This is a genomic window from Saccharospirillum sp., assembly GCF_039982735.1.
In the GTDB taxonomy this organism is placed as follows: domain Bacteria; phylum Pseudomonadota; class Gammaproteobacteria; order Pseudomonadales; family Natronospirillaceae; genus Saccharospirillum.
In genome coordinates, this window is record NZ_JBDWXV010000017.1 from 1 (window position 1) to 115343 (window position 115343).

Here is a 115343-nt window from a genome sequence, read left to right on the forward strand (position 1 = left end):
TACAAGCGCCCACACGAATTACTTCTGACAATGTTAAGGAACTCGAAGCTTGGCGCTATTGGCTGCTTCGTTCAACGTGGTGCGTATCTTAATGATCTGCGCCGCGCTGTCAACCTCTTTTCTGCATTTTTCCTTTTTAAAACAACCACTTAGGCTTGGTCTAAAAAGGCTCAATCGTACTGCTGGAAAGAGGCTTCCCGTCACCGCTGTGCGGCGAGGGAGGCGTATAATAGTCTTTTCTGAGGGAGGGTCAAGAGGTGTTTTAAAAAAACTGACAAGTCTGACCGGCTGCACTCCTAAGAGCGCTGATCTTAGGCCCTGGCCGTCCTCGTCTTGCTCGCAGAGGTTGGGGCTCTGGCTGAATATCTGGCCCAGGCTCGCTCGCTCAGCAAGACTAGGGTCAGCAGCGTGTAGATCCAGGCTTCCAGCGAGGACACCCGGGATTGCATCCAGAAGTGGATAACCGCCAGGATCACGATCGCATAAATTACCCGGTGCAATCGCTTCCAGTTCTTTTTTAGCTTGCGCACCATGGCTTTGGGCGAAGTTACGGCTAGCGCCAGCAGCCCTGCCCAGCCAATCATCCCAAGATAAATGAAGGGCCGCTTGCTGATGTCATCCCAGAACACGACGGCATCCAGTTCTATCCAGCCGATGACATAGGTACCCAGATGCGCAGTGGCATAAAAGAAGGTGAACAGACCCAGCATTCGACGGTAGCGCACCGGGTTTGGCAGTGGGGTTCGCCGCCGGAGCGTGGAGCATGACAGGGTGATCAGTAACATCCACAGCGCCCAGTGCCCCATCTCCTGCAATACCACTTCTAGCGCGTCTACACCCAGCGCCCGCGGGTCCAGCAAAAACAGGCCCCAGTACCAAACCGCTGGCACCAGTGCGGATACAAACAGCAACCACCAAAGCCAACCTTGCCGGAGGTTAATGCCTGTCATTTAAAAGAACTTCCTCAGATCCATACCTTCGTACAGTGATGCCACTTCATCGTAACCATTGAACAGCCGGGTCGGTATGCGCTCTACATCACCATTGGCCCCAATGCGACGCTCACTTGCCTGGCTCCAGCGCGGGTGGTCCACTTCCGGATTTACGTTAGCGTAAAAGCCGTACTCGTTTTCCGCCGCTATATTCCAGGTAATGGGCGGCATCTCGCGCACAAAGCTGATTCGGGCTATGGATTTGATGCTCTTGAAACCGTACTTCCAGGGCAATAACAGTCGTATCGGCGCGCCGTTCTGGTTTGGCAGGGGTTCGCCGTACATGCCCACCGCCAGAAAGGCGAGCGGATGCATGGCTTCATCCATACGCAAGCCTTCCAGATAAGGGTAATCGATAAATGAAAACCGGCTACGCTGGCCACGCATTTCATCGGGTCGCACGACGGTTTCGAACGCCACATAGCGCGCATCACTGGTGGGTTCGAATTGCTGCAGTACCTTACCCAATTCAATGCCGATCCAGGGGATCACCATCGACCAGGCTTCTACACAGCGCAGCCGGTAAATACGCTCTTCAGTGGCAGCTGCATTTGCCACCAGGGACTCTAGATCAAAGGTGCCGGGGTTGGCACACTCCCCATCTACGGCTATTTCCCAGGGGTAAGGGTTGAAGTCGTCGGCATATTTGGCCGGATCACCCTTGCCCGTTCCGAATTCATAAAAGTTGTTGTAGGAGGTTGCATCGGCACGATCCGTCACGCCTTCGTCGGTGGTGACGCTGCGAAACACCGTTTGTTCAACCTTTTGGTCAAGCCAGTGAGGGGTACTCTGGTCTTCTGCAAATACACGCGGAACGGCACCGGCCAGAGCCAGCCCACCGGCAGCCTGAATAATATGTCGGCGGTTCAGGTAGGCCGATTTGGGGGTTACGTCATTTTCGGTTAAGTCTGAAACCTGTTTGATTAACATACATCGCATCCTGTTGGATTTGTTCATAGCCTCTAAAGACTACGGAATCAGGCGCTGACTGGTTTCACACTGGCGGGGTGGGCTCTAACTGGGGTCCAGCAATAAAGCAGCAAGCTGCTTTAACTTTGGCACAACTGACCTGCCATGGCAGCGCCTTTACATCCTTTTTATAAGGGTAACGCTGCCAGCAGAGGCGGATCAGTCGTCGTCAGACTCTACTTTCCGGGCGTTTTTATACAGACGCAAGCGGCGCCAGGCTTCAAACACAGGGCCCGAGAGGGCATAGGTCACGGCAAAAGCCAACAGAACCGGGCCCGGATCCAGGGCGATTACGGCAATCACCATGACCGACAACAGCAGCACCACAAAGGGCACCCGACCCTTGTCACTGAGGTCTTTAAAGGAGTAATAGCGAATGGGGCTGACCATCATGGCGCCTATCAGCGGCACGATGATCACCATCAACCAGGCAACCGACTCACCCTCGACCCCTTTTTGACCCAGCGCCCACACCATGGCCCACAACACGCCGGCGCCTGCCGGACTGGCCAGGCCAACAAAGAACTTCTTGTCGACGGTGTTGATCTGGGTATTGAACCGCGCCAAACGTAACGCCGCTCCTGCAACAAAAATAAAGGCAGCGACCCAGCCCAGGTTACTCAGGCTGTGCAGCGACCACTGATAGACCAGAATGGCCGGTGCCACACCAAACGCCAGATTATCGGACATGGAATCATACTGGGCCCCGAATTCACTTTGCGTATGCGTCATGCGTGCTACCCGCCCGTCCATACCATCGAGAATCTGAGCGACAAAAATGGCCATGGCAGCGCGTACAAAGCTTCCGTTCATAGACAACACAATGGAGTAGAAACCCGCAAACAAGGCGGCCGTGGTCAGCAAATTGGGCAAGAGGTAAATGCCACGACGGTGGCTCGGGTGTTGCTGTACGGGCAATTGATCATTCTCCGTCGTTTTTTCTTCTGTGGAACTCATAGAGCCCCCCTTTTTTGATTTGGCCCGTGCCAGCGCTGGCACGAGCAAGCATGAACTGATGTCCCGGGAGCGTCAGTCCCCGGTAATGTCGACCGCGGTTTGCCAGAAGGCACTGACCAGCGGGTCCTGCAAGCGCCGATTGAGGACACAGACCCCGACGTCAAAAGGTTCGAGAACCGTATCGGTCTCGATTCGCTCTATTTTATCTTTCATCGGGCTGTTCTCAATCACCAGCCCCGGTACCACTCCGATCCCGAAGCCAAGGCCCACCATACTGACGATGGCCTCATTGCCCGCCACCTGAGCGTAGATATTGGGCTTGATCGAATGCGCCCGGAACCAGTGATCAAGGCGCTTTCGCGCCAGCCCATACTCGGACACGACAAAGGGAATTTGCCCCCAGGGAATGGGCGTTTCCTGCATCAGGCTGCGCACCGGACAGTCGATCACCGGCGCGATGAAGTCCAGAGGTGTCTCGACAATGGACGCAAACATCAGCGGGTTGGGCAGATGGTCCGGCCTGGGCGCGACCGCAACATCTGTCTCATCGTCCATTACCTTCTGCACGGCCTGGGCGGCGTCGCCGGTTTCCAGTATCACTTCAATGTTGGGGAAGCGTTTGCGAAACTCGGTCAGCACTTCCAGCATGAACGAATAACTGGCGGTCACCGAGCAATAGAGCCGCACCTGACCGCGCAGTTCATCAGGATCGTTTTGCAGCTTATGCCTGAGCTCCTGCCAGTGGGCCAGCGTCGATTCGGCGAATTCACGAAACAGTCGCCCGGCCTGTGTTAGCACCACCGTCCGGTTATCCCGTTCAAACAGCGTAGCACCCAGTTCATCTTCAAGCCGGGCAATGCTCCGACTCAGTGTAGACGGACTGACATGCATGGCTTCGGACGTTTTGCCGTAATGCAGTGTTTGAGACAAGTGCAAGAACTGCTTGAGCGCTCGCAGATCCATAGTAATCGACTCCTCTGACCGGCCCCCGATTATGCCACGCCCCCGGTAATATTGCAGCAAACGCAATACAAACCCGGGGTTGTGCAACTTTATGAAAGCGGCGTGAGTCGTTTGCCATGCTTCGCTAGTCGACTGGATTGCGGGCCAGAAAAGCCGGAGAAAACCAACGCTCCGGTATATCCACCTCGGTCACGCTCTGATAATGGATGCGAGTCACTTCATCGCCCATGACTTCATCGGTCAGGGTCATGCGGGAAACGGTCAGTTCGCCACCCACTTCATCGAGTTCAAAGGCCGCTGTTTTAGCGAGCTTTCCAGAGGTCAAATAGAAGCGAGCGCTCAAAGGGGCATAGTCACCGGTACGCACCTGCAACTCGACCCGCTGATAACTCAAGCCAGCCCGGGCCGCTTCCAGCGACAGCCACAGCGTTTCCGGTTCAGACTGCCGGTTAATAATGCGGTAGTCTTCCTGCCAGCGTAATGAGGCGATGTCGCCAATCGATGCCTCCCCCAGCATTTTCTGCATGGGGGTTATGCGAATGGGGCGTTGACTGGTGGGCAGAAACAGCCAGAACTGATCATCCAGCATCAGCACTTTCTGCCCCGCTTCCCGGCCACTTCTGGCCAATGCCAATGACTGTCGGCCAGTACCCACGTATACCTCAAAAGCACTGGAGCGGAGTAGTTCGCCCGCCTCCCACACTTCGATCAGGGTCTCTACCCGGACATCGCCCTGGCGAGTGCGTGCCTGATCGAGTACCGCCAGCTCCGGTGACGGTTCAGCCCGAAGCCCCCCCAGGAAAAACAACAATAAAATGCAGAACCACAAATCCTGTTTACGCATAGTTCAGCGCCTCCACAATAGGCTTGCGAACACCACGGAACGTGGCCACGCCACTGGCAAAGACAGCCAACACCACGACAATGGCCGAGCTGACCACAGCCATGATTGAAGACCAGTAAACCTGCAACGGGTAACCTTCGGTCTGGCCCGGTGGCGGTGGCATTTGTACCTCGAAAACCATCAGCCCTACCGACAGCAGCCCGGACAACAACAACCCGACCAGACTACCTAGCAGTCCGATCAGTCCGGCTTCCATCAAAAACAGACGCAGTATCTCACCTCGTCGGGTCCCCATGGCGGCCAACGCCCCTATTTCTCGGGTGCGCTCCATCACACTCATTGACGCGGTGTTGAAGACGGCAAAACCGACCATGGCCAGAATAACCAGGCCCATCACACCAAAAATGCGGTTATAGAGGTTGCGTACGCTGGTGTAGAAAAAAGCCCGTTCGTGCCAGGCCGTTATCCCCAGTTGCGGATACTGCTCCTCCAGAATGTTATAGAAGGTGTCGGCTTGCGCACTGTCATTGAGATACACGCCCAGTCGGGTGATACGATCACTGTTCAACAAGCGCTGTGCATCGGTGATGCGGGTCATGACCAGGCGACTGTCCAGCTCGGGGACGCCTGTGGACACAATACCCCGCACGATTACATCAATGGCATTGAGTGCACCATCTACCGTGGTGCTCATCAGCGTCAGCCCATCACCCACGCCCACCTTTAAATTGCTGGCAAGACTTTTGCCGATCAGTGCCTGTGCACTGGCATTCGAATCGGCGACACCAAACAGGCGACCAGCATCCAGACGCATGGACGGGCCACGTACCTGAAACAATTCTGGCTCAATCCCTTCGCCAACAAAGATGGTGGATTTATCACCATTGGTGATCAGTCCACTGAATTCGACTGTCGCCAGGGTGTTGCGCACTCGTCGGTCCTTCCGCAGCGCCTGCTCCAGGCTGTTGGCGTTGTTGAGACCATAGTGCAATGGATAATCTTCCTGCTCCCGGTAAAACGCCGGGTGAGTCAAGATCACATGGCCTTTGTCACGCATGGCAAATTCGCGCAATGAATCGTAGGTATAGAGCGCAAACCCGCTGGTGGCCATGATGCCGGTTACGCCAATCGCGGTGAGTAACAGCGTGGCCAGCGTCCGGCGGCGGTTGCGGCCCAGATTGCTCCAGGCCAGTAAGAACCACTTCACACCCTTTCCTCCCTGACAGGTGCTGGCGAGCGGTTTTCATTCTGCAAGCGCCCCCGGTGCAAGCGAATAAGCCGGTCACACCAGCGCGACAGCCGGGTGTCGTGGGTCGCGACCAGCACCGTTGAGTTGAATTCGCGGCTTAGCGTTCGCAGCAGGTCAACAACGGTCAGGGCGGTTTCCTCATCGAGGCTGGCGGTAGGTTCATCAGCAATGATCAGCTCGGGCCGTTTGGCCAGCGCACGCGCTATGGCCACACGCTGGCGCTGGCCGCCCGAGAGATGGGCGGGTCGTTTGTCCAGCAATGAGCCGATTCCCACGGCATTGGCCAGCGCGGCAACGCGCTCTGCCTGCTCCTTTCGAGACAACCCCAACAGCATGAGCGGGTAGGCGATATTGTCGCGCGCGCTCATCACCGGAATCAGATTGAACTCCTGAAACACGAAGCCAACAGTCCGGCGGCGCAAGTCGGTCAGTGCCGCGCCGGACAGCCCGGTCAACGCTCGATCGTGCCAATACAACCGCCCTCTGTCTGGCTGATCAATCAGGCCGCAGATATTCAGCAAAGTGGTCTTGCCACAGCCGGATGGCCCAACCAGCCCAACAAACTCACCGGCCTGCAGCGACAGATCGACACCCGAGAGCACTGTCTGGTCCGTCTCTCCCGCTCGGTAGCTTTTGGACACCCTGTCCACCGTCATCAGGGTCATGTCACTCTCCCACTGCTGTCAGCGCATCGCGTGCTGCAGCGGTATAGTCATTATCCACCGGAAGGTCGGCCAGACGCCTCAGCAACATGGTCTGGCGTTCCGGTTCGTCGGCCTGGCGGGCAGCCCGGGCGGCGTAAAAATGTATGTGGCTATGGCTTTTTGCAGGCACTTCGTCCAGTAACGGGCTCTGGCTGGCATCGAGCAACAACTGATACCCCTGCTCAAACCGGCCGAAGAAGTCCGGAACCTGAGTGAAGGTAATGCCTGCCAACGCTTTGACCTGAACACTGACCGGCAAGCCATAAAACACCTGCTCATCGTGTTCGGGGCCCAGCCATTGCTGCGCAGTACCCATGGCAGCAAGGCCATCTTCGGTCAGGCTCATTTTGTTCCAGGGCATCCAGGCGTCGCGCCCCTGCAACGTCTGGCTGCTGCCTAGCAGAACCAGTATCAGAGGGTCGCTGGGGTGAGTTACAAGCAGTGCCTCAAATGCCTCAACGGCCTCATCGACGGCGCCTTTATCGCCCTGGGTTGCTGTCAGGTATTGCTGGTATGCCCGGGTCAATTCCGGGTTGGCGTGTTCAACCTCGGCAAATGCCGCTGATGCCCAGCTTATGCTGACCAGAATGATCAGAATGAAATGCCGCATGACGTCGCTCCGCTATGAATTCGACGTCACTCTAGCGAGATGAACAATGACAAATGGGCGTTTTCGATAAGTGGCTCTGTTGCGGAATGAACGGTAGCGGGTGACAACAAATGGCGCGGAAGTGGGTTACATTTGCTTGAACCGGTCGGAAAAACGGCGACTGACAATCAGCGGGTTACGCCCATTTTTTACATGAACTTTCAGCTGGCCGGAAAAGGTTCGTTCAACCCTGTCGATGGAGGCGACCTGCACCAGAGTCGAACGATGGATACGCCAGAATTGCTGGTTATCAAGCTCGGCTTCCAGCTGCTTGAGCGACTTTCGAATCAGATACTCGCCGTCGGCCGTCACCACGGTGGTGTATTTATCTTCTGCCAGGAAATACAAGACGGATTCAACATCGATAACGTAGATATCGTCTCCCCGGTGAGCGTTCAGCCAGCGCAATGGGCCATTGCCCGCCTCACCGACAGACAACAGTCGTTTTAAATCCGCCAAATCAACCTGAGCCGTCGAAGGGCGCTCAAGCCGTTGGAGGATGCGATCACGGGTGCGCTCCAGCCGTGATTCATCGATGGGTTTGAGCAGATAGTCGACCGCTTCGCGCTCGAACGCTTCCACGGCGTACTCGTCATAGGCGGTCAGAAAAACCACAGCACAGTCTCGGGTAAGGCCTGCCTGCTGCATCCGCTCGGCAACCTCCAGGCCCGTCAGCCCCGGCATTTTGATGTCCAGAAAAACCACCTGGGGCTGAACGGTCTCGATCAGTTGCCAGGCTTCTTCACCCGTTGCCGCCATGGCGACGATGTCCAGGTCTGACCAGAGATCGCTCAGAATCCGGTTGAGGTGATAGCGCAGAACAGGCTCATCATCGGCGATGAGTGCGGTCAGTTCAGCCATAATTTCCGTCGTCCGTCGGGTTTTGAACAGGCATGGTTTACGCCTCGCCCCCTGAATTAAGTGGCACCGTCAACTGCGCCTCTGTTCCACCAGTAATATTGGTTGTCAGCGTCAGTGCAGCCCGACCTTCATAGAGCAGGCGCAGCCGCTCTCGAATGTTACTGAGCCCGACCCCCTCACCGCTTGAAGCCGGAGCCTGGCCCAGCCCTAGGCCGGTGTTAATCACAGCAACCTGCAGTGCACCGCCTGCCGACCGCACAACCACCTTAACTTCACCGCCCGCTGTACTGGGTTCAATACCGTGGATAACGGCATTTTCCACCAGTGGCTGGATCATCAGCGGCGGCAACGGCAGGTGGTCCAAAGCCTCCGGCGCATCAACGTCGAACGACAACCGACTGCCCATGCGAATCGCCTGAATGGCCAGATAACTGCGAATCAGAGTCAGTTCATCGACAAGTTGGGTGTTGTCCTGACGGGTCCGGCGCAAACTGACTCGCAGCATGGTCGTCAACTCACCAATCAGCCGTTTCGCCGCCACACTGTCCTGATCAATCAGGCCTTGCACATTGGCCAGTGTATTGAACAGGAAGTGCGGTTCGATCTGACTTTGCATCAGCTTCAATCGGCTAAGCAGCAAGTCCTTGTCTTTCTGTGAGGCGACCAGTTGCTGTTCGGTCACTTCTCGCCCTAACCGCTGAACCCGATAGGTGGAATAGAAGAAATAGAAAACAATAAGACTGAACGCAGCCGATATCACCAGGTTGCCAAGCATCATCGCCCAGTGTTCGCGAAAATCGATCTGAAACGGGTTGCCGAACACAACAGACACCAGGTTGACCATACCAATCGCGACCCCGATGACCATGCCCAGGCTGTTACGAAACAGATCCGTCCGATCCGGCCAGGCCAGATGAGCCAGGTTAATCGTCACTACACAGGAGACGCCGAACCCGAGTGAGATCCTCAGGTTCATCCAATAGCTGGCACCGTTCATCAGATAGGTCAACCAGGCGATCAGCGCACAGGCGACCAGGGTTATGCCCACACCAACCACCCATTCAAGCAGCGAGCTGTCGGCAAAGCTGTGTTGATACATACCCGGAAACTTTCTCATGGTGCCAGAACCCAGTTAATGCCCACGGTGTAGATGTCGCCCTGCCCAATTTGACCCAGCATGCCCGAGGCGGGCGTTGTCTGCCAGCCCAGCGTCAAGTCCGCGCTTTGCGTCCAGGCATAGGTCAATTCAAGCTCAGTCAATACCGTTGGCTCCCCGCTCCAGAACCCGACCAGTGCGCCAGTCAGATCCCAGTCGTTCCAGTTTTGCGTCAAGCGAACCAGTGACCGATGCGCCGTCAATGGCCTACTCTGCCAGGCAGGTGCCAGCGCACCGACAGCCCCTGCCTTCAGATCCTGCTGAACGTCAGACCAGTCATCGGCTGACAGAGCCCGGGTATCCAGGTGATGTTCGAGCAATAACTGCCAGCCACCCTGGCCACTAGTGCTGGCCCCAACCAGTATGTTCCAGGCAGATTCGTGCTCAATTATTAGGCGGCCATCCCGATAGGTTCGCTGCAGCGCCGTTTCATACCAGGTCAGCGACCCATGATACTCCCAGCGCTGACCGGGAACCCAGGATGCGCCCGCACCCAGTTGCCAGCCTTCCTCGTAACCCGCGGCCAACTGCCAGTCCAAAGCGCCGTAGAACCCCTGGGTTCGCACCAGACAAAGCTCCTGCCTGTCTTCGAGACGCAGTGTGCAAACAGCCTGGTCGGTATTGATGCCCCGGAACTGTTGTACCGACAACAGCGGCTCTGCCAGAAATTCGGAGCGGCCATCAGCAGGCCCCACCCAGTTGAGAGGGTTGGCCAGAAAGCCGTAATCCCAGTGCAGATGCTTTTGCCCCAGCGTCACCTCATAGTCACCCGGTCCAGCATCATAATACGCCTGCCTGACCGTCCACTCCGGCCCTGTTGTTCCATCGTTCTCTGGCTCAAAGCGCACGTCCAGCCCCGCACCGGCATCCGCCAACGACAGATCATAGCGTTGCGTCCAGGTAAAAGGGCTGGCATCGATCAATGCCAGAGGAGCCGATACGGTGTCCTGACGGCTTGCCTCCCACTGAGCCTCCAGCCGCCAGTCCAGCGCCCAAGCCGCTGGTACTGCTATTAATAGCAGGCAAGCGCGCGCGGTGATGTTCAGACAGGTCTTTGGCTTTAGCATCTAAAACACCTGATTAAAGCTGACAAAGAACTGAACATCGCCTTCAGCAGACATACCCAGGTCTGCGCGCACTTTCATCTCGCCATCGGGAGGCAACCCGAATCGCAAACCACCGCCGGTACTTGAGGGCGTTTCCAAATAATCACCGTCTTGTATCCAACCGGTTTCGGCAAAGGCGACACCCGATACCCAGCCGACCAGCGGAAACCGGACTTCGGCCTGAGCGGCCATGCTGGACTCGCCAACAAACCGCCTCGCAACATAGCCGCGCAACTGCGAATCACCACCAAGGGCGGTATCAAATACCTCACCATCGGTGGCATTGCCTTCAAAACGCAGTGCCATGACCGTCGTACCGGGCATTGGGAAGTAGCGACGTACGTCCAGTCCGCCACGCCAGCCTGTCTGATCCAGTCGCTTGCTGTGTAACGCATCCGGCTGAACATCGGCGGCAATCACGGCATAGGTTCCCCGCCGGGGGTTGATGCCAGTATCCCGGCTATCCCAACGAAGCCCCAGCCCCGGGTAGGTGTTCACGTCGTCACCATCGCGTTCGTGCAGCCGACCCGCAACTGACAAACGTCCCAACGCCGACAACGGACCGCTGATCGTCCGGCTCATTTCGTTATCCAGCATCAGGCGCCAGCGATCAAACCGCTGATACTCTGAGGCGCCGTCGGGAAATTCATAGTCAAAGAAGTTATCCACCGACAGCGCCAGTGAATGTTCCCATTCAGGCCACAGATCGGGCTGTCGCCGGCGTATCTGCAGACTGAACTGCCCCCCGACTGTCCCTTGTATAAACAGGTCCCGGTAAACAGGACGTTTCAGTTCTGCACCTGGGGCCGGGTAACGGAACCACGCGGCTCCCAGGACAGCGCCATAAACCGGGCCATAGCCGATGATCGGCGATACGGCGTTGCTATAGGCTTCACTTCCGGCAGGTGTCGCCGGTTCCGCTTCGAGACCAGCGCAGCTCGATACCAGGCCCAGCAACAGGATCGTTCTTTTCAACGTCACGGATTCGCTCCACAGGCTATGATGACCGCCAGACTAATGCGGCGACTCGGTGACGAGTCCCTGGTACGACAAACGGTTTTATCCGGCAATAAGCGGTCTCTGTTTACGCTGAGCGGTGTGACCTTAGCGGTCGGCTATTATTCCCTTTTTTGCAACACCTGATTGCCAACAATTCATTTCCAGCAACATTCCCACTTCTGTACACTCCCTTGCAACGGTGGACAAACCACCTTCAGCGTTTACAGGACACAGCATGAGCAATTACTTCAACACCCTGAATCTTCGCCAGCAGTTAGCCCAACTGGGTAAGTGCCGGTTTATGGAAAAGTCTGAATTCGCCAATGAGTGCGACGTGCTCAAGGGTAAGAAAGTGGTCATCGTCGGTTGCGGTGCCCAGGGTTTGAATCAGGGCCTGAACATGCGTGACTCGGGTTTGGATGTTTCCTATGCCCTGCGCCAGGCTGCGATTGATGAAAAACGCCAGTCGTGGAAGAACGCCAGCGAAAACGGTTTTCAGGTCGACTCCTATGAAAACCTGATTCCCCAGGCAGATCTGGTGGTCAACCTGACGCCAGACAAACAGCACAGCAACGTCGTCGAGACCGTCATGCCGTTGATGAAAAAAGGTGCGACCCTCGGCTACTCACATGGCTTCAACATCGTCGAAGTCGGCCAGAAAATTCGTGACGACATCACCGTCGTGATGGTTGCCCCGAAATGCCCGGGTACCGAAGTACGTGAAGAGTACAAGCGCGGCTTTGGTGTACCGACGCTGATCGCCGTTCACCCGGAAAACGACCCGAAAGGCGAAGGCTTTGAAATCGCCAAGGCCTGGGCTGCGGCCACCGGTGGCCACCGTGCCGGCGTACTGGAGAGTTCTTTTGTAGCGGAAGTGAAGTCCGACCTGATGGGCGAGCAAACCATTCTGTGCGGCATGCTGCAGGCTGGCTCGCTGCTGTGCTTCGACAAGATGGTCGCCGAAGGCGTTGACAAAACCTACGCCAGCAAGCTGGTTCAGTACGGCTGGGAAACCGTAACCGAAGCCCTCAAGCACGGTGGCATCACCACCATGATGGACCGCCTGAGCAATCCGGCCAAAGTTCGCGCCTACCAGCTGTCGGAAGAGCTCAAAGAGCTGATGCGCCCCTTGTTCCAGAAACATCAGGACGACATCATCAGCGGCCACTTCAGCGACACCATGATGGCCGACTGGGCCAATGACGACAAAGACCTGTTCGGCTGGCGTGAAGCCACCGGCAAAACAGCCTTCGAACAAACGCCGGTGTCTGCCAACGATCTGGACGAACAGGAATACTTTGATAATGGCATTCTGATGGTCGCTATGGTCAAGGCAGGCGTTGAACTGGCGTTCGAGACCATGGTCGAAAGCGGCATCATTGAAGAAAGCGCCTATTACGAATCGCTGCACGAACTGCCGCTGATCGCAAACACGATTGCACGCAAGAAGCTGTATGAAATGAACGTGGTGATCAGTGACACCGCTGAATACGGCAACTATCTGTTCGCCAACGCGGCCGTTCCTTTGCTGGCCGAACATTTCATGCCAAAGGTCAGTACCGATGTCATCGGAAAAGGCCTGGGCGCAGTATCCGGCCAGGTTGATAACATTGAGCTGATCAAGGTAAACACCGCCATTCGCAACCACCCGATTGAGTGGATTGGCGAAGAACTGCGCGGTTACATGACTGACATGAAGCGTCTCGTCGAAGCCTGATGGCAGACGAGACCTTAACCGGTCTCAGTGAGGTCCCCAAAAGGGAGTGAGCATTGGCCCGCCGATCCGGCGGGCTTTTTTTTGCCTTTCAGGAAGGGTCCGACCCGGCCTCCAGCAAACGGGTATTCATCCGTTCAATGTGCTTGGCCATGGTTTCCAGTGTTGAGAGGACGAGCTCGGGACGGGAAGCAATTAAATGCTGAAATTTATCGTAATCGACCCGGACCGCGCTGCAATTCCCCTCGGCAATGACCGAGGCGGTGCGCGTTGAGTGCAGCAGCATGGCCTGCAACCCGAGAATTTCGCCTTCCCGCGCAACACCCAATTGCACGCCTTCACGCATGACCCGGGCACGCCCTTCGATCAGGGTGAACACACAATCGGCCGGTTCGCCCTCGCGAATAATGACATCGCCGGACTTGAAGAATTCGAACCCGGGCGCCGGATCCTGAGGCATCTTCGAATTGTGCAGCGCCAGCTTCAGGGCTGCATCGTTGAAGCCACCTATCAGGCTGGGTACATCGGTCGCTTCAATGCTGGACCAGTGCCAGATATCGAGCGTAACCGCCCCTTCCTGAAACCATTCCAGCACCTCGCCAACCTGGCCGCACCAGCAGTCGTCGGTCTCCAGCGCAAACAGGCGCGTACCCTCGGCCGACAATCCGATAACGCCTTCTACTGGTTTGATCAGTGCCCAGCTTGACGTATCGGCTTTGGAAAGCGTGCCACGGCTGAACGAACGGGTCTCGTCCGGTTGCGCGGGCATGCGTTTCAGGCTGTGTACCTGATGGGCCTGAGTATGGGTTATCCAGCTTTCCGGGTGTTGCACCAGTGTAAACATTGCGCCTCTCTGTTCTCGACATCCGACCCCATCGGGATCGGAACTTGCTCAATCGAGCATTTCATCGGCTCGCAGTACCGACTGACAATACGCATCCTGCAACTGCATGGCCTCATCCGACTCCAGCAAGCCCCGGGGCAAGGCATCCCAGCGAGAGTGGCTGTAATCGACAGCGATTCCCAGAATGGTGCCCAGTGGCCCCTCTCGCCGTGTCAGTGCAGCGCGCACTTCTTCGGTGAAGGGTAGCTGCTCGACGATCTGGTGCATCGGGCGGTCGAGCCAGGCGTCCAACACCGATAGCAAGCCAACGGTAAACCCTGCCTGTGCCGTCAAACCAGGCCGCTCGGTGGCCAGGTGTTCGCAAAAGAACGCCCGGGTCAGTGCTTCACGCTGCAGTTCACCGGGTTTGTCCGATAACTGGCCCATGTTGATCAGGGTCACCCAGCTGCGAATGCGGTCCAGCCCCAGCATCATGACGGCCTGATGCAGGGATTCAATCGACTGCGCCCGGCGATAAAACGCCGAATTCACCAGCTGCAATAACTTATAGGATAGAACAGTATCGCGCTGAACGTGCTTGTAGATCGCGTTGATGTCCACATCAGACCGGTACAGATCGGCCAGCAGCATCAGCATGCCCATTCTGTCAGGGTCTACCTGCTGACCGCGAATGGTCTCCGGCTGACAAAAGAAGTAGCCCTGGAAATAATCGAACCCCTGGTCGCGGCAGGTCTGGTACATGACATGGTCTTCAATTTTTTCCGCCACCAGGGTGACGTCGTGCTGTCGCAATCGCTCCAGCAAAGGCTGTATGGCCTCTGGCGGGGTAGCGAGCACATCGATTTTCACCATGTCGACCAGGTCGATCAGCTCTGGCCGGTAGTCCCGACCCTCGAAATCATCGAGCACCAGCTTGAAGCCCCGGTCCTTTAACCCCTGAAGCAGTGGCACCAGGTCGTCATCAGCGTGGTAATCTTCAAGGACCTCAATGTACATGGTGTCGCGCAGAATATCCGGCAAGGCATTGAGCATGGTTTTAGTGACATTAACCAGGCCCGGCTTGTTATTCAGCGTCTTGAAGGTGTCTGTATGGGTGTAGGCATTGAGCATGACGGTTCTCGTGGCCAGATCACCATCACTGAAATCTGCCTGCACGGCGGTGCCTTGTCGAAACAACAGCTCATAGGCAAACACCTGCTGAGTGCTGTCGAAGATGGGTTGGCGGGCAAATAAAACGACGTCGTGCAATCGCTTACCTCTGTGGCGTATGTTGTTAGCAATTAGCTAAAACCCGGAATGTTACGATAACGTACAACATTCAGTGCACCGTGCACCCAAAACCCGCTATCACTCGTTCTAAGAGTCTGTCGGACTTAGGGGGATTGAAGCGAGGGAGTGGGACGGCGTCCCGCTTCCGCAGCCAATTCATCCTAAATCCGACAGATTCCTGGAGGTTATAATGATTCAGATTGGCATGAATTGCGACCCTGAGTGGTTATGCGACACGATCGCCTGGATCATCGCCGCGCTGCTGGCACTTTTGGCGATTGGGCTGGTCTGTATCACTCTGCGCGAACGCCGCAAAAGCACCAAAAAATACCGGATCAAACCCCGCAACCGGCGCGCCAACCGCGACGATCGCTGAGGTTCACGCGCAGTCTGACTGTGCACGCAGATGGTCAATTCGGGCCGGGTTTCCAATCGCGAAGTGAGTTTGGCACTGCCTGAATAAACAAAAAAGGCGGGACAAGCCCGCCTGTTCAGCCCGGTTGAGGACAGGGTTACAGACTCAGCGTCTTGTCGCCCCGCGCCAGGCCGGATACTCCGGTGCGTACAACCTCCATGATGGTCGCGCCACTGAGCGCGTCCATGAAGGCGTTCACCTTTTCTTCGTTACCGGTTACCTGGATGGTGTAGGTTGTCGGTGTCACATCGATGATCTGCCCGCGAAAAATATCGCAGGTACGCTTCACTTCCTCGCGCTGGGCACCGGTGGCCCGAACCTTGACCATCATCAGCTCGCGTTCAATGTGCGCGCCTTCGGTCAGATCGACTAGTTTGACCACCTCGATCAACTTGTTCAGATGCTTGGTGATCTGCTCGACCACCCGATCTTCGCCTTTGGTAACCAGTGTCAGCCGCGACAACGTCTGATCATCGGTTGGGGCCACGTTCAGACTCTCGATGTTGTAGCCGCGCTGGGCGAACAAGCCAACAACCCGGGCCAGTGCACCGGCTTCGTTTTCCATCAGTACTGAAATAATGTGCCGCATGATCAGGTCCTCTCCGTCTTGCTCAAGAACATGTCGGCCATAGAGCCGCCGGGAACCGCCATCGGATAGACGTGCTCATCCGGATCGATCTGAACATCAATGAACACGACTTTATCGGTAATCGCCATGGCTTCGGTCAGTTTGGCTTCCAATTCATCGGGCGATTCAATGCGAATCCCGGCGTGACCATAGGCTTCGGCCAGCGCGACAAAATCGGGCAGCGAATCGACATAGGAGTTCGAGTAGCGGGACTCGTAATTCATGTCCTGCCACTGCCGAACCATGCCGAGATAGCCGTTATTCAGACACAGTACCTTAACCGGCAACTGGTATTGCTTGCAGGTCGCCAGTTCCTGGATGTTCATCTGAATCGACCCTTCACCAGTCACACAGACTACCGCCGCATCGGGGTAGTTCAACTGCACGCCCATCGCCGCCGGCAAGCCAAAGCCCATGGTGCCGAGGCCACCGGAGTTGATCCAGCGATTGGGCTTGTTGTACTTGTAGTACTGGGCCGCAAACATCTGGTGCTGGCCAACATCGGAGCAGATGTAGGCATCGCCGTTGGTGACCTTGCACAACGTTTCGATCACGTGCTGTGGCTTCATTTTTTCAGAATCGTCGCTGCGGTAGCGGCCACCGTGACGCTGGCGCCATTCCTCGATCTGCTCCCACCACAACCCCAGGGCGTCAGTATCGACCTTGAGTTTGGATTGCTCGATCTGCTCCAGCATTTCCTTCAGCACTGGCTTGACGGGCCCGACAATCGGAATGTCCGCCTGAATGATCTTGGAGATGGACGCCGGATCGATATCGATATGAATGATGGTCGCATCCGGGCAGAACTTGGCCGGGTTATTGGTCACCCGGTCGTCAAAACGCGCGCCAATGGCCAGAATCAGGTCGGCATTGTGCATGGTCATGTTGGCTTCATAGGAGCCGTGCATGCCCAGCATGCCGATGAACTGACGATCGGTACCCGGAAAGGCACCCAGCCCCATCAACGTATTAGTGACCGGGTAGTTCAGCTGGTGCGCCAACTGTGTCAGCTCTTTGCTGGCCTTGCCCAGAATCACGCCACCGCCACTGTAGATAATCGGCCGTTTGGCTTGCAACAGGGCATTAACCGCTTTGCGAATCTGACCGCTGTGCCCTTTCTTGACCGGGTTGTAGGAACGCATCTTGATGCGATCCGGGTATTCGTACGGGAACTTCTCGTTGGGCATAGTCATGTCTTTCGGAATGTCGATGACCACCGGGCCCGGTCGGCCGCTCTCGGCGATGTAGAACGCTTTTTTGACAATGGTCGGAATGTCCGCCGGGTCACGTACCGAGATGTTGTGCTTAACGATGGGCCGAGAAAGCCCCATCATGTCGGTTTCCTGGAAGGCATCATCGCCGATCAGGTGACTCATCACCTGGCCGGTAATGACCACCATCGGAATCGAATCCATGTAGGCCGTTGCAATGCCGGTGATGGCATTGGTCGCGCCGGGGCCTGACGTAACCAGCACCACGCCCGCCTTGCCACTGGCACGCGCATAGGCATCGGCCATGTGCGTAGCCGCCTGTTCGTGGCGCACCAGAATGTGTTTTACATCAGATTGGTTGTGAATGGCGTCATAGATGTGCAATACGGCCCCGCCGGGGTACCCGTAAATGAATTCAACGCCCTGGTCTTTTAACGATCGGATCAGCATTTCGCCGCCGGACAGCATTTCCGGCTCATGCGCAGCTTGTGTCATGGTGAGCACCTTCGCTATGACTCAAGAACGCCGCTCTTCCCGAAGTAGGAGCGATCTTCAGCGCGTATTCAAGCAAGGCCGCCGGTAAGCGACTTTGCCAATACAGCCGACCGGTCGAGGGCGAACCTGCGACTCCGACGCCGACACTGCTGCTTGAATCGGGTTTTATTGGAACCGGGGGACGATCAGAAGCCATCCGCGCCGGTTCCGGCAGTGTACCTTGGTTGCTGCACTGACGAAAGTCATCTGACCCAGCTAAATCAGGCCTTTTCTGTCTGCCCCAACGCCGGGCTGCGCTCGGCATAACGCTGACGCAACACCTTGGCGGCCGAGACCATGGCTTCCAGTGCCGGGGTCACTTCCTCCCAATGCCGGGTTTTCAGGCCGCAATCCGGGTTCACCCAGAGTTGCTGTGCCGGAATGACCCTGGCGGCCTGTTCGAGCAGATCGATGATCTGTTCAACACTTGGCGTGTTGGGCGAGTGAATGTCGTACACACCCGGGCCAATGTCATTCGGGTATTCAAACGCCTTGAAGGCTTCCAACAGACGCATGTCGGACCGTGACGTTTCGATGGTAATCACATCCGCATCCATCTGGGCGATGGACCCCAGAATGTCATTGAACTGCGAATAACACATGTGGGTGTGAATCTGGGTGTCGCTGGCGGCTCCGCTGGCCGTCAGGCGAAACGCACCGACCGCCCAGTCGAGGTAGGTCTGCCAGTGACGGCGGCGCAGTGGCAAGCCTTCACGCAGCGCCGCCTCGTCGATCTGAATAATACCGATGCCGGCGGCTTCCAGATCCAGCACTTCATCGCGCAGTGCCAGCGCCAACTGCAAGGCGGTGTCAGAACGCGGCTGGTCATCACGCACGAATGACCAGTTCAGAATGGTCACCGGGCCGGTCAGCATGCCTTTCATCGGCTTGTCGGTTTGGGCAGCAGCGTACTGTGCCCAGCGCACCGTCATGGGGGCCGGGCGCTGCACATCACCGAACAGTACCGGCGGCTTGACGCAGCGTGAACCGTACGATTGCACCCAGCCGAAGCGGGTGAAAGCAAAGCCATCCAGTTGCTCGCCAAAATATTCGACCATGTCGTTACGTTCGGCTTCCCCGTGCACCAGCACATCCAGCCCCAGGGCTTCCTGGGCGCGCACGGTGTCCTGAATCTCGGTTTCAATGCGCTGTTCGTATTCCGCCTGCGACAACTCACCCCGGCGATAATCCCGGCGTGTCTGGCGAATCGACGGGGTTTGCGGAAATGACCCGATGGTTGTGGTTGGAAACAGGGGTAATGGCAGTTTTTCTTGCTGGGCTGCCCGGCGTTTGCCGAACGGTTCGGCACGGGCGGACGTCAACGCCGTGAGTTTAGCCAGCCGGTCGCGCACTTCGGCCACCTTCAAGCGGGACGACTGCCGACGTTGCTGAACCGCATCGGCCGAAGACCGCAAGGCCGTTAATGTCGGTTCATCGGGTGATGGGGCCAGGCCCCGCTTGAGCAACACAACTTCGTCCAGCTTCTGCACCGCAAAACTCAGCCAGCTGTGCAATTCATCGTCCAGTTCCGTCTCCTGCGCCAGATCAACAGGTACGTGCAGCAGCGATGATGACGGTGCTACCCAGAGGCGGTCGCCCAGCTTGGCGTGGGCGATTTTCAGCGTTTGCAACGCCTGATCCAGGTCGGTGCGCCAGATATTGCGACCGCTGACCAGCCCCAACGACAGCACCTTGTGACCCGGCAACCAGTCCACCACCTGAGACACCTCGTGCGGCGCACTGACCGCATCGATGTGAATGCCCGCAACCGGCAGATTGCAGGTGAGGGTGACGTTGTCTTCCAGCGCCCCAAAGTAGGTGGCCAGCAGCAGCTTGACCGGGGCTGATTTCAACCGGTGATAGGCTTGCTCACAGGCCGCTTTCCACGCCTGAGGCAGGTCCAGCACCAGCGCAGGCTCATCAATCTGAATCCAGTCGACACCCTGGTCTGCCAGCCGATTCAGAATCGTCGCGTAGGTATCCAGCAACCCGTCCAGCAGCGTCAGCCGATCAAAATCGTCACCGGCCGGCTTGGCCAGCCAAAGCCAGGTCAGTGGCCCCAAAATAACGGGTTTAACCTTGTGCCCAGCCGCTTGTGCTTCTTCGACCTGATCGAACAGGGCGCTGGTACTGACTGCAAACGCCTGGTCCGCCCGGACTTCCGGTTCCAGATAGTGATAGTTGGTATCGAACCACTTGGTCATGGTGCAGGCGGCGGCTGGCTTGCCGGAAGGCGCCCGGCCACGGGCCATGCGGAAATAGGTGTCGAGATCGACCTGATCGCCTGTGGGGCCAAACCGCTCGGGCACCACACCCAACAACGCTGACGTATCCAGTACCTGGTCGTAAAAGGAGAAATCGCCCACCGTGACGGCATCTAGCCCGGCATCGGCCTGCACTTGCCAGTGGTGATGACGCAGGGTACGACCATCGGCCAGCAAGGCGGCCTGGTCCTGATCGCCCGCCCAGTAGGCTTCGAGTGCGAATTTAAGTTCCCGTTGTGCGCCGATGCGCGGGAATCCCAGCGTGTGTGCGACAGTCATGACAAATCCCTAATTGACAGTTGATTCAATGAAGGCAGAGTGTGACCATGCCGTAATTTCAAGTCCATCTCATAGTTTTCACGAATTTATCAAATAGGATTCATATGTTTCTTGAGCGGCGACATCTGCATAGCCTGAAAACCATCGCCAATTGCGGCAACCTTGCCCGGGCGGCCGAACAACTGCACATCACCCAGTCGGCGCTGTCGCACCAGTTGAAAAGCCTGGAACATCATTTCGATGTCTCCCTGTTCATGCGCCATACCCGGCCCATTCGGCTGACCCCGGCGGGATACAAACTGGTGCAACTGGCGGATCAGGTATTGCCACGCATGGCGGATGTGGAGGAGGAGCTAAGTCGGCTAGCCAGTGGTGAAGCGGGAAGGCTGTTCATCGCCATCGAGTGCCACGCCTGTTACGACTGGCTGATGCCGGTGCTGGAACGGTTCAAAAAAGCCTGGCCACTGGTCGATATCGACATTCGCCTCGGCTTGAGTTTCGACTCGATTACGGCCTTGCGTGAGGGCGAGCTGGACCTGGTGATCTCATCGGACCCGGTAGAAGCCGGCGACCTGGAATTCCGGCCTCTGTTTAACTACGAAGGCCGTTTGGTCATGGCCGAAGACCACCCTCTGGCCCAAAAAACCTGGATAGCCCCGGAAGACCTGAAAACCGAACAACTGATCACCTACCCGGTTTCCCGCGACCGGCTTGACCTGTTTAAACACTTCCTGAGCCCGGCAGGCATTGAGCCCAAATCGATTCGCCAGTCAGAACTGACTGCGGTGATTCTGCTGCTGGTGGCCAGTGGCCGGGGCCTCTCAGCCCTGCCCGACTGGGTGCTGCATTATTCACAGCAACCGACAACTTCTTTGACATCGCGGCCGCTGGGGGAGCAGGGATTGCACGGAACCCTCTTCGCTGCCATCCGCAGCGCCGAGGGTGCAAGCCCCTACCTGAACAGCTTTGTTGAACTGGCCGGGCAATTTGGGCCGGGCTCTTTTAGAAAGGCGGACTGATCGAGCGTTATCGGTAACGCTGCTCCAGCATCTCGAATACAGCCCGCACGCCAAAGGCTTCTCCGCCCACCGGGCGACCCGGCAACGCGCGCTGGTTCCAGGCCATGATGTCGAAATGCACCCAGGGCGTTTGTTCGACAAAACGCTTCAGGTACAAGCCTGCGGTAATCGCGCCCCCAAATGGCGACGGCGCGCAATTGACCAGGTCGGCCACCTCGCTTTTCAGGAAGTCGTCGTAGGGGGTGTGTAACGGCAATTGCCAGACCGGGTCGCTGACTTTCTTGCCCGCTGCATTCAGATCCCGCGCCAGGGCGTCGGCATCGGTAAAGTAACCGGGCAGTTCGGTGCCCAGGGCAACCCGCGCCGCCCCCGTCAGCGTCGCAAAATCGATGATCATATCCGGGGTTTCGGTATCAGCCTCTGCCAGGGCATCGCACAACACCAGCCGACCTTCGGCATCGGTGTTATCAATCTCAACCGTCAGCCCCTTGCGGGTTTTCAGCACATCGCCCGGCCGGAAGGCATTTCCGGACACCGCGTTCTCCACGGCGGGAATCAACACCCGAAGATTCACCGGCAACTGGAGCGCCATGATCATATGCGCCAGTCCAAGCACATGGGCCGCGCCGCCCATGTCTTTTTTCATGTAGCGCATGCCCGCCGCTGGTTTGATATCCAGACCGCCGCTGTCGAAACACACCCCTTTGCCTACCAGGGTTACCCTGGGGTGCCCGGCATCGCCCCAGCGCAGGTCGAGCAACCGGGGCTCATGAACAGACGCTCGACCGACCGCATGAATAGTCGGGTAATTCTCGGTCAGTAACTGCTCACCCACCAGCTCGGTAAACCGCGCACCAAACTGACCAGCCAGCGATTGTGCCGCTTCCGATAAATGCTCGGGCATCATATCGTTCGGCGGTGTATTCACCAGATCGCGCACCAGCGCGACGCCTTGCGCCATCTGCTGCAGACGCGCCACCCGTGGTTCATCATCAATCAGCAATCGGGCTTTCACCGGCTCGCTGCTCTTGTAACGATCGAACCGGTACGTCCCCAGCAACCAGCCGAGCCCGGCCCGGTCGAGAAACTCATCAGAGCCTTTCAGTTGGTAATCGCCCTCCGGCAAGCGCTTGGCCAGATCGCCCAGAATCCAGGGGTCATCGAGTGACGTCACCCCAAGCAACACTTCAGCCAGCGACCCGCCCTCACCCGGCACTAACGCCAGGCCTTTGCCGGAATAACCACTGGCGCGTAGCCAGGCAACCTGTGCTTCCGGCCGGCCCTGCGCCCAGGTTTCGAATTCACGGCTTTCCAGTACGGTGAGAGGTACGCCGGTCGTACCGGCTTGCAATCGATCAGTCAAAATAGGCATAGAAACAATAAACTCTCTGATAGGTCAGAAATAAGGTAGTAGCGGCAGACCGACGACTTTCAAGGCCTGCCGAATAAACGGGTGACAGTACAAGCAGGCACCAAGTGCCATGAGTCGGAAATTCGCTTTCGATAAACCTCGAGTTATCCAAGGATTGCCGGGTGCGCCTACTGAAGGCCGTTAGACCGCATGGATGCGGTCTCCGAGCCCCCAGGGAGGGGTTCACGGCGTGCCTTCAGTAGGCGTGCGCGGCAGTCCGAATGGCAACCCAGAAAAAAGGGCTGGCCGAACAAATTACCCTGCGAATTTCCGACTCATGACACGTTTCGAACTAATGCCACCAGCCTAAGCCGCCTTACGAGCCTGCTTGATCATCTCGTAGGCTTGCTGGATTTCCTGGGTTTTTTCCTTGGCGACACCGGTCATTTCCTCGGGCAGGCCCCGGGCCACCAGCTTGTCCGGGTGGTTTTGGCTCATCAGCCGACGGTAGGCTTTCTTGAGCTCCGCATCGGATGAATCGGATTCAACCCCCAGCACTTTGTAGGCCTGCTCAATGCTTGGCCCACTCTGCCTGGGTGACTGACTCGACTGATGAAACTGAGCCTGAGCCCTGATGCGCTGATTGATCAGCTCGAACTGCCACTTATTGAAACCCAGTGCCTTGCAGATCAACTGAATAACCCGCTGCTCGCTGGCACTGAGGTTGCCGTCGGCGTAGGCCGTCTGCAATTGAATCTCAAGGAATATCTGGCTCAGCGTCTGGCGCCGGCCAATCACTTCACGCAATTCTTCCAGCACCGGCATGATGTCGTATTCGGGTGACTTGCCTTCATTGAAGAGCCGCATGGCTTCCATGCGTTGCGTGGCGTCTAGGCCCATCCGGTCCATCACCATACGGGCCAGTTCTATCTCACGCTCACTGACCCGGCCATCGGCCTTGGCCAGCTTGCCCATGACCCGGAAGGTTGCCTGAAAGAACACGGTTTGCATCACACCGCGCCGGTCGTCACCATGAAAAGGATTACCCGGCTGGCTGCGTGCACGATCGAACGCATTACCCAGTAACAGCCCCAGGGCCAGCCCAATCGGCCCACCGGTGTAAAAACCGATGGCACCGCCGATGATTTTTCCGTACCACTGCACCCTGCTGTTCCTCTGTTGCGCGTAAAGCCCGTGAAAATCCGCGTTTATAGGCGACCCGCTAAAAGCCAGCCTAACGCTAAGGCCAGCGATACTGCGCCCGGCCAACGGCGTTCCAGCTTAACCCGATCCGGGCCGTTTGCACACCGCCACGGTATGCCCCCCAGCCCCTTTCCGGTATTATGCCCGCATCTGACTCTGACCACTGTTCATGGGCGTATGCCGCTACCAAACCGACTTCACAGCGCCCTTTGGGCGACGCTCGCCCTGGGACTGACAGCGACTGGTTCAGGTAACGGCGCCTGGGCCGACAGTACCGCGAGCCCTGACAATCAGGGCATCCTGACCGACTGGCGACCGTACGATCAGTTGCCAGCACGCGAGCGGGCAGGCATCGCACCCTATTGCCCCGGTGGTTTTGTCGACCCGTTGCGCTCCGACCCCAATGTCGACCCCAACTTGCCCGACGAACAAAGCCCGCTGTTTTTCCGGTTCGATGAAAGCCGCCTGCTCACGCCCGACCAAGCCCACCTGGTTGGCAACGTCAACGCGCGTCAGAACAGTTTTCAGTTTCTGGCCGATGAAATTACCTACCAGCGCAGCACCGGCACCGGAGAACTGATGGGGAATGTGCAACTGCGCACCCTGGGCGCCATGGTTGGCGGCAACACCGCCCAGCTCGATCTAGACAAGCGCAGCTCCGATATCAACGACGCCTATTTTGCCCTGCACGATCAAGATTTGCACGGCCAGGCCAACCGCATGTCGCGTCAGGGCGATAGCTTGCTGACCGGCCAGAGCGTCGCCTTTACCCGCTGTATGCCACAAAACCCGGGCTGGCAGATTCGCGCTGCCCGCTTCGAAGTGAACCGGGATACTGGCATCGCCAAAGCCTGGCATGCCCGCTTCCAGATCAAATCGGTCCCGGTGCTCTATGTGCCTTATGTCTCCTTTCCGATCGACGACCGGCGACGCAGTGGTTTTCTGGCCGGCACCTACGGTCTGGCGACTGAAAACCCCGGCTTCAATGAACTCTCCGTACCCTATTACCTGAACCTGGCACCAAACTACGACGACACCTTCACGCTGCACTATTATTCGGATCTGGGTCTGCTCGCGCGCAACGAATTCCGGTTCCTGACGGAAGACCACAACGGCGTGTCCGATCTCGACGTGCAAGTGTCGCAACCCAACGACACCCTGGATGCCAATACCGAGGCTCCGCGCCGCTGGGCGTTCGGACACAGCCAGTCCGGCCAGTTGGGAGACGCCACCGGTTACGATCTTTCCACCCGTTGGGTCAGCGACATACGCTACGACCAGAACTTTAACGACGGCGGCGACATCGTCGAGGACCAGACACTGAACCTGAACCTGCGTCATCGAATCCGCACCGGCACCCTGAGGTTCGGCTCGGCGTTCACCACCCCGGTTCAGGACAGCCCGGAAAACTTCCAGACGGCCAAAGTGACCGCCAGCACCCGCTTCGGTAACGTCACCCCCAGTGTGCTTGCCGAATGGCAGGAACCCAAAGACGACGACGTTACCGCGGCCAGCCACGAACTGAAACGCTTGCCGGAACTGAGCTTGCGCTACAACAGCCTGAGTTTGCCGGGCAATCTGAACCTGGGCGCAACGGGCACCTACAGCCTATTCAGCCGCCAGCTCGACACCGACCGGCTAAACGATTTGAGTGCTTCCCAGATCGACCTGGCAACGGATTCTCAGCGGTTTTACCTGAACACCCGACTCAGCTACCCGCTGGATGTTGAATGGGGTTACCTGCGTCCCGAAATTGAAGGCCTGGCTTTGGCCTATCAGCAATCGAATCCGGTCGACCCGGACTTCAACTTCAAACCGGAAGAGTTCACCGCCACGCCCAATGCGGTTAACTGGCGCGCCACCGTCGATAGCCGCTTAATTGCCGAACGCCCCTACGCTGCTGGCAGCAACGTCTGGGTGCACTCCATCGAACCGCGGTTGCACTACACCTATACCCCCTTTGTCGATCAGGAAGCCCTGCCCGATCTGAACACCAGCCCGGTAGACAACGATTTCGCGCTGTTCACCAAGTCCCGGTTTTCAGGGCTTGACCGCATTGGCGATATGAACCGCCTGAGCGCGGCCCTCGACACCCGATTGCGCGATAAGCAAAGCGGCCGGGAACTGGCGTTTCTAGGGGTCAGCAAAGGCATCAAGCTGAGTCAGGAGCGAGTGGGCGAGAGGACGACCGCCGACGAAAACCCGGATTTCAGCCCGGAATACAGCCCCAACTACCTGGATGCCCGCTGGGCGCCAACCCGACAGGTGAACCTCAATGCCAGCGCCCAGTTCGAACACCAGAGCCTGGACCTGCAAGCCTACAGCCTCGATGTGACCTTTCTTCCCAGCGACCGGCGATTCATTCGCCTGGCGGTCAGTGGCGACCGGCCCGACCCGGACGAATCTCCGGCGGGCTATCAGAGTTTTGGTGCCTCCGGTTACTGGACAGTGCGTGAAAACCTGGCCCTCATTGGGTACGCTAACTGGTCGCGTCCGCTCGACGAAGACGGTAACGTGACCGACGACTACGCCTACACCGATCTGGTGTACGGCATCGACTACGACAGCTGCTGCTGGAACCTGCGCCTGGTCGGCTACAACAGCGTGCCGGATGAAGATGAAGACACCATCGGCACCGGTCTGTTTGCCAGCAGGGCTGAACAGGGTGTTAAATTTGAAGTCACCCTCAAAGGCCTGGGCGGCAGCACCGGTAATGTTGAAAGTTTACTGGATGAAAAAGTGCCCGGTTACCGGGGCCGCCTGTACAATTACCGATGACCGAACCATCGACGCTCGCTGACGCTGGCGGGCGACGTTGCCACACTATTTAGTTACTGGGAGTTTTTGCCGTGTTTCACCTGTTTAACCGCCTGGGTGCCTGCGCCCTGGTCATCGCCGGGTTTAGCATGCCCGCGCAATCGGAAGAGCTGCTCGACCGCATTATTGCCGTGGCCAACGAAGACGTGGTGACCGCCAATGAACTGGTGCAGCGTACCCAATCGGTGCGGGACCAGTACGCCAGCAACCCCGGCGTGCTCCCCCCGCAGAATGAACTGCGCCGGCAAATACTCGACGCCCTGATACTCGAACGGCTGCAACTGCAACTGGCCGACTCCATCAACCTGCGCATAACCGACTCACAAGTAAACGAGGCCGTGAACCGCCTGGCCCGGCAGCGCAATATGTCATTGGAACAGTTCATTGCCGCTCTGCAACGCAACGGTCAGGACTTTCCAACCGTGCGTGAACAGGTGCGTCAGGAGCTGACCATTGGTGAGGTACGCCGCCAGTATGTCGGCCGCACCGTTCGGGTCACAGAAGGTGAGGTCGAGCGTTACCTGAATACACTGGCAGGCCAATCGATGGCCGAAGCCCAGTTTGAACTGGCTTATCGTCGTTTCACCCCGGAAGAAGCCGACGCCGCACGCACACTGCGCGACGAACTGAACCAGGGCCAGCGCCTGAACGACGACCCGGAAGCCCGCAACCTGGGGCTGCGCAAGGTCGATGAACTGCCCAGCGTGTTTCGCACCGTTGTTCCGGTTATGGAGCTGGATGAAGCCGTACTGGTTGAACGCGACGATGCCCTGCACCTGGCGCAACTGATCAGTAAAAACGAACGCCGCGCCGTTCAGGTGGAACAGTACCGGGTTCGCCATATTCTGATTCGGCCCAACGTGGTGCTGAACGAAGAGCAGGCTCAAACCCTGCTGACCGATTTGCGCGAACGCATTCAAGATGGAGAAGACATGGCCAGCCTGGCCAACCAGTTCACCGACGACCTGGGCAGCAAGGGCGACGGCGGTGACCTCGGCTGGCGCCAGGCCGAAGATTTTGTGCGCGCTTTTGCCAGCCAGGTACGCTCAATGCCAATTGGCGACGTCAGCCCCGTGTTTCAATCCGAATTCGGGTTTCACATTCTGCGGGTTGAAGACCAGCGCACCCAGGACATCGGCCTCGATGTTCTGCGCCAGCAAGTCCGTGAAACCCTGTCCGAGCGCAAGTACCAGGAAGCCCTGGAGCGCTGGCTGGTAGAGCTGAGAGCCCAGAGTTTTGTCGAGGTTCGGCTTTGACATTGCCCCTGGCCATTACACCCGGTGAACCGGCTGGCATCGGCCCCGACCTGGTGCTGAAGCAGGCCCTGAACCGTCACGACGGCCCCTGGTTTGCCATTGCAGACCCCGGGTTGCTGGCATCACGCGCCACCCTGCTGGGGCTCGACATTACCCTGCAGGAAATTCACTCGCCCGATGAGCTAACCAGCCACACGCCCGGCACCCTTCCGGTGCTGCCGGTTCGGCTGCGGGCCCCGTGTGAACCTGGCGTGCTCAACCCGGCCAATGCGGCCTATGTGCTGGAAACCCTCGATGTCGCCATTGACCTCGCCCTGGCCAACCGGGTCGCTCTGGTTACCGGCCCGGTGCACAAGGGTGTGATCAACGAGGCCGGCATTCCCTTCACCGGCCATACCGAATACCTCGAAACCAAAGCCGGGGTCGAACAGGTGGTGATGATGCTGGCGACCGCAGGCTTGCGCGTTGCCCTGGTGACCACTCACCTGCCATTGAGCGCCGTGCCCGGGGCCATTACTGCCGATAAAATCAAACGCGTCACCGCCGTCTTGCACGCTGCCCTGATTCAGGATTTTGGCTGCCCGACACCGCATATTCTGGTCACCGGCCTGAACCCCCATGCCGGCGAAGGCGGCCACCTGGGCCGGGAAGAAATCGAGATTATTGAACCAGCACTGGATGAATTGCGCACGCTGGGCTGGAGCCTGGAAGGCCCGCTACCGGCCGATACGCTGTTCCAGCCACACTACCTCGACCGCGCCGACGCCGTGCTTGCCATGTACCACGATCAGGGCCTGCCGGTCTTGAAATACAAGGGGTTCGGCGCCGCCGTCAACATCACTCTCGGCCTGCCGTTTATTCGCACCTCGGTCGACCATGGCACCGCGCTCGACCTGGCCGGCACCGGCCGCGCCAGCGATGGCTCCCTTGCCGTCGCCCTCACCACCGCCTTCACCATGGCCAACCACCGGAGCCAGCACACGCATGCATAAAGCACGCAAACGATTTGGACAGAACTTCCTGCACGACGCCGGCATCATCGACCGCATCGTCAAAAGCATTGCGCCCAAACCCGGCCAGCACGTTATCGAGATCGGCCCCGGTCATGGTGCCCTAACCGAACCCCTGCTCGACGCCACCGGTGGCGAGCTGGATGTAGTGGAACTCGACCGCGACCTGATCCCGATTCTGCGCACCAAATTCTTCCGGGCTGAAAAACTGCGTATCCACGAAGCCGACGCCCTCAGTTTTGATTTTGGCAGCCTGGCAACAGACGAACGCCCGATGCGTCTGGTCGGTAACCTGCCGTACAACATCTCGACACCGCTGATGTTTCATCTGCTCAACTACGCCGATAGAATCCACGACATGCATTTCATGCTGCAAAAAGAAGTGGTGCAACGGTTGTGCGCCGCGCCCGGCGACAACGCCTATGGCCGCCTGGGCATCATGATGCAGTACCACTGCGAAGCGCGGTATCTGTTCACCGTACCGCCGGGCGCTTTTACTCCGGCACCCAAGGTCGAATCGGCCATCGTTCGCCTGAACCCGCGAAAGACACTGCCGTTTGTGGCCAAAGACCCGAAAAAATTCGAAATCGTTGTGCGTACGGCCTTCGGCCAGCGCCGCAAAACCCTGCGCAACAACCTGAAAACCCTGATCAGCGATGCACAGCTCGAAGCCATCGGTATCAACCCGGGCGCACGCGCTGAAACCCTGGGCATCGAACAGTTTGTTAACATTGCCAATGCACTGAGTGACGCGGAGGGTTCATGACGCTGTACGCCGTTGGCGACCTGCAAGGCTCCCGCGAACCGCTCGAACTGCTGCTCGAGGCTGTTAAATTCGACCCGTCAGCAGACCAGCTTTGGCTCGCGGGAGACCTGGTCAACCGGGGTAAAGACTCACTCGGCTGCCTGCGCCTGGTCAAAGGGCTCGGCGCTGCGGCCCAAACCGTACTTGGCAACCACGACCTGCATCTGCTGGCACTCGCCCATAGCGACAAACCGCGCAAAAGCAACCCGGACCTCGATGCCATTCTCAACGCCGAAAACGCCGACACGCTGCTTGGCTGGCTGCGCCAACAACCCCTGTTGCTGCAAGACACGACGCGCAAACTGCTGATGACCCACGCTGGCATTCCGCCAAACTGGAGCGATCAGCAAGCCATCGACCGCGCTCGCGAACTGGAAACCGTGCTGGCCGATGACAACCAGTTCAACACCTTCATTCAGGGCATGTACGGCAATGAGCCCAATGTCTGGAGCGACGATCTGACCGGTCTGGACCGCTGGCGCTACATCACCAACGCCTACACCAGAATGCGCTTCTGCGGCCCGGGCGGCGAACTGGAATTCGACAACAAAGAAGGCGCAGACACCCCACCCAAAGGCATGAAACCCTGGTTCGAATGGCCCGCCCAACGCCAGCACACCTTATTGTTCGGCCACTGGGCCGCGCTGATGGGCAAAACCGGCAACGACGACATCATTGCCCTCGATACCGGCTACGTTTGGGATAACTATTTGACCCTGATGAACATGGACAGCGGCGAACGCTGGCAATGCGATACCACCGGCATCGTGTTCAGAAACGAGGGCTAAACGCCCTCACAACGATGTAACCAATTCCCACAATCTTCGTGCAATCCATCACATAAACACGCACCGCCACCCCCACACCATTGGTCTTGACCAAACACCCCGGTAAGCTCCCCGCTTTCTGTTTTGTCGAAACGATTCCAAGCAGCACGCTGTCGCACGGAAGCCTAAAAGGACACAAGGACACATGAGCGACGAATTCAGCTACGACCCCTGGGGTGACAACACCGCCGGGGCATCCAATAACGCCTGGCAACATTCAACCGATCCGCTGGATGAAGCCTCTGCATCCGGTACATCCTCCGAACCGGCTCGCCCCCGAGGCAACCGCCAGGCTGTCGCCGACCTTTCCCCGGCCATTCGCAACCAGTTGAACCCGCACTGGTCCGCCTGGACTCTGCTCAGCCCCGAAGAAGCCCGTTACTTAACGGCCAATGAGCGCACCCGCTTCTTTACGCTCAACCGGCGCGGCCGCTGGGAAGCAACCCGGGGCCGCGTTGCCGGCACAACCGAGCGCTGGGTCTGCCTGGAAAAAGTACCGTCCAACCTTAACCGAACCGCCCGCTCCGGCAGCGGCTCAACCGCCGCGCCCGCGGGCGACCGACTTACCGCAAACCAGGAAGAAGCCGAGGCGATTCAAACCTACCAGCCCGAAGGCACCCGCACCGATCACGACCTGCACCTGAGCTACCTCGACGACCAGGGCGAACCGGTGCCCGACATCCAATACACCGTCACCCTGCAGAACCAGGAACACCGTGGCCGCTTGAATGAACAGGGTGAAGCCACGCTATACAACCTGCCTGCGGGCGAAGCCACCATTCTGTACCAGGCCGACCATTCCCGGCTGCCGCAACTGCGCAGTGAACTGGCCACCCTGCTCGACAACATCATCAATGAGCGCTCCGACCGCAAACAGATCATGGATGACCTGCTGGCCGAGAGTAATTACCTCGAACAGGGGCTGATCCTCACCGGCGCGTTCATGGTTTCCCTGTGGGACAGCACCAAAGACCTGGCCAGCACCACCGTCGATATCGTCACCGGCACCGCCGACACCCTGGCCAGCGCCAGTAGCGCGCTGTATGAAAAACTGGCCGATGGCTATTCACTGGAAGAACTCGAAGACGACTTCGCCTATGTAGTCGCCGAAGCTGGACACGCCTTGGATCAGGCCCAGAAGGCCTACACCGTACTCACATGGCTGGCTACCGATGAGGAGACCTGGGACCTACTGGTCAGCTTCCCCAAGCGCTTTTTCGAGTCGATGAGCACGGTCGAAAAAGTCGAGGCCCTGGGCGCCCTCGCCTTCGATATCCTGTTCGCCATCGCGCTCGCCGTTGCTACTGCACTTTCGGCCGGCGCTGCTGCCGCCGTGGCCGGCTCGGCCGCTGCGATCAAATACTCCCGGTATTTCACTGACTGCATTGGCACACTGCGCCGCATCTATCACGTCTTGCCGACGGGTATTATTGAACGACGCTATGACCAGGTTCGCCTGCAAAGCCCGGAACAGTACCACACCGGCCAGTCCAGCATTCCGACCGCAACACTGGCCCGCCCCAACGAAACAGAGACCCACTCGCAAAGCACCACCGATACCGACGAATCCACTCTGTGTGAAGCCAACAGCACCACCTGTGGCGACCCGATCAACATGCTCACCGGGGAAGAACTGTTTTCCCAGGTCGATTTCGAACTCGGCGGCCCACTGCCCCTGGTGTGGAAACGCCTCTACCGCAGCACCGCCAGCGCTCGCAAGGGAGACCTCGGTTTCGGCTGGAGCCACCCATTCGACCAGAGCCTGACGTTAAAAGACGGCGACCTGGTACACCGGGATGCCGAAGGCGCGTCCATCCGCTTTCCACTGCCTGAAGACCGCCAACGCTGGCGCAACCAGAACGGTACAGTCATCAGTCGCTTTGGCGACGCCCTCAGCCTGCGTCTGGCAGGCGTGGTTCACCACTTCGAGCCCGACCCTCAGCAACCGGACCGGTGGCGGCTAAACCAATTGACCACGGCAGACCGAACCCACCGCTGGGCGTTGCAACACGACGATACCGACACCGGCAGGGGCCGTCTGATTCGTGCCACCGCCAGCTGGGGTGCCCGGCTACACTTCCACACCGGTCGGCACGGCTGGCACCGCATTACCGGTCGAGCGCACGAACATGTCCCCGAGCGCACCCTGGCTCACTACCGACTGGACCAGACCGGCGACCTTATTGCCGCCCGGAACCACAGTGGCCAGGTGGAACACTACCGCTACCACCACCATCTGTTTCAGCTAAGACGCACCGCCACCGGCCTGACCTTCCGTTTCGAATGGGATGGCACCGGCCCCACCGCCCGCTGCACCCGGCAATACGCCGACAGCGGCGACTACGACTACCGCTTTGAATGGCAACCCGAGCAGCGCACCAGTACCTCCACCGACGGCAGGGGCTATACCGAGACTTTCGTATTCGATGCCGAAGGCCACCTGACGCAACGCACCCGGCCCGATGGCAGCGTTGAGCGCTGGCAATACAACAGCCGAAGCCAACTGCAAGCCCACACCGATCCGCTCGGCAACGCCACCCGCTTCGAGTACGACGCCCGCGACCGCCTGGTAAAACGCACCGACGCCCTCGGCCATGAAGTGCACCTGCACTACTGGAGCAACAGCCAACAACCGAGCCAGATCATCGACCCGCTCGGGCGGAGTACCCAATACGACTACAACAGCGAAGGTCAGCTAACCGCCCTGCGCCACCCAGGCGGCACCGAAGAACGCTGGGCTTACGCGGGCGACCACCTGATCGCCCACCGCGACACACAAGGCAGAGAAAACCGGTACCTCTGGAACGAACGCAGCGGCCAACTCGCCCGCCACCTGTGCCTGGTGACCGACGCTCGTGAAGGCGCAACAACACCCTCGCTTCCCGACGATTGGAACCGGCTGCCCGAGGAACGCGCCGCCAATCTACTGGCCGACCCACGCATCACCGCCATAGCTGACACCCGGTTCGACTATGACGACCAGGGCCGAATGCATACCCATACCAACCAAAACGGTCAGCAACAACACTTTCAGTACGACGACAACGGCCGACTGATCACCCAACTGAACGAACACAACCAGGCCTGGCGCTACGACTACGACACCGCCGGGCGCCTAATCGGCCAAACCGACCCCGGTGGCCGCACCACCCAACTGCGCTACGGCCCCTTCGCCCAGCCTGAAGCCAAAATCCTGCCCAACGGTCAGGAGATCCGCTACCAATACGACACCGAACGCAACCTCACCGCCGTCATTAACGGCAACGGCCAGGCACACCGTTTCGAATACGACGGCTGCGAACGCCTGACCCGGGAGATCGGCGTCGACGGCCGCACCACCGACTACCGCTACAACGACGCTGGGCAACTCATCGGCCTCAGCGAAGGCCCGATCACAGCCACCTTCGAACGCAACGCCCTCGGCCAACTGATGCGTGAACACTACCAACACGCCGACCGGCCCGACGCCCCTACATGGACCGAATACCACTACAGCGCCACAGGGCAGCTGATAAAGGCCCGCAACGAACACGCCGACCACCAGTTTGAATACGATGCGGCCGGCCGCCTAACACTCGACCACATCGGGCAGAACTTCCCCGCCTGGATGAACCAGGTACGCACCTACAGCCACCGTCAGCAACTTTATTACAACGCTCAAGGGCAATTGAGCAACGTGCATCACAGCGCCACCGTCGCTAAACTCAGTGGTCAGAAATGGCCCACCCTGCACGACGACTTCACCCAACCCGGCTGGCAGCAAAGCTACAACTGGCACCTCGATGGCACCCTAAAACGCATCGGCGTCTGCCTGCCCGACCAACCACAACGCTGGGGCGAACCCGACACCCCCTTGCTGGAACAACGCCTCAACACCCTGGGCCAGGTCACCGAGCGCCACCAGGGCGCGCACCAACTGCTGTGGGACTACGACCCCGAACAACGCCTCAGCCGCTACCGCCGCATAAAAGCGACCGACGCAGACCGGCCCACTCAAGACCCAACCGAGGCACTGCACAACCCAACGCCAACCGCGCTGCAAGACCGCCACTACGGCTTCGACGAACACGGCCGCATCAACCAGATCGACGACCAACACCGGGGCCAGCGCCGTTTCGCCTACGACCCCATCGATCAACTCACCCAGGTTGAAGAACAGCTCCTGGGCAGCAACACCCGAACCGTTCACAAAGAACAGACAGACCCGGCCGGCAACCGCCTACCGGAAGGCCTGGACACCCTGCTCGACAATCGCCTCCCGTTCCACGGCGACCGGCATTTTGACTACGACGAACACGGCAACCTGGTCCGCATTCAACGCGGCACCAATAAAAAGCTCGAACAACGGCTCAGTTACAACGCCAAACACCAACTGATCTGCATAGAAGACTACAAAAACAGCGACCTGCAACAACGCCTAAGCTTCCGCTACGACGCACTTGGCCGAAGAATCGACAAGGCCGTCCAGGGCTGGGTCACCTCCGAGCCGGAACACCCTACAAACCCCTACAGCCGCCACCTACCGGAGAAAAAACCGGAGCACGCCGAATTCAAACTACGCTACCGCGAAGCCTACGTCTGGCAGGGTCAAACCCTAATCCAGGTACGCCACATCGGCACCGACTTCAAACCGAAGAACAACCGGGTGTACTTTTACGAACCGGGTACCCATGTACCGGTGGCACTTTGGGACGAGAACTTGGGGCTTCATGATGTGGACTGCGATCATGCGGGTACGCCCAAGGCTTTGTACTGCCGCGAGACCGGAGAAGAGGTGTGGAGTAGTGATCACGAGATTTATGGAAAGACTAGAGACGCCGAGATCGCACTCGCCCACCCGGTGACTGGCTTGCCGTTCGATCCTGGGTTGCGTCAGCAGGGGCAATATGAAGATGTAGAGTCGGGGCTTTATCAAAACTGCTACCGGTTCTATGATCCCAATGTGGGGCGATACATCAGCCAGGACCCGATAGGGTTGATGGGTGGGCTTAATGCTTACCGTTATTGCCCAAATCCGGTGGGTTATGTAGATCCATTAGGGCTAAGCAGCAAAGAATGCATCCTTCCTGACAAGCATTTAGATAGCCGTCATGATGCATTTAGAGAGGCGAAACGAGACTTGGGTATTCCAATGGTACAAGATCCAATAGACGTTGCTCATGTCGATATGACGGATATGAACGGCAATAAAATATTTGAAAATGACTTCCTTCCGTTAAAAACACGGGAATATCATTACCAACTTAGTGATGGATCAAGGGTTGTGATACAAGAACATTCTGCAGGCCACTCCCAGTTTACCGGTTCTGCAACCCAACCTCATTTCAACGTCCGGCCATATGATCCTCATACCGGAAATGCGGAAAGAACAGGGAAAGTGCCTGGAACTTCTGGTCATTACACTTTTCCAATATGATATAAGGCCACAACATGAATATACTGAAGTTATTGAGTAATCCTAAGATGTTGGAAATGACAACTGGCGGTGAGCTTTCGACTGAGAATATAGAGCTTTCGTCGATACTCCTTTCTGATGGACCAACAGTTAGTTTAAAATTCAACCACCTTTCCCTACCCAAGCATTACCCTGAGAAATGGAAGAAAAAAGGCTGTAACGCTACCACCTTTACCATTAGCCAATCGGTCGAATTGGATATAAAAATTCTAAAATGGAAACCAAGGATGATTTGCAGCTTGAGACTGGAGAACTCAGATGAAGGTATATTGCTGAGCGTTTACGAGAAAGATGACCAAGTAATGTCCTGCATATCTCGGTTACTTACACTTGAACGCATCGAAGGGTATACCGATGAGCGAATACAATGAGCTCGATAATTGACTGTAATCATGCAGGAGCCTCTAAACGCGGCATAACCGGGAGACTGTCAAAAGATGCCTCAAGTAGCGATTATAAGACCCTACTTCTAACTTAGAAACGTAGAGACAATACATACCCAAGCGGTGACTGGCCAATCATTTCAACTAAACTTCTGGATGCAAGGAAAATGCGTCTCGAATTGATAATTTAACTGAAAAAACCAAAGGGAACCCAAATGAACAGAAACATCCTCATCACTTTCAACGCTTTATTTTGTGCACTATCGCTATGACTACTGACGGTTAGAGTAATTCTGCCCTTCATCAACGCTGCTCAAGCTATTGGCTTCTCAGACGCCCTCAACCTACTTGGCGCAAGATCCGCCATATTCTTTATCGCTCCCTGCCTGCTCGGATGGTTGCTCATCAACATGCTGCATCGCCGCTGGTCCATGGTGCTATATGTCGGCAGCTATGCTTTGTTGGTTTTTTCTGCGTTACTGCTTGCAGTTGGTGTTATCTCATTCATCCAGGGCCAGGAAAGTGGCCTTGCCCCCATATTAACTTTGGTAGTAGCAGCGTTGCTCTCGGCAACAGCCTGGTTCAATGGCCGAATGCTTAAGGCATTTAAAGTGGCCATATAGCTGGTCTTTATAAGACGGAGACCAAAATCCTGGGCTTTCGTCTTTAATGACCCAGCCTTGCCCACAAACCAGAAAAGGAATTTAAATTGCTTACCAAAATTAAAAATTTTACAGCCTTGCTGTTATTGAGCACTGCTGGGTTTGCGCCTATATCCTGGGCTGCTTCCAACCAGCAGGAATTTCGCACCGAAGCGCCTTTGCCACAAGTCGCCACGCCCACTGACCCAGGAACCGCACCGGATCGATACATCCAGCTTGATGTATCCAACTATTCCGCCTGGGAGTTGGATGAACTTGCCAATCAAGCTTACCGGGACGGAGATTATGACCAGGCCGTGCAGTATCAATACTGGGCTATACAAAATGGTGACGACAGTTACTATGACCTGGCTTGTGACTACGCGCTGGCAGGTAATGTAGAAGCAGCCATCCACTGGCTCTATATCGATGTTCAAAAAGGGACCGTCGACGTAAACTGGACCGATACCGACCCTGATCTTGCTAATGTTAGAAACCACGATGACTGGCCTGCCTTAAGAGAATACCTCGTGGCAATGGAGCAGTACTGGGCAGAATCCGGGAACCGTGCGTATAAAGCCATTGTTCCAGAAAGCTACCAAGCCCAAACCCTCATACCCCTAATTGTGGCATTACATGGCAAGGGTGATTCGCCCCTTGAATTTATTCACGATGGATATCAACGCCTGGCAGACGACCTGAACATTGCGATAGTCAGTATTAGCGGCCCTATTCCTTATGGACAAAATGCTTATAAGTGGAGTACGGACCCGCATGAAAATGATGCTTACCTTCAGGATTTTTTGCCAGAGATTTTGAGGCGTGAAGACATCGCAGCATCAAAAATGGCCCTTTTAGGGTTTTCTCAGGGAGCCCAGGTGTCACTCCAGACAATCGCCTTCCATCCCGATCAGTGGCAAGGGGCGCTCGCCATGTCGCCTGGGTTGTATCCTGTACAGGATGTTATTTTCTCAGGCACCACCGTACCCGACCTCAGCCAAGTCAACATTATTGTCACCAATGGTGCTGAAGAAAATGAGTATTACTTAAACTTGGCCGGACAGAACATTAACATCCTAAAATTTGGAGACGCTAACATTCAACATCTCGTTTACCCCAACTAAGGGCATCAGTTTCCATCGGATTACTATGAAAACATCGCAAACTGGGTGAATACCATTCTGTCTTCGGGGACTTAGCCCTGGTGATCAGATCGGTATAGCAGCCAACATCACTGTAGAATTTCAACGGTCACTCACCAGAACACAGACTATCCCGCCAAACTGGTAAGTGACCAACCCCTCCAAATGTGGCATCTTGCCGCATGCCAGCAACAGCATTGAACCCAATAGACCGATGAACCATGCCTTGAACAGGCGCGTAGACCAATGTTCGCGCCTGAACCATCACCTTTCCGGAATAGCTTATGACCACCTCTAACGCCCCGGCCGGTTACCTTTCCGGGCCAGTCTCAACCCACATTCATCGCATGACGGTCTCCGGCGGGCTCGGCTTGCTGGCGTTGTTCGCTGTGGATTTTGTCGACCTGTTCTTTATTTCCCTGCTCGGCGAGCGTGAGCTGGCCGCTGCCGTGGGGTTTGCGGCGTCTATCCTGTTCTTCTGCCAATCGCTGAGTATTGGCCTGACCATCGCAGTAAGCGCTACCGTCTCACGGGCTTTAGGAGCCAACCAAGTCGACCGTGCGCGTGAACTGATCGCCAGTAGCTTCGTTTTGATCCTCATCATTACCACCCTGGTCGCCGGCTCTGTCTGGCTGTGGCGAGAGTCGATACTAGCGTTATTGGGTGCCCAGGGTTATACGCTGGACCAGGCCTCCAACTACCTTGCCATCATTCTTCCTACCTTTGTGCCGGTCTCCATTGGCATGGCGGCTGGCGGCGTTATGCGAGCCAAAGGCGATGCCAGGGGTGCGCTCTGGGTCACGCTGAGCGGCGCCATCGTTAATGCCATTCTCGACCCGATACTGATTTTCGGTCTGAACCTCGATCTGACCGGAGCGGCCATTGCTAGCGCCGCCGCCCGGCTAACCATTTTCGGCTACGGCCTGTTCAAACTGCATCAGTACCGAATGCTATCCTGGCCCGGCGCGAACGCGGTACCGCGAAACTTCCCCACCATCAGCAGCATTGCCGTACCTTCCGTACTCACCAACCTGGCGACACCCATCGGCCTGGCGTTTGTAACAGCTGCCATGGCCCAGTTCGGCGATGCGGCTGTGGCAGGCTTTGCCATCATCACCCGCTTGCAGCAAGTAGCCTTTGTTGCGTTGTTTGCGTTATCTGGCGTGGTGGGGCCCATTGCAGGGCAGAACTGGGGTGCTGGCGCTTACGATAGAGTTAGCGATGTGCTCACTGAATCCGTCCGCTTTGTATTGCGCTACTGCCTCGTGGTCTGCCTTGCTCTGGCGGCACTAACACAGCCGATTATCTGGTTGTTCCAGGCTTCAAGTCAGGCCGCAGAACTGATTCGCTGGTTTACGCTGGGGTTGAGTGCGGTGTTCGTCTTCAACGGCATCACCTTTGTAACCAACGCCCTGTTCAACAACCTGGGCGCGCCCAAAACCTCAACTTTATTTAACGTACTCAAGGCCACAGTGTTTACCATTCCCTTTGTGTGGCTGGGCGCTCGCTGGTTCGGTGCGCCTGGCGTGCTGATTGGCCAGGGAGTAGGCAGTGCGATGATTGGGCTGGCGGGTTTGTATTGGTGTCGCCGCTGGGTAGACCGATTGCGTCAGGAATGATCGGTTGCTGATGTCGCATGAAGCAAGTTACAAAGGGCCATCGACGGTGCCACCACAGTTGACTGGCTCCCAATTGACATCGGTTGCATCTAATTAATGCGCTGTCGACACGTCAACTCCCTGGACATTTCATAAAAGTGCTCGTCCTGGTTATCGATCTGGTACCCAAGCTTCTGGTAAAACACAAATGCGCCTTTGTTTTCTCTGAATGTCGACAAGGTTATCTTACGCCCACTTCCCTCGGCCAGGCCCTCCAGTTCTCTCATTACCAGACTGCCTAGCCCCGAACCCCGGTGAGCCCTATACAGCAACAGCAATGACAAATGCAGCGATTGATCCTTATTTAGGAAACTCACCAAGCCGATGCGCGACGAATTAACATGCGTTATCCATAGCAAGCTATCAATAGGGTATGACGACCAGAACCGTTGCTGCTGAAATGCTTCATTCCACCCAAACGCCTGGTCAATAAACTCGTACAGACTTTCCCTATAAAGCTGATAAGCCTCATCAAGCTCACCCGGAGTAAGGGTAACCAGGTGTATCTCGTTATGCGGTTTCAAACCAGACTCCCATTGGCCTTCGCTCTTGCTGAATAATCCTTTGATGTTCAGTTTGAACGTTGATCAGGAATTAGCAAGACTGGAGGCGCAATTGTGCTTGGATTGAGGTTGGAAGGTTATCGGTTTGGCGGGCTTTGTAGCTGTGGGCAACTCACTGGATTCTGTGCTTCCTGTCGCCCAGGACCCCCTTCTGGCTTCGGTGGTGGGGTTAGCGGGGTGATGGCGGGGTGTGTAAAGGTGGTTTCTGTTGCTTTTAACGGCTGCGCCGCCCCCTCTCTCTATCTCTCTCCCCCGGAGGTGGAGAGAGAACTGGGTTTGTGGGGCTGCGCCGCTGACTTACTATCACTATCTCTCGTTAGCCGCTTTCACCACGCCATGACCAGATCATCCATCTGCAAGTTCAACCGCTCTGTACCGATTGAAAGCTCGGCAATCGCGAAGTGCGGCTGTACTTGTTTCACTTCAGCCACCAGGCGAGTGTCGCTCAGTTGCCAGAAGCTGTCGCCCTGGCGGTCGAAGTTTTGGCTGGTGCGGTACACGCTCAGGAAATCACCGGGGCGCAAGCCGCTGGAAGCACCTGTGTCCACAAAAATGCGGGTGCCGTTTACCTGGGTAATGGTGGCCATGAAAGGCTGGCATTGAATGGTTTGTTGGATGTCGCTCATCGCCTGGTCGAGCAGGGTTCTTACGTGTTGGCCATAGTCAGTGGTGAAGAATTTGCCGGTAGCAAAGCCAACTCGGGCGTTACGGGCTTCGTTCCAGTCACCATGGGTGCTGTAGCGGCTCTGGAAAACCAGAGCGCCTGAGTGGCCATCGTGTACGAAGAGATCAAACACGAAGTGGCGGGTGCGAGGCGCTTTTTCGATGCCCACTCTGGCCAGCAGGCCATCCCAGCTGCGCTCGCGCGGGGCATCGGGGTTTTCCATGGCCAGGTCACGAATCACGCCGGAGATGACAAATTGCACACCCAGACTCTGGGCCGCATCGACGGCGCTGGTGAGCGTCATACGCGGGGAAAGTTGAGTTGGCGCAGTGCGGGTATTCGGATATAGGGTCATGGTATTGGCGTTCAGGGCGCGCATGCCGGCTACGCCGTTCAGGCCGTTGACCAGGTAGGCTGGCAAACCCCGATCTACTGAACCCAGGTGGCCCATGGACGCTTGCTGTGGGTGCTCCATGGCGAAGCCGGTAACGGCGACCGACTTGCGGTAATGGTTGGCCATAACATTGGCGCACACTTGGTCGGGCGAAACCCGGGCGGTAATGGCCACGGTATAAAGGTTACCCTCACGGCCTTCACTCATGATCTGAATGTCACGCACCTGGGCGGCGCTGTTTACGCGCAAGTAGTCGACGGTCAGGTTGCCGTCTTCCATAACCTGGGTGCTATGCACCTGGGCACTGACCTGCATGGAGGCGCTTTCGATGGCTTTGCGCAATGCCCGAATACGGGCACTGTTGATGTCGTCGTACTCGACCTCGGCCTGGCCTTCGGCATCAACCAGCACCACATTGCCGGCAGGCATTTGCTCTGCCGATGCGGCCCCGATCACCAGGGCGAACACCAGAATAAAACCGATGAAACCTTGCATCTCTATGCTCCTTCGCGACGGTTCATCCGCTTCCCGGAGGGTACGGTTCATCGCGATGTGTTATTCGATGTGTGACTCAACCGATTACCTTACTCAATGAAGTACAAGCCAGAACCGGTAGTATCGATACCCTGTTGGCGAAGCTGGGAGCGCGTCATCGAATCGATGTCGTACACCACATCGGACGCACAGCGGCTGTTTTGCCGGCCGGCGGGCTGGTTGGCCAGACAGTTGCGGAAGCCTTCATCGATGACCATTTCAACCATGGTCTCGTAGCTGCCATCAGCCATCATGTCCTGGTACACCACCTTGGCGCCCAGTATGTGGGTGTCGACAAACGCTTTGAACCGGTCGTTCTCAACCACCAGGTTTTCGACGGTCGAACTACCGACAATCTGCGTGCCATAAACCCGCTCGGCGAGCGTGCGGTATGCGTCAAGCTTGGAAGCGCGCATGGCGATCAGTCGTTTCTGAACCTCCGAGAGCCCCTGTGAATTGGGGTTAATGGCACCGTAACCGGTCGAGCGCAGTACCATGGGTTCCATGGGCGGGAGCTTTTCATTAATGGCCCGAACCTCGGCCACAATGGCCTCAACTTCATCGTCATCGTTACCGAAGGGCCACATCGAGCAGCCGCTTAACACCAGCGCTGCGCCCAGTACCACCACACCGGAACGCAATTTGGACAGGGTTTTCATAGAAGGTCTCCGCCTACCGATACAACACATGGGATTTCCTGTTTTATCGGCATGAATCGGCAGGACATTAGCCCTAACTGAGCGACACGGGTTCTGACAATAATCACTGCCAATATTCTGCCATTCCGATCACCCGGTCAGGTTTCTGACAGCGTAATACGTCAAAGAAACGATCAAAAAAGCATCAAATCGGCCTTTTTTATGTGAATTACTTCACAGTAAGTTCGGTTTAACCCAGAATTTTTCCCCACAAGGCCCGCCACTCTTTACTGTGCGTCGCCGAACCACCAAGAGCAGACACCCTCGAGGGCAGAACGTGAACCGGACACTGACTATCACTTGCGCCACGTTGATTGGCAGTCTTGGCGGCCCATTGGCCGGCACCGCGCTGGCAGGCAATTACAACTACCTGACCAGCAGCACCGCCGTGTCAGTCGGCCCGATCAGCAACCCCCAGATCGCCACATCCGGGCGTTTCAATCCGTCCGCCAGCCAAATCAGTACCAACCGGGCCCGGTTTCCGGTACTGGACTTCACGCTGAATCTGCAGCAGCGAGGCCTGGGCGAATTCAATACGGTGTTTGACAACATGGATGCGCAGATCAACCAGATCTCCGACACCTTTGATGCTTATGATGCAGGCGATGCCTCGGTCGGCGATGTATTGGCCGAAGTCGATGCGCTGGAGACCTCGCTCGACAACAACGTCGAACTGCTGGCAGACAGCTTCTACCTGAAGCCCGGCGCGCTGGTAAACCTGCCGATGACGCCGCTGAGCATCGATATGGGCAATGCCGGTACGCTTAGCCTGGGCGCTTCATCGTTGACCCAGGCCCGGGGTTCACTGTTGCACGGCCCGATAGAATTTGACATCGATGCACAGACCATCGCCGACACCAGTGACGATAACGAAGACCTGGATGCCCTAGACTACCTGCGCACCACCTCATCGGTCTATTTGAAGCAGGGACAGGTGTTCAATGTCGATGTCGGCTATGCCCAGGCTTTGCACGGTGTTCGTTTTCTCGACCAGTTCGGGATTGAAACCACGGCAGGCGCGCGGGGCACGCTGATTGCCCACAATTTGCAGAAACACCTTTACCCGCTGAAAGACCTGGCACGCCAGGCCAGTGAAGACGACAGCACCCTAAGCAATGACATCAGCAACGATTTGTCAGAAGGGTTCGAAGACTTCAACCTCGATGTCGCGCTGGACCTGGGCGTCACCTTTAAACGTAACAATACCCTGGTGGGAGTCACCGCCTACAACCTGAACGCACCCGTGCTGGAATACAACCGGCTCGGCGGCGACTGCGACAGCATCAGCAACGACCTGGCACAGACCGAGTGTTACCACGCTGAATACTTTGCCTCGATTGGCGATATCGACCTCACTGAAGAGCATCGCCTGTTCCCGCACATCACCGTCGATGCCAGCCAGAGCTTCCTGAGCAACCGTATCGCCATCGCTGGCGCTGCCGACCTGTGGCGCAAGACCGACTTGTTCGGCGAGCAGAGCCAGAACATCAACCTCGCATTTCTGGCCCAACCGACCGCCTGGTACTGGCCTCGCCTGCGACTCGGCATCGGCAAAGACGTATTGGATTTCGAAGCCACCCAACTCGGCCTAGGCCTCAGCTTTTTCAATGTCGTTCAATTCGACACTCAGATCAACAGCGTGCTGGGCGATCTGTTCAGCAGTGACCTGACCAAGCAAGGCAATGCACTGCGCAGTGCTTCCGCTGCTTTGTCCGTTAACGTCGCGTTTTAATCTGGCCTTGGAGAAACAATTTATGAAACCTACTTATCTGACTCTCACACTGGCCGCCTCCCTGACCCTGGCCGGTTGCAACGTTGACCCCCAGGATGGCACCGGCAGCGACAATCGCACCGGGCTGAATGGCCTGGCGGTCGATGGCCGTATTGCCGGCGGCAAGGTCTGGGCCGACATGAACAACAACAACCGCATCGACGATTTCGAGCCCTATGCCTACACCGACAGCGACGGCTACTACTCCTACAACCCGCTGAACAATACCAACTACTGTGCCTTGCCGGTCATTTCCGACGAGTACCAGCGCTACTGCCTGATCTATGGCAGCAGTGTCGATAGCATCGTGATTCGCATCAAGGGCGGCACCGACCTCTCAACCGGCGAGCGGCTGAAGGGCGTGATGGCCATGTCATCCTCTATTTCATCGTCGTCGGTGCGCAGCTCAACACCGCTGGTCCTGTCACCCATCACAACCTTGTTGTCCGGCGTCGATTCAGACTACGCGCGCAATGAGATTCGCAGTGCCCTGAGCATTACCTCGGATGCTGACCTGCGTCTGGATTTTTCTACCGCAAGCGATGCCAAAGCAAAGCGGTTTCTGGCTAACTCGGTTGCCGTACAAACCATGATGGATGTTCTGACATCAAGCACCGACAATGACCAGGCGGAAGCCACTAACCAGATGCAACTGATCAACCGCCTGAGCCAGCAAGTGGCCATGGGCGCCCGCCCGGTTGAATTTAACCAGTCGCACGTGCAAAACCTGACGTCATCGCTGATCTCCGATTCCCAAACGATCAGCCGGGTTACTACTCGTCTGGCCGACCTTAATGCAGAAATTCAGCGCATAGAAACCGCAGCAGACCAGGCCGCCGTCAATGCCCAGCTCAAGGCTTCCGAGGTGATTTCGCAGTTGATCAAGCGCGAATCAGATAGCGATGAAGCAGAATCCATTCAACGGGTACTGAACAGTGGCATCAACACCCTATCAACGGCGCTGACCACCAACCTGAACACCAACACCGTCGAGTTCGACATTGCCAGCATTACCAACAGCCTGGTCGACGCCGGCAAAAACGCTACCGGCAACCTGGACAATGATGCCATCAACACCGCCTCACAAGACGCCGCTACTGAAGCGACTCTGGCCACCGGCACCCAATGGGGTGGCAATTGGTTCGTACTCGAAGCCACGGCTGAGGATTCTGACGAACTGGCCGAAGGCAGCTACATTGCCATTCGCCTGGACGGCAATGCCGAATCCACCAGTGGCCGCATCGGCACCTGCGTCAATGTCAGCGCACTCAACCCGGATGATGACGATGAAGTCTTCGAAAATGAATACCTTGGCGGACGTTGGAGCAAACTCTCGGAAGGCGCCATTCTGTTGACATTCGATTACGAAGGTCAGGAATTCGAAGGCCAGATGAAAGCCAAGGTTAAAAACGAAGGCGAAGCCCAGAAGTTCCGTTTCACCTCTGAAATTGATGGAGCGACCGAATCCGGTGATTTGGTCCTGAACGAAACCCGCCGTGCAAATCTAAACGCAGTGGCCCGGCCAGTATCCGATGAAGACTGTGCCAACACCGTAAACGCAAGCCTCTAACATAACCGGCCAGCGCGCCTGAAAAGCGCTGTTGGCCAACGTTAGTATTTGCACGAGCACCAGAACCCGCTAAGCTTCACTGAGTGTAAACCTGACGTAAACTCAAAAAGGTCAACCGATGAAAAAAACGCTGATTGCTCTCTCCGTTATTGCTGCCAGTACCGCTCAGGCAACTCCCTTTACCGGGAATGATGCGAAGTCGAACGCCATGGGTAATACCGGGGTAGCGTCGGCCGCGTTGTCGAGTGTGCACTCGTTCAACCCCGCCCTGTTGTCGGTATTGGGCCGGGAATCATCCTTCGCGATGACACTGCCTTCATTCCGTTTTTCCATCGACGACTCCGACGGCGTCATCACCTCCGGCAAAGCCTTCACCGATGACGGCGGCACCATCGATCAGTTTGAAACCATTGATGCGGATGCGTTCAGTGTTGCGGTGTTTGGGGATACGGATGCTGGTATTGCATCTATGGAAGAGGTATTGACCGACATTGGGCAGAACGTGACTGATCTGGAAGCCGCAATTCAGGCCGTCAATGATGACATTGACAATGATGGTGAAGTGTCACAGGCAAACCTAAACGAACTGAATGCCCAATCAGGAAACCTAACAACCAATACCAGTACACTTGATGGTAAGACCAACACCGCCAACAACGAAGCCACTAATTTGGACCGGGTGGTTCAAAACACCAAGCGGGACTTTCAGGATTTTGACGAAAAAGCCTTCAGTCTAGGCTTGGGTGCTGATTTCATCAGTGTGGCAGTGCCACGTGAAGGCTACAGCTTCGGTGTAAACATAACGAACAACACCACGATCGGCGCTAAAGTGTTCATGAACGACAATGATTTCAATGAAATTGACTTGTTGTTGGATGATTTGACAGGTTTAACAAATCAGTCCACCGAACTCAGTGGTTCTATGGTCAATTTGTCCGGTGCAAACCAAGCTATTACCGATCATATTGGCACCCTGCCAGATCAAAGTGACTATTCAAATGACGCTGCAGGTGCTCAACAATATGAAGATGACCTTCAAGCTTGGGGTACAGAGCTTCAAAACCTGACTACTGACCTAAACACTGCACAAAATGAAGTCAACACCGAACAAGACGCTTTGGTGAACTACGACGGCACCTACTACTCAAACGGCGAAGTAGACGCACCGACACTTGACAACTTCGAATCCGAAATGGAAATCATCGGCGCATCGGTCACAGAATTCGGTGTCACCATCGCGCGGGATTTTGAGTACATGGGCGAATCGTTCTCGGCCGGTGTTACACCCAAACTGGTCAGCCTGAATATCTTCGAGAAACGTTTCACCATTGAGGAAGCGGAAGACGAGTTTGGCGACACCGCCACACTGATTGAAGAGAACTCAACCAACGTCATCACCGCTAACGTAGACATCGGTGTCGCCAAAAACTGGCCCGACGTCCTAAACGGCCAGGTACGCGGTGGTCTGGTGATTAAAGACCTGATTCCGCAAACCTTTGAAACCACCTCAGGCGCTGATGTCAGCATTGGCCCCAAAATGCGCATCGGCGGTGCCCACATGACCCGCTGGACTACCCTGGCGGCAGACCTGGACATCACCGAAAACCAGCCGCTGAAATACGGTGTGCCGACCCGCTACCTGGGCCTGGGCGCTGAATTCAACGCCTACAACTGGTTCAAACTGCGCGGCGGCTACCGCAATAACCTGAGCGTGGAAGACAGCCATGTCATTTCCGCTGGTTTCGGTTTTACCCCCTGGGGCGTTGGCTTGGATCTGACGGGCTGGTTCAAACCCAAGTCGTTTGATGACTGGGATGAAGTGATTCAGGACGCTGGCATGGTTGCCCAGTTCTCGATGGAGTTTTAATCAGTAGATTCAGATTTGGCAACCATCCAAGTGTCAGTTGCCGGGTAGACCTAGCCGGGGGAGTCCGCAACATGGACTAAAACGCCAGGAGCGTTTTAGCATGAGCGAAGCGAGCCCGAAGGGTGAATCCCATGGACGGGATTCATATCATGCGTTCTAGGCCCGAGACGTCGGACCGCCATTGATGGATCTACGCCGACCCCGGATAGGTCTACCCGGTGGCTGACACGAATTCAAGCCACGGATCCCCTGCAACCACAGCCCACTTTCCACTACACTATCACCACATTCTCAACGCTTGTCTGACTACCCTACATGGATATCTACCTCGTTGGTGGTGCCGTTCGCGACACCTTGCTCGGCCTTGCAGTAAAAGATCACGACTGGGTGGTCGTTGGCGCCACGCCCGAGCAACTGGAACAGCAAGGCTACCAGCGCGTTGGTGCCGACTTTCCCGTGTTCCTGCACCCCAGCACCAAAGAGGAATATGCCCTGGCACGCACCGAGCGTAAATCGGGCCATGGCTACACCGGCTTTGAGGTTCAGTTTTCGCCGGATGTCACCCTCGAAGACGACCTGCTGCGCCGCGACCTCACCATCAACGCCATGGCCCGGGCAGACGACGGCACCCTGATCGACCCCTACCACGGCAAGGCCGACCTCGACGCCCGCCTGCTGCGCCACGTTTCGCCCGCCTTTCGGGAAGACCCTTTGCGCGTATTGCGCGTCGCCCGCTTTGCCGCCCGGTTCGACCACCTCGGCTTCAGCGTCGCCGACGACACCCAGGCCCTGATGTGCGACATGGTGCAGGAAGGCGAACTGGGCTACCTGGTGCCGGAACGCATCTGGCAGGAAATGAGCCGGGCCCTGATGGAGCCCAACCCCGAAGTCTTCTTTCAGGTATTGCGCGCCTGCGGGGCACTCAGGGTCGTCTTCCCGGCGCTCGACGCCCTGTTCGGCATCCCCCAGCCAATGCGCTGGCACCCCGAAGTCGATACCGGTATTCATACCCTCAAAGCCCTGCAGATCGCCGTACAGATGGACGCCCCGCTTGACGTTCGGGTCGCAACGCTCAGTCACGACCTGGGCAAAGCCCTCACCGAACCCACCAACTGGCCCTCGCACCGGGGCCACGAAGACCTGGGGGCCGACCTAATTCGCCAGCACGCCAGCAACTGGCGCTGGCCGAAGAAAGCCGCCGCGCTGGCCGAACATACCGCGCGCTATCACACCCATTGCCATCGCATTCGGGAACTACGGCCCGCGACCATCGTCAAAACCCTGAACAAGCTCGGTGCCTTTCGCCAGAGCGACCACTTCCGGCAATTCCTGCAAGCCTGTGAATGTGATGCCCGCGGACGATCCGGTCTGGAACAGCAACCGTACCCTCAGGCAGCATTATTTGAACGCTGTCTGGCGGCTTGTGGGTCGGTATTACCGGCCGATCTGGCCGCACAGGGGTATCAGGGCGCTGAGCTGGGCGAGGCGCTGAACCGGGAACGGGTACGCGCGGTAGCGCAGGAGAAGGCAACGTGGTCCGACTAAGCAGCACCATCACACAGGAATCGGCCGCAGCGCCGGTCGTTTTTCTCACCGGCGCCGCGCGTCGGGTGGGCGCCGAAACCGCCCGGGTATTTCACGCCGCCGGGTTTCGGGTCGTTATTCATTACCGCAGCAGCGAGCAGGATGCCATCGCGCTGGTCGACGAACTCAACCGGGCACGGCCAGACACCGCCGCCTGCATTCAATCAAGACTCGACACCCAAGCCACCATTCAAGCGGCGGCTGATGACGCCATTGCGGTGTTTGGCCAGATCGATGTGCTAATCAACAACGCCTCCAGTTTCTTCCCAACCCCCTGGGGCGACATTACTGACGACGCCATTCACGCCCTGATGCACAGCAACCTATTGCTGCCAATGGCGATGATCCAGGCGCTGGCATCTGAGCTGAAACACCGGGAGGGCACCATCATCAACCTGGTCGACATTCATGCCCTGCGCCCGCTGGCCGATCACCCAGCCTACGGCGCGGCCAAGGCCGGACTGATCAGCCTGACCAAAAGCGCCGCGCTGGATCTGGCACCCCGGGTTCGCGCCAATGCCATAGCGCCCGGAGCTATTTTGTTGCCCGAGCAGGAAGGCGATGACTATGAAGCAGCGCTAACCGGCAACGTTCCGCTGGCACGCATGGGCAACCCAACCGACATTGCCGAAGCGGCGCTGTTTCTGGCGACTGCGCCCTATGTTACCGGCCAGATATTGGCGGTCGACGGCGGTCGTACTCTGAAGCAATAGCGGCCATCCGCTCGGCGTAACGCCCTGCCAGTTCAGACCAGAGAGGCAAAGCCGGCTCAGCGACCGGCGCACCTCCAGTGCCCGTCAGCACCGATTTCAGTGCGGCTGTCAGTTCGGCCACATCACATTGGGCGTCGGTTTCTGAGCCAGTATAGAAATGCGCGTCAGGCAACACTTCGGGGTAGGCTAAGCGCTGTGGTGCCAACACCTGAGCACCGGCCTGAGCCAACTCCAGCATCGACAGCCCCTGAAAATCGTGCAGCGACGTTGAAACGCCAATTCCAGCCCGACCAATCCACTGCCGGTAGTCGCTCTGAGTGGCCTCACCCCAGTGTACAACCGAGTCGCCCAGCATTTGTCGCTGGCTTTCAAACTCCGAATTCCGGCCGCCGCCCGAACCCAGCATCGCCAGTCTGAATCCAACGCCTGCGGCGCGCAGAGTCATCAACGCCGCCAAAAACCGTTCTGGCTGTTTGTCCCACTCCCAACGGTGATTCCATACGATCAGATCGGCTTCTTTGGGCTGGTCGCGCAGTGCCGAGAACGCTTCGGTCAGCGGCACGGGCAACACATCCGAACGATGCTCGATGCGGTCCAGGGGTTTACCCGGCAGCTTTTCAGGAAATCGGCGCAGCAGCTTTCGAGCCCCGTCTAAAAAGGTGCTCCGGTTAAACTCAGTGTTGAAACTGACCCAGTCGGCACACAGGGCATTCTGAATGCTCAGGAACTGCCAGCCGATCTGGTGATCGGTCGCTTGAGAATCCGAGCGCGGGTGCGCGAACTGGTTTTCGTGAAAATAGAGCCAGGTAGGAATAGCCGCCAGTTGCGGTCGAAAGGCCCGCAGCCGGGTCAGGTCACTCAGGCTGGTGGCAATGATCAGATCGTACTCGCGCTCGAAATCGGTGTCGTCAGACAGCGCCCAGAGCAGGCCAGAGGCCTCCACGCGCCAGCTAAAATGGCGCGCCGGCTGGGTCTTGAGCGTCCAGTCGATGTCCGGACAGGCCGCCATTAGGCCTTCGCACCAGTATTGATGACTGGCGCTGTGGTAAGCGCTGAGCAGCAGAACCCGCATCAGTCGGTATCGGACTCCGGGCGAGCCCCGCTGTAACCCCAGGGCGGCAGCAGGGTCTGGGGAATACCGGCGCACTTGAGCACCCGGGCGACGATGAAATCAACCATGTCGGCCACGGTTTCGGGTTTGTGGTAAAAGCCCGGACTGGCTGGAACAATGTGGGCACCGGCGCGCTTCAGCGTCAGCATGTTGGTCAGGTGTATTTCACTGTACGGCGTTTCACGCGGCACCAGAATCAGCTTGCCGCCTTCTTTCAGCACCACATCGGCGCCGCGTTCGATCAGGTTATCGCACTGACCGGTAGCGATGGATGCCAGCGTGCCGGTAGAACAGGGGCAGACGATCATTGTCTCCGGCGCGCCGGAGCCGCTGGCGACCGGGCTCATCCAGTCTTCACGCCCAGAGATGACAAGCTCACCACCGCTGCCCAGCCGCTCTCGCAAATAAGTCGCCAGCTTCTCGTGTTGCGCTGGCCAGGGTGACCCGGTTTCAACGGCAGCCACCATCAAAGCGGCCTTGGAGACCAGCAAATGTACCTCATAGTCCGCCGCCAGCAACACCTGCAGCAAGCGCTCGGCATAGGGCGTACCCGAGGCACCGGTAATGCCCAGGGTAATGCGCGGGCGCGGTGTCTTCTTGGTTGTTTCACTCATCGGTATCACCGGCATAACGAATCAGCCCTTCCTGGGCGGTGCTGGCAACCAGGTTGCCATCGCGATCAAATATCTGCCCGCGCACATAGCCGCGCGCACCGCTGGCGCTTGGGCTATCGGCCACATAGAGCAACCAGTCATCAAGCCGGAACGGGCGATGGAACCAGATGGCGTGGTCGAGGCTGGCAATGGTCAGGCCCGGTTTCATCAGCGAGATGCCATGCGGCATCAATGCGGTTTCCAGAAAGCCGTAATCGGTGGTGTAGGCGAGCATTGACTGATGCACCAACGGATCATCCGGCAGACTGCCGTTGGCGCGAATCCACATATGGCGCTTGGCAATGCCATGACGCGGTCGAAACGGGTTCTGTGCCTCTACAATGCGGTATTCGATCGGTCGTTCAGCGGTGAACAGGTCGCGTACCCGACCGGGGATTTCATCGGCATGGTCCCGGTAGAGTTTCACTTCCGATTCCAGCACCTCGGGGCCTGGCACATTGGGCATCGAATCCTGATGCTCCAGGCCCGGCTCCTGAGTCTGGAACGAGGCCGTCATGGCCAGGATGGGTTTGCCGAACTGGCTGGCAATGACCCGGCGCACGCTGAAAGAGCGGCCGTCGCGAATGATTTCGACTTCATACTCGATCGGGTGGTTGGTATCGCCCGGGCGCAGAAAGTAGGAGTGCAATGAGTGCGGCATGCGGCTATCGAGCGTCTGAATCGCCGCCGACAAGGCCTGGCCGATCACCTGTCCGCCAAACACCTTGGGGTACCCCAGATCCTGCGACAGGCCGCGGTAGCGCAGCTGACCTATCGGTTCCAGCTGCAATAATTCGATCAGGCGCTCAACAACAGCGTTTGCCATTTGGCATTCTCCCACCAGTATATTCTCATGTTTCTCGGTTCGCTCACCCAAGGCTAGTGGCTAGCGTCAGGTGTCAGGCAATAAAACCGCGCATTGTTCCAAAAATTGCACTTTAAGTCGCGCCAAAAGACTGTCAATATAAAACTGTTCAAAAAACAACCTTGGTCAAGTGTGAATTTTTTGACGCTGACACTGGCAAAACAATGTACGATTTTGAACCAGCGTCACAATTTACACTCTATCGAGGGGTTAGTCGTCGAGTAGGGGTCTTTTACCCTATAGTAACCGTATAACCCCGGAATTCATGAAAACACCCACGCTGGCACCAACCCGGCAGCGTGCTGGTAGCAGACCCACTGCGTATTGAGCGCACCGACTTTCGGGTGATACAGCCTTACCGGCGAAGGAGCAGGCTAATGACCACCATGGCACAGCAACCCCAAAACAGCGACCTGGAATGGAGCCTGGACTCCATCCAGAGCCGCAACCAGGCGGTTGATTTTGTGCGCTGCTTTGAAAGCCGCCTATGCGTCTATTCGCCTTCGGTCGAACAATTCTACACCAACTACAGCCTGCACTTTCCCAGCACCGAAAACAGCAAGATGGTGGTGCTGCCTAACCCTTATGCTTTTCACGACACTTTCCATGGCGTCGTGCCGGAGGCGGTACGCGACACCGGCTTTCACATCGTTCCGGGCGAGCTGATCGGCAAAACCGGCTTTTACGTCATCGTCAAATACAAAAGCCGGGATGTAAAACCCGTACCCATACCCTTCAAACAAGCTCTGAAAAAGATGATTCGCACCCGCCACTCTGAAGACCCTTTCCTGCCCATGTTGGTGAAAGGTGACCTTCGAGAGTTCAATGCCAATATGCCCTGCCTGCACCTGCACAGGGTCAAGCTTGCTAACCTGACGCGCCGGTCCGAGTTTGAGAAAACCAGCATCCGCAATGCCATTGTCGACAAGATGACAGAGCTGTACCGGGATGCGGATTCTCTGGTTTAAGCAAACACCCTCCTAAACGTCAGGCTGATCCTATCACCCGCTTTCGCGCGAGCTGGCAAGCTGTGCTGCCAGTGGTGCTGCATGGCTCCAGACATCACCACCAGATCCCCCGGGTTCAACGTTACCGTGAGCGTCTCCCGGTGGTTTTCGTTGCGGCGCAGACGAAAATCGCGGGCATCGCCAAATGAGAGGGTGGCCACCGTGGGGTTATTGCCCAGCTCTGCTTCGTTATCGGCGTGCCACCCCATCCGGTCGGCTCCGTTGCGATACCAGTTGGCCAGAGCGAAATTGAAGTCACTGCCTGCCTGCCTGCCAACGGCGTCAATCAGCGGCTGCCAATGGGCGGGCCAGCCATTCATCACCCGGGTTTGGCCGCTGTAGCCGTAGCGAACACCCACATCGCCCAGCCAGGCTTCCAACCGTGGAATGGGGTGTTCCTGGCCATAAACCCGCACCCGGCTCTGCTCCCAGGGCAAATTCTCGACACAATCCTGCATCCAGGCCTCGGCGTTTGGCCACCAGTTCCGGTACACTTGCAGGCATCCCGATTGATCATCCAGTAAGGTTTCGCAGGTTCTCATGTCTACTTCCGCAGAAAGTGCCCAACAGTGGCTTTCCGAAAAACAGCCCTCGCTGGACGAAGTACAGCAGGTTGTTGCGCGCCTTGAACAACGCATCAGCCAGCATCAGGGCGATGAAGACTCAATACAAGGCTCGGTCGATGCCCTGATTCTGCTACAGGACCACATTGAATCGGAAAAGGCTCCCGCCGACCAGCCCTCCTCTGCAACCGACGCCCAACTCGACAGCGGCCAGCTGATTCCCGAGGCCGACCCGGTGCAACTCGAAGACGACGTCAAGCGTCGAGCGTTCGACGCGCTGAAAGACCAGTTCAAAGACTTATAAATTCACCTCACACTGGCCGGAAAACCGTCTAGGCTGACGAATATTAGGTTCGACTCTCGTGTTGGAGATTCCATGGGTTGCCCTTCGGCCTACCCGCCAGTTGAACCCGTGCCAGGAAACCCACCGGCTGCCGGGTAGGCCTCTCCGGGGTCGGCGTAAACCCGTCCATGGGGCCTAGACCGCAGCATCCATGCTGCGTACTTCCCCGGACAGGCATACCTGGCAGCCAGCGCTTGTTGCTGTGGAACCTCCAACTCCTGAGTATTTGAAGTAACCTGTGATTGTTACCCCGGCTAAAAAAACGGCCAAAAGAGGGCCCGACTTGTGTCACAGCGGTTTTACATTCCCTTGCAATGGATGATCAGTGCTGCCATTACGTTGAGCTTGCTCGTGCTCAGCCTTGCGCTGGTTACCCTCAGTTACCAGAGCACCCGGGAGACACTGCTTTCCGCCACGGTGTCTGCAGCCGAAAGTGCCTCTGAGCTTCTGGATGGCCACATCGACCAGTTGATTGAACCGGTCGCGAGCATCGTGGCCCAATTGCAATATGACCCGCTGGTCTCAGCCGTACGCTTTGAGGAACGCCTGAAGCGGCTTCCGGCCCTGGCTCAGGTACTGGCATCGAACGATGTGATCAGCGCTGTGTATGTTGGTTACCCGGATGGCGACTTCCTGCTGCTCAGGCCCATCAACAACGATCGCGCCCGGCGTGTGCTGGAAGCGCCGGACGACGCCCGCTATCTTCTGCAAAGTGTTGAACGTCGCAATGGCGAAACTCTGGGCCGGTGGGCCTGGTACGACGAGAACCTGCGCCTCAGAAGTATCGTCATTCGGCCCGACTACACCTTCGACCCGCGCAGCCGGCCCTGGTTTATCGACGCTGAAGCCAGTGACGAGCACATTCTGACCAACCCATATGTGTTCTATACCACCGGCGAAATCGGCATCAGTCTGGCCATCCAGTCGGCCACCGGTGCCATTTTCGCGGTGGATGCCTCCGTTGAAGACCTGTCACAGCAAGTCAATACGCTGTCACCGGTTCCAGGTACTCAGCTTGCCCTGGTCAGCGAAGGCAACAAGGTAATTGGTTATGAACATATCGAGCAGATGGTTCTGCCAGACATAAACAACAGCCTGCGCCTGGCCTTGCTGTCAGAGCTGAACCTCCCCGCCCTGAATGAAGTAGCAGACAGCGTTCAACCAGCCGGCACCCTGTTTCCCGTCACCATGGGCGACGAACCGGGGTTCGGGCTGTGGTCGCCTCTGTCGACCTTTGCCAATGAAAACCTGCGCGTGTTAATGGCCGTTCCGGAAGCCTCGCTGCTGGCCGATGCCAAAGCCCTGCTGCGCAAGCAGGTCGGGTTGTCGTTGTTGCTGGTTATCGCCTTCCTGCCCATTGGCTGGTGGCTCGGCAGCCGCATTGGCAAACCCCTGCATGAACTGGCTGGCCAGGTTGAGGCCATTGGTCGCTTCGAATTCGATGCTGACATAAAGGGTGTGCATTCCAACATCCGGGAAGTGCATGACCTGGGCCTGCACACCGAACGCATGGCGGGGATGATCACCAACTTCAGCCGCATCAGTCAGACACTGAACCGCTCGACCGATCTCGACAACATGATCAGCGAAGTCCTGCACGAACTGGCCTCTGCCGTCGGCGCAACAGACGCCGTTGTATACCTGAACAATACCGAACAAACCCGGCTGATTCGCGCCGGCCATGTTGGCCCCACCCGGGTCCCGGTTACGCTGACGCTGGGCGAAGACCCGGTGGCGGCCGTCACTGAAACCCTGGAGCGCGAAGACCAGCGGCTTACGACAACCAGGCTGATTAACCGGAGCAATCACCCCATCGGTGTACTGGCGATAAACCGGCCTGAGCAGACGATCATCACGGATGTTGAGTTTGAGCGTTTCCTGGAACGCATGGCCGGCTCGGTGGCTATTGCCATTGAAACCCGGCGCTTGTTCAAAGAACAGAAAGCGCTGTTCGACGGCATCATTCGCCTGCTGGCTGACGCCATCGATACCAAATCGCCCTATACCGGTGGTCATTGCGACCGGGTACCTCAGGTTGCCAGCATTTTGCTCAATAAGGTGGAAGCCCAGACCGAAGGCCCCTTTGCAGACTTCTCGCTGACGGCAGAAGAACGTTACGAATTCACCATAGCCGCCTGGTTGCACGACTGTGGCAAGATCACCACCCCTGAATACATTGTCGATAAAGCCACCAAGCTGGAGACACTGTACAACCGGCTGCACGAAATTCGCATGCGCTTTGAAGTGCTGCATCGCGATGCTGAAATCGATTATCTGGCCAGTCTGAACAAGGGCGGCGACCCACAGTTACTGGTGCAAAAACGCGACCGCCAGCAAGCCCAATTGCAGCATGACTTTGCCTTTATTGCCCGCTTGAACCTGGGCAGCGAGGCACAGGTGAGTGACGACGACATCGCGCGCATGAACCGAATTGGCGACCAGACCTGGTGGCGGCATTTCAGCGACCGCACCGGCATCTCCTTCGACGAAGCCGAACGCCTGTCCCGGGAACCCGAACCGCCGCTGCCCTGCCTGGAACTGCTGCTGGCCAACAAGCGCGAACATCGCGAACCCTGGGGCAGAAACCAGCCGCCGGTGGAAACCAACCACCCCAACAACCGCTGGGGTTTCGATATGCTGCTGCCGGAATACTCGGCCAATCAGGGCGAGCGATACAATCTGTCGATACGGCGCGGAACCCTCAACGACGAAGAGCGTTTCAAGATCAACAACCACATTGTTGAAACCTACCGGATGCTAACCACCCTGCCCTGGCCGCGGCATCTTGCCAGGGTGCCGGACATTGCCGCCAACCATCACGAACGGATGGATGGCACCGGTTACCCGCGCAAGCTGGATGGCAACGCCATGTCCGTCTCTGAACGCATTATGGCCATTGCCGATGTCTTCGAAGCGCTGACCGCCGCCGACCGGCCCTACAAACCGGCGAAAACCCTGTCGGAATCGCTCTCCATCATGGTATCGATGGCGCTGAATGGTCACTGCGACCCGGGTTTGCTTAAAGTCTTTATCGAAACCAGCGCCTATCGCACCTACGCCGTCGGCTTTCTAAAACCCGAGCAACTGGATGAAGTGGATGAAGCCGCTCTGGTGCGACGGCTCGAAGCGGGTTAGCCGAGTGACATACCAAGCCCTTTCCGTGCCTGTTAGAATGACGCCACAGTAACAGCCACCGAAGCAGGCACTCAGCATGGCAAAATCCCTGGCAGACCAATTGATGAAAGCGGGCCTGGTTGACAAGAACGCGGCCAAAAAGGCCGAGCGGGACAAACGCAAACAAAGCAAACACCAGCACAAGGGCCCGACCGATGCCGACCTGGAGAAACAGGCGCGGCTGCAACGCGAGCGCGATGAAAAAGTCGAACGCGACCGCCAGCTAAACCGTCAGCGGCAGGAGGCCGAACAGGCCAAGGCCATGAAAGCCCAGGCGGCTCAGATGCTCGAGCAAAACGCGCTGCGAGTCGATGGCGATGTGCGTTTCAGCTTTACCGATGCGCGCATCAACAAGATCAAACAGCTCTATGTCAGCCAGGAAATTCAGGACCAGTTGGCAAAAGGCCGGGTGGCCATTTGCTCGGTCGATGAGCGGTATTTGGTCGTGGCCAAAGCCGTCGCTGAAAAAATCGCGCAGCGTTTTGCCGAAGCCGTGATATTTTTGGCCGAGCCCGATGCAAACCAACCGGATGAAGACGACCCCTATGCCGACTTTGTGGTCCCCGACGATTTGATGTGGTGATAACCAGAGCACTGCAACAGTGCACTAAGCTACCAGGAACCCGACCACCATGGCGCATTTTGACGACTTTATCGACCTGCTGAAAGTACTGATCCGCGAACCCAGCGTGGTCGGGGCCGAGCATTCCTTCTTCCGGGTTCTGCAACGGGAACTGGAAGAGCGCGGCGCCAAGGTTACCTGGTACGAAGGCTTGCTGGTGGCTCAGGGCAACCAGCCCGACACCACTTATTTTTCGGCCCACATCGACCGCCATGGCCTGGTCTGCACCGGCCCGAATGAATTCCAGTATGCGGCTTTCGTGGCCGGCAGCCGGTCGGATTTACTGGGCAATTCGGTTTCGGAAGAACTGATGCGCAAGGTCGTCGACCGCTTCCCCAAAACACCGCTGATGGCCTATGAACCCTGGTCCGGCGCCTACCGGGGCGCTGGCACAATTGTTGACAGTTACATCTGTGAGCACCGCAATAACCTGATCTTCAACGTTGAGGGGCTCGACCACCTGGTCGCCGGCACACCGGTAGCCTTTCAGGATCGGCTACTGCATCAGGACGGCTTGCTCAGCGGCCAGCTGGACAACGTTCTCACCGCCGCCTGCCTGGTGCACCTGTTCGCACTCGGCTACCAGGGCACGGCGTTCTTTACCGCTCAGGAAGAAGCCGGGCGCAGCTGGCGTTATTTGCTGGAGTGGTTCCGCCGCTTCGGTGGTTCCACCAACCAGTTGGTCGTGGTCGACACCAGCCCCTACCCGGACAGAGCCAGCGCCGACATTCAGGATGTGGTGCTGCGCCACCGCGACGCCAACGCCGAGTTCAATCGCAACACCACGGAAAGCCTGGAAGCCCTGTGCAACAGCGAGGGCATCCGCTACAGCTTCAAGGACGACTACATCGCCCAGCGCAATGCAGAGCTGGAAGCCAGCGGGCAGAAACCGCAGTCACTCGGCAGCACCGAACTCGGCCGCATCACCGCCGCTTCCAACGGCCTGGTCCATGGCACCACCCTGCAAATCCCCACCACCGGCTACCACACCATGCAGGAAACCGCTCAAGTGGCCGCTGTGCAGTCGTTTTTGAGATTGCTTCATGGGATCGGCCACTGCGTGGCCTGACAGGCCCGTTGTTTTTGGTTGGTTGCCAGGCGTTCGTGCCAGCTACCGGGTAGGCCTCTCCGGGGTCGGCGTAAACCCGTCAATGGGGCCTAGGCTTCGGCATCCATGCCTCAGACTTCCCCGGAGAGGCCTACCCGGCAGCCAGCACTCGATTTCGCTGCCACTTTTATACCCTTCAAAAGACTGACCCACAAAATGCAGAAAGTCTTCCTGCCGAAATATTGGTATTTAAGGAAAAGTGCGGTGAATGGCAATCAGCAGAATAAAGAGAGTGTCAGTGTGGCACCGAAGACAAGGGACAGCGGTCGGGTATACCCGACTGCCAGGCCCGACCCACTGGCTACCAACCCTCAAGTCCCATGGAAGTCCCACATTTCTGGTAGGAAGGTGGTTTGCATTTCGTGGATCAGCCATTTGCGGAAGGCGGCGACTTTGGGGCGCTTCAGGTAGCGTTCCGGGGCGACCAGGTAATAGGAAAAGGCCATGGGGAGCTCGAAAGGGAAAACCTTGATCAGCCGGCCGCTAATGATGTGGCTTTGCACCAGCGACTTGCGAGCCAGGCCGACGAAGCCGCCGGCCAGGGTGATGTCGATCAGCATGCGCGAATCTTCAATGGTCATGGCCACGTTAAACCCCTCCCAGAGATACCCCTGTTGTCGTACCCAGCGGCCCCAGGGTTCTGGTTCGTAATCCAGATCTTCCACCAGGTCGACCGTGCGCAACCAGTCCAGTGTGGCGCCTTCAGGCGGCACCATGTCCGGTACGCAGACGGCCATTAAAGTGTCGTGCATCAGCCATTCAGACACCAGGCCCGGGTAACGGCCACTGCCAAAACGCAACGCAACATCGGTTTCACCATCGAAGGTATCGACCTTGTGAGTCGGGTTCAGCACCACCCGGTATTCGGGTTGTCGCTGGCGAAAGCTGCCCAGACGAGGCGCCAGCCAGGCGGACGCAAAAGAAGGAATGACCGAGACTTTCAACCGGTCCGGGTTTGGGTCGGCGCGTAAGCGGGAGACACCGGTGTTCAGGCTGGCAAACGCCTCCTGAACATAAGGCAACAAGGCGTGGCCTTCGGGCGTCAGCCGGACTTCCCGGTTCAGGCGTTCGAACAGTTTAACGCCCAGGTGTTCTTCCAACGTCCGAATTTGGTGGCTCACAGCGGCCTGGGTGACGAACAGATCTTCCGCAGCAAGCTTGAAACTGAGGTGTTCAGCGGCCAGGGCAAAGCATCGCAGGGTATTTAACGGGGGCAAACGGGCCAGTTGGGAGTCGGACATGAGGAAGCACCGGGTGTTTCAGTTAACCTCAGCTTACTTGAAATGCAATTTATATCAATTGTGGCTTATCTGAAACTGCCCGACAATGCACTCATCATCCCACTGCCTGAACAGGAGGCGAATCATGACTCAATATACGCTCAACACCCCTTTGGCCTGCTGTGAAATCAGCTCACCGGCTCCATTCGCACAGCGTTTGCTGGCGCAGTTCAAGCGCACCATTATGCGCTACAAGACGCGTCAGGATCTGGCCAGCCTGCCGGATTACCGCCTGCGTGACCTGGGGTTGACCCGCGATCAGGTCGTGCGTGAAATCATCAAGCCGATCTGGCGTTAAGCAGCACCCAACCTTCATCAGCCCCGCCGTCAGCGGGGCTTTCAAAAAGCCCGCGTCTTACTCAGCCGCGGGCTTTTTGCGTTTCATCGGCTTGTAGCCGCCATCGCGGTCTTCGGTCGGGCCACTGGGCCGGCTTGGGCGTGGGCCGGATTTGGCAGGCTTTTTGGCCTTGGCTTTGTCTTTGCCCTTTGGCTTTTTCGGTTTCTTCTTGCCATAAGCTTTGCCAGAGGCTCGTACCTTGGCTGGCCCCTGGTAGGTACTGGTGAGACCCGGCATGGTGGTTTTACCAAAACCGGCACCCAGGTATTTGTGGATGCGGGCCATCAGGTCCCATTCGTTCGGGCCAATCAGGCTGACGGCTCTGCCCGGCTGGCCAGCCCGGCCGGTGCGGCCGACTCGATGCAGGTATTCATCGCCCTTGCGCGCCAGATCGAAATTCACCACCAGTTCTACACTGGGCAAGTCGAGCCCACGAGCGGCGACATCGGTGGTGACCAGCACTTTGTATTTGCCGCTACGCATGCCACTGACCACGGCGTTGCGTTCTTCCTGAGTCAGGTTGCCGTGCAGAATGCCGCAGCGGCGGGTACCACTGAGCAGTAGCGAATGCAGCCGTTCAGCTTTGACGATGGTGTTGGTGAAAATAATGACCTGCTGGTTGGGGTTTTCATCCAACAGGGCAAAGATCAACTTCTCTTTGAAGCGATCGTCATGCGCCAGCATGTATTGCTGGCGAATGTTATCGGGCACCGAGCGCGAGGCATGCAGCGAAATGGTCTCCGGCTGGTGCAGCAGCTTTTTGGCCATAGCTAAAACACCGCCATGCTCCAGCGTGGCTGAAAACAGCAGCGTCTGGCGCGTCGGAGAGCAATGTTCGGTAATGGCGATGACATCATCCCGGAAGCCCATGTCGAGCATGCGGTCGGCTTCATCGAACACCAGGAATTCGATGTCAGACAGTTCCAGGCTGCGCCGCTCCAGGTGCTCCTTCAACCGGCCCGGCGTGGCGATCAGAATGTCGGGCGTCTTGCGCAGTTCCGCAGCCTGTTCCTGAAACGACGCGCCGCCGGTGATGCTCAGGCTGGTCACGTTGATGGCACTGCCGAGCTGGCGACACACTTGCTGGATCTGACGGGCCAGCTCACGGGTCGGTGCCAGTATCAGCGCCCGAATGCCGGTATTGGGCGACGAGCGACGATTGAACATAGACACCATGGGCAAGACAAACGCCACGGTTTTACCGCTGCCGGTCTGGGCGCTGACCATCAGGTCCTTGCCGTCCAGAATGCGCGGTATCACCGCTTCCTGTACGTCGGTGGCTTCGAGAATGCCGTGCTTGGTTAACGCAGCGGAAAGCGGTGGGACGATGTCTAATTCATCAAACACTGAATGGTTACCTTATTGATCGGACAGGCTGGGCGATACAAGCGCCACGGATTGGCAGCGAGTATAGCAGACCCGCACCCGCAAACGACTCCCCCCAAACGTGCCTACAGCGACACTGACTGTCAGGTAAAAGTTCCGTCAGATCGATTACCCGCTATCGGTTTATCGGTAGGCTATCGTTTTATTGATAGATTGTGGGCGAGTAATACCACAGCGAGCGCTGTGCCAAAGAACAGCAACCCAGAGGATGCACAATGAATACACGTGGCTTGATCGACCAGTTGCTTCAATCCGGTGGCAATCTGATGCAAAACCCCTCTGTCAGCCAGGCTAAAAATGTGGCGACTGACAAGGCTTCCCAGTTGTCAGGCCTGCTTGGGGGCAACGCTGGCGGCCTGCTTTCAGGGGCTGGCGGTGGCCTGCTTGCCGGTGGCGCGCTCGGGTTACTACTTGGCAACAAGAAGCTGCGCAAAACCGGTGGTAAAGTGGCGGGCAACCTGGCCATGTATGGCGGCCTGGCGGCACTGGGCGCGGTGGCTTACAAGGCCTACAGCAACTATCAGCAAAACCAGGCCAGTGCCCCGCAGGGTGAACCGCAAACCGTCGATCGTCTGCCCGATGCCCAGGCGGAACAGCACAGCAATGCCATTCTGCGAGCCGTGATAGGGGCCGCCAAGGCCGACGGTCACATCGACGACAAGGAGCGCGCCCTGATCGATGGTGAGTTCGAGAAACTGAGTGACGATGCCGAGATGACCCGGTGGCTCAACCAGGAATTGCAAAAGCCACTCGACCCCGCCGACGTAGCCCGGGCGGCCACAACACCGGAAATGGGCGCAGAGATGTACTTGGCAAGCCTGCTGGTAATTGATGACCAGAACTACATGGAAAAGGCGTATCTCGGCGAGCTGGCGCGGCAGTTAAAACTGGACCCGGCACTCGTTCAGGAGCTGGACAACCAGGTCACCGGCATGGCGTGACGGTCGGCGTCACGCCGACAGCCAGCCCACCACACCCCGTATCAACATGCTGGCCCCTGTGGCCAGCAGCACCATTAACACCACTCGGGCAAACACCTGTGGCGACATCCGGTCCCGCAGGCGCTGGCCTATGAGCATGCCGAGCACGGCGGGCACAAACAGCAGCACCGACATCAGGCCGTCATACCGGGTAACCAGACCCTGGCTGCCCAGGCCAACCGCGAGCACGATGGTGCCGGTAAACAACACAAAGCTCGCGGCGAATATGAACTCGGTTTTCTGCAAACCTGCGGCGATCAAAACCTGCAGCGAAGGAAACCCGAAAAAAGACGTCAGCCCGCCAAACAGACCACTGAAAAAACCGCTGATGACGTACAGCATTGTCTTTCTCTCAGGCGAGACTTTCAGGGGTTTCGACAACTGCGCCGCGATGGAAATGATCATCACCCCGCCGAGCACCATCGACAGCACATGGGTGTTCAGTGCCGACAGCAGCTGCACTGTCATCGCCATGGTCGTCAACAACACACCCACCAATAACCAGATCTGACCCAACACCCGCCACTGTTTGCGCGTCTGCGCCAGCTGCACAATGTTGGTGGCAAACCCGGAAGCCAGCACCCAGCCCATGGCCTGGGTAATGGGCACATTAAACAGAATGGTCGATGCCGGTATGGCAATAAAGGGCATGCCGAAACCCGAAATCCCCTTCACCATGCCCGACGCCATAAAAATCAGCGCCAGCCAGGGCAACAGCGACAACAGGGTTTCAAAGGTCATTCAGTATTGGCTCTGTGATTGGAAGAGGAACGTCAAGATTAACGACTGAACGATGGATTGCCAGCAACGCGAGCAATACAGTGCGTTTCACCTACCCAATGCGTTGCCTGCAAGCATTGGCCAGTACGGCCTTGTTTATCGCATTTGTTCAAAGACGTCATCGGCCAGTGCCATCGATGCCGTCAGTCCGGGGGATTCGATACCGAACAGATTCATCAGGCCCGGGTGAGTGGGCGATGTGCTCAGCACAAAATCATCCGCCAGGGTTCCAGCTATTCGAACTTTGGGACGCACACCCGCATAAGACGGCACCAGTTTTCCCGGATCAATACCCGGCAAATAGGTTTGAACGGCGCGGGCAAAGTCAGCCGCGCGGGCCGGGTCGACTTCATAGTCCGGCTCATCGCTGTCGAGAAAGGTGACGTCGGGACCGAAGCGGGGCTGGCCGTTCAGATCGAGCGTCAGATGAATACCGAGTCCGCCCGGCTCAGGCGTTGGGTAAAGCAGGTGCGACACTGGCAACTGGCCGCTGTAGCCGAAGTAACAGCCTTTGGCGTAGGCGGCGGTTGGCACGTCCGGCAACGCCGGCGCTACCGAGCGCGCAATAGTCAAAGCACCCAGGCCCGCTGCATTGATGACCCTGGATGCCTCTATTTGCGAGCGCTCACCGTCGCTGTCGACCACCGATACTTGCCAGTGATCGCCCTGCTTCATCACTCGCTCAACCTGGTGATGGCAAACCACATCGCCCTCATGGGCTTCTATGTCCGCCTGAAACGCCAGCATCAGTGCATGAGAATCGATAATGCCGGTGTTCGGCGACCAGAGTGCCCGGCGACAGGCTACCTCGGGTTCCATACTGGCCACTTGCGGCTGCGACAGGTCTTCCAGCGACACGCCGTTGGCCGCCGCTGTCGACTGAAGTTTGACTAGCGTTGCTTCACCCGGTTCGTCAGTCGCCAGAATCAGCTTGCCCAACAGGCGGTGCGGGACCTGGCGTTCCTGGCAATAGGCGACCAGTTGCTCGCGCCCCTGCACACACAACCGGGCCTTGAGCGACCCCGGGCGATAGTAAATGCCAGCATGCAGCACTTCAGAATTGCGCGAACTGGTTTCCTGACCCGGCGTGGGGTGCTGTTCCAGCACCATGACCGACTGGCCAGCAATCGCAAAGCGGCGGGCTATGGCCAGGCCGACGACACCGGCGCCAATAACAATGACATCCATGGGGTTTCAACAATCTACAACAATGAATATCTGAAGTTTAACCGATTCAGCCCCGACCGGCACATCAGGCCCAGGGTATAACCGACTTGGTGAGCGCGACCAACACCATATAGCCAAACACTAGCAGCGCCAGCACCGCGTACGCGGCCCTGCCCCGCGGCGTTCTGGCGCGCTTTATCGCCCAGGCGCCCAGCAGGATGTATAGCACCAGAGCGATCAGCTTGGCCGTCAACCAGGGCAGTTCTGTTGGCCAGAGGCCAAGCCGGACCAGCATCCAGACGCCCAGTGTGAGTAACAGGGTGTCAACAAGGTGAGGCAGGGTTCGCGCCCAACGTTGCTGCAACCAACCAGCGCCCAGTACCGAAGCGACAGCCCTTACAACAAAGAATAGACCGCTGATCACGACAAAGGTGACGTGAAAGTCGCGAATGAATCCGTAGGCCATGCCGCCCTCTGTTAGTCGGTTGCTCTAATGGCAGTGTACCCCAGCCACAATAAGATGTATTCTACATGATTCTTTAAAGGAAATCATTATGCCCAGCCCATTACCCGCCGTCTGGCTCAGCTATGCGTTCCGACCCTTTTTTCTGGCCAACGCCCTGTACGCCATCGTCGCCATACTGGCGTGGGTCGCCTACCTGTTTGGCGGCTGGCCGATACCCTTAACCTGGTCACCGCTGCACTGGCACAGCCATGAAATGCTCTTTGGCTGGGTACCAGCCGCCATTGCCGGTTTTCTGCTGACCGCCATGACCAACTGGACCGGCGCACGGCCGCTGGCGGGTGGAAAGTTGCTGGCCTTGTTGCTGCTATGGGTGGCTGGCCGACTGATGTTCCTGACCGCAAGCATTTGGCCAGCCTGGCTGGTCGCCCTGGTAGACCTCTCGTTTCTGGCGACATTGGCGGTCTATGTGGCAGTGGTACTGGTTAGCCACAAGAACCACCGAAACCTGATGCTGGTTGGCGTGCTGACCGTGTTACTGGCGGGCAATGGTCTGATGCACCTGGGTTTTATCACGGGCTCAAGCCATTGGCTGAACAGCGGTGAGCAACTGGGCCTTAGCCTGGTCACCCTGTTAATGGCCGTTATTGCCGGGCGCATCGTACCGGCCTTTACCGGGAACTGGCTGCGCCTAAACGGCAAAAACAGCCTGGTTCGTCGCCCGGCCTGGCTCGACCGGGCAGCGCTGCTGAGCATCGCGCTGTTAATTCCGCTGGATCTGCTGCCCGTCAGCAGCAGTGTCACCGGGCCACTGGCCGTGTTTGCCGGGTTAACCAATGGGTTACGCCTGGCGCTCTGGCAAGGCGTACACACCTGGCGCGAACCCCTGCTCTGGGTGCTGCATCTGGCTTACGCCTGGCTGGGTCTATCGCTTGTATTCCGTGGCTTGAGTGATCTGTCGCTGCTGAGTGCCACTCACTTCTGGCAACACAGCCTGGGGCTCGGTGCCATGGCCACACTGATTCTCGGTGTGATGACCCGGGTCGCACTGGGTCACACTGGCCGGCCGCTGAAACTGCCCCGGCATGCCATCTGGAGTTATTGGCTAATCACTCTGGCGACCTTGCTGCGCCTGGCGGCATCGGCACAATGGCTCGACTATCGCTGGGCCGTTAACTTTTCTGCCCTGGCCTGGATACTCGCCTTTGGTGTCTTTATCGCCTGCTATACGACGATTCTGATCACGCCCCGTACCGACGCGCCCCGGCCATAACGACCCGGCCGGAGAACCGCGAACCAATTCGTGTCTTGACACCCATAAAGATATATACATAATGACTCTTATAAAGATTCATTTATTTTGAATCTTTATAAGAACCGAGCCGCGTAAGGCTCCTCCACATACAGGAGACTATTATGGACGCTCATCAAAGACTGGAACTGGCCCACACCCTTATGCTACTGGCTGCTCTGGGGTTCCTGGTTGCCACCCTGAATGCCTACGTCTGGGATTTTAATCAGAGCCTGGGGGTGCAAATACTGTCACACGTGCTGATGCTGGTCTTTCCTGCGGTACTCAAGCTTTCCTATGTACTGCGGCTGCACTCGCTGAAAAGCCTGGGGCTGGAGGCGCACTAATGTTCAGTTAGCAGGTTGTTGAAAAAGGCTTCCTGCCTTTTTCAAAACACGAAAACCAAAAATCGCGATTTTTGCTTCTCTCGCAAAATCAATGACTTAACAGTCATCAATTTTGCCGGAACGTCCATGTTCCGGTAGCAGGCGGCTGAAATCCTTTGAATTTCAACAGCCTGCTAGACAATGCGCAGTATCCGGGTCAGGTCGACCTGGTTCCTGGGTTGAATCAGGTCGGCCAGGGTGTATTGATCAAGCGTTGTCAGAAACGCCGTGCGTGCCTCGTTCAGTATGTTTTTCAAATTGCAGACCGGCGCTATGGAACATTCGTTGGCTGCAGAAAAACACTCGACCAGGTTCATGTCGGTTTCAGTCTCACGAAACAACACTCCAATGTTGATGTTCGCCGGGTCCTGCCCCAGCCGCAGCCCCCCGTTTTTGCCCCGCACCGCACTGACATACCCCAGCTGATTCAACTGGTTCACCACCTTCATCAGGTGGCTTTTGGAAATGCTGTAACTGTCGGCAATGGCCTGAATCGTCGTCAGGCGTTCCGGGTCGGAAGAGAGGTAGATCAGCACGCGCAGGGCATAATCGGAATAACGGGTGATGTGCATGACAGGTTTCCTGGCCAGGTTGCTTATGCGTTCAAATATAACATGAATGACAAATAACGCTTTAGAGGCCGTAGAGAAAATAATGTTTCCGGCTCGATTGACAGCCACCGCAGTTAAGCTATAACTGTGGCTGGAGAACGCTCCCAAAAGGCTCTCCCGTTAACTAAAAACGGAGCCATCGTCATGAGTAAAGAAAAGAACAAAGGCCACAAGGAAAAGAAAAAGCCCAAGGCCGCCAAAGTCGGTAACAAACCTTCCGACCTCCACAAGCCAGCCAACACCGTTGGCGGCGCCATTGAGCGGGATCATCACAAACACGATCACTGACACCCCCGCACCTGACAGGTCACGCCTACCCTGCGTGGCCTGCTCGCCCCCCACTCAAACCACTCGTAAATCAACCCTGACGACCGCAATACCATTACACCTGTGGCGGTTAAACGGCTAGGCTGAGTTCACATTTCAAAACTGTGAACAGGAGCCTGGCAATGGCACACCCCTGGTGGAAAACGTCTGTGGTCTATCAGATATACCCGCGCAGCTTTATGGACAGCAACGGCGATGGCATGGGGGATCTGAATGGCATCATCAGCAAACTGGATTACCTTGCTCTGCTTGGTATCGACGTGATCTGGCTGTCACCGGTGTTCAAATCACCGATGGACGACAACGGCTATGATATTTCCGACTACGATGACATAGCACCCGAATTCGGCACCCTGGCCGATATGGAACGGCTGATAGCCGAGGCCCGGGTGCGCGATATCAAGATCATTATGGATCTGGTGGTCAACCACAGCTCGGACGAGCACCTCTGGTTCGAGTCGGCTCGTCAATCCAAAGACAGCCCCTACCGCGATTACTACATCTGGCGCGACGCACAGTCGGACGGCTCGCTGCCGAACGACATTCGCAGCTACTTCGGCGGCCCGGCCTGGACCTTCAATCCGGCCACCAACGATTATTATTTTCACCAGTTCTCAACCAAACAACCGGACCTGAACTGGGACAACCCGGCCGTTCCGGACGCCGTGCACGCAATGATGAACCGCTGGCTCGACCGCGGCATCGCCGGCTTTCGCATGGATGTTATCGACCTTATTGGCAAGGACGTCGACAACAACGTGCTCGCTAACGGCCCCACCCTGCACAGCCACTTAAAGGCCATGCACCAGGCCACGCTAAAAGGCCGGGATGCCCTAACCGTGGGCGAAACCTGGAGTGTCACCCCCGAAACCGCCCAGTTGTATTCGGCTCCGGAACGCGAAGAATTATCGATGGTGTTCCAGTTTGAGCACATCGAACTGACCTTCGACCCGGTGCATGGCAAATGGCGCCCGCGGGAGTTTGATCTGGTTGCGCTCAAACACGTGTTCGCCAAATGGCAGACCGAACTCGAGGGCCAGGGCTGGAACTCCCTGTTCTGGAACAACCACGACCTGCCCCGAGCAGTCTCCAAATACGGCGATGATGGCGAGTATCGGGAGGCCTCTGCCAAGGCGCTGGCCACCGTACTGCATGGCATGCAAGGCACGCCCTATGTCTACCAGGGTGAAGAGATAGGCATGACCAACGTGGCGTTCAAGGTGATTGAGGATTACCAGGACATCGAAACCCGCAACCTCTTTGCGGAACGGCTGGAACAGGGTGATGCGCCCGATGCGCTGATGGCCGCTATTCACAAAAACAGCCGCGACAACGCCCGCACACCCATGCAGTGGGATGCCAGCGACAATGCCGGCTTCAGCTCTGCCAAGCCCTGGCTGAAAGTGAACCCGAATTACCCCGAGATCAACGTTGAGGCCAGCCTGGAAGATCAGAACTCCATCTTCTATCACTATCAGCGGTTGATTCAGTTGCGTAAAACCAACCCCACCCTGATAGACGGCCAGTTTAAACTGTTGCTGGCAGACCACCCTCAGGTATTCGCCTACCTGCGCAAGACCGATTCTGAAACATTATTGGTGGTGGGTAACCTTTCATCCGAACACTTGACCGTGCCACTGTCGGACAACCTGCGGTCCGATTCAGCGCAGGTTCTCGTTTGCAGCGGCACATCAAGAACCGGGCTGAGCCAAAGGGTCGAACTGGCCCCTTACGATGCTTTTATTATGTCGCTGGGTTAACGACGGCGGACTGGCCGAGCGCGTCTTCCAGCTTGGCCATCGCTTTCAATAAAGCACCGCGTTCAGCGCCGGACAAGGCAGAAAGCAACGAGGCCTCCCAGGCCTGAGCTTCGGGCAATAACTGATTGAGCAGAGCGCACCCGGCTTCGGTTAGCCGCAGGTGGTGGGCGCGCTGATCCTGCTGGTCCGGGCTGCGACTGATCAGTTGCCTATCCACGAGAACCTGCACGGCGCGCGAAACCCTGGCTTTATCCATGCGGGTTGCATCCCGAATCTGCTTGGCAGTGAGCACCTCACACTGGTTCAGCCAGGCCAGCACCCGCCACTGCGCAATGGTCAGTGAATACGACGACTCATACAGATGCGCCAGTTGCTCGCTGATCTGATCCGCCAGGCGGTTGAGGCGGTAAGGCAGGAATTGGTCCAGATCGAACTGGGCGTCGCTGGCATAATGTGTCATGGGGTGTCTTTCCGGGTAGAGCCTGGCAGAATGGTTGCACAGGGAACCATTCAGGTCCAGTCACCAGACTGAACCTCTGCAAGACTCATCCAGATCAGAGTAAGACTAACCTGGCTATATTTTAAAACTTTCCATGCTAGCTGGATGAAACAGCTCTTCAGGTGACACCAGACGACTCGACAATCCCTCTTTGTGATGCTGTGCCAGAAAGCGGGCCAGCGTTTCGCGGTTTTGCTCGAAGCCGTAAGACCAGAAGTCCTGACCCATCAATAGCCTGGCTGATCGCAACTGATCTTCCACGAAAGGCAGTGTCACTTTCGTCGCCGAGGTGTCGGTCAGATGCTGCAAGGCCACCTGTTTCGATTTCTCAAACGCCTTGAATACAGAGAAAGGTAGCCAGGGGTGCTGTGCCACCAGCGTTTTTCGAATGCCCAGGGTGTGCATGATCGGAAACAGCCCGGTGCGCTGATACCATGCTTTCGCTTCGGCCATCGGGTCGGCAAACAAATAACCAACATTCGGGTTGCCCTCAGTAAAACAAGACGGTGCACGGGGTCCGATAACCGCATCGAGCTCACCCATCGCCAGCATGTGGCTAATGGTTTCACCGTCAGGCACATTGACGACCTGAGTGCCCCCTGTCAGCTTGAGATTGATTTTCTCTACCCGGCCGGGCTCTTCATAGCCGCCCCGAACCCAGGTAATGTCGTTGGGTTTAACACCATAGTCCTCTTCCAGAATCATTCGAACCCAGACGTTAGCGGTGAGTTGATATTCAGGCACCCCAACTCGCTTTCCTTTCAGGTCGGCCGGGGTCTCAATACCCCGGTCAGTGCGCACGTAGATCGACGTATGGCGGAACGCACGGGAAGGAAACACAGGCACCGCTATATAAGGGCAATCATTGTTCGCCGTTTTCACTGTGTAACTACTCATCGACAATTCAGTAATGTCAAAGTCTGCATGGCGAAACGCACGGAAAAAGATTTCTTCCGGATCATGCAGCATAAACACAGGGTCCAAGCCGTCTATCTGAACGTTGCCATCGACCAGAGGTCTCATCCGGTCGTAATTACCGATGGCGATTGATAGTGACAGTTTGCTCATAGATCCGATTCCTCAGTTATCCCACCTGCCAAACGCTCAGCTAAGGTTGTTCAGTAACAGACCTGCATACAGTTCATAGTCCAGTAACCAGACAAAAATGACCCACACAAAGGCCAGAGCGCCAATTGCTATGAGGGCAGAACGACGTTTGTCGTGCCCGGCACGCCAGGTCAGAAACGTAAAAATATAGGCGGGGATGGTTATCAGGAAACCAAAGATAGACAGTGCAACGACCAGCCCCAGCAACCAACCCATCGACTTCAATTGCTTGAAGGTAATCGCTGTTTCGGTGGATGCGGGCAACTTACGCTGGTACCAGGCAACCAACTGAACGACGACGTCGGCCGCTGTCAATACAACAAAGACCCAGCCGATAAATCGAGGAAACATGCCACTGGATCGGCCAAACCCCTGCGACAAGTAAAGTAGGGTGATGGCCAGCATCAGCATGAAACAAGAAATCAATACCGTCGGACGGGCCAGTGAATTAAGCGTTGGCATTGCGTACCCTCCTGCGAATCCGCCCTAAAACAGGTAATGCCAGTGCCATGACAATAATCATAAAAATTACCAGACTTGTCGTGTCTCGAAAAAATCCGGTCCAGTCGCTGCGGAACATCAGCATCGACTGGATAAAGTTGCGTTCCATCATCCCGCCCAGAACAATGGCAATGACCAGGGTAATTCGTGGATAATCCAGCCGGATCATGACATAACCGATGACACCAAACACAGCGGCCATGATCACATCACCCAGGGAACCCTCCAGGGCATAAGCCCCTACCAGAGCGACACTCAATACAGTCGGGATCAATATAGACGAGTCAATAAAGGTGATTTTGATCAGGTACTTCGTCGCCACAGCAATCACACAGGCCGAAGCTATTGTTGCCAGCAACAAGGCAATGATCAATACCAGTAAGCTCCATTCACGCTCAATCAGAAGCAATGGGCCAGGCTGCATGCCGTGCAAAACCAGCACACCCAGAAACAACGCCATTTCAGCGCTACCGGGTATGCCAAATGCCAGAGTAGGAATCAGGGAGCCCCCGTCTTTGGCATTGTTTGCGGCTTCCGGGGCTATAACGCCGCGGATATCACCCTTGCCAAACTGCGAGCTGTCACGGCTCGATTGCACCGTAAATGAATAAGACAGAAATGAGGCGACTGTTCCACCAACACCCGGAACGATACCTACCAGAGTACCGATAAACGAACCGCTGAGAACAGTTCTGGGATGCTTGAAAACCGCTTTGAATCCCGCCCCTACACCCTTCACCTCGCCCAACTCATTGCGATCAACTTTGGAGATGGCTCCACCCTCGACCATTAACCGGATCATCTCGGCAATCGCAAAGAGTCCGATCAGAGCGGGGACCAGTTTAATGCCATCCCACAGGTAATCGATGCCTGCGGTAAACCGCAAAGTACCGCCCATGTCGTCGTAACCAACGAAGCCGATAAACAGCCCCAAGGCGGCGGCGATCAGGCCACGCAACATATTGTTATTGGAAATGGTCAGTGAAACCAGACCTAGAACAGCCAGCATAAAAAAAGCCGGAGGGCCGAATAACAACACAAGCGACTTGGCCATGGGCAGTATCGCAACCAAGACAACCACCCCGACAATACCACCCAGAGAGGATGCGGTTGCCGCTGCCCCGATGGCCAGCCCGGCCTTTCCCTGTCGGGTCAGAGGGTAGCCGTCAAAACAGGTCGCGGCATTGGGCGCAGTGCCAGGTGCATTTAACAGAATGGCCGTAACAGAACCACCAATGGCGCTCGACCCCATAATACCACCCATCAATGTGATGGCTTGTTCAGGCTCCATACCAAAGGTCAGAGGTAGCAACAGCGCTATGGCTGTCGCACCACCCAAACCGGGGATAATGCCGAACAAAAGGCCCACCAGGACCCCCAGCATCAAATACATTAGGGTGACACCGTCGGCGAGATACAGCGTCGCCGTCACAAAAGAGTCGAGCATGGGTATTGGTTCCGCTGATCAGTTAGGGTTTTGCAGACTGGTAGTGAAACGCTCGTAGAACTCAAAGCTGCTGGAAATGTCGGCCGCGGTATCAGCACCGTTCATCGGAGACATGTTCATACCAATGCTCCTGGCGTATTCCAGATACTCTTCATTCTGCACCACGTCCATGAACGCGGAGCGTAACTGCGCGAGGGTTGCGTCATCGATTCCCGGAGGACCGGCGATGGAGCGCTGCAAGTTCAATGGCGTTAAACCCGGGTATCCTGCTTCGGCAAATGTCGGAACGCCTTCAAACAGGCTCTGGTTACCGGACATGGCCAGTGCACGAACGTCACCGGATTCCAGATAAGGGGTTACGGACGACACAGGCGCCATACTGACCTGGCCATCACCCCGGATCAATCCCACGATTGCATCGGTTGTACCACCATAACCAGACAAATAGATGGGGTCTTTCTCGGCCAGACCCAGTTCACTGGCCGTGATCTGCAGCGCTGCGAGCACGGTAGAGCCGTAACCGGTCGACGTAATGATCAGGTCATCCACCGCAATCAGATCATCGAGCGTTTGAATGTCCGAGTCAGCAGCAACAATCAGCACATAGTCGTCCGACTCCAGACGGCCAATCCAGCTGAGTTCCCGCAAATCGTAGCCAACTTCCTCACCGAGAATGGCCGGCAACGCAAAGCCCGGCAGGTTAAAAATACCCAGTGTCAGGCCATCCGGTTCAGACCGACTCACTTCAGTGGAACCGCGCTGGCCACCCGCACCCGGAATATTCTCGGTAATAACGTTAGCGCCACCCAGAGCTTCACTGAAGTAGGGAGCGAAGCCCCTGACTGCGCGATCGAAACCACCACCAGGGCCATAAGGAACAACAATGGATACGGTGTCAGACGGATCAACATCGGCCTGAGCACCCGACATGAGTGCAATGCCGGCAACTGCCGACAGCAAGGCTGTTTTAATTTTCATAGACCACTACCTTTATTTGTTGTTGTCAGGTTTTGCGTCAATTACCGGACCAAAGCGAGATCCGCCAGGCCAGTCGGTCCTTCATGAGGAACGTCGTTCGACCATGAGCAAAAGCTACGCTCCTAGTTGTCGCTTGGAAAATGAAATTTAGACGTTTTTATATATCTAAATCGATATATTAGATTTACCTACCTGCTTATGACAATACCCTATATAGGACCAAGCTCGCAGGAAGAACTATTTTTCGAGCGACAGCGCTGATGGAACGCTCTGTTCACCGCTGCAAATATTGACATGCATCAAGGAACGCACGTTCTCTGACCTGACCATAGCTCGGCGGCACAAAACGCTGGTAGGGAAAATGACTCAGAACGAAACGTTTTCGATATATCAGGGTGTGTGCATGCTCTGTATAACCAGGCGTACCTGGTCCATCAGGAGGCGTTGAGCCTCGCTTGGATGGCTGTCAACACGGGTTGCGATGCCTACGGGTCCCAGAGTGGATGAGAAGTCATAGGGAAGTTCGGCGAGTCGCCCTTCGTTGATATCAGCATCAACAGCCCCATGCGAGATGAGCCAGACAGTATCAGTATCACGCACATAAGAACGGCCAAATGCATGAGAGATGGTTTCGATGCGATTCGCGTTGGGTCGAATACCGTTCAGTATCATGAACTGATCAACGAGGCTGCGAATCACGGAGTCCGGAGGTGGCATCAGTATTGGGTAATCGGAAAGCACTTCCAGCGATATCAGTGACTCTTTGAGTACCGGATGCCCTGGCCGCACTACGATGGCGACGCGTTCCTGATACAGTTGCTCGAACACCAGACCCTGCATCTGCGCAGGTGTAGACAACCGTCCTACCACCAGATCCAGTTCCGACATGCGCAATGCATCGAGCAACATTTTGTTGCTACTATTTAGCAAGGTGATATCGGCGTAAGGCATCATGGCTTTAAAGGCACGCAACGCTTTGGGCATGACGGTGGTCGCGACCGTTGGCAATACGCCAATAACAACCGGCGAATGCTCTGCTCTGCTGGAAGCACTGACCCGGTCAATACCCTCACGCAAGGCATCGGTACTGTTCAGGGCATAGCGTAAAAACACCTCACCGAAGCGGGTCAGTTCGACACCCTTGCGCTGGCGATTAAGCAGCTCAACGCCAAGCATCTCCTCAAGCTCGCGCAATTTCTTTGAAACGGCAGGCTGAGTAAGCGACAGATAGTCGGCAGCCCGGACCACCCCACCCTGTCGAACCACCTCAATGAAGCATTGCAAATGCCGGAATTTGATCCGGTTGTCGATGATCGGGCTTTTGGGTGTGTGTAAGGTAGACATAGTGTGTAATTACTCACCTTGGCAGCGGCAAGCATAGCAGATACGGGCTCGGGTAAGCCCGCAATTACAGAACCGCCCGGGGCACGATCAGAAGGGACGATAGCCCAGTCTCTGAGAGACCGCGCGGGCGGTATCCTGAACATGGGGCACGTAGCGCATGATGGTATCGTCGTCCATCCGGTGAATCGGGCCCGCCAGCCCCATGCCAGCGACTACCTCACCGTTCATATTGAAAATGGGGGCCGCTATGCACCTCATACCAACTTCGCTTTCCTGATCTTCAACACAATATCCCTGAGCGCGGATCTTGAGCAATTTCTTGCGCAGCTGCTCCGGGTCGGTGATGGTGAAATTCGTTCTCCGTTCGATTGGACCCGACAGCGCCTTATCCATCTCGACATCGCTCTTGAAAGCCAGCATCACCTGGCCTTCACCGGTACAGAGGGAGCCCTTTCGAACACCAATATCCGACTGCATGCGAATGGCATGGGTGCTCTCAAAGTGGAACAGATACACCACCTCCGGACCATCCAGCACGCCGAGCAAAACGGTTTCATTCAATTCGCTCTTCAGTTCCTGCAGGATTGGTCTGGCAACACTGGGCACATCCAGACGCCGGCGCACCAGACCGCCCAGACTGAACAGGGTCAGCCCCAGGCGATACTTGTCGTTGGCCGGGTTCTTTTCCAGCAGGCCGCCAATCACCAGTGTGGTCGCCATCCGGTGCACCGTGCTCTTGGCTAGCCCCAACCGCTTGGACAGTTCGCTTATCCCCAGCTCAACGTCTTTTTCACTGAAGGTTTTCAGCAGCGCAATGGCATTGGCCAGTGAGGACAACCCACGGCTCTTTTTGTCATCGACCTTGCTTTCCGCTTTTTCAGTCGCTTGATTGATGCGTCGTAATTCGCTCATGCTGTCCTTGTATTCTTCATCAGTCAGTCCCGCCAGAGCCCCGGCCGGGCCTGTAAACGTATTTTGGGTCTGAACTATACCGATATGAGCGAAAAATAACCAGACGACGCCCGAACCAGGCAACCGCCTGACTCAGGGCCAGCTAAACTCGACCAGCCGCATGATACCGTCCGGAAGCTGTAAGTTAGCGGTTACTATCTCTGTCGATACCGACAAGCCCAACACACCAAGCATGGTTACCAGAACGCCCAGAACCACCCAGGCCCCAAAGACTTCCGTATCACGGTTGATTAACCAACCGAATATTACCCGGAATACCACCGAGGTAGACTGGATCGGGGTGACCACCGACACCGGTGCAATGGCCAGCGCCATGTATCTGAACATTTGCGAGAAACCAACCAGTATGGCCGCCAGTGAAAACCAGCGAACAGATGATTGTCCCACCTCACGAACATGCTTCCAGCGTCCGGGAAGCAACAGAATCAGGCCAATGACCAGCGCTGCTGACGAGTACGAAATAAGCCCTCCCCAGAAGCTGGTACCGGGGCCCTGTGATTCCAGCCCCATACGCACCAGGATCGGGCTAGAACCGTATGCAACAGCTGACAACAAGGCAAAGCTGTAGCCCTCCCGGTAACTGGGTTCAAACTCCGGGTGTTTCGGTTTTGGTTCCCCCTCCTTAGCCGGTTTCGGCTTTTTGAAGGTAGCTTTTGACGTGAAATAAGCGCCCATTAGAATAAGAACGATGCCTGCAACTTTGAGTGGTGTTAGCACCTCGCCCAAAAACACGATGGCCAGAACGAGCGCCAATATCAGATTCGATTGCTTCCAGGGGCCTGACAGATTGCCGCCGATCGCTTTGGTCGAGCGATAATTGCAGTAACGACCGATCACGAAGTGCAATACCCCAGCTGCCGCCAACCATAGAAAGGCTTCGGTGGTTAAACCAGTAACCGCCCCGATATTCCCGGTTACCAGTATCATTACCAGGAAGAAAGGCACACCAACGGGAACCGTAATGGCCAGCGCCTGCAGAACGGACCCACTCAGTACACCACGACGAACACTGGCATTATTAAACCCAAAGGTTATCGCTGACAGCAACGCGAGAAAACCACCCAACATAGAAATCACTCCGGTTTATGGAGACAACAGAAACCGCCGCCCTGTCGAATACAACGGCGGAAGATGACCCGGAGTATGAATGCTCCGGCGAAATTAATACGGTCAGGCTATTGAATTGAATGGCTAATAGTCACCGTGGTTATGGTCATCTTCGGCTTCTCGTTCTACAAAACCCTCTGCACCGGGAGCGGGTTCTGAAGGCCTGGGCTCCACCTGCTGTTGAAAGAGCATATTCATGAACATATACATGGGCTTGGTCTTGATCACCAGCGCCCGAGCCGGCCGCTCAGGGTCCGCGTTGAAGTGCTGGTGCACGCAGTTGTTGTGCACAATGGCGATGTCACCTGCTTGCCAGTCGTAACGAATGCCATCATGAATTTCATAGCCCTTGCCATCCAGTATGTAAAACGCCGCTTCGTTCACATGGCCGTGCTTTTGCGACTTGCCACCCGGAGCATATTCTTCCAGATGCAAGTGAAAAGTCTGTGTGATGCCATCTTTGGGTTCCACATAATGTCGACTATACGCCTGGGGGCCATCCTGAAACTTAATCTCTTTGCCCTTACGCACTCGCGGCATGTCGCGCAAACGCTGCAGTTCATCGTTCAGGTTATAGGGACCTGCAATGGCTCGAACAAAAACCCGGTCCTTCTTGCTATGATAGTGCGATTCTGTACCCATCTCATTAGACTCCTGTGTGCCAACCCCGCTTGTCGGAGCGGAGCGACTATTATTTGGAATTTCCGGTGATGTATGCGTGTATGACCTTGGCGTTCAAGGTGACTGACGGGTCATATTCCGGGGCATTCTCGAGCTGCTCGACATCGTTTAAGCCGAACTTCTTATAGATCCGGTTTATCGCTGAAATCAAGCGGACAGGCCGGTCCGGGTCAGCATTGAAATGCTGGTGAATCGTGTTAGGTGGAATATATATAATGTCACCGGCTTCCCACTCAAATTTTTGCACTCTGTCTTGCGCCTTCCAATGATAAGTGTCAGTAATTTCCACATCACAATCCTGATGCAGGTCATAGCCCTTACCTTCAAGCACATACAAACACTCCTCAGCGAGATGACGGTGCTTGCCAGAGTGGCTGCCAGGTGGAATGATCTGCATATAAGCGTCGACCGACTCCATCCGGGTATTCATTTTGTCATGCAACAAATGCTTAAGCAGACCTTGCTTCGACATTTCCCAGGGCATTTCTTCGGGTCGAACGACTTTTTTGCGCAACTTGTCCCGCTCAGGGGCTGTCGCTGCATCGTCGAGTAAATCCTGGTACAGGTCATGAGTAACATCACCAGCCAACCAGTACTGTGATTCTGTCCATGCCATCGTTTGCTACCTCGTGTTAATCAACTCAGAGGGCTGGCCTTGCCGACCCTACTCCGTACTGCGTATTGTGATCTAAAAGACGTCATAACCGGCCCACAACTGGTACAGGATACCCGGGAACATCTCCAGGTTGAGGACCAGGTCAAAGAGCCCATAAATTGCCAGTGGAAGGCCTAGCGCCACCTTGATCGACAGAGAGTTTGATTCTTTGCCAACCGGACGCATCAACAGCCAGGTAAACAGGGCAATAGCTACGTACTGCCCCAGTACGATCACCATAATGATCAGAAATATCAGCCAGAGACTGAAGACGAAAAACTTGTTGAGTGTCGGATACTGACCTGTCAATGCCCGCTTTACCGTCGCCGTTATACTGGCCGACTCCCGCTTCATCGCTCTGACTTCCCGTATGCTGATGCCCATGATCAGCAACAACAAAGGCGTCAGAATGACCAGAGGCGTGCGGGCAGCGGTCAAGCTGTAAGTCAGTGACTCCAGAATCGCAGCAATGGTGACGATCAGTAAAAACAGGATGAACACCACTTCTGCGACACGAACTTCCTTAGTCACCAAGGTGCTATCCTCCCGGTCTTCTTGTCCCGGGCTTTTAGGTTCATTGGACATAACTCAAGCCTCCTTTTTCCGGTCGCGAATGAATGTCCAGATATTCCAACCCAGGAACACAAGTGTTATCACAACCAGCGTCAATGGTATCGGGTCGAGGTAGAACCGCGGGCCATCCAATTGCAAAGCGAGGTACAGGTTTTTCTCGATGGCATACCCAAGCACCAGACCAATCAGCATGGCCGCACGCGAATAACTGAGTTCTTTCATCACGTACCCAAGAATACCGAATACCAGTGCAATCACCATTTCAAACCAGGCGTTGTGAACCACATAGGCACCGGTAAAGACAATGCAGATCAAAACAGGTACAAGAATGGATGACCGCAAAAACGTGGCGCGGGTTAGTGGGTTCACCAGAAACATGCCAAAAATGGTGCCGATCAAATTACCAATGACAATGGTGAAGATCATGACAAAGACAATATCCAGATGAGAGATCATCATCCTCGGGCCAGTCTCCATTCCCAGAATAAATAAGCCTCCGAGTAGAATGGCCATAGACGAACTACCAGGAATGCCAAAAGCGATGGTGGAAGCCAGTGCCCCGCCTTCCACGGCATCGTTCGCTGCCTCTGCCCCAATTACCCCTTCTATATTACCCTTGCCAAAGCTTGCTTTGTCTTTCGAGGTTTGCTTGGCATGACCATAGGCAACAAAGGCCGCAGGTGCACTGCCAAGCCCTGGCACCAGACCCATTAGAGTGCCAATGGAACTGCACCGCATGACCAACCACCATTTTTGCAATGTGATTTTCATGCCGCTGAATATCTGGCGCTGGGTTTCGCGCATGCTCATGGCCTTACCGTCACTGGAGTCTGACAAGCTGCCGCCACGAATGAACAGATCGAACATTTCAGATACAGCAAAGAGTCCCAGGATCACGGGGACCAGAGGCAAGCCATCGATCAGCGCAAACGAATCAAAGGTAAAACGCGCCTGGTTAGTGACATTGTCCAATCCGACCATCGCCAACATCAGGCCTAACAATGCAGCAACAAGGCTTCTTGCCATGTCTTCTTTACCCAAAACGGCCACGAAGGTCAGTGCCAGAAAGGAGAGAATCACAATTTCCGGTGGACCGAACAGCAGAGAAGCTTCCTGTAAAACTGGTAACAGTATGGCCAGCGCAACCGCGCCAAAGGTTGCCCCCATAAAGCAGGCCAGTAAGGCGGCACCCACTGCCTGACCACCCAGTCCCTGTCGCCGCATGGGTGGGCCGTCAAGCATGGTCGCCGCATTTTGTCCGGTACCGGGCGTACTGAATAGAATGGCGGTTATCCCACCCCCCTGTGCAACCGTCGCATGTGCGCCAAGGATAAAGGCTACACCCGCGTTCGGCTCCATCGTGTACAGGAAGGGGATGGCCATGGCCATGGCAAAATGACCGCTCAGTCCCGGGATCACACCCACAATCAAACCAAAGAGTGAACCAACCAATAAATAGGGAAAAACATCGAAACTAAACGCTTGAAACAGGCCGCTTACAAAGCCTTCAAGTATGCCCATACTGACTCCTGAACAGGTGAATGGCAGGCATCGATCTGGTCAGAAACCACCAGCACTGATGCCTGCACGACAATAAACAGACGTTAGATTCCGCCTGCTACTGCCTCGACAAAGAAGGCTTCTGCCGACTCGGGCATTACGGCAGCATCGGTGGCAATTTGTGCCATCCGCTCACCATTGGCGAATGTCAGGTCACGACCTGAACTTTGAGCTTCTTCAATCATCTCGGGGTCGTTCATTGCCTGCTCAAAAGCACGCTGGAGGAATGCCAGGCGGTCTGCAGGAATACCAGGAGGAGTAACAACCGGCCGACCAACATCATTCAACCCCTGCCAGGCGCGCAGCACCGCCATTTTTTCGTCCCCTACTTGCATGCGCTCAGCAAGCTCCAGCACAGTGGGTGCATCGGGAATGGCGTCGGTGCGCTCCTGACCCGACTGCAAAACGATTTTTTGCATGCCATCTTCAACGTCCTGGATAGCGCTGCCATAAGAACCCCACATGCCAACGATGTCACGACGCAACATGGCCTGGCGAATCACGGAAGAGCTATCGAAGCCATGAATGATGTCCTGATCCAGATTAAACAGTTCACCGGCAACCAGAGCATCCACATAGGTGCTGCCACCCAGGCCAGTCGCCCCAATCTTGAAGGTGGATCCGGCTTCCAGCATTTCTTCAATGGTATCGAACTCACCTGTTGTTGAAATGGCCAGCACGCGCTGATCGGCAACCATGCGGCCCAGAAAGCCATAGTTTTCAAACTCATAAATCGCGCCTTCAATGTCCGCCAACTGATTCGTCACCAGTGCGCTGCCATTGACGATACCAACGGTCAGGCCGTCTTTCGGTGCACGATAAATATCGTTCGCACCGCGCATTCCACCCGCCCCCGGGTTGTTCTGTAAGCGAACCCTGGCCCCGGTGTATTTTTCAAAGTAGGGAATAATCAACCGGGAATACTCGTCGTAACCACCGCCGGGTGAATAGGGGACGATCCAGTTGATCGTGTTGCCGTCGTAGAATGCTTCAGCAGCAGAGAGATCTTCTGCCTGGCTTTGACCGGCCATGAACAAGGTAGGAATCATAACGGCCAAAGCCGTCGCAGTTCGGAACAGTGTATTTTTCATTGAATGCACCTTTGCGCCAAAAAATTATTGTTGTACGGGCTTGGGTCGTGCGAACCATATGAACTGGTTCATTCAATCCGGCGGCTACACCTTGTCCGCGCTCACCAGTCATCGCTGATGTGGCGCTATGTCCTTGTTTTTGCTCGGATCGTTCCTCTATAATGAACAACAGTCACCATAGAGGTATGGATTACCATAGCAAGTTGCAATTCGAAGTCAACACGAATCATCACCTTCTGGTTTTGAAACCACCTTCTCATGGCGTTCTTCGGGCCGAAAAGTCGCCACCAGAACCGGGTTTCCAGGCATAAAAAAAGCGCCGCTAACGGCGCCTTTTTTATGCCCATAGGTCAACCGGTCAGGTGACGTGTACCGGCAGCAAACACTTCATCAACGCTGACCTTTCTGGTGAGAATTCCCTGGCGCAGTGCCTGAGAAACCAGCAGGTCAAGCATGGGCCGGTTCGGCTCAATGCCGTAAGGCAACGGGTCGCCTAGAATGGGCGTTACATCCCGGTGCAGTTGGTCGGTCGAAAACGAATGCGACCAGACCCCCGCGTTGAGTTGACGGAGGTATTGGGTCTTGGACTCAACAAAGGTATCAAACACGGCTTTGGCCACCTCCGGATACTCGGCAAGCACGTCATCGCGGATTACCATCAAGTGATTGATTGGGTACAGGCCGGTTTCTTTCAGAGCCTTCAGGCTAACGTCGTAGGCGTTGGGAATCAGGGTTTCAACCTCCGGGTGGTCCACCTTGACGCCAATTGCTGCGGGCAGTCGACCACTGGCCAGCTCTTCCTCCATGTTTAGCCCCGGCGCCAGTGGTACAACGTTACCCGGCGCTTGCCAGGACTCAACGTGCTCGTCGCCCGACAAGACCCAGGTAATACTGTTGAGATCGACGCCGTATTGCCGTTCCAGAATCGCTCTTGCCCAGACCCCGGTCGTAACGGTGTAACCCCGGTTAACCCCTACCCTCTGGCCTTCGAGATCTTTGGGATGTTTGAAACCCGCCTGCTGATTATGGAGGATGGCGCCATGATGAAACTCTCGGACCAGAAAAATCGGTAAAGCCGTAAAGCGCACACCATGCTCACGCGCACATAAATAGGTGGTCAGTGCCATCTCGCTAACATCGAAATCCAGGTTTCGAACCATCCGGCGAAAGCCTTTTGGCAACGGATTCACCTCTTCAAACTCAAAGCGGAACCCTTCTGGCTGCAGGTCACCCTGTTTGATGGCGTAATTATTACCCTGGGTTCGTGTCAGTGTTTTCAAAGTACGCGTCATGGTGACTTCTCCATAATTTTTACAGTCAGTTGCAAACTGAGCGATTCATGCAGGATTGCCGTGCATCTCGTTATTCAGCAGCACTCGCATCCCAGGCCGGCAACGTCTTCCAGTGATGGCAACAGCCACTTAACTGGTACGTCTGCCTCTACAACCTCTGCTACTGGTTTGAACACCTTGTACCGGTAGCGCACGCCCCCCGGTTGCCAGAAAGCGACCAGGGTTTCCCGCGGCGGACACCCCGGCACCTGACAGCGAACATCGGCAACTACCACCACAGCGTCGCTACTCAAATCAAAACGATCTCGCGTCCATGATTCCACCTGTTCTGAACTGGACCGGGCTGGTTGATGAAACGGCTGCAACATGCAATTCACCTGTCTGAATGTCGGGGTTCTGTACACAACATGGAACTCTCTGTTCTTCATCTAACCTGATGAATTATATTCCTTTATAGTGAACATTGTTTTGCACAGGGGAATTATACTTGCTAAGCTCCGTGCAATACAAGAAACGCTACCCAGCGGATAACCCAACACTCCACTTCAAAGACCCGATGTTACGGGCGGAGGCATTATGTCCGAGCAAGTCAGAGCCGCAGTGCGCACCCGAGCCAATACCACCGAGATCCAATCCTTCCCGATGCCCGAGGTGCCTGATGATGGCGCGTTGATGAAAGTGGAAGTGGCGGGAATCTGCGGTACCGATGTAAAGCTCTACAGCAATCCGCCTTCCGATGATCCGGTCATCATGGGCCACGAAAACATCGGTTACATCACCAAAGCAGGCTCGCAATTCATGGCGCGCAAAGGGGTCAAAGAAGGTGACATGGTATTTGTCGAACACTACGTACCCTGCTTCAAGTGCGAGTGGTGTCATAAAGGGGAATACCGCCTGTGCGCTGGAACAGACTGGCGCAAAAACCCGGATGCCATTCGCTACGGTTATACACCGCTTAAACGCGAACCTTATCTCTGGGGTGGATTTGCCGAATACATGTACCTGCCCTGGAATGCCGTACTGCACAAAGTACCAGACGGCGTCTCAGCAGAACTGGCGGGCATTGTGACACCCATGGCCAATGGCATTCAGTGGGCCCTGTTTGACTGTCAGGTTGGCTATAACTCGCGGGTACTGATTCAGGGTCCTGGCCAGCAGGGCCTGGCACAAACCGTGGCCTGCAAACAAGCCGGTGCGTCGCTGATCATCATTACCGGCACGTCAAAGGACAGGGCGCGGCTTGAGGTGGCGAAAAAACTCGGGGCTGATTACACCATTATTGTGGATGAGGAAGACCCGCTGGAACGCATCATGGAAATTACCAGCCGTGAAGGCGTCGATGTGTCGCTCGATTGTACCGCCGGTGCCGGCACCATACCGGTATTGCTCGGTATTGAAGCTCTAAAACGCAAAGGTGGCACCCTGTTGATTCAGGGTGAAATGGCCGACTTCCCGAATTTCCCACTGGGCAAGATCGCCAACAAATACATCACCATCAAAGCGGCACGGGGCCACAACTACGAGTCCTGTGAACTGGCGTTGCAGCAACTGGCATCCAAGCGGTTCCCGCTGGAGCTGATTACGACGCACCGCTTTGGTTTGAAGGATACGGAATGGGCCATTAAGTCGGTCGGTGGTCAGGGCGAGAAAGACGTCATTCATGTCTCGTTGATGCCCTGGATGTAAGGCAGCAACTGGTTATGACGTCTCTAGAACGCATCCCGGTCACCCTGCTTACCGGATTCCTCGGATCCGGTAAGACAACGTTGCTGAACCGTATATTGAGCGAGGACGTGCATCACCGTTATGCCGTTATCATCAATGAGTTTGGTGAGGCCGGGATCGATGGTGACCTCGTAATCTCGAGCGACGAAGACCTGTTCGAAATGAACAATGGCTGCGTCTGTTGCACCGTGCGGGGAGATCTGATCGAAACCCTGCACCGGCTTATTGATCGTCAGATCGATTTTGACGCTGTCATCATTGAAACCACCGGACTGGCCGACCCCGGTCCGGTTGCCCAAACGTTTTTTGTCGACCCGAAAATCCAACGGCATTTTCTACTCGACAGTATTACTACCCTGGTTGATGCCAAACATTTGCCGCAAAGCCTCGAACAGGGCTCGGAAGCGGCCGAGCAAATTGCCTTTGCCGACCAGATCATCCTTAACAAAACCGATCTGGTATCACCCGAGGTGATCGAACAACGGTTACAGCTGCTTACCAAGCTCAATCCTTTTGCCCGACGTTTTACCACCAAACGGGCCGGCATTGACCTCTCGGCCATTCTGAACCAGGGCCGGTTTGATCTGGCACGACTGGATGGGCTAACACCGCCTGATGGCAATCCACCGCATGGGCAGCCTGGCCACCAGCATGACAATGATTGCGACCATGATCACGGCTCACATGATCACCCTGCTCACCTCAGTGGTATCACCAGCTGTGTTATCAAGCTGGATGCACCGATGGATGCCGAATGCCTGTCGACCTGGCTAACGGCGTTTCTCGCTGAGCAGGGGCAGACCATTTTGCGGGTGAAAGGCATCGTCAATGTTGCCGGTGAACCGAGAAAAATGGTCTTCCACGGCGTTCACATGATAGTGGAAGGCGACTTCCAGCGAGCCTGGGCAACGGATGAAAAACGCCAGACAACCATCGTATGGATTGGCCGGCAGCTCGATCCCGATGCGTTACAGACAGCACTGGAAAGATGCCGGGCTAACCTCTAATAACAAGGCGAACAAAGGTACAGGAGTTCCCAACTCATGAGACATGTTGTGATCAAAAACATTCCCCGTGCACCGCATGCGGATGCGTTCCAGACACTGGGCGTAGCCACGGTGCATGAAGCCCAGGGTCGCAAGGGGCTGCTCGCTCCGAATATGAACCCGATCTACCCCGGCGCCCACATTGCCGGTCCGGCGGTTACCGTCTCGATACCGCCCGGTGACAACTGGATGATCCATGTCGCCATCGAACAATGCCAGCCGGGGGACGTGATGGTCGTTGCACCCACATCGCACTGTGAAGACGGCTATTTTGGCGACCTTCTCGCCACACTGATGCAGGCCCGGGGGATTAAAGGGTTGATTCTTGATGCAGGATGCCGCGATATCGCAGACTTGCGCGCCATGGGGTTCCCGGTCTGGTCCAAGTGTGTCTCAGCTCAGGGAACTGTCAAGGAAACACTCGGCAGCGTGAACATACCGGTGGTCTGCGGTGGCCAGATCGTTAACCCCGGTGACATGGTGGTTGCAGATGACGATGGTGTGGTCATTGTAGCTCGCTCGGAAGCAGACCAGGTACTCGGGCTTTCGAAAGCACGCGATGAGAAGGAAGCCGGCATACGCGCACGTTACAAAAAGGGTGAGCTGGGTCTGGACATGAACAACATGCGTCCGCGCCTGGCCGACAAAGGTCTTGTCTATCTCGACAGTGCCGATGACCTGTAACCCCATTCACTCGCCCGTACCCAACGGCTGCCAACTTGAAACAGGAGTAGCACGATGATCATCGATTGCCATGGTCACTACACCACCGCACCGGGTCAGTTACAACGTTATCGCGACGCTCAGATTGCGCATTTCAAAGACCCTTCCAGCCCTGCCCCAAGCCTGGCGTCGGTGTCTGATGATGAGATTCGCGAGTCGATCGAAAACAATCAGTTGAAAGCATTGCGCGAACGCGGTGCCGACATGACGATATTCTCTCCAAAAGCATCGGCTATGGCACATCACATTGGTGATGAAGCCGTCTCAAAAACCTGGACCCGGATCAACAACGATCTGATACACCGGGTTACCGGTCTGTTTCCCGAAACTTTTATCGGTGTTTGCCAGCTACCGCAGTCCGTTGGCGTCCCGATCAGTCATTCGGTTGATGAATTGGAACGGTGTGTCACCGAGCTGGGTTTTGTTGGCTGTAACCTGAATCCGGATCCTTCCGGAGGCCACTGGTCCGGTCCGCCGCTGACCGACCGGGCATGGTATCCATTCTATGAAAAGATGATTGAACTGGATGTGCCGGCGATGATTCATGTCTCCGGGTCATGCAACTCAAACTTCCACACGACCGGTGCGCATTACCTGAATGCAGACACCAGTGCCTTCATGCAATTTCTGGAAGGAGACCTGTTCAAAGACTTTCCGGAGCTGCGGCTGATCATTCCTCACGGCGGGGGCGCCGTACCCTACCACTGGGGACGCTACCGGGGTTTGGCGGACATGCTGAACCGGCCTCCGTTATCGGAACACATCATGCGCAATGTCTATTTTGACACGTGCGTCTATCATCAACCGGGCATTAATTTGCTGTTTGAGGTGATTGATGTCGACAACATCCTGTTTGCCTCGGAAATGTTTGGCGCGGTAAAAGGCGTCGACCCGGAGACTGGCCACAACTTCGATGATACGAAGCGCTACGTCGATTCGCTTCCCTTATCGGACGCCGACCGTCACAAAGTCTTCGAAGGCAATGTACGTAAAGTCTATCCGAGGGTAGACAGCTTGTTAGCCGCACGCGGGCTATGACCTGCAACCCATTTATCGGGCAATCCATAAAGCCGGGCTGTTTGAGTGCCCGGCGAGGTAGCCACTGAATAACAGGATATTACATGAGCAACAAAGTGACGTTGCAATCGCTGCAGCAGAAAAAAGACCGAGGTGAAAAAATCGTCGGCGTGGTTACCTGGGATTACCAGATGGCTCAGATCGTTGACCGGGTCGGCGTCGACATTATCTCGGTTGGTGACACCGTCGGCATGAACCTTTGGGGTCAGCCCAATCCGTTTGAAATCACAATGGACCAGATGATCACAGTTACTCAGGCGGTCAGACGAGGCACAAAGCGCGCGCTGGTCAGTGCCGACTTTCCTTATGGCCCTTTGCAGGAAGGCGTTGATTCAGCCGTTCGTGCGGCTATTCGTATGGTCAAGGAAGCCGGTGTCGACCTGATCAAGCTTGATGGCGCTGCGGACTTCCCGGAAGCCGTCACCGCACTGGTTCGTGCCGGCATTCCCGTCTGGGCTCAGTTTGGCATTACCCCGCAAACCGCCCTGCAGTATGGTATGGAATACAGCGCCATGGCCACTGCCGGTGCTCAAGTGCCCCCAGCCATGCTGGACCGCCTCATAGGCGAAGCGAAAGAGCTAGAAGCCGCTGGCGCAGCACTGCTCGATTTCACCAACTCAGGCCCCGTTGTTGGCCCCAAAGTCGTTGAAGCCGTATCGATTCCGGTGATTGGCGGTTTCGGTGGCGGCCCCTGGCTCGACGGTCGGGTGCGTATGGCACATGCTGCGATCGGCTATTCGGCCAAGCATCTGGACGCTGACATCGACACCTACGCCAACGTCGCTAAAATCACCTTTGATGCCCTCAGCGAATTCAAAGCCGACGTTTGTGCGGGCAAACAAATCAAAGGCGCACCACCGGCCAAGCCCTGAGGAGACCTGTTATGCCTAGTGCCATTCTGAACGGCATTCGTACCGAGTACCGTACCCTGGGCAGTGGCCCCCCGCTGCTGATGTTTGCACCCGGCGGGTTTGACGCCTCCATGGACAAATGGGAAAACCTCGGTGTCTATGCTCGCATTAAATTGCTCGACTATTTGCCGGCCCATTTTACCTGCATCCTGTTCGACCGCCGTGAAACCGGCCAATCCGGAGGACGCGTTGAGCGCCTGACCTGGTCGCACTATCTCGAACAAGGCAGGTCACTGCTCGACCACCTGAACATCGACCGGGCACATCTGATCGGCGGGTGTATGGGTTGCTGTCCAGTTGCCGCCTTTGCCACCACCTACCCGGAGCGCACCCTCAGCATGGTGCAGTACTGGCCAGTCGGTGGCGCCGGTTTTCGGTTGAATGCCTACCGTCGTTTTGCCATCCATACGGCCTTTGTTGAATCGGAGGGGTTACAGGCGGTCATCGATCTTGCCCGTTCAACAACCCAGGGCTTTGGTAAAGACCCTCGTCAGGGGCCGTGGGGACCGGCTATCAGAAACGATGCCGATTTTGCGGAACGCTTTGCGTTGCAGAGTGCCGATCATTACAAACTGATTGTCGCCAGCACCTTACGGACTCTGATCGACCGCGACAGTGTACCCGGCTTTGAACCGGAAGATCTGATGCAGCTGTCCATTCCAACCTTGATCATACCCGGGAAAGACAACGCCCATGCGGTTTCAGCTGCGCGGTTTATTGAGGAATGTTCGGCACAGGCAGACTATTGGGATGTGACCCCCGAAGAGCAGACTGAACACACTGCGCCGCAGCGCATCATCGACTATCTGCACAGCGTAACGCTGTAACAAGGTCAGCCCGCCAGGGCTGACCCGGCAAACCAGACAACAGCCCCAACCACCCCACTGCCGAGAACAATGAGCACGGGGTCGGGCCGGCGCCACACGACCAGAAAGGTCACCAGCGCAATGCCGGTCAGTTCAATCCAGGAAAGATCAAGTGGTTGCGCCAGGCCAATGGCCGCCGTCGACATCATGCCCGCAATCACCATAGACGCCGAAATGCTGACGTGATTGATGATTCGTTGAAAACGCTGGTACCAGTGAGATGCCAGAGAAGCGCCCAAAGACGTTGGGATCACAATGCCGATCATAGCCGCGATCGCACCCGGAATTCCGGCCATGTAATACCCAATCGCCGTCACAAAGCTGACTTTGGGCCCCGGAGTGAAATGACCCAGTGCAAAAGCCCAGGCAAACAAAGCAGGGTCGAGCAAGCCATTGCTGACCCACTGCCCCTGAATCATCGCGACCTGACCATTGCCTCCGCCAATCGAAAAAAGCGTACTGAGCATGACCAGCCCCAACACGCCCAAAAAGCCAACGCCATTATCCATGCTCGTCTGACTCCTGCTGGGGCCGAATAACGATGGCGCCCGACACAAGTCCCAGCAGCGCCATCACCAGTAACGGCACACCAAACACCAGCGTCATCAGAGGGATCATCACGGCTATGAAAATTCCGGCGAACAATCGCCACCCTTTCAACCGGGAGCTTTGTGCCATATTAGCGGCATTGCCCAGCAACAAACCAACGATGCCCAGCGTAATGCTGTGCTGCACAGCAGCGAGTAACGTCCCTTCAGCACCCTGGCGCAGTAGCATGGCACCGGCCAAAACCAGCAATGACCCCGGAATCATGAGGCATACCAGCGAGACGACACTGCCGGTAAAACCGCGTAGCCGATAGCCAACCATACCACCAAAAGCGAGAAATTTTGGCGCCGGAATCAGAGCGGCCGTGATCATCATGGCACGTTGTGTATCCGCACTGATCCAGCCACGCGTATGTACAAGATCGGCCTCGATACGACTGAAGGCGGCCCACATGCCGCCAAAAGTCAGGGCACCCATTTTCAGGAAGACCAGCGCCAGTGATAACAAAGGAACGGGTGTGGCCGGCACCGGGCCTGAAGCCACAATCTTTTTTACACTATTATTCCCCGGCTCAGTAGAACTCATCAAAGTGAACCTGGTCGAACGGCACTTTCAGGTCAAACAGCATTTTTTGCACAGCCTGGGCCATCAGGGGCGGACCGGCAAAGTAGATTTCCCTGTCGCGCAATTCTTCTCCAAATAATTGCGAGGCAACATCGTGTACAAAACCACGCAGCCCTACCCACTCGTCAGCTGGAACATCCTCTGAAATGGCCGGATGGTAATGCAACGTCGTCCCAAAACCCGGCAGCTCACCGAGCAAGTCTTCACCACACATATCTTCAGGACGGCGCCCGCCAAAGACAAAATCGAGCCGTTTCTGCCTTAATTGCGGATGTTCTGCCGCCGCCCGGGCAATCGCGATCATGGGCGATAGTCCGGAACCGCCCGCCAGGCAAAGAATGTCGCGGTCGGAGTCCTCGCGCAGGTAGGCGGTACCAAAGGGCCCGTCAAAGGTCAGCGTATCGCCCGGTTGCAGGTGGTCGAACAGCTGTTCGGTCATGGCACCACCGGGTACCCGCTTGATCTGAAAATTCCACTGCGTGTCACCACCCGAGACATTACACATGGAATAAGCCCGCGGGCTGTCTATGGCCGGGGTACCGAGCAACGCGTACTGGCCGGCCAGGAACGACAGCGGCGTATCCAGTTCAAGTGCGAACTCGGTCATGTCGTGCGTTAACGCGGTTTTGGCCAATAACCTGGCCATCGCCGGCAACGGGCGAGTGCCGGGTTCGTATTGCTCATCGGTACGAAGCTTGATCCGGCAGTCAGTTTTCGGACGAGCCTGACACCCCAGATAACGTTGCCGCTTTTCATCCCGCTCGGTCCAGGCCCGGGGGCTCGTCTGTACATGCTCAACTTCACCTTCCAGCAGCTGGAAACGGCAATTGCCACAGGCACCTACATTGCAGGAGTAGGGAAACCCAATGCCACTGCGCAACGCGGCGCGCATAATCGTATCGGTTTCATCACAGTGAAAGGTGACTGGAGTGCTGCCGTCGATCGTGATTTGAGCCATAGAGAGCGTCCTATATCAGTTCTTATTGTTGGAAATCGCACTTTGCCAGCCAATTAGCAGGCTCACACATCGATCATGATGTCGTTGCCTTCCAGAGTCACCGTATAGGTTTTCAGCGGCACCATGCAGGGGGCGGCAACCACTTCCCCAGTGCAGACATCAAACGCACCGCCATGAAAGTCGCACTCGATAACCGTTCCATCGAGAAACCCTTCCGACAGTGAACCCGGACCGTGCGTGCACTGGTTGTCAGTTACAAAATACTTGTCAGCAACGTTAAAGACGGCCAGCTCAAGCTCATCGACCTCGACATAATGGCCTTCTCCGGGCATCACATCCTCAGTACTGCACACTCTGACACGATTGGATGTTTCTGACATAACTACCTCCACAAGTTGACGGAACCAGTTTTACCATGTAGATTCAAACATATCAAGAACGTCGTTCCGTATATAGGGACAAATACAAAAACAGCCCAAAAGACCCGGTCACCGCCTACTGGCCACCTCAACGCAATAAAGCGTGGCTACCACTGAGCGGCAGGAGGACAACAACAATGCTCCGCACAGAAGTTAATGAATTGCTTACCCAAACTGGCCCAGGCACCCCTATGGGCGACCTGTTCCGCCGGTACTGGTTACCCGCCCTGCTGGCTGAGGAATTGCCTGAAGACGATTGCCCGCCAGTACGCGTTAAGCTGCTCTCTGAGCGCATGATTGCGTTTCGCGACAGCGATGGTCGCTATGGATTGATGGATGAATTCTGTGCGCACCGGGGAGTTTCTCTCTGGTTCGGACGTAACGAAGAAGGCGGTTTGCGTTGCCCCTATCATGGCTGGAAATATGACGTTGAAGGCAATTGCGTCGATGTACCCTCCGAGCCTGCCGAAAGCGGGTTTTGTGAGAAAATAAAATTGCAGGCTTACCCACTGATCAAGGTTGGCGATATTCTCTGGACCTACATGGGACCAAAAGACTTGCAGCCGGCACCCCCCGAATATGAGTTTGCCGTCGTCCCCGCCGAACAGACCTTTACCTCAAAACGGTTCCAGGAAAGCAACTGGCTCCAGGCTATGGAGGGCGGCATTGATTCAAGCCACGTCTCGTTCCTGCACAGCGGGAACTTGAACACCGACCCATTGTTCAAGGGTGCCAAGGGCAACCAGTACAACCTTGCTGATAAAATGCCATTCTTCGAAGTCGCCAAACACAATGCAGGCCTGTGGGTTGGTGCACGCCGCAACGCCGAAAACGAACAGTACTACTGGCGCATTACGCCGTGGATCATGCCGTGTTTCACCATGGTCCCCCCTCGTGGTGACCACCCGGTTCATGGCCATTTCTGGATACCCATTGACGACGAAAATTGCTGGGCCTGGAGTTTCGACTACCATCCCAACCGAGCGTTGTCGGCGACGGAGCGCGAAGCCATGGAGGCCGGCAAGGGCATTCACTGTGAATATGTACCGGGCACCTACATCCCCAAAGCCAACAAAACCAACGACTACTTGATAGACCGCCAGGCCCAAAAAGAAGGCCGTACTTACAGTGGCGTGGAAGGGATTGCCATTCAGGACTCCTCCCTTCAGGAAAGCATGGGGCCGATCATCGATCGCACCAAGGAGAATCTGGTGTCCACCGACAACGGCATCATCATGGCACGACAAATGTTGCGTAAAGCGGCCATCGCCCTGAAGGACAAAGACCAGCAGCCTCCGGGTGTTCAACCTGAAGATCATAGAGTGCGCTCGGTCTCCGTTGTTCTACCGAGAGATCAGGCTTTCGAAACAGCCTGTGTGGAAGACCTCAAAGCACGCAAGGGTGTCCCCCATACCTCCGTCTGAGGACAGCGGGGCCGGCAAAACCGGCTCCGTTTTCAAGTACCACCGGATTCAGGAGATGGCACCATGATGACACAGTCCATGCGGGCGACCTCTGCTGCAGAAAGCCGGTTTCGCATCGCACAGCCCAATTCGAGAACTCGTAAAACGCTTGTATTGGCGCTGGGTAGACAGGCACTGACTCCCCTTGCCGAACTGCAGCAACTGAGCTGGAACAACACGGTCATGGGTTTATACACGGCCGGACATCTTGAGTTGTACAGTGGCCAGGAAGCAAGGCGGGTCCCACTTGATGACGCCCTGGATCAGCTCGACGTGATGGTATTGCTGATCACCTCAGACAGCGATACAGAGTCGATTGAGAGGATCGGTGAAGCCTGTTCAAGGCGTCGCATCATGACGTCCGGTTTTGTACTCGAGCCACCTGATGAAACAGACCTTAATCCGGTGCTGGCTTGCACCCGGCGAGTCACCGTATCACTGGTCACCGATACCGACACCGATACGCTGATCGAATCACTGCGCGCCGTGCGCGCCTGAACTCAACGACGGAGGCTTCCATGACATCAGCCAGTCACACTCCTGAACAGACTTTAATTACCACCATACATCTGCTTGAACGATACGGCGTCATTGACTTTAACGGCCACGCCAGTATTCGGCTGAGTGATGGTCGCATCCTGATCAACAGCGCCGACTCCCTTCGCTGTGCATTGACTCCGGCCGACCTGGTCACCGTGAATGCGGACGGCAGTGTGGATGAAGACCAGTTACGTCCCCCGAATGAACTGGCCCTGCACCTGGCGGTCTATCGTGCGCGCCCCGATGTAAAAGCGGTCGTCCATGGTCACCCGGAATGGTCAACCCTGTTAACCAGTGCCAGTGAACCCTATAAAGTCGTCTTCCCGCAAGGTGCCGTGCCGGGAAATGTGCCCGTCTTCGACAGCCCCCGCTCAATCAGCAACACTGAAACGGCCACCGCCGTGGCTGAATTGCTGGGTAACGGCAAAGCCGCGTTAATGAAAGCCCACGGCTGCGTAACGGTCGCAGAAGACTTGTTGGAAGCAGCCGTGCTGGCCATCTATCTTGAAATGAATGCCGAACGACAAGTCCGTTGTGCACCACTCGGTGGCGCCTATGAATTTTCTGATGCAGAAATAGAAGGCAGTCGCAAAGGGTTGTCAAAGCGCGCACTCTATGAAAAGTGCTGGGGCTTTTTCAAAGCCAAATACAACCTTCAGTAACGCACACTGTGTTACTGATCCCATTAAAGGAGTCCTGCCATGTGCGGTGATTTTGAACACGACGATCCATTGGACGACCAGCTCTTTGAGCGACTGCTGGAAACCACCAGCCAACTGGGTATCACCCCCGAGCACAGTCTCGAACAGGGCAACCAACAGCCCATGGATCCGCGCGCCAGAGCAGCCTATATGGACACACTGTTCAATGCGGCCCTGACACGCAGCCTGACCGATGCTGTACACATTCCCGCCGGTGAACGCATGGACGGCGTGTTCAGCCAGGCCGTGGTCTTCGCACGACTGGCGGGTTTTCTGGCCGGTCAGATTCCGGCAGATGCCAACCCCATGAAAGCGATGATGGAGGCCTTGCTCGAAGGTATGAATCAGGCCGAGGCGATGGTTACTGAAATAGAAGCTCATGGTCACCACCATCACCATGGGCATCACCACCATCACGGGCACCACCACGACTAACTTGGGAACCGGGCCATGCGCATACTGAACCAGGAGCAGCGGCGATGGTTTAAAGCTCTGCTAGCGGAAGGCATTGGTGTGAGCTTCTGGGCCTTTGCCGGCATTGCCGGCATTACTGGTGGGTTGGTCTATTATTTTCAGGGGCCTGACAGTTTCTATTCGACTGGTTACGACAGCCTCGCCAGTGCCCTCGGCATGATGCCCAGAGTATTGGCCGCGCTGACCATGGCCGGGATGATCTGGGTGCTGTTACCGCGTGAAGCGCTGTCTCGTTTTGTCGGTCGCAGCACCGGCCTGGTCGGGCTCGTCTTTGCCACCATTGCCGGCGTGATAACCCTGGGCGGGCCTTCGTCGGCCTTTCCGTTGCTGGCTGTGCTTGCGGCGGCCGGGGCTGACCGGGGCATTCTAATTGCCTTTATCACCAGCTGGGCAACCCTGGGGCTACAGCGCACCATCATGTGGGATCTGCCATTGATGGGCCCCGAATTCACGATGGTACGTATACTTGCGAGCCTACCCTTGCCCATCATCGCTGGCCTCATCGCACGCCGTATACCCATCGAGCTGACGCTCAAGACAGACCCCGACAAAGCCAGTCGGCTCCCACCGGATGAGGATGACCTGGATCATCTGGAGGAGCGACCATGAACGTTGCCTTACTACTGCTCTACATCATACCAGTGGTGCTGATTGTCTATTCGATACAGCGGGCTGACGGAACGCTGCGAACCGGGCTGACTCGCGCGTTTGAACAATTCATTATTCTGGTGCCACGACTGCTGGTCGCCATGGTCGCCGCTGCTTTTATTGTCAGGCTAATCCCGGAGCAGATCATCAGCAACTATCTGAGCGACAACTCTCCCTGGATCGCCATTCTGGTAGGCACTCTGACCGGTTTGATCATTCCAGCAGCCCCCGTCGTGGTGTTTTCCATGGCCGCCTCCTTCGCCAATGCCGGGGCATCAACCGCCGGGCTCGTCGCCTTCATTACCGCCTGGACCATCTTTGCCTTGCATCGTGTTGTGATTTACGAAGTCCCCCTTCTTGGTGGTTCATTTGTGCGCTTGAGGCTGCTGGTCGCGTTTCCGCTACCTTTGCTCGCCGGTGCACTTGTTGTTATTGCAAGTTCACTTCTCGAACGTCTTATTTGACAGGAGACCTCTCATGAACGTCAGTTTAATCGGCCTGGGTGATATGGGCCACGACATAGCCCGTCACGTTGTGGCCGGCGGCTTTACCGTCACCGGGTTTGATGTTGACCCTGAACGCAGAAATGCTGCCGCTGCGTTGGGCGTTGATGTACAGAATACACTGGCCGGTGCCGTCACCCATGCAAAGGTGCACATTGTTATGGTGGCTACCGATGAACAGTCTGAGCAGGTTACCCGCGAGATTCTGGAAAAAGGTGTCGCCGGCAGTGTCATCGTCATAACCGCTACCAATGGACCAAAAACCATGCAAACACTGGCGAAAGCCTGCCGTGAGCGTGGCTTTGGGTTTGTTGATGCTCCCGTATGTTTCGGCCGCGTCGGTGCTAGGGAAGGCACTCTGGCAAGCCTCTGCGGCGGCAGCGATGCCGATATTGAGACCGTCCGTCCGGTACTCGATTGCTACAGCAGGGCCGTGCATCACATCGGTCCGGTCGGTGCTGGCCAGATAGGTAAAGCCTGTAACAACATGATGCACTGGGCCCATTGCGTCGCCAACTACGAGGTACTGTTACTGGCAAAACGCTACGGCATCAATGCACAACGCATGCGTGAAGTCTTACTGGAATGCCCTGCCGAGAATGGCACTCTGCGCCGCTGGGATTCAACCCGTTTTACCTGGCACGAAAAAGACATGGACCTGGCTCTCGACATGGCCCAGGCCGGTGACATACCGATGCCCCTGTTTGGTCAGGTCGACCAACTCGTCAAGCGACTCGACAAAGACATGGTGAAAGAGCTGTTGCACGGGCCGGAAGCCGACTACCTAGGCTGGCACTTAACGGCATTACCACCTGAAAAAGGAGGCTTGAATTAACATGACAATTCAACCCACGCCAGAACCTGCTATCAACCCGGCCCGAACGGCCTTGCTGCTCTTCGACTTACTCAATGGACATGTGAAGGATGCCGACCGCGCCATAAAACCAAGGTACATTCCCGTGGTAACCGCGGCCTCCGATTTGCTCGGCGCGGTACGTGAGAAAAACATAATGGTGGCCTATGCTCAGGCCAACCACCGGGCGGACAATGCAACAACGGCCCACACCCTACGCGATACCAATAACCGGCTTTCCAGATTGGATTTAAACGCGCCACCGGAACTCAAGCCTGTGGTTGCCGGTGGCTCATGGGAGGCTAACACCATTGATGAGCTGGCGCCCAACCGGGAAGACTACCTGATTCCAAAATACCGCTGGAGCGCCTTTTATCAAACCTACCTGGAACTGGCGCTTAGAACGCGGGGTATCGATACTCTGATTCTGGCCGGTGGCTCGACCGATGTCGGGATAGCGAGTACCGCCTATGCCGCGCGCGATCTGGATTTTAACCTGGTGGTTGCCAGCGACGCCTGCACCTCAAATGAAACCGACAACCACGACCAATTCATGCAGCGAATTTTTCCAAGAATGTCGCGTGTGCGTACCGTAAGCGAAATACTAGCGCTGCTCGCATGAACTGCTCGCGCTGACCGGCAACTGTGCCTCTTTCCAACTCGAACAGTTGTGCATGAGCCAAGGCCCCGTCGACCCACAACTGGATCTTCGGGGCCAAGTATCCGTCAGGTAACGAATTGGCAGTCAGAATACCTGACTGCACATATTGCCTTGTAGCGGCCTGATCAATGAAACCGGCTGGAGTATGGCAACCTACGTCGACCGGTGGTGAATGCGCTCCGGTTTCGCCGAGCCTAGCGTGTCATTGAATATCAGGGATTTGATCGTTACCGGCAAGGTGGCTGATGGCTGACGAACACGACCAATGTCAATGTAGTCGAATTCCGCCAGACGAATACCGTCTATCACCAGAATCGGATTGGCGATACTCAGATCGTTACGTAATATTTGCCCCAAAGTCATGGCGACATCATCGTCCAACACCAGGTACAGCGCCTTACCCTGTCTAATTCGATCGGCCAATCCATCGGTGATACCCCGTGCAAAGGCCAGCAGTCGCTGATATCGGGGAGGCCCCTGCCAGGTTAGCGCCATCACCACGTCTTCGCCCAGTGTTTCAGACTCATAGGACTCCAGATGGCTAGCGATGCTGCGTGCTATGCCTGCTGAGTCCACCTCTTCACCCAGGGTGAGATCGGGTTTGATAACCTGAAGATTGCGACGTGGCACAAGGTCCTCGGCATCCGTCAGGAAACAGGTATTACCCGATAATTGTGTGGTGTATTCAGAGGCCCCCAGTGCGGTCGCGCGAATACCCTGGCTGTCTTCGAGCAAATGCCATGGCAGTATTTTGCTATCCACCCGGTGGCGCAAAGCCTCTCCCAGGCGTCTACCCAGGTCGCCAAAATCCCGGTGCTCACGACCATAAAAGAACTCGGCAACACCTCCTGAAAAGACCACGCTATTTGCTGTTACCAGATCTTTTGATGCCAGTATGTCGGTCAGGTAAAAATCAACAACAGATTCCGAGTCACTGTTCAGCAATGCTTCAACCAGTGTGTCGGCCATGCCTTCGGCCACCTTATCCAACTGTTCATCCGTAACCCGATCGCCCACGTGCCAGTCAAAACCTGCTCGTAAAGCGTGGCTACGGCCCGCCGGGTCAAGGCGTTCCAGAACGCCCTTGTCCGAGACAGCGAGCAGCCGCCCGCCCACATGAACAGCACCGGTTGACAGCACCTTCCCATTGTCTATCAGACTCAGCTTGGTTGTGCCGCCGCCAATATCGATGTTCAATATTCTCTCGTTACGATCGAATGAGGCACGGGCCGCACCTGAACCAAAGGCCGCCAGGCGGGCTTCCATATGATGCCCAGCCGTTGCGCACACCAGGTCACCGCACTTCTCGGACAGTATGCGGGCAATCCGCGGCGCGTTTTCACGACGCAGCGCTTCTCCGGTTAAAATGACCACCCCGGTGTCAATATCTTCCGGCCTAACCTTGGCTTCGTGGTATGCCTGATCAACCAATGTACCCAGTGCCCGGTCATCAATCAGAGTGTCACTGCGATAGGGTGTTAAACTGACCGGAGATTCATAATAGGTCTCTCGGTTGATCACTATATAACGGCTCGATAACTCGGCAGCCTGGCGCTGCAATTGAACACGACTGAACAAAATCTGTGTACCAGCAGAGCCGATGTCAATACCCACACTCCATAGAACGACGTTGTCTCTCTGCCAGAGCGGGTTGTCCTCCAGCGACACCTCTTCTTCGGGCAGGTGATGATCGTGATCATGGTCATGCCACTGGTTTGGGCTTTTATGATGGGAATGGCCGTGGTGGGGATCACCGGAATGATCATGAGCCTGGTGTGTGTGATGATCAGAGGTATGGGAATGCTCGTCGTGCATGGTTCTCTCCTGAGTGAACGAGACGAGATAGAGTCACTGCTTTAGAGGATAAATACTGACTGAAAGAAGTGACGGAACGGCCCGAAAAATGCCGCTCCGTATGTTTTGGCCCTGCCAGTATTACTCCTCGTTGAAGAGTTCCAATACTGCATCAGACGCGTTGAATATTTCACGGTACAATTCTTCTATTTCTGCAGGGTCAGTAAAGCCGACTTCATCACCTGAGCGGGACAGTTCGTCGATATAATCCGGATCTTCTGTTGTCAAACGAAACGCCTCGCGCAATACCGCTACGACTTCGGGTGGTGTGCCCGGTGCCGTAAAAAACGGGCGACCTGCAATCAATGGCACAGCAAGGACATTTGCCGCTGCCCGTGCGTCACCTTCCAACACAGTGCGCAAGTCCGGAATGTCCACCAGGTCGGGATGGTTACCGATTTTGGCAATGATGTTAAGGCCTTCGTCTTCAACCTGATCCTTTGCACCCGGGTACGTGCTGCTGAATCCTTCAACTTCTCCTCGCAACGCAGCCAACAGTTGATCGCTGGTGCCCTCGTAACCGGTAATGAACTGAGCTGGGTAGCCTGCCTGTTCCAAGACCTGGATCATCTGGGTTGACCCGGCGCCAACGCCACTGGTTGAGAACAGTACTGTGCCGCTGGCATTTCTCAGGTCTTCCAGCGTTTTAATGGGCGAGTCGCCACGGGTCATCAATATGCGAGCTTCACTGATGGGGCTACCCAGCACCGGCATTTCAAGCGTCTTATACCGAATGCCAGGTCCACCAAGCCGCTCTGCCAGTGCAATCTCACGCGCAGCGATCAGCAATTCAGTTCCGTCACTATCGGCTTGATTGTAGAGGTAATTGGCCGCTACAACCCCGCCAGCACCCGGCCGATTCACTGGGATAACATTCGGGTTACCGGGCAAATACTTGCCAATGTGTCGGGCCATTAATCGGCCATGAGTGTCATACCCACCGCCAGGCGTAGACCGAATGCTAATATTTACGGTTTTACCCTCGAAGCTTACATCGCCACTCTCAGCCAGCGCCTGGCTGCCGAAACCGACTATTGATGCGATTGCCAGTGTGCCCAGCGTTTTCACCGCACCTTTTATCAGGTTATGGTTCATTGCCATTCTCCTCACTTTATTGTTGTCTGGCGTTCCTCCAGAGACAGAGGTTTCAACCAGTATTGGAGGTCAACCCGAAACGCGGGCCAGCCCACTTCCGCAGCAGCCAAAGCCAAACCCCAACTTACTGCGAGAAATACCTGTTTGATCTTAACCCCGGGTTATGAACCGAATCTGAACTTAAAAATAACCTGAATTAAAACCAAACTTATCTTTTACATGGCGCCTCTGCCAGTTACTAACCTCCCAGGAGGGCAAACAGATACCCCTCCGGGAAAGGCAGATAAAGCAGCTCATGAAACAAGCCCCAAACCGCCAGCCAAATACCCGCAGTCATCAATACCGTCAATCGCCAGCTTTCACCATGCCGACGCAGGTACAACCCCATCATTGCCGGAACAGTGATGTAAAAGCCCAGCAACCAAAGACAGGCAATCATCCCCCATAGCCAACCGAACTGTTCTATAGCCGCCATACGGCCGTAGGATGTTTTTTCCTCATCAGTAACAGCAAAGTCCACGTTTCCACCAGGGCCTTCCTCCTCTGGCTCCGCAGGAGAATGACCGGATGCCACTAGCTGATTTTCGTTACGCTGAAGAATGAGCTCTCGTATCAGTTGAACGCCCACAATGACAATTCCAATCCAGCCAACCGCCAGCGTAAACAACCGGGCCTGTGCAGACATGCCACTGCCGCCGATCACGATATAGATAAACAGCAACAGCAACAGAACCGTTATCGTGGATCGTTTAAAGTAGCCAATCATGATTCACCTCCCGCGGCTACTTCTGCTTTCTGGGCTCGCTCAGCCTGACGCTTTTGCCACATGGGATAGGCCAGTGACACCACCAGAATAGCGGCAATGATCAATACCCCTGGGCGGACCAGAAAGCCATAGCCATAGATCTGGTATGAGGTCCACATGAACCGTTCGGCCAGCGGTCCCAGAACGACGCCTAACAATAAAGGCGGGCGTGGCCAGTTGCCCAGGCGCAAGAAGTATCCAAGGACGCCGAAAATGGCCATTACTGCAACATCTTCAAGTCGATTCGAGTGGGCAAAGCTGCCCAATACGGCCATCGCCAAAACAACCGGCACCAGTACAGTGGGACGCAACATAGTTGCCATTGCCAACTGCTTGGTAAACATCAGGCACAGTACAGACGTCAGAATGGAGGAAATAATCAGCAACCAGATGATCGAAAAAGTAACGTCAAGCTGTGTTGTCAGAATTTCCTTACCAGGAGTTACCCCGACGACCAATAGACCACCGAATATAAGGGCAAGTGTGCTACTGCCGGGAATACCAAACGCCAGCGTCGGTATCAGCGCACCGCCTTCTTTGGCATTGGTCGCAGCGTCCACGGCAATCACACCTCGAACATCGCCTTTACCAAAAGTCTTACTGGCACCCTTACAGGTTTGCAGTGCATGACCATACGCAAACCAGTCAGCTACAGAAGATCCGAGACCAGGGATAATACCCACCCAGACACCTACCATGCTGCAGCGGACTACCAGCCACCAATTTTTAAAGGCATCCTTTATTCCCTGCAGTCGCCCTGCGCTTAAATCTCCCAGATCGACGTTGGAGATCGTTTTCCCTCGGGCGGCAAGTGAAATCAGTTCTGGTATCGCAAACAAACCAATGGTCAGCGGAACCAGGCCAATTCCGTCAAACAAATACAATATGTCGAACGTGTAACGGGGAGTACCGGTCTGCGACTGAATACCGATCAACGATATAGCAAACCCCAATACGCCAATCGCTATACCCTTAAGCGGAGTCTTACCCGCCAGAGCACCCACCATCACCACACCCATCATCACCAGCATAAAGAACTCTGGCGGGCCTAATAACAGCACAAGGGGCCTAACCATTGGAATAGCGGCCAGCAGCGCCAGTGCACCCAAAACGCCACCAATAGCGGACGCGGTAAAAGCGGCACCCAGAGCGCGAGCAGCTTCACCGTTTTTGGCCATGGGATAGCCATCCATAATCGTTGCCTGGGAACCACCTCCTCCGGGAACTGAAAACAAGATGGCGGTGATGGAGTTTGCCGTATTACTAACGGCCCAGACACTAACAATCAGTGCAATCGCTTCATACTTTTCCAACACAAAAGCGAAAGGCAACAGCAATGCGATGGCCGTTTTACTGCCGACTCCAGGCATGGCTACGAGCGTACTGCTAATGACGATACCAATCATCATCATCGCTAACGCCTTCCACTGCAGAATACCCATCAACCCTTGCAGCGCTGCATCAAACATACTGGAAACTCCTGTGCGGCACCGGCTGCCCGGGGAGCCGGATACAGCCAGTTTCACATTGACAACCTCATCAGTTGCCTTTTAATTGCTGCTACTTTGATTCGACCTGGCTTTAGTCAGCCGGAGGTACCCAAAGGTCTTCAAACCCTTCAGCGGGTTCGAGCTGATCAAACCAGTCAAACCCTATTGCCTTGACCATACGGCTGTTAATCACCACAACCCGCGCTTCCTGGTCACTGGTGTTAAACCGTTTGTGCGCGCAATAAGGCGGGATATAAATAAAATCACCCGGCCCCCATTCATACTTCTTTGGCGTTGTTTCCCACTCCCAAACGAACTCGTCTTCACAACGAAACTTCACATCGTAATGCAAGTCGTAACCGTGCCCTTCGATGACAAACGCGACCTCTTCGGTTAGGTGACGGCTGGTACCGGTTGCGCCATTAACGGCCAAGAACTGCATATAAATATCAATGGCACACTCTTTCGTGTTCATGCCTTCATTGATTATGTGCTTGATCAGGCCATCGGCCGAACGCTCCATTGGCATTTCGCTCCACTTGACCACGTTCTTTCGTTCCTGGTACTCGCGGCGAAACTCTTTGGAGGCCTTTAGTGCTTCATTATAAAAGTTAGCGCTTACGTCGGTACGTGAACGCTGGCGCTCAATGTCTGACACAAATGGGATATCAGTGCTCATGGTATGTTCCTCTTTGTCTGATCGGTTACAAAGACGCCGGTGGCGTGTAGTTTTCCTGACCCGGAGCTGGCGTCTTAGGCGGGTACTCGACCATTTCCTGAAAAATAAGGTGCATAAACAGGAACATGGGTTTCGCCTTCATGATCAGACAAATGGTTTCATCATCAGGGTCATCTGAGAAATGCTGATGCACACAGCCGTTTTCGACAATCAGAGCATCACCAGCTTCCCAGTCAATTCGGCGGCCATCATGAACATCGTGGCCTTTTCCTTTCAGTACGAAGAAGACAGCACTATTCATGTGACCGTGCTTTTGACCATAACCACCGGGTGAGAACGCATCGACGTGTGTTTCAATAGTCTGTGCAATCTTTGACGACTGGGGGTTAATCACCTTCTTGCCGAAGTTTTGTGGACCACCCTTCCACGCGAGGTCCTGCGTGGGGTAGATTCGGGGCTGATTGAACAACTCTTCTTTAAGTTCGCCGTAGGTTCCTTCGAGCGCTCGCACGAAGGTGCGTTTTTTGGTCCAGCGCTCCCAGGTAACCTGGCCGCCCTCGGCTGCATCGGATTTTGAATCAGACATCGTTTTGACCCTCTTGCCAATTTATTGTTGTCATCGTTGTTATGCCCGAACGGTTCACCATTTTCTGGCATAACACTGGCAGGCAGATAGAACGGCTGCCATTACTCCCACCTACCTCATACTGCAACCTTAAAGTGGTGGCAGCGTTTCTTTCTCTGCTTCGTATGCATCTGCCATCTGCGGCGTCAGACCTTTTTCCGACAACGCGTCGGCAAACATGGTCCTCACTAGCTGGCTTTCATCGGCATAGTCAATCTGGTGGCCACCAATGCGCTTGCTGATCCAGGCTTTCGGCACACCCTGGGCATTTCGGAACGCAACACCTTCATATTTGAAAGCCAGATAGCGCGCTGGGGAGTTTCCTGTGTTGAAGTGCTGGTGAAACCACATATTCGGTGGTGTGATCAGTGTTCCCGGCTTCCACTCGTAGCGCTTGGGTTCTTCGCCTTCCGGCCACATCAGGGAATAACCCTCACCCGCCAAAATGATGACGTGAGCACCAGGTCCATGTGCGTGCGCCTTTTTATAGGTACCCACAGGGAACTGAGAAATGTGTGCATTCATTGAACTTTTCGCGAGGTTGAAACGAATGTGACCGCCACCAGCGCCACGCTCTTTCGCTGATACCAGAGGCAGGTTTACTGCATCGGCAACGAAGTTGGTTTCCAGTCGGAAGCCGTTCATTTCATCTTTCGGGGCAAAATAGTCTGCTTCGCCAGAGAACCGTGTTTTAAAGTCATGGGCGGTGTTATAGATGAAGTCCATTTCTTCGTAGAGATTCACAATCGGTGGCATATTGGTCACCGATACAAAGCGCGCAACGGAGTTGCCAGAACCATTAAAGTGCTGATGCCACGTATTCAGAGGTATTGCAAACAGTGCACCCGGGCCCCACTCAAAGGTCACTTTCTGCCCCGCGTCATTCCAGACACTGGTTGACCCATTACCACTGAGCACCATGATCATTTCTTCAAACAACTGGCGCTGTGGTGCCAGTTCCTTACCTGCCGGGATCTCACAGACATAGCAGTCATTCGTGGTACGCGACGCGTCATGATTAATGAACACACCGCGGCCACCACGGCGGTCCCAGGACTTCAGCTCCACGGTATTCAGATCTTCAACATAGATACCATCAATAATGTCCAGCCCTTCACTGGCGACCCAGCGGGTATAGGGCGACTCTTTTTCCTTGGCAAATTTCTGGGCGACTTCGTCGGAGACGAGTGCATCTTTCTTGGACATGGGTTCAACCTCTTATGGGCTAGCGGCGGAAACGCATGAAACGGTGCGTTGAACGTGTTGCGCCGACTATTGATAGCGAGTGTAGGCTAAGCTTCGTTTTTTGTACTCTTATACGGAACATTTAACCTCCATGAGGAATATCACACACTAGAAAGGTAGACGTCAACATGAAGAACGCCATTCTTACATAAAAACCACTGATTATTATTTGTACGATTATTGGAATCCGAAGGGTAAAATCGCGATCAAAAAAAGATTTCTTCTTAAAAAACAAGGGCATACATGTAAAAGCCCATGAGAAAGAGCGACAAGATCGACCATTTGTAGCGTTGACAGAGTTCATTTCCACTGATAATTTGGTTCCAATATAGTAAACAATGTTCCACAATAAAGAACAAAGGACTCATATACGCATGTCTATTGTGCGCAACACAAAAGGTTCGAATCAGGTTCTATCGCGCCAATGAATTAGCTCTGCGCCCGGTAGCAGCAAGGTTTACGCACCTTTTCAACAAACCGGAAGATGGCCCGCCAGTCTTCCCCCATAGCAGGACTAAAAACAATGACAATTGAATGGTTATCCGTTTTGCTTCTTGGCCTAGCCCTCGGTTTCAAGCATGCAACTGAACCCGACCACGTTGTAGCGATCTCTACAATCAGCAGTGGTACTGAAAAACTCAGTAAAGCAGCTCGAATTGGAACCATGTGGGGCATTGGTCATACTGCAACGCTGTTGGTATTGGGGATGGTTTTGCTCGCGTTGAAACTTGAGCTTTCGGCGGGTTTTATGACGGCTTCCGAAGCCCTGGTAGGGGTGATGATTATTCTTCTGGGTACCTATAACGTCGTTAAGTTCCGGTCAAAGAAGGTGCATGCGCATGTTCACCAACATCAGGACAGCCGGTCGCCGCACCTGCACTTTCATGAACATTCCAAGCAAGAAACTCACAGTCATAGCCACCAGGAGCCCTCCTATCTAAAGGCTGGCCTGATCGGTGTAGTGCATGGCATTGCTGGTAGCGGTTTAATGGTGATTCTGGTCATGGATACTACCGAAACTCTAATGCAGGCTATGAGCTATACCCTTGCCTTTGGGGGCGGTACCATAATAGGTATGACGGGTTTTTCAATGCTCATTAGCGCCCCCTTTCTCTTCCTGAACAGCCGCGGCTTCAACCTCAAAAAGCGCGGGCATCTGGCTATTAATTTTGCATCGATTTTCTTCGGTATGTTTTATACCTACCAGGCAATCGCAGGCTAAACAGTTTGGCGGGAGGTCTAACTTGAACCTCCCAGTCAGATCCCTCCCTGGTCAGCCCTGCTATACCTACATACACTGACCAACCTATATATGAGTGATTGCCGCACGTTCGATCGACGATGTCTCTGATTGCATTTATTGAGCTCAAGCATTATGAGACGACCAACAACGGCTACCCAACAACAGGGCCCTGCGATCCGTCACTAATAAACTGAGGTTCTAAATGCTGAAAGGAAGGAAGGGGGCGCGTGGCTTTAGGGAAGGAGGTCGTACAATGGACTTGTTGTACACTAACTGCTGTGCGGAGACACCCCCAGAATGAACAGGGGGTGTCTCCGCACTACCACAAATCTTAAGACTTGCTAGCTTCAGCACCTGATGCTGATTTGCCGGACTGGCTGGTCACCAGATTCCAGGCTTTCGTCAACAGGGTTACCGGCAGTGACACAATGGTCAGCAGGTTGGAAGCGACATGATAACCCAGAGATTGCTGGGCTTCTTTATACATCTGTTCCGGGGTTTTACCTGACATTTCACACTCTCCAATAGTAAAAAAACAAGTTACTGATGTCCGTCTGCCTTGATTTTGTTTTCTTTGTATTGAAGGTCTTTCGTCATCAACTGAGGGGCATTATATAGAAGCTCTTAAGAAAGTGCAAATATCGAAACTGCCATTCCTCTATATGGAACTCCCATGGAATGGGGCTTTCCGCCGTATTCCAATGCCTGTTTGTTCCATCAATGGGAATTCGCGTCCATATTTTAGATTTCGTTCACAGGGAAAGACACGGCTCAGCCCAGTGAGCCATAGCCCATATACAGCAATCGAAAGGCCATAACGGTAAGCAGCGCTTTCAAAATGGGCTGGACCCGTTCGGCCGGTAACCGGTTTAAAAAGTACTTTCCGGACAGTGTTCCGGCAAAACCGGTACCGACCATCAGTACCAGTAAGCCATACCAGTCTGAAAACACAAAACCCAGTGACCCGAAGATCACAATTTTTAGCACTTGTTGTGTGGTCATCATCGCCGTCTGGGTAGCTATCAGAGCACGGCGGTCGCTGAACAAGTCTTTCAACACGACGAATACGAAGGGAGCAATGCCGGCAACGATCATCGCCAGAAAGGCCGTCCCTGCGCCCAGTAGTGATATAGACTTGCGACCTGCTGGCAAGCGAAAAACCGGCATCCAGGCGCTGTACAAAATGAACGACCCTAGTGCCAGCTGTAAAAAGGCGGGCGGAATACTGACCGCCAATTGCCCTCCCGCCAGAGCACCAAACACGCTGCCCAGCGAGAACCACCCAGCCATGCGCCAGTCGGTCAACCCAGCCAGCGTTAGCAGCCGGCCGAGATTTGAACCCAACTGCACGACCCCGTGAACGGGTATGATTGCGGCCGCTGGCATCAGATTGGCCATAATCGCCAGCAACATCACACCACCGCCAATACCCACTGCTGCAGTCAGTGCAGAAGTGAAAAAACTGATTACCACCAATGAAAGCGATGCCACCAAACTCAATTGTTCGGGCAGCCACCATTCCAGCCAGGTCATTGCGGATCACCTCCATTGCTTCGGGAAAAGGCCATCTCGCTGAGCAAGCACCGGGCCCGGTAAACTCCACACCCCACTCAGGGCGCGGAGGCTTTTACCGCCGCAATGATATAGAATTATTCCTTAAAAGAACATTGTTTCATATAAAGGAATGGTGAAGATAACGACCTTATATAAGGCACATTGGAACACCCGGTTTACTTGTCGGTTTTGAAGATTAGTGTAAGACTCGGCGATTAACACCAGCAAAGAATCAGGAACCAGCAGCATGAGTAGTGTGAAAAGCGCAACGGCTCGCCCGAAAAAGTCATCGTCTTCTGAGCCCACTAGCCGTACTTCGCTGTCTTCGGTTAGCAATGCCCTGAAAATGATGAACGCCTTTTCCAACGAAACCAACGAACTGGGCATAACCGAACTTGCCCGGGCATTGAATGTTGCCAAAAGCACTGCACACCGTATCGCCACAACGCTGGCGGAAGACCACTACCTGGAAAAAAACCCGGCAAATGACAAATACCGCCTGGGTTTAGCCTTATTCAGGCTGGGTGCCTTGGTGCGTCGACGCATGAACGTCTCATATGAGTCCCGCCCCATGCTGATGGAACTGCGCTCCCGGACCAATGAAACCATTCTGTTGGCAATTCCGGATGAAGATCAGATTTTGTACGCTTTCCACCTTGAAAGCAGTCATGCCATTCGCATGCGATCTGACATAGGTGTGCGTAAGCCTATGGTATGCACGGCGGAAGGCCAGGTACTGCTTGCGTTTATGCCGGAATCCGAAAGAAACCTGATACTGCAGAAACCGATCAAACGGCGAACGGCACATACGATCACCGACGCAAACGTCTTGAAAACAAAATTGGAGACCATTCGCCTGCAAGGCTATTCACTGGAAGATCAGGAAAGTGAAACCGGAATGCGCTCCATCGCAGCGCCCATCTACAACAATGAACGAACGGTCGTAGCCAGCGTGGCACTTGCCGGGCCCGTTATACGAATGAAAAATGAGCTCATTCCTGGCCTTGCGGACCAGGTAATCCAAACCGCCATGGAAATTTCTCATAGGCTGGGGTATTAAACTCCGAGACCGCAACCTGCTCGAGAAAGTAAACAGGGTCTTTCCCTACATCGAATCACAGCGCCCGTTTTTATAGCAGCTGACCTACAGCCAGACATTAGGTTCAACTCACAGAATTTTCACCAGCAACTGGCATCCTCACTTCATCGACACAGCCGATCAATGAGGAGAACGCCATGACACTGCATTGCGCATCAAACAGAACCCTGCACCGGCTCGCAGCCAGCGTTCACTGTCTGGACAATGGCAAAACGCCCCGCACTGGGAAACCTTCACCTCAGCAGCAATCAGAAGAAGCGCTGCTGCGTCGCATTAAGTGCCACCTGATGACCGAACTGGATTATCAGGATCAAACACACCTGAAAATCTATGTGTCACTGGCCATGCCAACCAGCCTTCAAGCACTGACCAGCGACATTACGTTTCATGTCGATGATCAACGCCACACTTTGCGGGTAACCGACCTCGGGGGCAACAACCTGCCAGAGGAAAACAACTGGCAGGCGATGGTTTATCGGGGTACCGCAGTCAGCGGTACCGTCGCGGCGTCGGTCAGTTTGGGGTGTTCGTAGCAACAGGGACTCGTAACTACAAGAATTCGGGTAACTTCAGGAGTTCTCGTAACTTCAGGAATTCTCGTAACTACACGGATGTTCATTACAACAGGGATGTTCACAACGACAGGCCAGCCCGCGAACAATATGCAGTTAATGCACTCAATACTCATTAAGCGCACAATCTTTTACCGATAATCCTGCCTCTTTACTCTCAAGCCAGCCTTCTTTAATCGGAGGCTGTGATTCCTGGAAACACCGCGTCCTTACTATAAAAACAATGGGATAACCCCTAATGCGTCGAACTTTATTTCGTTTGCTGTCGAATCAGGCGGCCGGGCTATCGTGCCTGGCGCTGCTATGCATTGGCCTGAGCGCTCATGCCGAGCCTCCGGACGACCTGCATTTCATCATACCGGGTGGCGAAGGCGGCGGCTGGGATCTTACTGCCCGCACGGTCGGCCAGACACTGCAGGAAGCAGGCATCGTTGGCCGAGTGAGTTACAACAATCTATCGGGCAACAGCGGTGGCATTGCGATGTCGAGACTGGTCAATGGCCCCAATGAGCATCCCAACACACTGATGGTGAATTCAACACCCATCATCGTTCGTTCCCTGTCGAATATTTTTGATCATACCTATCAGGATTTAACGCCGGTGGTATCCCTTATCGGTGATTACGGCGCTCTGGTCGTTGCCAACGATTCGGAGCATCAAACCTTCGAAGATCTGGTGACCGCCTTCAAGAACGACCCCTTTCATGTGACGTTCGGTGGCGGCTCGGCTCGCGGAGATCTGGATAACATTGTGGTCGCGTCCATTATGCGCGAGGCGGTGGGTAAAAAAGCCCGGTACTTGCACTACCAGGCATACGACGGTGGCGGCGATGCCATGGCTGCCCTGCTCGGTGGCGAGGTTGATAGCCTGGTCACCGGGTTTGGCGAAGCCATTCAATGGCAGCGCGATAACCAGGTTCGCATACTCGGCATCACCGCGCCCGAACGCAGCCCGGCTGACAACCAAGTACCGACGTTCAAGGAGCAGGGCTACGATGTGAACTTTGTTAACTGGCGCGGTTTCTTTGCACCCCCCAATCTGCCCGACCGCCAAACCAACCAGTACATCGAGCTGTTTCAACAACTGAACCAGAGCAATGAGTGGCGTCAGGCCATGACCGCGCGCGGCTGGGTTTCAACCTTTCATACAGGGCGGGATTTCGAACAATTTCTGGCCCGGCAGGAACGGGAACTGCTCGACGTCATGCGGGATCTGAACATCTATTACCTCGGCTATTAGCAGGCTGTTGAAATTCGTAGAATTTCGGCACCCAGCTACCGGAACATGGATGTTCCGGCAAAATCGATGACATTAAGGCATTGATTTTGGGAGAGAAGCGGAAATCGCAATTTTCGCTTCTCGTGTGTTGACCAATTCGTCGGGAACGAATTGGCAGGTTACCCCGTAGGGTGAGCTACAAGGATGTAGCTCATAAAAAGGCAGGATGCCTTTTTCAACAACCTATTAGTGCACAAGGATACCACCATGCAAACAATAACTACCCGGCTCACCAACCTGAGTCTGAAATGGAAGATGACTGCAGGCTTTGGTGTGGTTATTGGGCTGGTGATTCTGCTGTCACTGTTCGCGGTAAACGGATTCAGGCAGGTTGTCGACACTTTTCACCAGAAAGAAAACGTCAGCCGGATGAACGTGCAGGCGCTGCAGGCGCAAATCGCACAGCGACACTTTGAATCCACCGGCGCCGATGCCCGGCTGGAACAGGCGGGTGCCCTGCTCGCAGACATCAGTACCGCGGCGAGCGGTACCAACGCATTCGATCAGCAACCCCCTTTGCTTTCGTTGCTAAACGAGTACCAGGCTTCACTGGCACTATTTGGCACCAGTCACCGCCAACAGCAAACCGCGTTAAACACCATTGAGCAGGCAAGCCATACTGCAACGGCCAGCATGCAGCAACTGACCGCAGCCGTTGAAAGCGAGCTGGCATCGCGAATCAGTCTGTACAGCGATGCGGAACTGACCTCCCTGTTCAAGCAATATCAGGGTGCCATAGCGCTCGATCAGGCTTTACGACAGAACCACATTCAATGGCTAAGCGCCCTGGGCGCACAAAACACGGGCGCGGTAACCCCCGACTTCATGTCGGGGATTGGCACACTGCAGTCTCTGGCTGAGTCACTCGACGCCAACATGACCATCGGCCAGGCACTGGCCCCGTTGCAGGCGGTGAATGACGACCTGGCCGTATTCGCCGACAGCTTGCAATCAGTAGCGGCCGCCACCGAACAGCAACAGCTGGTCAGGGCCGAAACAGAGAGTCACGATGCAGCACTGCAACAGGTGCTAACGGCTTGGGAACGCCAGATGAATGACACTATGGCCAGCGCAGACACTCGCTTTCTATCAGGCGTATCAATACTGGGGCTGATCATTTTGCTCGTTGCAGCACTGGTAGCCGTGGTGACCATTGGCTCCGTCATTCGACCCATCCGTGCACTCATGACTTTTATGACAGCGCTGGGCGAAGGCAATTTAACCAAGCGTGTTGATATTCAACGCAACGATGAAATTGGCCAGCTGTTTCATGCCAGCCAGAAAACGTCCGACAACCTCAGGGCGTTGGTCGGTCAGCTTTCCAGCGGCATCGATCAGTTGAGTGAAAACAGCGCTTCAATGGCAGACCATGCCCAGCGCAGTCACAAGGGGCTCACCGAACAAAAGACCGAGACCGATCAGGTCGCCACGGCCACACAAGAAATGTCGGTATCCATTCAGGAGGTAGCGACACACGCCACGAGCGCAGCGGAAGCAGTCGGTGCCTGCGACCATCAAACCACACTGGGCAGTCAGCGCATCGACCAGACCATCGAACTAAGCAGCCAACTGGCCCAGACCGTCACCCAGGCCCGAAGCCAGATCCAAACTGTTAAGGAAGAGTGCGACCAGATTGATGCCATCATCGATCTGATCGCCGACGTTGCCCAGCAAACGAATTTACTGGCATTGAATGCCGCCATCGAATCGGCCCGCGCCGGAGAAGCGGGCCGGGGGTTCTCTGTCGTTGCCGATGAAGTACGCAGCCTCTCGCTCAGAACCCAGGATGCCACCGAAAAAGTGTATCGACTGGTTAAACAGCTACAGACCAAAGCGTCGGAAGCCCTGCTGCAAATGAACGAGAATGCAACCTTGTCGGAGGAATGCCAAGCGGAAGCAACGCAAGCACAGGCCGCGTTCAATCAGGTCCGCGAGGCCGTTGGCGTTATCCGCAATATGAATCACCAGATTGCCAGCGCCGTGGCAGAGCAATCGGTTGTCGCCGAAGACATCAGCCAGCGACTCGTTCACATACAGGAAGCATCCGACCAAGCACTCAACGCCAGTGAACAATCACTGGCGTCAGCCGAGCAGTTAAACACCCTCGGTACAGGCCTGCATGAAGGCGCGCACCGCTTCGTGTTTCGTTGAGCCTCTACCTCCAATTGGCCCGGCATGTCAGTACGGGTGGTCTTATCGTCATTGATTCAGTGTCGCGCACAACTCCAGCCAGTCCCTACCAGGCTTCCATCACGATTTTCCCGACTCTGCTACTCAGTACCCGGCCCTAGCAGGGAATCGAAAATATGGACAATCCCGCTGTATATATTCAATAAACTGTCTGGTTCAGCAAAATTCGACAGGCAGGTCACGACCAAAGCAGAATCTAACCCCTTGACCCTAATGAAGTATTCTAACCGACACCCAAATACGACCTGGCCGACATAAGGGCTGGCAAACAGGAGCAGCGCGGACTAACATGACCCTGTAGTTTGTATTATAAAAAGAC

General features: G+C 55.8%; 107 protein-coding genes. 47 read left to right on the top strand and 60 right to left on the bottom strand.

What is annotated here, in order from left to right; genetic code table 11:
* Nucleotides 1-311: 311 nt before the first annotated feature.
* The 12 genes from ABJT94_RS14455 to ABJT94_RS14510 all read right to left on the bottom strand — a co-directional run bounded on the left by ABJT94_RS14455 (nt 312) and on the right by ABJT94_RS14510 (nt 11431).
* Entirely contained in the window at nt 312-950 is a 639-nt protein-coding gene (locus tag ABJT94_RS14455) for a protein-methionine-sulfoxide reductase heme-binding subunit MsrQ (protein WP_348476913.1), read from the bottom strand.
* Nucleotides 951-1922, bottom strand: a complete 972-nt coding sequence (msrP, locus tag ABJT94_RS14460; protein ID WP_348476914.1) for a protein-methionine-sulfoxide reductase catalytic subunit MsrP — start codon at nt 1920-1922, stop codon at nt 951-953.
* A 198-nt stretch (nt 1923-2120) separates the two neighbouring features.
* Nucleotides 2121-2918: a CDP-diacylglycerol--serine O-phosphatidyltransferase gene (gene pssA / locus ABJT94_RS14465; RefSeq protein WP_348476915.1), complete on the bottom strand. Its 798-nt coding sequence runs from the start codon at nt 2916-2918 to the stop codon at nt 2121-2123.
* Between the two features lie 72 nt (nt 2919-2990).
* Entirely contained in the window at nt 2991-3881 is an 891-nt protein-coding gene (gene ilvY / locus ABJT94_RS14470) for an HTH-type transcriptional activator IlvY (protein ID WP_213676960.1), read from the bottom strand.
* Between the two features lie 124 nt (nt 3882-4005).
* Nucleotides 4006-4725, bottom strand: coding sequence for an outer membrane lipoprotein-sorting protein (locus ABJT94_RS14475; RefSeq protein ID WP_348476916.1), 720 nt, complete (start codon nt 4723-4725; stop codon nt 4006-4008).
* Entirely contained in the window at nt 4718-5932 is a 1215-nt protein-coding gene (locus tag ABJT94_RS14480; RefSeq protein WP_348476917.1) for an FtsX-like permease family protein, read from the bottom strand. The genes ABJT94_RS14475 and ABJT94_RS14480 overlap by 8 nt, the downstream gene beginning before the upstream one ends.
* Entirely contained in the window at nt 5929-6639 is a 711-nt protein-coding gene (locus tag ABJT94_RS14485; protein WP_348476918.1) for an ABC transporter ATP-binding protein, read from the bottom strand. Before ABJT94_RS14485 ends, ABJT94_RS14480 begins: the two co-directional genes overlap by 4 nt.
* A 1-nt stretch (nt 6640) precedes the next feature.
* Nucleotides 6641-7288 (bottom strand): hypothetical protein, encoded by a 648-nt coding sequence (locus tag ABJT94_RS14490; protein WP_348476920.1) that lies wholly within the window; start codon nt 7286-7288, stop codon nt 6641-6643.
* Nucleotides 7289-7414: 126 nt separating this feature from the next.
* Nucleotides 7415-8188 carry a LytTR family DNA-binding domain-containing protein gene (locus tag ABJT94_RS14495; RefSeq protein WP_348476922.1) on the bottom strand — a complete coding sequence of 258 codons (774 nt, stop codon included), beginning with the start codon at nt 8186-8188 and terminating at the stop codon, nt 7415-7417.
* Nucleotides 8189-8225: 37 nt separating this feature from the next.
* Nucleotides 8226-9305 carry a histidine kinase gene (locus tag ABJT94_RS14500; RefSeq protein WP_348476923.1) on the bottom strand — a complete coding sequence of 360 codons (1080 nt, stop codon included), beginning with the start codon at nt 9303-9305 and terminating at the stop codon, nt 8226-8228.
* Nucleotides 9302-10411, bottom strand: coding sequence for a hypothetical protein (locus ABJT94_RS14505; protein WP_348476925.1), 1110 nt, complete (start codon nt 10409-10411; stop codon nt 9302-9304). The genes ABJT94_RS14500 and ABJT94_RS14505 overlap by 4 nt, the downstream gene beginning before the upstream one ends.
* Nucleotides 10412-11431, bottom strand: a complete 1020-nt coding sequence (locus ABJT94_RS14510; protein ID WP_348476926.1) for a BamA/TamA family outer membrane protein — start codon at nt 11429-11431, stop codon at nt 10412-10414.
* Between the two features lie 253 nt (nt 11432-11684).
* On the opposite strand from ABJT94_RS14510, the gene ilvC reads away from it, so the two are divergent.
* The gene (ilvC, locus tag ABJT94_RS14515; RefSeq protein ID WP_348476927.1) at nt 11685-13166 is read left to right on the top strand and encodes a ketol-acid reductoisomerase; all 1482 of its coding nucleotides are present in this window, start codon (nt 11685-11687) and stop codon (nt 13164-13166) included.
* Nucleotides 13167-13254: 88 nt separating this feature from the next.
* On the opposite strand, the gene ABJT94_RS14520 is transcribed toward ilvC, so the two are convergent.
* Nucleotides 13255-14007, bottom strand: coding sequence for a cyclic nucleotide-binding domain-containing protein (locus ABJT94_RS14520; protein WP_348476928.1), 753 nt, complete (start codon nt 14005-14007; stop codon nt 13255-13257).
* A 48-nt stretch (nt 14008-14055) separates the two neighbouring features.
* Nucleotides 14056-15255: an HDOD domain-containing protein gene (locus ABJT94_RS14525; RefSeq protein WP_348476929.1), complete on the bottom strand. Its 1200-nt coding sequence runs from the start codon at nt 15253-15255 to the stop codon at nt 14056-14058.
* A gap of 211 nt (nt 15256-15466) precedes the next feature.
* Here ABJT94_RS14525 and ABJT94_RS14530 point away from each other — a divergent pair, with 211 nt between their 5' ends.
* The gene (locus ABJT94_RS14530) at nt 15467-15652 is read left to right on the top strand and encodes a hypothetical protein (RefSeq protein ID WP_348476930.1); all 186 of its coding nucleotides are present in this window, start codon (nt 15467-15469) and stop codon (nt 15650-15652) included.
* Between the two features lie 136 nt (nt 15653-15788).
* Here the strand turns inward: ABJT94_RS14530 and ilvN are convergent, their stop codons facing one another.
* The 3 genes from ilvN to metE all read right to left on the bottom strand — a co-directional run bounded on the left by ilvN (nt 15789) and on the right by metE (nt 20607).
* Nucleotides 15789-16280 (bottom strand): acetolactate synthase small subunit, encoded by a 492-nt coding sequence (gene ilvN / locus ABJT94_RS14535; RefSeq protein WP_348476931.1) that lies wholly within the window; start codon nt 16278-16280, stop codon nt 15789-15791.
* Between the two features lie 2 nt (nt 16281-16282).
* Nucleotides 16283-18025 (bottom strand): acetolactate synthase 3 large subunit, encoded by a 1743-nt coding sequence (locus ABJT94_RS14540; RefSeq protein WP_348476932.1) that lies wholly within the window; start codon nt 18023-18025, stop codon nt 16283-16285.
* Nucleotides 18026-18285: 260 nt separating this feature from the next.
* Nucleotides 18286-20607, bottom strand: a complete 2322-nt coding sequence (gene metE / locus ABJT94_RS14545) for a 5-methyltetrahydropteroyltriglutamate--homocysteine S-methyltransferase (protein WP_348476933.1) — start codon at nt 20605-20607, stop codon at nt 18286-18288.
* Between the two features lie 104 nt (nt 20608-20711).
* Between metE and ABJT94_RS14550 the strand changes: the two genes are divergently transcribed.
* Nucleotides 20712-21626 (top strand): LysR family transcriptional regulator, encoded by a 915-nt coding sequence (locus tag ABJT94_RS14550; protein ID WP_348476934.1) that lies wholly within the window; start codon nt 20712-20714, stop codon nt 21624-21626.
* A 7-nt stretch (nt 21627-21633) separates the two neighbouring features.
* On the opposite strand, the gene ABJT94_RS14555 is transcribed toward ABJT94_RS14550, so the two are convergent.
* Together ABJT94_RS14555 and djlA are read right to left on the bottom strand one after the other, a co-directional pair.
* Entirely contained in the window at nt 21634-22998 is a 1365-nt protein-coding gene (locus tag ABJT94_RS14555; protein ID WP_348476935.1) for a leucyl aminopeptidase family protein, read from the bottom strand.
* A 345-nt stretch (nt 22999-23343) separates the two neighbouring features.
* Entirely contained in the window at nt 23344-24141 is a 798-nt protein-coding gene (gene djlA / locus ABJT94_RS14560) for a co-chaperone DjlA (protein ID WP_127560048.1), read from the bottom strand.
* Nucleotides 24142-24357: 216 nt separating this feature from the next.
* Between djlA and lptD the strand changes: the two genes are divergently transcribed.
* From lptD to ABJT94_RS14605, 9 genes are all read left to right on the top strand, one after another.
* Nucleotides 24358-26958, top strand: a complete 2601-nt coding sequence (gene lptD / locus ABJT94_RS14565; protein ID WP_348476936.1) for an LPS assembly protein LptD — start codon at nt 24358-24360, stop codon at nt 26956-26958.
* Between the two features lie 71 nt (nt 26959-27029).
* Complete coding sequence (locus ABJT94_RS14570) at nt 27030-28253, top strand: peptidylprolyl isomerase (protein WP_348476937.1); 1224 nt, start codon at nt 27030-27032, stop codon at nt 28251-28253.
* A gap of 2 nt (nt 28254-28255) precedes the next feature.
* Nucleotides 28256-29245 (top strand): 4-hydroxythreonine-4-phosphate dehydrogenase PdxA, encoded by a 990-nt coding sequence (gene pdxA / locus ABJT94_RS14575; protein WP_348477061.1) that lies wholly within the window; start codon nt 28256-28258, stop codon nt 29243-29245.
* On the top strand, nt 29238-30029 hold the full coding sequence (gene rsmA, locus ABJT94_RS14580) for a 16S rRNA (adenine(1518)-N(6)/adenine(1519)-N(6))-dimethyltransferase RsmA (protein ID WP_348476938.1): 792 nt from the start codon (nt 29238-29240) through the stop codon (nt 30027-30029). Before pdxA ends, rsmA begins: the two co-directional genes overlap by 8 nt.
* Nucleotides 30026-30856 (top strand): symmetrical bis(5'-nucleosyl)-tetraphosphatase, encoded by an 831-nt coding sequence (locus ABJT94_RS14585; protein ID WP_348476939.1) that lies wholly within the window; start codon nt 30026-30028, stop codon nt 30854-30856. Before rsmA ends, ABJT94_RS14585 begins: the two co-directional genes overlap by 4 nt.
* A 184-nt stretch (nt 30857-31040) precedes the next feature.
* Nucleotides 31041-36311: a DUF6531 domain-containing protein gene (locus ABJT94_RS14590; protein ID WP_348476940.1), complete on the top strand. Its 5271-nt coding sequence runs from the start codon at nt 31041-31043 to the stop codon at nt 36309-36311.
* A 14-nt stretch (nt 36312-36325) separates the two neighbouring features.
* A complete protein-coding gene (locus ABJT94_RS14595; protein WP_348476941.1) occupies nt 36326-36721 on the top strand; it encodes an Imm50 family immunity protein in 396 nt (131 codons plus the stop codon).
* A 721-nt stretch (nt 36722-37442) separates the two neighbouring features.
* Complete coding sequence (locus ABJT94_RS14600) at nt 37443-38498, top strand: alpha/beta hydrolase-fold protein (protein WP_348476943.1); 1056 nt, start codon at nt 37443-37445, stop codon at nt 38496-38498.
* Between the two features lie 302 nt (nt 38499-38800).
* Entirely contained in the window at nt 38801-40135 is a 1335-nt protein-coding gene (locus ABJT94_RS14605) for an MATE family efflux transporter (protein ID WP_348476944.1), read from the top strand.
* A gap of 89 nt (nt 40136-40224) precedes the next feature.
* Here ABJT94_RS14605 and ABJT94_RS14610 read toward each other — a convergent pair whose 3' ends face one another.
* From ABJT94_RS14610 to ABJT94_RS14620, 3 genes are all read right to left on the bottom strand, one after another.
* Nucleotides 40225-40698 carry a GNAT family N-acetyltransferase gene (locus ABJT94_RS14610; RefSeq protein WP_348476945.1) on the bottom strand — a complete coding sequence of 158 codons (474 nt, stop codon included), beginning with the start codon at nt 40696-40698 and terminating at the stop codon, nt 40225-40227.
* Between the two features lie 365 nt (nt 40699-41063).
* The gene (locus ABJT94_RS14615) at nt 41064-42290 is read right to left on the bottom strand and encodes a flagellar assembly protein T N-terminal domain-containing protein (protein WP_348476946.1); all 1227 of its coding nucleotides are present in this window, start codon (nt 42288-42290) and stop codon (nt 41064-41066) included.
* A gap of 89 nt (nt 42291-42379) precedes the next feature.
* Nucleotides 42380-42988 carry an LPP20 family lipoprotein gene (locus ABJT94_RS14620; RefSeq protein WP_348476947.1) on the bottom strand — a complete coding sequence of 203 codons (609 nt, stop codon included), beginning with the start codon at nt 42986-42988 and terminating at the stop codon, nt 42380-42382.
* Between the two features lie 316 nt (nt 42989-43304).
* On the opposite strand from ABJT94_RS14620, the gene traF (ABJT94_RS14625) reads away from it, so the two are divergent.
* The 5 genes from traF (ABJT94_RS14625) (at nt 43305) to ABJT94_RS14645 (ending at nt 50532) form a co-directional block, all read left to right on the top strand.
* The gene (traF, locus tag ABJT94_RS14625) at nt 43305-44759 is read left to right on the top strand and encodes a conjugal transfer protein TraF (RefSeq protein WP_348476949.1); all 1455 of its coding nucleotides are present in this window, start codon (nt 43305-43307) and stop codon (nt 44757-44759) included.
* Between the two features lie 22 nt (nt 44760-44781).
* Nucleotides 44782-46368: a hypothetical protein gene (locus ABJT94_RS14630; RefSeq protein ID WP_348476951.1), complete on the top strand. Its 1587-nt coding sequence runs from the start codon at nt 44782-44784 to the stop codon at nt 46366-46368.
* 118 nt (nt 46369-46486) lie between these two features.
* Nucleotides 46487-48235: a conjugal transfer protein TraF gene (traF, locus tag ABJT94_RS14635; RefSeq protein ID WP_348476952.1), complete on the top strand. Its 1749-nt coding sequence runs from the start codon at nt 46487-46489 to the stop codon at nt 48233-48235.
* Between the two features lie 315 nt (nt 48236-48550).
* A complete protein-coding gene (locus tag ABJT94_RS14640; protein WP_348476953.1) occupies nt 48551-49780 on the top strand; it encodes a multifunctional CCA addition/repair protein in 1230 nt (409 codons plus the stop codon).
* Nucleotides 49768-50532, top strand: coding sequence for a pteridine reductase (locus tag ABJT94_RS14645; RefSeq protein ID WP_348476954.1), 765 nt, complete (start codon nt 49768-49770; stop codon nt 50530-50532). The genes ABJT94_RS14640 and ABJT94_RS14645 overlap by 13 nt, the downstream gene beginning before the upstream one ends.
* Here ABJT94_RS14645 and ABJT94_RS14650 read toward each other — a convergent pair.
* The 3 genes from ABJT94_RS14650 to ABJT94_RS14660 are packed head-to-tail and all read right to left on the bottom strand — an operon-like array spanning nt 50483 to nt 53122.
* A complete protein-coding gene (locus ABJT94_RS14650) occupies nt 50483-51604 on the bottom strand; it encodes a DUF3524 domain-containing protein (RefSeq protein ID WP_348476955.1) in 1122 nt (373 codons plus the stop codon). The two genes, ABJT94_RS14645 and ABJT94_RS14650, sit on opposite strands and share 50 nt — an antisense overlap.
* Complete coding sequence (locus ABJT94_RS14655) at nt 51604-52257, bottom strand: flavin prenyltransferase UbiX (RefSeq protein ID WP_348476956.1); 654 nt, start codon at nt 52255-52257, stop codon at nt 51604-51606. Before ABJT94_RS14655 ends, ABJT94_RS14650 begins: the two co-directional genes overlap by 1 nt.
* The gene (locus ABJT94_RS14660; RefSeq protein ID WP_348476957.1) at nt 52250-53122 is read right to left on the bottom strand and encodes an acyl-CoA thioesterase II; all 873 of its coding nucleotides are present in this window, start codon (nt 53120-53122) and stop codon (nt 52250-52252) included. Before ABJT94_RS14660 ends, ABJT94_RS14655 begins: the two co-directional genes overlap by 8 nt.
* Nucleotides 53123-53538: 416 nt before the next feature.
* Here ABJT94_RS14660 and ABJT94_RS14665 point away from each other — a divergent pair, with 416 nt between their 5' ends.
* Nucleotides 53539-54129 carry a hypothetical protein gene (locus ABJT94_RS14665; protein ID WP_348476958.1) on the top strand — a complete coding sequence of 197 codons (591 nt, stop codon included), beginning with the start codon at nt 53539-53541 and terminating at the stop codon, nt 54127-54129.
* Here the strand turns inward: ABJT94_RS14665 and ABJT94_RS14670 are convergent.
* Nucleotides 54126-54710, bottom strand: a complete 585-nt coding sequence (locus ABJT94_RS14670) for an alpha-ketoglutarate-dependent dioxygenase AlkB (RefSeq protein ID WP_348476959.1) — start codon at nt 54708-54710, stop codon at nt 54126-54128. The genes ABJT94_RS14665 and ABJT94_RS14670 overlap by 4 nt on opposite strands.
* Here ABJT94_RS14670 and ABJT94_RS14675 point away from each other — a divergent pair.
* The 4 genes from ABJT94_RS14675 (at nt 54709) to ABJT94_RS14690 (ending at nt 59939) form a co-directional block, all read left to right on the top strand.
* Complete coding sequence (locus tag ABJT94_RS14675; protein ID WP_348476961.1) at nt 54709-55035, top strand: hypothetical protein; 327 nt, start codon at nt 54709-54711, stop codon at nt 55033-55035. The genes ABJT94_RS14670 and ABJT94_RS14675 overlap by 2 nt on opposite strands.
* A 324-nt stretch (nt 55036-55359) precedes the next feature.
* Entirely contained in the window at nt 55360-58209 is a 2850-nt protein-coding gene (locus ABJT94_RS14680) for an HD domain-containing phosphohydrolase (protein WP_348476963.1), read from the top strand.
* A 76-nt stretch (nt 58210-58285) separates the two neighbouring features.
* Entirely contained in the window at nt 58286-58831 is a 546-nt protein-coding gene (locus ABJT94_RS14685; protein ID WP_348476964.1) for a DUF2058 domain-containing protein, read from the top strand.
* Between the two features lie 49 nt (nt 58832-58880).
* Nucleotides 58881-59939 carry a peptidase M42 gene (locus tag ABJT94_RS14690; protein ID WP_348476965.1) on the top strand — a complete coding sequence of 353 codons (1059 nt, stop codon included), beginning with the start codon at nt 58881-58883 and terminating at the stop codon, nt 59937-59939.
* Between the two features lie 350 nt (nt 59940-60289).
* Here the strand turns inward: ABJT94_RS14690 and ABJT94_RS14695 are convergent, their stop codons facing one another.
* A complete protein-coding gene (locus ABJT94_RS14695; RefSeq protein ID WP_348476967.1) occupies nt 60290-61219 on the bottom strand; it encodes a LysR substrate-binding domain-containing protein in 930 nt (309 codons plus the stop codon).
* A 124-nt stretch (nt 61220-61343) separates the two neighbouring features.
* Between ABJT94_RS14695 and ABJT94_RS14700 the strand changes: the two genes are divergently transcribed.
* Complete coding sequence (locus ABJT94_RS14700) at nt 61344-61556, top strand: DUF1127 domain-containing protein (RefSeq protein ID WP_213676914.1); 213 nt, start codon at nt 61344-61346, stop codon at nt 61554-61556.
* Between the two features lie 57 nt (nt 61557-61613).
* On the opposite strand, the gene ABJT94_RS14705 is transcribed toward ABJT94_RS14700, so the two are convergent.
* Complete coding sequence (locus ABJT94_RS14705; protein WP_348476969.1) at nt 61614-62942, bottom strand: DEAD/DEAH box helicase; 1329 nt, start codon at nt 62940-62942, stop codon at nt 61614-61616.
* Between the two features lie 254 nt (nt 62943-63196).
* On the opposite strand from ABJT94_RS14705, the gene ABJT94_RS14710 reads away from it, so the two are divergent.
* Nucleotides 63197-63922 carry a tellurite resistance TerB family protein gene (locus tag ABJT94_RS14710; protein WP_348476970.1) on the top strand — a complete coding sequence of 242 codons (726 nt, stop codon included), beginning with the start codon at nt 63197-63199 and terminating at the stop codon, nt 63920-63922.
* Between the two features lie 9 nt (nt 63923-63931).
* On the opposite strand, the gene ABJT94_RS14715 is transcribed toward ABJT94_RS14710, so the two are convergent.
* The 3 genes from ABJT94_RS14715 to ABJT94_RS14725 form a co-directional block, all read right to left on the bottom strand.
* Nucleotides 63932-64702, bottom strand: a complete 771-nt coding sequence (locus tag ABJT94_RS14715; RefSeq protein ID WP_348476971.1) for a sulfite exporter TauE/SafE family protein — start codon at nt 64700-64702, stop codon at nt 63932-63934.
* Between the two features lie 135 nt (nt 64703-64837).
* The gene (locus tag ABJT94_RS14720; protein WP_348476973.1) at nt 64838-65929 is read right to left on the bottom strand and encodes an NAD(P)/FAD-dependent oxidoreductase; all 1092 of its coding nucleotides are present in this window, start codon (nt 65927-65929) and stop codon (nt 64838-64840) included.
* A gap of 64 nt (nt 65930-65993) precedes the next feature.
* The gene (locus ABJT94_RS14725) at nt 65994-66374 is read right to left on the bottom strand and encodes a SirB2 family protein (protein WP_348476975.1); all 381 of its coding nucleotides are present in this window, start codon (nt 66372-66374) and stop codon (nt 65994-65996) included.
* Between the two features lie 88 nt (nt 66375-66462).
* Here ABJT94_RS14725 and ABJT94_RS14730 point away from each other — a divergent pair, with 88 nt between their 5' ends.
* Together ABJT94_RS14730 and ABJT94_RS14735 are read left to right on the top strand one after the other, a co-directional pair.
* Complete coding sequence (locus ABJT94_RS14730) at nt 66463-67644, top strand: NnrS family protein (protein ID WP_348476977.1); 1182 nt, start codon at nt 66463-66465, stop codon at nt 67642-67644.
* Between the two features lie 143 nt (nt 67645-67787).
* Entirely contained in the window at nt 67788-68009 is a 222-nt protein-coding gene (locus tag ABJT94_RS14735; RefSeq protein ID WP_348476978.1) for a hypothetical protein, read from the top strand.
* Between the two features lie 173 nt (nt 68010-68182).
* On the opposite strand, the gene ABJT94_RS14740 is transcribed toward ABJT94_RS14735, so the two are convergent.
* Nucleotides 68183-68620, bottom strand: coding sequence for an Rrf2 family transcriptional regulator (locus ABJT94_RS14740; protein WP_348476979.1), 438 nt, complete (start codon nt 68618-68620; stop codon nt 68183-68185).
* Nucleotides 68621-68803: 183 nt separating this feature from the next.
* Between ABJT94_RS14740 and ABJT94_RS14745 the strand changes: the two genes are divergently transcribed.
* Both ABJT94_RS14745 and ABJT94_RS14750 read left to right on the top strand, forming a co-directional pair.
* Complete coding sequence (locus ABJT94_RS14745; protein ID WP_348476980.1) at nt 68804-68947, top strand: hypothetical protein; 144 nt, start codon at nt 68804-68806, stop codon at nt 68945-68947.
* A 161-nt stretch (nt 68948-69108) separates the two neighbouring features.
* Nucleotides 69109-70746 carry an alpha-glucosidase gene (locus tag ABJT94_RS14750; RefSeq protein ID WP_348476981.1) on the top strand — a complete coding sequence of 546 codons (1638 nt, stop codon included), beginning with the start codon at nt 69109-69111 and terminating at the stop codon, nt 70744-70746.
* Here the strand turns inward: ABJT94_RS14750 and ABJT94_RS14755 are convergent.
* From ABJT94_RS14755 to ABJT94_RS14825, 15 genes are all read right to left on the bottom strand, one after another.
* Nucleotides 70730-71206 carry a MarR family winged helix-turn-helix transcriptional regulator gene (locus ABJT94_RS14755; RefSeq protein WP_348476983.1) on the bottom strand — a complete coding sequence of 159 codons (477 nt, stop codon included), beginning with the start codon at nt 71204-71206 and terminating at the stop codon, nt 70730-70732. The genes ABJT94_RS14750 and ABJT94_RS14755 overlap by 17 nt on opposite strands.
* A 114-nt stretch (nt 71207-71320) precedes the next feature.
* Nucleotides 71321-72313 carry a PhnD/SsuA/transferrin family substrate-binding protein gene (locus tag ABJT94_RS14760; protein WP_348476985.1) on the bottom strand — a complete coding sequence of 331 codons (993 nt, stop codon included), beginning with the start codon at nt 72311-72313 and terminating at the stop codon, nt 71321-71323.
* Nucleotides 72314-72349: 36 nt separating this feature from the next.
* Nucleotides 72350-72814, bottom strand: a complete 465-nt coding sequence (locus ABJT94_RS14765; RefSeq protein ID WP_348476986.1) for a tripartite tricarboxylate transporter TctB family protein — start codon at nt 72812-72814, stop codon at nt 72350-72352.
* A complete protein-coding gene (locus tag ABJT94_RS14770) occupies nt 72801-74300 on the bottom strand; it encodes a tripartite tricarboxylate transporter permease (protein WP_348476987.1) in 1500 nt (499 codons plus the stop codon). Before ABJT94_RS14770 ends, ABJT94_RS14765 begins: the two co-directional genes overlap by 14 nt.
* An 18-nt stretch (nt 74301-74318) precedes the next feature.
* Nucleotides 74319-75278, bottom strand: a complete 960-nt coding sequence (locus ABJT94_RS14775; RefSeq protein WP_348476988.1) for a tripartite tricarboxylate transporter substrate binding protein — start codon at nt 75276-75278, stop codon at nt 74319-74321.
* Between the two features lie 390 nt (nt 75279-75668).
* Nucleotides 75669-76622, bottom strand: coding sequence for a pca operon transcription factor PcaQ (gene pcaQ / locus ABJT94_RS14780; protein ID WP_348476989.1), 954 nt, complete (start codon nt 76620-76622; stop codon nt 75669-75671).
* A gap of 87 nt (nt 76623-76709) precedes the next feature.
* The gene (locus ABJT94_RS14785) at nt 76710-77534 is read right to left on the bottom strand and encodes an IclR family transcriptional regulator (protein ID WP_348476990.1); all 825 of its coding nucleotides are present in this window, start codon (nt 77532-77534) and stop codon (nt 76710-76712) included.
* Nucleotides 77535-77666: 132 nt separating this feature from the next.
* A complete protein-coding gene (locus ABJT94_RS14790) occupies nt 77667-78662 on the bottom strand; it encodes an EamA family transporter (protein ID WP_348476992.1) in 996 nt (331 codons plus the stop codon).
* A 123-nt stretch (nt 78663-78785) separates the two neighbouring features.
* Nucleotides 78786-79343, bottom strand: coding sequence for a cupin domain-containing protein (locus tag ABJT94_RS14795; RefSeq protein ID WP_348476994.1), 558 nt, complete (start codon nt 79341-79343; stop codon nt 78786-78788).
* 49 nt (nt 79344-79392) lie between these two features.
* Nucleotides 79393-79998 (bottom strand): cupin domain-containing protein, encoded by a 606-nt coding sequence (locus tag ABJT94_RS14800; protein ID WP_213676897.1) that lies wholly within the window; start codon nt 79996-79998, stop codon nt 79393-79395.
* Nucleotides 79999-80070: 72 nt separating this feature from the next.
* Nucleotides 80071-80622, bottom strand: a complete 552-nt coding sequence (locus tag ABJT94_RS14805; protein WP_348476995.1) for a hypothetical protein — start codon at nt 80620-80622, stop codon at nt 80071-80073.
* 3 nt (nt 80623-80625) lie between these two features.
* Nucleotides 80626-82131, bottom strand: a complete 1506-nt coding sequence (locus ABJT94_RS14810; protein WP_348476997.1) for a tripartite tricarboxylate transporter permease — start codon at nt 82129-82131, stop codon at nt 80626-80628.
* A gap of 83 nt (nt 82132-82214) precedes the next feature.
* Entirely contained in the window at nt 82215-83261 is a 1047-nt protein-coding gene (locus tag ABJT94_RS14815; RefSeq protein ID WP_348476998.1) for a tripartite tricarboxylate transporter substrate-binding protein, read from the bottom strand.
* Nucleotides 83262-83611: 350 nt separating this feature from the next.
* On the bottom strand, nt 83612-84553 hold the full coding sequence (locus ABJT94_RS14820) for a hypothetical protein (protein WP_348476999.1): 942 nt from the start codon (nt 84551-84553) through the stop codon (nt 83612-83614).
* 74 nt (nt 84554-84627) lie between these two features.
* Nucleotides 84628-84921, bottom strand: a complete 294-nt coding sequence (locus ABJT94_RS14825) for a hypothetical protein (RefSeq protein ID WP_348477000.1) — start codon at nt 84919-84921, stop codon at nt 84628-84630.
* A 208-nt stretch (nt 84922-85129) separates the two neighbouring features.
* Between ABJT94_RS14825 and ABJT94_RS14830 the strand changes: the two genes are divergently transcribed.
* The 6 genes from ABJT94_RS14830 to ABJT94_RS14855 all read left to right on the top strand — a co-directional run bounded on the left by ABJT94_RS14830 (nt 85130) and on the right by ABJT94_RS14855 (nt 90862).
* The gene (locus ABJT94_RS14830) at nt 85130-86239 is read left to right on the top strand and encodes an alcohol dehydrogenase catalytic domain-containing protein (RefSeq protein ID WP_348477001.1); all 1110 of its coding nucleotides are present in this window, start codon (nt 85130-85132) and stop codon (nt 86237-86239) included.
* 14 nt (nt 86240-86253) lie between these two features.
* A complete protein-coding gene (locus ABJT94_RS14835) occupies nt 86254-87285 on the top strand; it encodes a GTP-binding protein (protein ID WP_348477002.1) in 1032 nt (343 codons plus the stop codon).
* Nucleotides 87286-87321: 36 nt separating this feature from the next.
* Nucleotides 87322-88008 carry a 4-carboxy-4-hydroxy-2-oxoadipate aldolase/oxaloacetate decarboxylase gene (locus tag ABJT94_RS14840; RefSeq protein ID WP_348477003.1) on the top strand — a complete coding sequence of 229 codons (687 nt, stop codon included), beginning with the start codon at nt 87322-87324 and terminating at the stop codon, nt 88006-88008.
* Nucleotides 88009-88062: 54 nt separating this feature from the next.
* Nucleotides 88063-89085 carry an amidohydrolase family protein gene (locus tag ABJT94_RS14845; protein WP_348477004.1) on the top strand — a complete coding sequence of 341 codons (1023 nt, stop codon included), beginning with the start codon at nt 88063-88065 and terminating at the stop codon, nt 89083-89085.
* An 83-nt stretch (nt 89086-89168) separates the two neighbouring features.
* The gene (locus ABJT94_RS14850; RefSeq protein ID WP_348477005.1) at nt 89169-89996 is read left to right on the top strand and encodes a 3-methyl-2-oxobutanoate hydroxymethyltransferase; all 828 of its coding nucleotides are present in this window, start codon (nt 89169-89171) and stop codon (nt 89994-89996) included.
* A gap of 11 nt (nt 89997-90007) precedes the next feature.
* A complete protein-coding gene (locus ABJT94_RS14855; RefSeq protein WP_348477006.1) occupies nt 90008-90862 on the top strand; it encodes an alpha/beta hydrolase in 855 nt (284 codons plus the stop codon).
* Nucleotides 90863-90867: 5 nt separating this feature from the next.
* On the opposite strand, the gene ABJT94_RS14860 is transcribed toward ABJT94_RS14855, so the two are convergent.
* From ABJT94_RS14860 to ABJT94_RS14875, 4 genes are all read right to left on the bottom strand, one after another.
* Nucleotides 90868-91410 (bottom strand): chromate transporter, encoded by a 543-nt coding sequence (locus ABJT94_RS14860; protein ID WP_348477007.1) that lies wholly within the window; start codon nt 91408-91410, stop codon nt 90868-90870.
* The gene (locus ABJT94_RS14865) at nt 91403-92035 is read right to left on the bottom strand and encodes a chromate transporter (protein WP_348477008.1); all 633 of its coding nucleotides are present in this window, start codon (nt 92033-92035) and stop codon (nt 91403-91405) included. Before ABJT94_RS14865 ends, ABJT94_RS14860 begins: the two co-directional genes overlap by 8 nt.
* A complete protein-coding gene (locus ABJT94_RS14870) occupies nt 92022-93032 on the bottom strand; it encodes a 2Fe-2S iron-sulfur cluster-binding protein (RefSeq protein ID WP_348477009.1) in 1011 nt (336 codons plus the stop codon). The genes ABJT94_RS14865 and ABJT94_RS14870 overlap by 14 nt, the downstream gene beginning before the upstream one ends.
* A 62-nt stretch (nt 93033-93094) precedes the next feature.
* Entirely contained in the window at nt 93095-93412 is a 318-nt protein-coding gene (locus ABJT94_RS14875) for a non-heme iron oxygenase ferredoxin subunit (protein ID WP_348477010.1), read from the bottom strand.
* Between the two features lie 176 nt (nt 93413-93588).
* On the opposite strand from ABJT94_RS14875, the gene ABJT94_RS14880 reads away from it, so the two are divergent.
* The 8 genes from ABJT94_RS14880 (at nt 93589) to ABJT94_RS14915 (ending at nt 99255) form a co-directional block, all read left to right on the top strand.
* Nucleotides 93589-94875 (top strand): aromatic ring-hydroxylating dioxygenase subunit alpha, encoded by a 1287-nt coding sequence (locus ABJT94_RS14880; RefSeq protein ID WP_348477011.1) that lies wholly within the window; start codon nt 93589-93591, stop codon nt 94873-94875.
* Between the two features lie 63 nt (nt 94876-94938).
* Nucleotides 94939-95412, top strand: coding sequence for a hypothetical protein (locus ABJT94_RS14885; RefSeq protein ID WP_348477012.1), 474 nt, complete (start codon nt 94939-94941; stop codon nt 95410-95412).
* 20 nt (nt 95413-95432) lie between these two features.
* Nucleotides 95433-96116, top strand: a complete 684-nt coding sequence (locus tag ABJT94_RS14890) for a class II aldolase/adducin family protein (RefSeq protein WP_348477013.1) — start codon at nt 95433-95435, stop codon at nt 96114-96116.
* Between the two features lie 39 nt (nt 96117-96155).
* Nucleotides 96156-96590, top strand: coding sequence for a hypothetical protein (locus tag ABJT94_RS14895; RefSeq protein ID WP_348477014.1), 435 nt, complete (start codon nt 96156-96158; stop codon nt 96588-96590).
* A 15-nt stretch (nt 96591-96605) separates the two neighbouring features.
* On the top strand, nt 96606-97238 hold the full coding sequence (locus ABJT94_RS14900) for a hypothetical protein (protein ID WP_348477015.1): 633 nt from the start codon (nt 96606-96608) through the stop codon (nt 97236-97238).
* Nucleotides 97235-97741, top strand: coding sequence for a hypothetical protein (locus ABJT94_RS14905; protein ID WP_348477017.1), 507 nt, complete (start codon nt 97235-97237; stop codon nt 97739-97741). Before ABJT94_RS14900 ends, ABJT94_RS14905 begins: the two co-directional genes overlap by 4 nt.
* A 13-nt stretch (nt 97742-97754) precedes the next feature.
* Nucleotides 97755-98615: an NAD(P)-dependent oxidoreductase gene (locus ABJT94_RS14910; protein ID WP_348477018.1), complete on the top strand. Its 861-nt coding sequence runs from the start codon at nt 97755-97757 to the stop codon at nt 98613-98615.
* 1 nt (nt 98616) lies between these two features.
* Nucleotides 98617-99255, top strand: a complete 639-nt coding sequence (locus ABJT94_RS14915) for a cysteine hydrolase (RefSeq protein WP_348477019.1) — start codon at nt 98617-98619, stop codon at nt 99253-99255.
* A 192-nt stretch (nt 99256-99447) separates the two neighbouring features.
* Here the strand turns inward: ABJT94_RS14915 and ABJT94_RS14920 are convergent, their stop codons facing one another.
* The 7 genes from ABJT94_RS14920 to ABJT94_RS14950 form a co-directional block, all read right to left on the bottom strand.
* Nucleotides 99448-101109 carry an ethanolamine ammonia-lyase reactivating factor EutA gene (locus ABJT94_RS14920; RefSeq protein WP_348477021.1) on the bottom strand — a complete coding sequence of 554 codons (1662 nt, stop codon included), beginning with the start codon at nt 101107-101109 and terminating at the stop codon, nt 99448-99450.
* Between the two features lie 120 nt (nt 101110-101229).
* Entirely contained in the window at nt 101230-102243 is a 1014-nt protein-coding gene (locus tag ABJT94_RS14925) for a tripartite tricarboxylate transporter substrate-binding protein (RefSeq protein ID WP_348477022.1), read from the bottom strand.
* 238 nt (nt 102244-102481) lie between these two features.
* Nucleotides 102482-103009, bottom strand: a complete 528-nt coding sequence (locus ABJT94_RS14930) for a tripartite tricarboxylate transporter TctB family protein (protein WP_348477024.1) — start codon at nt 103007-103009, stop codon at nt 102482-102484.
* Nucleotides 103006-104517, bottom strand: a complete 1512-nt coding sequence (locus ABJT94_RS14935) for a tripartite tricarboxylate transporter permease (RefSeq protein ID WP_348477025.1) — start codon at nt 104515-104517, stop codon at nt 103006-103008. Before ABJT94_RS14935 ends, ABJT94_RS14930 begins: the two co-directional genes overlap by 4 nt.
* Nucleotides 104518-104629: 112 nt before the next feature.
* The gene (locus ABJT94_RS14940) at nt 104630-105217 is read right to left on the bottom strand and encodes a cupin domain-containing protein (protein WP_348477026.1); all 588 of its coding nucleotides are present in this window, start codon (nt 105215-105217) and stop codon (nt 104630-104632) included.
* Nucleotides 105218-105242: 25 nt separating this feature from the next.
* Nucleotides 105243-105803: a cupin domain-containing protein gene (locus ABJT94_RS14945; protein WP_213676868.1), complete on the bottom strand. Its 561-nt coding sequence runs from the start codon at nt 105801-105803 to the stop codon at nt 105243-105245.
* 129 nt (nt 105804-105932) lie between these two features.
* Nucleotides 105933-107048, bottom strand: coding sequence for a hypothetical protein (locus ABJT94_RS14950; RefSeq protein ID WP_348477028.1), 1116 nt, complete (start codon nt 107046-107048; stop codon nt 105933-105935).
* A gap of 562 nt (nt 107049-107610) precedes the next feature.
* Here ABJT94_RS14950 and ABJT94_RS14955 point away from each other — a divergent pair.
* Entirely contained in the window at nt 107611-108309 is a 699-nt protein-coding gene (locus ABJT94_RS14955) for a hypothetical protein (protein WP_348477029.1), read from the top strand.
* Between the two features lie 352 nt (nt 108310-108661).
* Here ABJT94_RS14955 and ABJT94_RS14960 read toward each other — a convergent pair whose 3' ends face one another.
* A complete protein-coding gene (locus tag ABJT94_RS14960) occupies nt 108662-108841 on the bottom strand; it encodes a hypothetical protein (RefSeq protein ID WP_348477030.1) in 180 nt (59 codons plus the stop codon).
* 260 nt (nt 108842-109101) lie between these two features.
* Nucleotides 109102-109863: a sulfite exporter TauE/SafE family protein gene (locus tag ABJT94_RS14965; protein WP_348477031.1), complete on the bottom strand. Its 762-nt coding sequence runs from the start codon at nt 109861-109863 to the stop codon at nt 109102-109104.
* A 268-nt stretch (nt 109864-110131) separates the two neighbouring features.
* Here ABJT94_RS14965 and ABJT94_RS14970 point away from each other — a divergent pair, with 268 nt between their 5' ends.
* The 4 genes from ABJT94_RS14970 to ABJT94_RS14985 all read left to right on the top strand — a co-directional run bounded on the left by ABJT94_RS14970 (nt 110132) and on the right by ABJT94_RS14985 (nt 114985).
* The gene (locus ABJT94_RS14970) at nt 110132-110944 is read left to right on the top strand and encodes an IclR family transcriptional regulator (protein WP_348477032.1); all 813 of its coding nucleotides are present in this window, start codon (nt 110132-110134) and stop codon (nt 110942-110944) included.
* A 176-nt stretch (nt 110945-111120) separates the two neighbouring features.
* Nucleotides 111121-111516 (top strand): hypothetical protein, encoded by a 396-nt coding sequence (locus ABJT94_RS14975; protein ID WP_348477033.1) that lies wholly within the window; start codon nt 111121-111123, stop codon nt 111514-111516.
* Nucleotides 111517-111793: 277 nt separating this feature from the next.
* Nucleotides 111794-112795, top strand: a complete 1002-nt coding sequence (locus ABJT94_RS14980) for a tripartite tricarboxylate transporter substrate-binding protein (protein ID WP_348477034.1) — start codon at nt 111794-111796, stop codon at nt 112793-112795.
* A 246-nt stretch (nt 112796-113041) separates the two neighbouring features.
* Nucleotides 113042-114985, top strand: a complete 1944-nt coding sequence (locus ABJT94_RS14985; RefSeq protein ID WP_348477035.1) for a methyl-accepting chemotaxis protein — start codon at nt 113042-113044, stop codon at nt 114983-114985.
* Nucleotides 114986-115343: the final 358 nt, after the last annotated feature.

Bases quoted from the DNA above. Each gene is read 5' to 3' on its own strand.
- ABJT94_RS14455 (WP_348476913.1), bottom strand. From the start codon at position 950: ATGACAGGCATTAACCTCCGGCAAGGTTGGCTTTGGTGGTTGCTGTTT.
- msrP (WP_348476914.1), bottom strand. From the start codon at position 1,922: ATGTTAATCAAACAGGTTTCAGACTTAACCGAAAATGACGTAACCCCC.
- pssA (WP_348476915.1), bottom strand. From the start codon at position 2,918: ATGAGTTCCACAGAAGAAAAAACGACGGAGAATGATCAATTGCCCGTA.
- ilvY (WP_213676960.1), bottom strand. From the start codon at position 3,881: ATGGATCTGCGAGCGCTCAAGCAGTTCTTGCACTTGTCTCAAACACTG.
- ABJT94_RS14475 (WP_348476916.1), bottom strand. From the start codon at position 4,725: ATGCGTAAACAGGATTTGTGGTTCTGCATTTTATTGTTGTTTTTCCTG.
- ABJT94_RS14485 (WP_348476918.1), bottom strand. From the start codon at position 6,639: ATGACCCTGATGACGGTGGACAGGGTGTCCAAAAGCTACCGAGCGGGA.
- ABJT94_RS14490 (WP_348476920.1), bottom strand. From the start codon at position 7,288: ATGCGGCATTTCATTCTGATCATTCTGGTCAGCATAAGCTGGGCATCA.
- ABJT94_RS14495 (WP_348476922.1), bottom strand. From the start codon at position 8,188: ATGGCTGAACTGACCGCACTCATCGCCGATGATGAGCCTGTTCTGCGC.
- ABJT94_RS14500 (WP_348476923.1), bottom strand. From the start codon at position 9,305: ATGAGAAAGTTTCCGGGTATGTATCAACACAGCTTTGCCGACAGCTCG.
- ABJT94_RS14505 (WP_348476925.1), bottom strand. From the start codon at position 10,411: ATGCTAAAGCCAAAGACCTGTCTGAACATCACCGCGCGCGCTTGCCTG.
- ilvC (WP_348476927.1), top strand. From the start codon at position 11,685: ATGAGCAATTACTTCAACACCCTGAATCTTCGCCAGCAGTTAGCCCAA.
- ABJT94_RS14520 (WP_348476928.1), bottom strand. From the start codon at position 14,007: ATGTTTACACTGGTGCAACACCCGGAAAGCTGGATAACCCATACTCAG.
- ABJT94_RS14530 (WP_348476930.1), top strand. From the start codon at position 15,467: ATGATTCAGATTGGCATGAATTGCGACCCTGAGTGGTTATGCGACACG.
- ilvN (WP_348476931.1), bottom strand. From the start codon at position 16,280: ATGCGGCACATTATTTCAGTACTGATGGAAAACGAAGCCGGTGCACTG.
- ABJT94_RS14540 (WP_348476932.1), bottom strand. From the start codon at position 18,025: ATGACACAAGCTGCGCATGAGCCGGAAATGCTGTCCGGCGGCGAAATG.
- metE (WP_348476933.1), bottom strand. From the start codon at position 20,607: ATGACTGTCGCACACACGCTGGGATTCCCGCGCATCGGCGCACAACGG.
- ABJT94_RS14550 (WP_348476934.1), top strand. From the start codon at position 20,712: ATGTTTCTTGAGCGGCGACATCTGCATAGCCTGAAAACCATCGCCAAT.
- ABJT94_RS14555 (WP_348476935.1), bottom strand. From the start codon at position 22,998: ATGCCTATTTTGACTGATCGATTGCAAGCCGGTACGACCGGCGTACCT.
- lptD (WP_348476936.1), top strand. From the start codon at position 24,358: ATGCCGCTACCAAACCGACTTCACAGCGCCCTTTGGGCGACGCTCGCC.
- rsmA (WP_348476938.1), top strand. From the start codon at position 29,238: ATGCATAAAGCACGCAAACGATTTGGACAGAACTTCCTGCACGACGCC.
- ABJT94_RS14585 (WP_348476939.1), top strand. From the start codon at position 30,026: ATGACGCTGTACGCCGTTGGCGACCTGCAAGGCTCCCGCGAACCGCTC.
- ABJT94_RS14590 (WP_348476940.1), top strand. From the start codon at position 31,041: ATGAGCGACGAATTCAGCTACGACCCCTGGGGTGACAACACCGCCGGG.
- ABJT94_RS14595 (WP_348476941.1), top strand. From the start codon at position 36,326: ATGAATATACTGAAGTTATTGAGTAATCCTAAGATGTTGGAAATGACA.
- ABJT94_RS14605 (WP_348476944.1), top strand. From the start codon at position 38,801: ATGACCACCTCTAACGCCCCGGCCGGTTACCTTTCCGGGCCAGTCTCA.
- ABJT94_RS14615 (WP_348476946.1), bottom strand. From the start codon at position 42,290: ATGCAAGGTTTCATCGGTTTTATTCTGGTGTTCGCCCTGGTGATCGGG.
- ABJT94_RS14620 (WP_348476947.1), bottom strand. From the start codon at position 42,988: ATGAAAACCCTGTCCAAATTGCGTTCCGGTGTGGTGGTACTGGGCGCA.
- ABJT94_RS14630 (WP_348476951.1), top strand. From the start codon at position 44,782: ATGAAACCTACTTATCTGACTCTCACACTGGCCGCCTCCCTGACCCTG.
- traF (WP_348476952.1), top strand. From the start codon at position 46,487: ATGAAAAAAACGCTGATTGCTCTCTCCGTTATTGCTGCCAGTACCGCT.
- ABJT94_RS14640 (WP_348476953.1), top strand. From the start codon at position 48,551: ATGGATATCTACCTCGTTGGTGGTGCCGTTCGCGACACCTTGCTCGGC.
- ABJT94_RS14650 (WP_348476955.1), bottom strand. From the start codon at position 51,604: ATGCGGGTTCTGCTGCTCAGCGCTTACCACAGCGCCAGTCATCAATAC.
- ABJT94_RS14655 (WP_348476956.1), bottom strand. From the start codon at position 52,257: ATGAGTGAAACAACCAAGAAGACACCGCGCCCGCGCATTACCCTGGGC.
- ABJT94_RS14660 (WP_348476957.1), bottom strand. From the start codon at position 53,122: ATGGCAAACGCTGTTGTTGAGCGCCTGATCGAATTATTGCAGCTGGAA.
- ABJT94_RS14665 (WP_348476958.1), top strand. From the start codon at position 53,539: ATGACCACCATGGCACAGCAACCCCAAAACAGCGACCTGGAATGGAGC.
- ABJT94_RS14675 (WP_348476961.1), top strand. From the start codon at position 54,709: ATGTCTACTTCCGCAGAAAGTGCCCAACAGTGGCTTTCCGAAAAACAG.
- ABJT94_RS14670 (WP_348476959.1), bottom strand. From the start codon at position 54,710: ATGAGAACCTGCGAAACCTTACTGGATGATCAATCGGGATGCCTGCAA.
- ABJT94_RS14685 (WP_348476964.1), top strand. From the start codon at position 58,286: ATGGCAAAATCCCTGGCAGACCAATTGATGAAAGCGGGCCTGGTTGAC.
- ABJT94_RS14690 (WP_348476965.1), top strand. From the start codon at position 58,881: ATGGCGCATTTTGACGACTTTATCGACCTGCTGAAAGTACTGATCCGC.
- ABJT94_RS14695 (WP_348476967.1), bottom strand. From the start codon at position 61,219: ATGTCCGACTCCCAACTGGCCCGTTTGCCCCCGTTAAATACCCTGCGA.
- ABJT94_RS14700 (WP_213676914.1), top strand. From the start codon at position 61,344: ATGACTCAATATACGCTCAACACCCCTTTGGCCTGCTGTGAAATCAGC.
- ABJT94_RS14710 (WP_348476970.1), top strand. From the start codon at position 63,197: ATGAATACACGTGGCTTGATCGACCAGTTGCTTCAATCCGGTGGCAAT.
- ABJT94_RS14715 (WP_348476971.1), bottom strand. From the start codon at position 64,702: ATGACCTTTGAAACCCTGTTGTCGCTGTTGCCCTGGCTGGCGCTGATT.
- ABJT94_RS14720 (WP_348476973.1), bottom strand. From the start codon at position 65,929: ATGGATGTCATTGTTATTGGCGCCGGTGTCGTCGGCCTGGCCATAGCC.
- ABJT94_RS14725 (WP_348476975.1), bottom strand. From the start codon at position 66,374: ATGGCCTACGGATTCATTCGCGACTTTCACGTCACCTTTGTCGTGATC.
- ABJT94_RS14730 (WP_348476977.1), top strand. From the start codon at position 66,463: ATGCCCAGCCCATTACCCGCCGTCTGGCTCAGCTATGCGTTCCGACCC.
- ABJT94_RS14735 (WP_348476978.1), top strand. From the start codon at position 67,788: ATGGACGCTCATCAAAGACTGGAACTGGCCCACACCCTTATGCTACTG.
- ABJT94_RS14740 (WP_348476979.1), bottom strand. From the start codon at position 68,620: ATGCACATCACCCGTTATTCCGATTATGCCCTGCGCGTGCTGATCTAC.
- ABJT94_RS14745 (WP_348476980.1), top strand. From the start codon at position 68,804: ATGAGTAAAGAAAAGAACAAAGGCCACAAGGAAAAGAAAAAGCCCAAG.
- ABJT94_RS14750 (WP_348476981.1), top strand. From the start codon at position 69,109: ATGGCACACCCCTGGTGGAAAACGTCTGTGGTCTATCAGATATACCCG.
- ABJT94_RS14755 (WP_348476983.1), bottom strand. From the start codon at position 71,206: ATGACACATTATGCCAGCGACGCCCAGTTCGATCTGGACCAATTCCTG.
- ABJT94_RS14760 (WP_348476985.1), bottom strand. From the start codon at position 72,313: ATGAGCAAACTGTCACTATCAATCGCCATCGGTAATTACGACCGGATG.
- ABJT94_RS14765 (WP_348476986.1), bottom strand. From the start codon at position 72,814: ATGCCAACGCTTAATTCACTGGCCCGTCCGACGGTATTGATTTCTTGT.
- ABJT94_RS14770 (WP_348476987.1), bottom strand. From the start codon at position 74,300: ATGCTCGACTCTTTTGTGACGGCGACGCTGTATCTCGCCGACGGTGTC.
- ABJT94_RS14775 (WP_348476988.1), bottom strand. From the start codon at position 75,278: ATGAAAATTAAAACAGCCTTGCTGTCGGCAGTTGCCGGCATTGCACTC.
- pcaQ (WP_348476989.1), bottom strand. From the start codon at position 76,622: ATGTCTACCTTACACACACCCAAAAGCCCGATCATCGACAACCGGATC.
- ABJT94_RS14785 (WP_348476990.1), bottom strand. From the start codon at position 77,534: ATGAGCGAATTACGACGCATCAATCAAGCGACTGAAAAAGCGGAAAGC.
- ABJT94_RS14790 (WP_348476992.1), bottom strand. From the start codon at position 78,662: ATGTTGGGTGGTTTTCTCGCGTTGCTGTCAGCGATAACCTTTGGGTTT.
- ABJT94_RS14795 (WP_348476994.1), bottom strand. From the start codon at position 79,343: ATGGGTACAGAATCGCACTATCATAGCAAGAAGGACCGGGTTTTTGTT.
- ABJT94_RS14800 (WP_213676897.1), bottom strand. From the start codon at position 79,998: ATGGCATGGACAGAATCACAGTACTGGTTGGCTGGTGATGTTACTCAT.
- ABJT94_RS14805 (WP_348476995.1), bottom strand. From the start codon at position 80,622: ATGTCCAATGAACCTAAAAGCCCGGGACAAGAAGACCGGGAGGATAGC.
- ABJT94_RS14810 (WP_348476997.1), bottom strand. From the start codon at position 82,131: ATGGGCATACTTGAAGGCTTTGTAAGCGGCCTGTTTCAAGCGTTTAGT.
- ABJT94_RS14815 (WP_348476998.1), bottom strand. From the start codon at position 83,261: ATGAAAAATACACTGTTCCGAACTGCGACGGCTTTGGCCGTTATGATT.
- ABJT94_RS14820 (WP_348476999.1), bottom strand. From the start codon at position 84,553: ATGACGCGTACTTTGAAAACACTGACACGAACCCAGGGTAATAATTAC.
- ABJT94_RS14825 (WP_348477000.1), bottom strand. From the start codon at position 84,921: ATGTTGCAGCCGTTTCATCAACCAGCCCGGTCCAGTTCAGAACAGGTG.
- ABJT94_RS14830 (WP_348477001.1), top strand. From the start codon at position 85,130: ATGTCCGAGCAAGTCAGAGCCGCAGTGCGCACCCGAGCCAATACCACC.
- ABJT94_RS14835 (WP_348477002.1), top strand. From the start codon at position 86,254: ATGACGTCTCTAGAACGCATCCCGGTCACCCTGCTTACCGGATTCCTC.
- ABJT94_RS14840 (WP_348477003.1), top strand. From the start codon at position 87,322: ATGAGACATGTTGTGATCAAAAACATTCCCCGTGCACCGCATGCGGAT.
- ABJT94_RS14845 (WP_348477004.1), top strand. From the start codon at position 88,063: ATGATCATCGATTGCCATGGTCACTACACCACCGCACCGGGTCAGTTA.
- ABJT94_RS14850 (WP_348477005.1), top strand. From the start codon at position 89,169: ATGAGCAACAAAGTGACGTTGCAATCGCTGCAGCAGAAAAAAGACCGA.
- ABJT94_RS14855 (WP_348477006.1), top strand. From the start codon at position 90,008: ATGCCTAGTGCCATTCTGAACGGCATTCGTACCGAGTACCGTACCCTG.
- ABJT94_RS14860 (WP_348477007.1), bottom strand. From the start codon at position 91,410: ATGGATAATGGCGTTGGCTTTTTGGGCGTGTTGGGGCTGGTCATGCTC.
- ABJT94_RS14865 (WP_348477008.1), bottom strand. From the start codon at position 92,035: ATGAGTTCTACTGAGCCGGGGAATAATAGTGTAAAAAAGATTGTGGCT.
- ABJT94_RS14870 (WP_348477009.1), bottom strand. From the start codon at position 93,032: ATGGCTCAAATCACGATCGACGGCAGCACTCCAGTCACCTTTCACTGT.
- ABJT94_RS14875 (WP_348477010.1), bottom strand. From the start codon at position 93,412: ATGTCAGAAACATCCAATCGTGTCAGAGTGTGCAGTACTGAGGATGTG.
- ABJT94_RS14880 (WP_348477011.1), top strand. From the start codon at position 93,589: ATGCTCCGCACAGAAGTTAATGAATTGCTTACCCAAACTGGCCCAGGC.
- ABJT94_RS14885 (WP_348477012.1), top strand. From the start codon at position 94,939: ATGATGACACAGTCCATGCGGGCGACCTCTGCTGCAGAAAGCCGGTTT.
- ABJT94_RS14890 (WP_348477013.1), top strand. From the start codon at position 95,433: ATGACATCAGCCAGTCACACTCCTGAACAGACTTTAATTACCACCATA.
- ABJT94_RS14895 (WP_348477014.1), top strand. From the start codon at position 96,156: ATGTGCGGTGATTTTGAACACGACGATCCATTGGACGACCAGCTCTTT.
- ABJT94_RS14900 (WP_348477015.1), top strand. From the start codon at position 96,606: ATGCGCATACTGAACCAGGAGCAGCGGCGATGGTTTAAAGCTCTGCTA.
- ABJT94_RS14905 (WP_348477017.1), top strand. From the start codon at position 97,235: ATGAACGTTGCCTTACTACTGCTCTACATCATACCAGTGGTGCTGATT.
- ABJT94_RS14910 (WP_348477018.1), top strand. From the start codon at position 97,755: ATGAACGTCAGTTTAATCGGCCTGGGTGATATGGGCCACGACATAGCC.
- ABJT94_RS14915 (WP_348477019.1), top strand. From the start codon at position 98,617: ATGACAATTCAACCCACGCCAGAACCTGCTATCAACCCGGCCCGAACG.
- ABJT94_RS14920 (WP_348477021.1), bottom strand. From the start codon at position 101,109: ATGCACGACGAGCATTCCCATACCTCTGATCATCACACACACCAGGCT.
- ABJT94_RS14925 (WP_348477022.1), bottom strand. From the start codon at position 102,243: ATGAACCATAACCTGATAAAAGGTGCGGTGAAAACGCTGGGCACACTG.
- ABJT94_RS14930 (WP_348477024.1), bottom strand. From the start codon at position 103,009: ATGATTGGCTACTTTAAACGATCCACGATAACGGTTCTGTTGCTGTTG.
- ABJT94_RS14935 (WP_348477025.1), bottom strand. From the start codon at position 104,517: ATGTTTGATGCAGCGCTGCAAGGGTTGATGGGTATTCTGCAGTGGAAG.
- ABJT94_RS14940 (WP_348477026.1), bottom strand. From the start codon at position 105,217: ATGAGCACTGATATCCCATTTGTGTCAGACATTGAGCGCCAGCGTTCA.
- ABJT94_RS14945 (WP_213676868.1), bottom strand. From the start codon at position 105,803: ATGTCTGATTCAAAATCCGATGCAGCCGAGGGCGGCCAGGTTACCTGG.
- ABJT94_RS14950 (WP_348477028.1), bottom strand. From the start codon at position 107,048: ATGTCCAAGAAAGATGCACTCGTCTCCGACGAAGTCGCCCAGAAATTT.
- ABJT94_RS14955 (WP_348477029.1), top strand. From the start codon at position 107,611: ATGACAATTGAATGGTTATCCGTTTTGCTTCTTGGCCTAGCCCTCGGT.
- ABJT94_RS14960 (WP_348477030.1), bottom strand. From the start codon at position 108,841: ATGTCAGGTAAAACCCCGGAACAGATGTATAAAGAAGCCCAGCAATCT.
- ABJT94_RS14965 (WP_348477031.1), bottom strand. From the start codon at position 109,863: ATGACCTGGCTGGAATGGTGGCTGCCCGAACAATTGAGTTTGGTGGCA.
- ABJT94_RS14970 (WP_348477032.1), top strand. From the start codon at position 110,132: ATGAGTAGTGTGAAAAGCGCAACGGCTCGCCCGAAAAAGTCATCGTCT.
- ABJT94_RS14975 (WP_348477033.1), top strand. From the start codon at position 111,121: ATGACACTGCATTGCGCATCAAACAGAACCCTGCACCGGCTCGCAGCC.
- ABJT94_RS14980 (WP_348477034.1), top strand. From the start codon at position 111,794: ATGCGTCGAACTTTATTTCGTTTGCTGTCGAATCAGGCGGCCGGGCTA.
- ABJT94_RS14985 (WP_348477035.1), top strand. From the start codon at position 113,042: ATGCAAACAATAACTACCCGGCTCACCAACCTGAGTCTGAAATGGAAG.